The sequence below is a fragment of the Mycobacterium sp. 3519A genome (assembly GCF_900240945.1).
Classification (GTDB): Bacteria; Actinomycetota; Actinomycetes; order Mycobacteriales; family Mycobacteriaceae; genus Mycobacterium.
In genome coordinates this window covers 1549654-1662786 of record NZ_OESG01000014.1, presented here as the reverse complement: position 1 = coordinate 1662786, position 113133 = coordinate 1549654, and the positions used below count along the sequence as shown (strand labels likewise).

Genomic DNA, 113133 nt, shown 5'->3' with positions numbered 1-113133 from the left:
GCATGGCGTTCATCGTGGTTGTCGCGATCTACGGGTCCGGCGGCAAGCTGGCGGAGGGGTTGATCTCCACCGCGGTGTTCGGCCTCATCGGCATCGCCGCGCAAGTGGTGATGATGCGGGTTGCGACAATGGTTTTGGGCGTCGACATGTCGGCGAACCTGCATGCCGACGAGTTCCGCCACCCGATCCTGATGGTGGCGGCCGCACAGTTCGCGTTCGGCTTGGTGGTGGCGGTAGCGATCCTCTAGAGATCGAAGCCGCTTCCCTGGCCGGATCGCGGTTGATTGCGTGGCCGCCGGAAGATCCGCCACCACACCACGAAGCCAAGCGCAATCATGTCGACCACGACAAACGCGATGACGATCAGCACTATGGTGCTCACGGGCAAAGGTTACGTCGGTTGGCCGGCCCGCATACAGTGAAAACGTGAAGCTCAAGCGTGGGGATCGCTTCGCGCGGATGGCCACCGCAGTGGACACTCTCGAGCTACCCCTGGCCGTCTTCAAGACCTGCCCGTGGGAACCCCGCGAACTCGTCGCAACCGGACTGCGGCAGTGGCTGCGCTGCTGCGCACCCGCACTGTGGGACAACCAGGTGATCGGCATGCCGTCGCGCGCCGTCGACGAGGCGTGGCACGGGCTGAATCTCTGCACGGCACGCTATTCGGCGTTCTGCGAAGCCGCCTACGGCAGATTCCTGCACCATCGTCCCGACGGTGGCGCACCGCCGTCCGCGACTGTCGACCCGATCGACGAACAACTCGGCAGGACCGTCATGGCGTGGACGCTGGTGGCGCGGCCGGGCGAGGAATGTGTGCTGTGGGATCTGGACGCGCGGCTGGGACTGGACGAACCGCGGGGCGTCGACTCCGCCCGCGTCGCAGCGATCCAAAGTAGGGTGGCCTCGTGCTGAAGAAGGCGTTCGGGGTGGCGGTCGCGATGGCGGCGGCCGCTTTGTTCGCAGCGCCCGCGCACGCCGATCCCGGTGACAACCCGTGCGAGTTCGCGATCAACTATTTCTGCAAGTTCCTGCCGATCGCCCCCGACCTGGAGGGCGACGTCGACCTGACCCAGCAGCAGCCCGTCGACCCGAACGCGCCGCCGCCCGATTCTCTGCCGGCGGCTGATCCGTGTGCGGCGGGCTGTATCTAGAGCCAGGTGTCGTCGGTGGTGGCGGTGAGGAACGCCTCGAGGTCGTCACGCCACTGCGCGGGAGTGTTCTTGTCCGGCTCGATACCGGTGTACTCGCCGCGGTAGAACAGCAGCGGCCTCGGTTTCTTGTGCGGCACATCGGACAACGAATGCACCGCGCCGAACACCACGTAGTGGTCGCCACCGTCGTGCACCGAATGCACGGTGCAGTCGATGTGCGCCAACGTTCCTTCGATGATCGGCGAGCCGAGTTTCGACGGATGCCAATCGAGTCCGGCGAACTTGTCCGACTCCCTGGAGCCGAATCGTGCCGAGACGTCCTTCTGCTTCTCGTGCAGAACGTTGACACAGAAGTGCCCGCTGGCCTCGATGGCCTGCCATGACCGGGAAACCTTGGTGGGGCAGAACAACACCAGCGGCGGATCCAACGACAGCGCGGCGAACGACTGACAAGCGAAGCCGATCGGCGCACCGTCGTGCAAGGTGGTGATCACCGTGATACCCGTGCAGAACTGACCGAGCACATTGCGGAATGTGCGCGGATCCAGTGGCTCCCTGGTCACTACTTGAAGCCGACGCTGAAGTCGTGACCCCAAAGGCTGACCGCGGTGCTCTCCCGGGCAACCCAGGCGTCGTCTTCGACTTCGAGTCCCTCGCAACCGAATTCGATGTCGAAGCCGCCGGGAGTCTTCATGTAGAAGGACAGCATCTTGTCGTTGACATGCCTGCCGAGGGTGGCCGACATCGGCACCTTGCGGCGCAGCGCGCGGTCAAGGCACAGCCCGACGTCGTCGGCGCTCTCCACCTCGACCATGAGATGCACGATCCCGCTTGGGGTTTCACCCGGCATGAACGCCAGGCTGTGATGGCGCGGGTTGACGCCGAAGAACCGCAACCACGCGGGCGGCCCGTCGGCGGGCCTGCCAACCAGTTGCGGTGGCAGTCGCATGGAGTCACGAAGGCGGAAGCCCAACACGTCGCGGTAGAAGTGCAGCGACTCGATGTCGTCTCTGGTGGTGAGCACCACGTGCCCGAGACCCTGTTCCTCGGTGACGAACTTGTGCCCGTAGGGACTGACCACCCGCCGGTGCTCTAGCGCGGCGCCGTGGAACACCTCCAGGCAGTTGCCCGACGGATCCTGGAAGCGGATCATCTCGTCGACGCGGCGGTCGGCCAGTTCCGCTGCGGTGGCCTCCTTGTACGGAGTGCCCTCCAGGTCAAGCCGGTTGCGGATGTCCTGCAGCCCTTCGGCGTTCGCGCATTCCCAGCCGGACTCGAGCAGTCGGTCATTCTCGCCGGGGACGATCACCAGCCGTGCGGGGAACTCGTCCATCCGCAGGTACAGCACACCTTCGGTGGCCCCCTTGCCCTCGACCATGCCGAGGACCTTCAGCCCGTACTCCCGCCAGGCCGCGACATCGGTCGACTCGATCCGCAGATAACCCAACGACCGGATGCTCATCACTGGCCTCCCAAGAAATCGATGGTCAGCTTGTTGAACTCGTCGAACTTCTCCAACTGGGCCCAGTGCCCGCACTGCCCGAACACGTGCAGTTGCACTCGCGGAATCTGCTTGAGTGCCACCAGTGCGCCGTCGAGCGGGTTGACGCGGTCCTCCCGACCCCAGATCAGAAGTACCCGTTGGCGCAGCTTGTACACCTCGCGCCACATCATGCCGAGTTCGAAGTCGGGGCCCGCGAACGACTTTCCCATCGCCCGAGTTGCGGCCAGCGACTCAGGCGTGCTGGCGATGGCGAAGCGTTCGTCGATCAACTCCGGCGTGATCAGCTTCTGGTCGTACACCATGATGCGCAGGAACGCCTCTAGGTTCTCCCGGGTCGGCTCGTAGGAGAATTTGCCGAGCAGCTTGACGCCTTCGGTGGGGTCGGGTGCGAACAGGTTCACCGACAGCCCGCCGGGGCCCATCAGCACCAGCCGGCCCGCACGGTCGGGGTTGTCGAGCGCGAATCGGACCGCCGTGCCGCCGCCCAGCGAATTGCCAACCAGCGCAGCACGTTCGATGCCGAGATGGTCGAACAGGTTGAGCAGGGCGGTGGCGCTGTAGCGGTTGTACTGCTCGTGCTCGGTGTGCTTGTCGGAATGACCGTAACCCGGCTGGTCGACCGCGAGCACATGAAAGTGCCGCGCCAGCACGCCGATGTTGCGGCCGAAGTTGGACCAACTCGACGCGCCGGGCCCGCCGCCGTGCAGCAGCACGATCGTCGGGCCGCTGCCAACGCCGGCTTCGTGATAGTGCAGCCGCATGTCCTCGCGCACCTGTGCATAGCGGGACGTCGACTCGAAGGTGAGCTCTTGCTGTTGAGCGGTTTCGGCGGCGAACGACGTCATCAGACCATCGTGTCCTGCGGGGGCAGGCCGAACTCGTTGTTGCCGAAGATCAGGTACGCGCGCTCGGGATCGTTGGCGGCGTGCACCCGGCCGGCGTGTGCGTCGCGCCAGAAACGCTGCACCGGAGCGTCGTTGTTCAATGCGGTGGCGCCGGACGCCTCGAACAGCCGGTCGATCGACGCGATGGCACGACCGGTGGCGCGCACTTGGTCGCGGCGGGCGCGGGCGCGCAGCTCGAACGGAATCTCCTTGTCCGCCTTCAGCAGTGCGTACTCGTCGCCGACATTGCCGATCAGCTGACGCCACGCGGCGTCGATGTCGCTGGCCGCTTCGGCGATGCGCACCTTCGCGAACGGGTCGTCCTTGGCCTTCTCACCAGCGAACGCCGCGCGCACCCGCTTGCCCTGATGCTCGACGTGAGCGTCGTAGGCGCCGTAGGCCATGCCGACGATCGGAGCCGAGATAGTCGTCGGATGCACTGTGCCCCACGGCATCTTGTACACCGGCGCGGTGTTGGTCTGCAGACCGCCCGCCGTACGGTCGTTCATCGACTTGTAGGACAGGAACCGGTGCCGCGGCACGAACACGTCCTTGACCACGATGGTGTTGCTGCCGGTGCCCCGCAGCCCGACCACATGCCAGACGTCGTCGATGCGGTATTCGGTGCGCGGAATCAGGAAGCTGCCGAAGTCGACGGGCCTGCCGTCCTTGATGACCGGGCCGCCGAGGAACGCCCACGTGGCGTGGTCACATCCAGACGACCAGTTCCACGAGCCGTTTACCAGGTAACCGCCGTCGACGACGGTACCCGCACCCATCGGCGCATACGACGAGGAGATGCGCACCGACGGATCGTCGCCCCACACCTCTTCCTGGGCTTGCTGGTCGAACAGCGCCAGGTGCCAGTTGTGCACACCGATGATCGAGCTGACCCAGCCGGTCGAACCGCAGGCCGTGGCGATGCGGCGCACCGCTTCGTAGAACACCGTCGGGTCACACTGCAGACCGCCCCACTGCTCGGGCTGCAGCAGCTTGAAAAAACCGACCTCGTCGAGTTCGGCCACGGTCTCGTCGGGCAGCCGTCGCAAGTCTTCGGTGGCCTGAGCGCGCTTGGCGATCAGCGGCAACAGGTCGTCAATGCCGGCTAGGACCGACTGCACGTCACCCTGTTCAATGGACGTCACTGGATTTGCCTCCCGACGGTACGGACTTCAACTGAGATTAGAACACGTTACGATTTGTGTCGAGCAGGGTATTCCTGCAGCGGCTGGACCTGGGCACATGCATTTCTGTAACCTGTTCTAGTTATCGCTCACAAGAAGGGTGCGCAAGTGACTGACGAGCCGCTCGGTAGCCACGTGCTCGAGCTGCAAGTCGCCGAGGTCGTCGAGGAGACTTCCGACGCGCGATCGCTGGTGTTCGTGGTGCCCGACGGAGCCGACATTCCGGCGGACCGGCTCCGCTATTCACCGGGACAATTCCTGACGTTGCGGGTGCCGAGCGAGCGCACCGGATCGGTGGCGCGCTGCTACTCGCTGTGCAGTTCGCCGTTCACCGGCGACCCGATGACGGTCACGGTCAAGCGCACCTCCGACGGATACGCGTCGAACTGGCTCTGCGACAACGCACATGCCGGGATGAAGATCCACGTGCTGGCACCGTCGGGCACGTTCGTGCCGAAAACACTCGACCAGGACTTCCTGTTGTTGGCTGCAGGCAGCGGCATCACCCCGATGCTGGCGATCTGCAAGTCCGCCCTCGCCGAGGGCAGCGGCAAGGTGCTGCTGATCTACGCCAACGAGGACGAGAACTCGGTGATCTTCGCGGGCGCGCTGCGTGAGCTGTCGGCGAAGTATCCCGACCGGCTCACGGTCGTGCACTGGTTGGTGTCGGTGCAGGGCTTGCCGAACGCGGCGGCGCTGGCCGCGTTGGCGGGTCCGTATATCGGCCGCGACGCCTACATCTGCGGGCCGGGCCCGTTCATGGCCGCTGCCGAAGAAGCGCTGAAGAACTCCGGAGCGCCCGCCGACACCATCCACATCGAGGTGTTCAAGTCGTTGGAGTCCGATCCGTTCGCAGCTGTTGTGATCGAGGAGGACGACAGCGACGAGGGCCCCGCGACCGCGATCGTCACGCTCGACGGGGAACGGCACGAGGTGCGGTGGCCGCGCAACGCCAAGCTGCTCGACGTGCTGTTGGACAAGGGTCTCGATGCGCCGTTCTCCTGTCGTGAGGGCCACTGCGGCGCGTGCGCGGTGCTGAAGAAGAGCGGCGAGGTCGAGATGGAAGTCAACGACGTGCTCGAGCAACAGGATCTGGACGAGGGGTTGATCCTGGGCTGCCAGGCCCGTCCGCGGTCGGATTCCGTCGAAGTCACCTACGACGAGTAGACGAACGGATACCTTGCTGACGATGAACCGGCTCACAGCAGCGAGTGCGGCAGCACTGGCAACCGCGGTGCTCGTCTCGCCCGCGTCCGCGACGGCCGCGGCCAACTCCGCCGTCACCTCGATTCCGGTCGATCCCGCGACCCAGATCGAGATGCACGTCAATGCCGACTGCACGGCCGGCCGATGCACGTTCAGCACGACGGCGAACCTGCTGACCCCGGATGGCCCGACGGGATTCCCCGGCGACGCGTGGTCACGGCAGACCATCACACTGCGTAGCTCGTCACGCAGCGTCTGGCAGGAGGCCACCTACAGCGCGCCGTCCGGCATGCCCCGCGACAACAAGGGCCAAAATCACGACAACGTGCTGTCGAAGCTCTACAAGTCGCTCGACGACGTCGAGATCTCCATCACCACCTTCGGCGGCGGACCGATCGAGCGCTACACGATTGACGGCGAGTCCGTGCCAACGGATTGGCGTACGGGTCAACCGAATACGCAGGCCGACTTCATCGCGTGCTCACAGATCCAGGTGGTCTACGGCGGGGTGAACCTGACCACGCCGTCCGCATGCGCGCAGACCACATTCAGCTAGCTTCCCGGTCGGCCGATCAACCCGCAGGACCATGAAATTCAATGCCAGACCGATTCGTCGAACGCGTTCAGCGTGACCGCCACCATCGAGAAACATCCGACGAGGAACACGATTTCGGCGGCGCCCCCCTCACCGAACTCAGAGACCACCGCACGGTATGTGGTCTCCGGCAACAACCCGCCTCGATTGAGAGCCGCTGCCATGTCATATGCGACCGCTTCAGCGCGCCTCAAGGTACCGGGCCGCTCGCCGGCAGCAACCGTTGCGATTGTGTGCTCGGACAGTCCGGCCCGCCGCGCGAAGTACTCGTGTCCGTGCATCTCGAAATGGGCACCGAACTTCGCGGCCGTCACGAGAATGACCAACTGATGGATATCTGCAGGTAGCACGGAGTGCTCCCACAACGATCTGTTGAACGCCCACGCATGCCGTCCAAACGACGGAAAATGTAGCCAACCATTGAAGGGACCGATCAGCGCGCCGTCTCGGCGTCGCGCGATCAGCTCACCGAAGTTCGCCTCGATTACAGCGGCCATGTCGTCGTAGAGCAGGCGCTGCTCATCGCTGAGACGGTCGGGTGGAATGGCTGGCAAACGCATGCACCGAGCAAACCGCCGAAGCCCGCTGAGAGTCCACGACTTCTCAGCCACGACTGGTAGGCAGTTCTTCGCATCGCAGGTCAGCCCCGACTTAAGCTCGGTCCATGGAACTGCGGCAGCTGCGCTACTTCGTCGCCGTCGCCGAGGAATTGCACTACGGCAGAGCCGCGGAACGGCTGCACATCTCAGGTCCCGCGTTGTCGCAGCAGATAATCGCGCTGGAACGCGAGCTCGGGGCCGAGTTGTTCGTCCGCGATCGTCGCAGCGTTGCGCTGACCGATGCGGGACGGTCCCTGCTCGACGATGCGCGCAGAATGCTCGCGCTGGCCGAGGACGCCCGTCAACGCCTGCGTCGCACAGCAACCGAGGCGACACCGCTTCGGATGGGTTACGTCAGTTGGTTACCCGACGACATCACTGCTCTGCTGGCACCGACGGCCCCGGTGCGAGTCGATGAGTGGGTGCTGCCCTCGCATGCCCAGGCCGACCGTGTCGCCGAAGGCAGCCTCGATCTCGCGATTGCATGGGTCGATCGGATTGAAGCCGAAACACGCGGGCTTGCAGTTCATCTCGTCCGAGCAGAGCCTCTACACGCGGTACGACCCGGTTCGGCGATGCAAGTGCCTGCTGCGCGCGTCACCGTGCTGACCGATCCAGGCGGCCCGACTTGGTCGTCGTGGAACCGCTTCATCCAGCAATTCGCCGTCGACACGGGCGCGCGCGCCATACCCGTCGAGGATGGCGGCATCACCGGTGACGCGTTCTACGCGCATGTGCGACGACTTCGGGTGCCTGTGCTCGAGTCGCCGAAACGGCACACGTCGACAATGCCGCCGCGGCTGGGGCAGTGCGAGGTGACCGATCCGGTTCCGCTGTGGACGTGGTCGCTGCTGCACCGGGCACACGACGACCGCCCGGCTATCGCGCACGTCGTCGAGTCCGTGATCGCGTTCGCTGAAAGCCGAAACTGGCGCATCGCCCCGGCAGGTGACTGGTGGGTGCCGGCGGGCGACCCGCACCGCACCACCCTCGGTCCGTAGACCTGTGGTACGAAGTTCCACCGACCACAGGTAAGCATTTGGTCGTGGCGGCGCTGTTCCGCGAACAGTTGACTAAAAGCCATGACAGACAAGCACATTGTGGATGAGCTGGCCCAGTGGGTGACTGAGGCGGCTGCGGTGGACATCGACGCCGATTCCATGTGGCTACTCAAGCGCAACGTGCTCGACAGCATCGCTTGCGCGATCGGTGCACTCGATGGAGAACTGATCGGTCCGATCCGCGCGCACGCCGAGAAGTTCAGTTCCCGCCCCACCGCGACCTTCATCGGAGGCGGGCGAGCATCGGTCGATCAGGCGGCATTCTTCAACGCCGTGCTGGTGCGCTATCCCGACCTGTTGGACACATTCCTGACACCAGGCGGCCTCTGCCATCCGGCGGACAATTTCGGTGCAATCTTCGCGATGGCCGAGCACGTTGACGCCAGTGGTCTGGATTTTCTGCTCGCCCTTGCGGTGGCCTATGAGATCCAGTGCCGGTTCAGCGCTCAGGTCCCCGTCATGGCCCGCGGGCTGAATCACGCTCTGCAACTGGCGATGTCGTCATCCGCTGGGTCGGCAAAGCTCCTCGGTCTTGACGCCGCCCGCACCGCGTCGACCATCGCCGCCTCAACAGTCGACAACGTGTCGCTGGCCGCAGTGCACGCCGAACCGGTTTCGAACTGGAAGGGCATCTCGCCGGCGATGACCGGCATGCGAGCGGTGTACACAACACTACTGGCTGCTCGCGGAATCACCGGTCCCCGTGCGCTTTTCGACGGCCCGAACGGGCTCGAGTTGCTCTTCGACCAAGGTATCGACATGCGCACCGCCGATCGATCCTTGACAGCGGTGAGGCAGACCTACCTCAAGCAGTACTGCTCACTGATTCACGGCCAGGCCATCATCGATGCGACGCTGGCGATTCGCAACGAGTACCGACTCAACGGCCGCGATGTCGCCTCGGCGACACTCGAGGTGTTCCAGGGCGCTTTCGATTTCGCGGGTGGCGGCAGCTACGGCGATAAGGAGCATCCGTCGACCAAGGAGCAGGCCGACTACAACCTGAAATATCTGACCGCCGTCGCACTGCTCGATGGACAGGTCGGACCCGAACAAATCGAAACCGAGCGCGTCAACCGTGGCGACGTGCAGGACCTGCTGTCTCGTGTTGACGTCAAGCCCGCACCGGATCTCACCGCGGCCTATCCCGGACGGACCGCTGCCCGCGTGCACGTCGAGACGCACGATGGGCGGACACTGTCACGCGAGCAATCGGACTTCGAAGGTTCGCCGACTCAACCGATGTCCTGGGACCGGGTGGTCGAGAAGTTCGACTGGCTGGCCGAGCCGTTCGCTGACCACGCGTTGCGAGACGACATCGTCACGGCCGTCAACAACCTCGAACGCATACCGATCTCGGAACTTGCCGGCCTGCTCTCCGCGGTGAGCCCGACGGCCAGGAGTCGGCGCACCAGGGGGCGAATGTAACCTCCATTGACATACAGACAGCCGGTACGTAAGTTGCATACCACCCGTATGTAACTGAGAGGAGCCGTCATGCGCGATCTGTTCCACCGCTACGCCGACGTCTGGGGCAGCCACGATCCCGACGCAATCATTGCCCTGCACACCGACGACACCCGCTTTCACGCTCACATCGGCCAAGAACCTGCACACGGCAAGGCAGCGGTTCGTCAAGCGTTCGCCGACCTCTTGGCCCAGTTCCCCGATCTCGGCTTCGAACAGGTCTCGCTCATCACCGGCAGCGACTTCTGGGTGGTGGAGTGGATGATGACCGGCACTCTCGCGGCGACGGGTGCGCAGTTCGAGGTCGACGTGATCGACCTGATCACGGTCGAAAACGGCCGCGTCAGAACAAAAGACAGCTATCTAGACGCGGTTTCGATGCAGGCGCAGCTCGGCCTGGCGGTCGCGCAGTGACCGCCGCTTCCACGGCTTCCACCGCCGAGTTCGTCGAATTCTTCGCCGTGGGTTGGAAACTCGGTGCCGGCGACGCCGACGGTTTCTTCCGGCACTTCGGACCGCGCATGCACCCCGACACCGAACTGATTCAACCCATCGCACCACCCGCGCGAGGGCCAAACGCGTTGCGGGAACTGTTCGGACCGCTGTTCAAGGCAGTGCCTGACCTGACCGGCGAGCTGAACCGATCGGGCGAGACCGCCGACGGCGTGTTCATCGAGCTGACCTTGCGCGGCCATCTGGGTGGCAAGCCCGTCGAGTGGACCGTTATTGACCGAATCATCCTGCAGGACAACCTGATTCGCGAGCGGCGGTCGTACTTCGACCCAATGCCGCTCCTGAAGGCGGTAGCTCTGCGCCCGCGCGCCGCGCTGCCGCTGCTGCTCAGCCTCTTCCGGAACCGGCGCTAGGGCTTCGGCGTCAGGCAGAACTCACCCACCAAGGTGGCTCCATCCGGACCCTGCACAGGCGCTTTGGCCGGAGCGGCGGGGTGAACCTCACCACGGAAACCGCGTGCGCGCAGACCACATTCATCTGACCGCCCCCTGCGCGAGCGGTACTCAGCGCGGCAGGCCCAGCAGGCGCTCGCCTGCCATCGTGAGCAGGATCTGCTCGGTACCGCCCGCGATGGTCAGGCAGCGGGTGTTGAGGAAGTCGTGTACTTCCTTGTTCTCGACGATGCCGGCGCCTTGCGAGATGTCCATCCGGAACTCCGAGAGCGCCTGGCGGTACCGGACGCCAATCAGCTTGCGCGCGCTGGCCTGTGGGCCCGGATCCTGGCCGCCGAGGATCAACTGCGCGATCCGCTGATCGAGCAGCGACCCCACCTGCGCGGAGCGAATGAGTTCTCCGAGTTGGTCGGCGACCGCGGGATCGACGTCGAGTTCGCCGACGGTGCGGAGCAACTCCTCCATCGGGTTGCCCAGTGCGGTGCCGTGCGCCATCGCGACACGCTCGTTGGCCAGGGTGGTGCGCGCCAACCGCCAACCGTCATTGACCTGCCCGACGACCATCTCGTCGGGCACGAACACGTCGTCGAAGAAGACCTCGTTGAACAGATTGTCACCGGTGATCTCGCGCAGCGGACGGATCTCGATGCCCGGCGATTTCATGTCGATGATGAAGTACGTGATGCCCTTGTGCTTCGGCGCCTCCGGATCGGTGCGCGCCAAGCACACACCGAACTGCGCCCAGTCCGCTCGCGACGTCCACACCTTCTGCCCGGTGAGCTTCCAGCCCCCGTCGGCGCGAACCGCTTTCATCCTCAGCGACGCCAGATCCGAGCCGGCACCTGGCTCGCTGAACAGCTGACACCAGAACAGCTCACCGGTCAGCGTCGGCGGTACGAACCGCCCGATCTGCTCTGGGCTGCCGTGTTCGAGGATCGTCGGCGCGGCCCACCACCCGATCACCAGATCCGGCCGCACCACACCGGCTTTCGCCATTTCCTGGTCGATCAGCAGCTGCTCGGCGGGGCTCGCTTCGCGGCCGTACGGTCGCGGCCAGTGCGGCGCGAGAAGCCCGGACTCCGCAAGCGCCGCCTGCCGCTTCTCGGCGGGCAGCGCCGCGATTTGGGCTACCGTCGAAGCGATTTCAGGCTGCAGGTCGGCCACCGATTCCAGATCGATGTGCAGGTCGCGGCGCACCCCGTCGCCGGTCAACGCGGCCACCCGCCGTAACCAACGCGACAATCCGCCGAGGAACTGCGAAATCCCGTACGCGCGACGAAGATACAGATGCGCGTCGTGTTCGAAGGTGATCCCGATACCACCGAGCACCTGGATGCAGTCCTTGGCGTTCGCTTTGGCCGCCTCGATCGCGGTGGCCGCCGCCACAGCGGCAGCGATCGACAGTTGGCTGCCATCGGAATTCGCGACCGCGGCCGCGGCGTCCCTGGCGGCCACCGAAATCTGTTCGGAGCGCAGCAGCATCTCCGCGCACATGTGCTTGATCGCCTGGAAGCTGCCGATCGGCTTACCGAACTGCTCGCGCACCTTCGCGTACTCGGTGGCAGTCTGCAGCGTCCAGCGGGCCACCCCCGCGGCCTCGGCGGCCAGCACCGTCGCGGCCAGATCCGTCACCCGCTGCGCGTCGACGTCCAACACGTCCGCGGCCGCCGACTCCAGCACCGCCCGCGCCAGCGGGCGGGAGAAGTCCGTGGCCTTCACCGGTTCGATCGTCACGCCAGCCGCGCTCGCGTCGACGAGCAGCCACCTGTCCCCCGCGGGAAGGATCAGCACCCCGGCCGCGTCAGCGCCCAGTACGTACTCCGCGGTGCCGGTGACCTGATCGGCGTCGTAGCGCAGATCGGCCGACAGAGCGACGCCTGCGGTCCGCTCCCCCGACGCGAGCGCCTCGAGCAGCTTGGCGTGCGGTTCGCCGAGCACCAGCGTGGCCAGCGCGGTGGTGGCGACCGGGCCGGGCACCATCGCGGCGGCGGCCTCGTCGACCATCGCGCACAGGTCCTCGGCCGTGCCGTCCGCACCGCCGAACTCCTCGGGCAGTGCGACGCCGAACGTGCCCAGGTCGGCAAGGCCCTGGTAGGGGGTGCGCCACGCGTCAGCGTCACCACGCTCGACCGCACGCGCGGTCTCCACAGCGGCCGAGCTGGACGCCCAGCTACGGACCAGATCGCGCGCGGCAAACTGCAAGTCGATGATCGTGGCCGACACCGTAGACTCCTACCTTCGGGCGAGAAGTGCGTGCTTCTCACTAGAACGTGTTCTAATAGTGCCAGCGTTCGACCGTCAAGTCGACCGCCATCGCAGCAGTACACGTCGGTGCCGCGGCAGCGCTGGGGTGAGAAAATTGAGCCGCGCATGCGTATCGTTTTCGACGCATACGCACGAACAAGGAGCAGTCGACCACATGTCTGGGACGTCGCAGCCGGCACAGCCCACGTCAGGTCCGGGCTCGGATTCGCGACCGCGCCAGGTGATGAACGTGGCCGTGCTGGCGGAGTCCGAGCTGGGGTCAGAGGCTCAGCGGGAGCGCCGCAAACGCATCCTGGACGCCACACTGGCCATCGCCTCGAAGGGTGGTTACGAGGCAGTACAGATGCGTGCGGTGGCCGAACGCGCGGATGTCGCCGTCGGCACCCTGTACCGCTATTTCCCGTCGAAGGTGCACCTGCTGGTATCCGCGCTCGGCAGGGAGTTCGAGCGCATCGACGCCAAGACCGATCGTGCCGCGTTGATGGGCGGCACGCCGTATCAGCGACTGAACCTGATGGTCAGCAAGCTGAACCGGGCGATGCAACGCAACCCGCTGCTGACCGAGGCCATGACGCGTGCGTTCGTGTTCGCCGACGCGTCCGCGGCCGGTGAGGTTGATCACGTCGGCAAGTTGATGGATTCGATGTTCGCCCGCGCCATGAGCGACGGCGAGCCGACCGAGGACCAGTACCACATCGCGCGGGTCATCTCGGATGTCTGGCTGTCGAACCTGCTGGCCTGGCTGACCCGGCGAGCGTCGGCAACGGACGTCAGCAAGCGACTCGATCTGGCCGTGCGTCTACTCATCGGGGACGGCGAGCACCCTAAGATTTAGCGGGTGGCATCGGAGCCGGATAGCCGGCGACATTCAGCAGGAGCGCTGCCTGTCGAACTCCAACGCGCGCTGGGCACCGTCGCGCGGGTGCCGCGCCTCTTGGTGGCCTGCGACTACGACGGCACCTTGGCGCCGATCGTCGCCAACCCCGATGACGCCCGTCCACTGACCGAATCGGCGGCCGCCCTTCGTGCGCTGGCCGCGCTGCCGTCGACGACGGCCGCGTTGATCTCGGGTCGCGCGCTGCGCGACCTCGCGACGCTGTCCCGGATGCCCGCCGAAGTTCATCTGGTGGGCAGCCACGGGTCGGAGTTCGACACCGGGTTCGTGCACGCCATCGACGATTCGGCCAAGGCGCTGTTGGGCAGGATCAAGGACGCCCTCGGCGCGATCGCGGCCGAGTACGCCGGTGTCACAGTCGAGATCAAGCCGGCCAGCGTCGCGCTGCACGTGCGCAACGCCGACCCCGACGATGCCAGGGAGGCCCTGGACAGGGCGCAGTCCGCCGCGATGCACTGGGACGCACAGGTGACCACGGGCAAGGCGGTGCTGGAGTTCGCCGTCATCCAGACCGACAAGGGGCAGGCGCTGGACATCCTGCGCCACCAGGAGGCGGCGTCGGCGGCGGTGTTCATCGGCGACGACGTCACCGACGAGAAGGCCTTCCGCCGACTGCACGGTCCCGACGTCGGCATCAAGGTGGGCGACGGTGAGTCGCTTGCCGGCTACCGCGTCGATTCGCCGGAAGACGTTGCGGCCGTGCTGGAATGCCTGCTCGAGGCGCGCCGCACCTGGCTGCTCGGCGGCCACAGCACGCCGATCGAGCGGTTGACGATGCTGTCCAACTCGCGCACGGTGGCGCTGCTGACACCGGACGCCGACGTGGTGTGGATGTGCCACCCACAGGCCGACTCCGCCGCGGTGTTCTCCCGACTACTCGGCGACGCCACCTCGGGCCATTTCTCGATCGGTCCGCAGCGGGAAGCGCTGCCGTTGTCGCAGCGCTACGTCACCGGCACGATGACGGCCGAAACACGTTGGGCGAGCTTGCTTGTCACCGATTACCTGTCACACGATGTCGGCGCGGGACGCACCGACCTGATCCGGGTGATCAGCGGACAGGCCAAGGCGGTGGTGGAATTCGCACCGCGCCCGGAGTTCGCACAGGCGCCCGTTCATCTGCAGGCGGACGCGGACGGACTACGCGTATTCGCCACCAACGACCCGATGGTGTTGCGCTCCCCTGGAGTCGAATGGGAGATCGTCCCGGACGGTTTGCACCAGACGGCGCGCGCCGTCGTCGACCCGTCGCAGGGCGCGGTGGTGCTGGAACTGCGGTGCGGTACCGAGGACCTGACGGAAAGCCCGGTCGACGCCGACTCGCGCCGTGCGCGTGCGGAAAGCTATTGGAGCGACTGGGTTTCCACGCTCACGCTGCCGTCGCTGAAGCCGGAGTTGATGAAGCGCTCGGCGCTGACGCTGCGCGGGTTGGTGCACGCCGACACCGGCGCGATCATGGCGGCGGCCACCACGTCGCTGCCCGAGGAGATCGGCGGGGTGCGCAACTGGGACTACCGCTACTGCTGGATCCGCGACGCCGCAATGACCGCATCGGCGTTGGTGTCCCTCGGGTCGACCGAGGAAGCCGAGGGGTACCTGCGCTGGCTGCACGGGGTGATCGAGACCATGCACGGACCCGAGCGGCTGCATCCGCTGTACGCGTTGTCCGGGGCGATACTGGGCCCCGAGGCGGTGATCGATTCGCTGCCCGGCTATGCGGGCTCACGTCCGGTTCGGGTCGGCAACGCCGCCAACGTGCAGGTGCAGTTGGACGTGTTCGGTCCTGTGGTCCAACTGATTTCGGATCTCTGTCATCGCCGGGTGGCCGACGGCGTTTCGAAGCCGTTGACGGACGCGGACTGGAATCTGGTCAGCGAGATGGTGTTCGCGGTCGAAAGCCGATGGATGGAACCCGACCACGGGATCTGGGAGATCCGCGGCAATCCCCGCCACCACGTCTACTCGAAGGTGATGTGCTGGTTGACGGTGGACCGCGCGTTGAAGCTGGCAACGGAATTCGGGCGGGTGGCGCCGTCCGGATGGGCGGCGCTCCGTGATGAGATCGCCGCACAGGTGCTCGAGCGCGGTTGGAACGACGAGGTGCGCTCGTTCACCGCCGCCTACGACGGCACCGACCTCGATGCGGCCACACTGCATATCGGCTTGTCCGGTTTGATCGACCCGTCGGATGAGCGGTTCGCGGCCACCGTTGTCGCGACCGAAGCCGAATTGCGCAGCGGCGCAACCGTTTACCGGTACCGCCGGGACGACTGCCTGCCCGGTACCGAGGGCGGGTTCCATCTGTGCGCCGCATGGTTGCTCGAGGCCTACCTGCTGGTCGACCAGCGTTCGCAGGCCGAGGCTCTGTTCGACAGGCTGGTCGCCGCGGCGGGGCCGACGGGGCTGTTGTCCGAGGAGTACGACCCGGTCGCCGAGCGCGCACTTGGCAATCATCCGCAGGCCTACAGCCACATCGGCCTGCTGCGCTGCGCGCAACTGCTGGACGGCTAGGCAGGCGCACCCGACGTGCGACCGCGCACGACTTCGGTCTCCAGCACGTCCATCACCGGCAGGCCGTCGCGCGGCGGATTGTGCAGTAGCTGCCCGGCCCGCCTGCCCTTTTCCATGCTGGGCTGGACGACGGTGGTCAGGCCGCGGCGCAGCGCCTCGGGGATGCCGTCGAATCCGGTCACCGTCATCTGGCCGGGCACGTAGATCCCCCGCGCCCGCAGGTAGTCCATCGCCGAGATCGCGAGCACGTCGGCGGTACACATCAAGGCGGTGACGCGCGGGTTGGCCTCGAGCGCCACCTCGGCGGCCGCGCCACCCGACGTCGGCAGGTGCTCGTAGCTTTCCACCACGGTCAGCGACGAAGGATCCAGACCCGCATCGGTCATCGCGTCGTAGACGCCGTGGATGCGTTCGCGCTGGACGTGGAAATGCGGCGTCTGCACCCGCTCGGGATCGGCCACCGCTGGGCCGGGGCCGCCGTGCGGCCAATCCCGTCCCAGTCGCATGGTCAGCAGCGCGATCTCCCGATGCCCAAGTCCCAGAACGTATTCGGCGAGCTGTCGCATCGACCCCCGATCATCGATGGAAACCCGCGACGTGCCGGGCACGTCCTTAGGCTGATCCACGACGACGACCGGCAGATGCCGCTGCTGCACCACCGACAAATACGGGTCATCATCTGAGGCCGAGTACACCACGAACCCGTCGACACCGGCCGCCAGCACAGCCGCCGACCCGTCGCTGACGCTGCGGTTCGGCCCGATGGCCACCAGCAGCAGGCCCTGCCCGGCCTCCTCGCACGATTCGGCAAGACCGGCAACGAAATCCAGCGCGGCGGGATCGGAGAACGAATAGTTCAGCGGTTCGGTGATCATCAAGCCGACCGCACCGGCCTTGCGGGTGCGCAGCGAGCGGGCGACCGGATCCGGACCGGGATAGCCCAACCGCTTGGCGGTGGCCAATACGCGTTCGCGAAGATCGGACGACAGCTGATCCGGTCGGTTGTAGGCGTTGGAGATCGTGGTGCGCGAGACTTTCAGCTCGGCGGCCAACGAGGCCAGCGTCGCACGCCGTCTTGGCGTGGGGCTCCTCGACATGCTCCCCGAGGTTAGCGGATCAAGTTGGTAAAGCCCGGCAGCCGTGCGCTAGAGTAATTGGAAACGGTTTTCATTTGTATTTAGGAGTGTGCGATGCGCGCGATCACGGCAGCGGCGACTCTGCTGGTGAGCACGGCCCTGATCGGCGGGATGACCGGCTGCAGCCAGGGCAACAAGGCCGCCTCCGACCACCGGCCGTCGGTGGTCGCGTCGACGAATGTCTGGGGCAGCGTGGCACGCGCCGTCGCCGGCGACCACGCGTCCGTGCAGGCGATCATCTCCAATCCGGCTGACGACCCGCACTCGTTCGAGGTCACACCGGCCGACGCCGCGTCGATCTCCGACGCCTCCCTGGTGGTGTACAACGGCGGCGGTTACGACCACTGGGTCGACGACGTGCTGGCCACCCACAAGGACGTACCGGCCGTCGACGCGTACTCGCTGCTGTCCGCCTCCGTGCCGCGGCCCGCCAACGAGCACGTGTTCTACGACCTGGAGACCGCCAAGGAGGTCGCCAAGCAGATCGCGGCGAAGCTGTCGCAGGTCGACGCGTCGCACGCCGACGACTACAAGACCAACGCCGACCAGTTCTCCCAGCAGGCCGACACGATCGCCGCCGCCGAGCGTGCCATCGGCGCCTCCCATCCCGGCTCGTCCGTGGTGGCGACGGAACCCGTCGCGCACTACCTGCTGACCAACTCCGGGATCGTCGACAAGACGCCGGAGGGCTTCACCAAGGCGATCGAAGCCGACACCGACCCGTCGCCCGCCGACCTGGCCGCGCTGCTCGACTTGATCAAGAACCGCCAGGTGTCGGCGTTGGTGTACAACTCGCAGACCCAGACCAACGTCACCGAACAGATCCAGGCCGCCGCCCGACAAGCCTCGGTGCCGATCATCACGGTGACCGAGACGCTGCCCGCCGGCGTCGACTTCCTGACCTGGCAACGGCAGACCGTGGACCAGCTGGCCAGCCAGCTGGACAAGGCAGCACAGAGCACCCGATAAGTTCTCCTTGTGCCTGCTGACGTCGTCGCCGAATTGACCGGTGCCTGTCTGAAATTCGGCGATCGCGCGCTGTGGAACCATCTGGACCTGACCGTCCGCGCCGGCGAGTTCGTCGCTGTGCTGGGACCCAACGGCACGGGCAAGACGTCGCTTTTCAGGGTGCTGCTCGGTCAACTCGCGCTCAGTGCGGGCAGCGTCACGGTGACGGGGCAACCGGTGCGCACCGGCAGTGAGCGGATCGGTTACGTCCCCCAGCACCGGGCGGTGGAACGCGGAGGGTCGATGCGCGGCCAGGATCTCGTCGGCCTTGGCTACGACGGACATCGGTGGGGCGTGGCCAGTGTGCGGCGCACTGAAAGGGCGGCCAAACGCGCCGCGGTACAGCAGGCGCTCAAACAGGTCAACGGAATGCACCTGGCCGCGGTGCCGGTCGGCGTGATGTCCGGCGGCGAGATGCAGCGGGTCCGGATCGCGCAGGCGCTGGCGACCGATCCGGTGCTGCTGCTGTGCGACGAACCGCTGCTGAACCTCGACCCCGCCAACGCCCGCCTGGTGTCCGCGCTGATCGATCGGCGCCGCCGCGAAGCCGATACCGCGGTGCTGTTCGTCACCCACGAGGTGAATCCGGTTCTGCCGTACGTGGATCGGGTGCTGTATCTGGTCGACGGCCGGTTCCGGATCGGCGCCGTCGAAGAGGTGATGACGTCGGCGACGCTGTCCGAGTTGTACCGCGCCGACATCCAGGTGGTGAAGGTGGGCGGCCGCTACGTGGTGGTCGGCCAGGAGGACCACTCGGGCCACGCGAGCGGACACGAGCATGACTGACCGGCTCACCGACATGTTGTCGAAGCTGTTCTCGTTCGACGTCACAGCCGATCTGCTCGGCCGTGATTTCGTCCAGCAGGCGCTGCTGGCCGCCGCGCTGCTGGCACTGGTGTCCGGTCTGATCGGACCGTTCATCGTGATGCGCCAGATGTCGTTCGCTGTGCACGGGTCGAGCGAATTGTCGCTCACCGGAGCATCTTTCGCGTTGCTGGCTGGTTTCAACGTCGGCTTCGGCGCGCTACTCGGCTGCGGGTTGGCTGCGGTGCTGTTCGGCATTCTGGGGCAGCGGGCGCAACAGCGTGATTCGGCGATCGGTGTGGTGCTGGCGTTCGGACTCGGCCTCGCGGTGTTGTTCATCCACCTCTACCCCGGCCGTACCGGCACCAGTTTCGCGCTGCTGACCGGTCAGATCGTCGGCGTCGGCTACTCCGGTCTTGCGTTGTTGACCGTCGTCGTGGTGCTCGTCGTCGCCGTGCTTGCGGTGTCCTATCGGCCGTTGTTGTTCGCCACCGTCGATCCGGAAGTTGCTGCCGGACGCGGTCTTCCGGTGCGCGCATTGGGGATTGTGTTCGCCGCTCTGGTCGGCGTGACGGCAGCGCAGGGTGTGCAGATCGTCGGCGCCCTGCTGGTGATGTCGCTGTTGATCACCCCGGCGGCGGCCGCGGTGCGGGTGTTCGCCTCGCCGGCCGCCACGATCATCGCCTCGGTGGTGTTCGCCGAGATCTCGGCGGTGGGCGGGATCCTGTTGTCGTTGGCGCCCGGTGTGCCGGTATCGGTGTTCGTCACGACCATTTCGTTCGCAATCTTCTTGGTGTGCTGGGCGATCGGGAACCGCCACCGCGAGCGCGCGTCGGGCTGAACTGCCTCGAACCGGGAGCGCAGTACGTACGCTTCTGGTGATGGAGGCGCTGACCACATCACACTGGATTCCCGACGGCAGCGGTCCACCGTTGCTCGACAGTGTCACCGTCGGCAGCCGGCTGCGTGAGGTCGCCGCGCAGGTGCCTGACCGCGTCGCCCTCGTCGAGGGACTAGCCAAACCGGGCCGCCGCGAGTGGACCTACGCGCAGTTGCTCGCCGACGGCCAACGTTGCGCGCGTTGGCTGTTGCAACACTTTCGGCCCGGCGAGCACATCGCGGTGTGGGCGCACAACCTGCCGGAGTGGGTGATCGTCGAGTACGGCGCTGCGCTGGCCGGTCTGACACTGGTGACCGTCAACCCGAGCCTGCAGCCCGAGGAGGTGAAGTACATCCTTGGACAGTCGCGGGCGGCTGGGCTGCTGCACGTCGACGAGGTCAGAGGCAATCCGCTTGGCGCGCATGTCAAGGTCATCCGCCCGGATCTGCCCGACCTTCGGGAAGTGTTCCTGCTCGACCAACTCGACGAGCTGACCGCGAACGCGCCCGAGGTGACGCTGCCTGCCGTCGACGAGAACCACCCCGCCCAGATCCAGTACACGAGTGGCACCACCGGCTTCCCCAAAGGGGTGATGCTCCCGCACACGGCGATCGTCAACAACGCCCGCCTGTGGGTCGATCGGGTCGAGATACCCGACGGCGTCGGCATGCTGTTGCCGATGCCGCTCTTCCATACCGGCGGCTGCGTGATGGGCGTGCTGGGGGCGCTGGACCGCCGCGCGAAACTGGTGTTGATGCCCATGTTCGACCCGGGTGCGTTCCTCGAGCTGATCGAGTTGGAGCGGCCGTGGTATGCCGGCGGCGTCCCGACAATGATCATCGCCGCCATGGAGCACGAGGACCTCTCGCGTCGCGACCTGTCGTCGCTGCACTCGGTCGTGTCGGGTGGTTCGCAGGTGCCGGAGGCGCTGGTCAAGCGCGTCGAAAGCACGCTGGGTGTCGACTTCACCATCGTCTACGGCCAGACCGAGTGTTCTCCCGTGCTGACCAACACGTTTCCATCCGACAGTGCCGCCGACAAGGGTTCGACAGTGGGAAAACCGCTGCCGCACACCGAAATCCGCATTGTCGACCCGACGTCACTGGAGACGGTTCCGATCGGCTCGTCCGGAGAGCTCTGGGCCCGTGGCTATTTCACGATGCTCGGCTACTTCAACATGCCCGAGGTGACCGCCAAGACGTTGACCTCCGACGGTTGGGTGCAGACCGGCGATCTGGCGGTGCTGGACGAGCGCGGCTACTGCCGAATCGTCGGCAGGTGCAAGGACATGATCATCCGCGGCGGCGAGAATCTCTTCCCCGCCGAGATAGAAGAGGTCCTCTACCGTCATCCCGCCGTCGCGGAGGTGGCTGTGGTCGGGTTACCCGACGATCGCTGGGGTGAGGTGGTCGGCGCGTTCATCCGGCCACACGATCCTGCCGCGCCGCCGACCGCCGCCGAGTTGCGTTCCCATGTGCGGGCCCACATCTCACCGCAGAAGACACCGACGAGGTGGTATGCCGTCGACGGCTTCCCGCTCACCGGATCCGGCAAGATCCAGAAGTTCGCCATCCGCGAGGCGTGGCAGAAGGGCGCACACGACGGCGCCGAACTCGCCGACTAGCCGGTTTCGACGGGACGCGTTGAGTCCGAAGACCATTCGGACCACGAACCGGGATACAGCGAAGCGTCAACACCTGCTGCCGCCAGCGCCGCCACCACGACCGAAGCGGTGACGCCGGACCCGCAGTAGACCCCGACGGGTCCGTCGACGGCAGGCAACCGGTTCAGCGCGAAGGTGCCGTCGTCGCCCAGAAGCGCTGTGCTTGGCACATTGCGGGCGCCGGGAATGTGGCCCGCCACCGGATCGATGGGCTCCGTCTCCCCGCGGAACCGCTCGGGTGCGCGGGCGTCGAGCAGCACGTCGGCCGCGGCGGCCTGGTCCGCGATCAACGTCGGCAGCGCGCCGGCGTACAGGTCGTCATGCGGCACCCGCACGTCACCGGGTTCGGGTGTGACACTACCGGTTTCGAGCGGCCCTTTCCACGCGCGCAGGCCGCCGTCGAGGATTCGCACGTCGCCGATGCCCGCAGCGGTGAGCACCCACCACGCCCGCGCCGAACCTGCCCGGTTCCAGTCGTCGTAGACGACGACAGGGACGCCATGGCGCAGACCCCAGCGCCGCCCCGCGGCCACGAGATCGCGGCCAGAGGGAAGCGGATGTCGTCCGCGCCCCACCACGGTGTGATCGCTGAGTTCGTCGTCGAGGGAGACGTACACGGCGCCGGGCAGGTGGCCCTGTTCGTAGGCGGCCCTGCCGTCGGGCTCCGCCAGCTGCCAGCGCACGTCCAAGATCGTCAGCGGTTCGCCGGCGTTCAAGCGCCGAGCCAGTTCGGTCGCGGTGATCAACACCTTGTCGGGACTCACCGCATCGATAGTGCCACCTAAGCTGTCGGCCGTGACCGAGCACGCCTTCAGCGCAGCCGAGCGACGCGCCGTCTACCGCGTCATCGCCGAACGTCGCGATATGCGCCGGTTCGTGCCCGACGCCGTCGTGCCCGAGGAGGTGCTCGCCAGACTGCTGCGGGCCGCGCATGCCGCGCCGAGTGTGGGCCTGATGCAGCCGTGGCGGTTCATCCGAGTCACCGACGCGGGATTACGAACCCGCATCCACGCCATCGTCGAGGAGGAGCGGTTACGCACCGCCGAAGCGCTGGGCCCGCGCGGTGACGAGTTCCTGGCCATCAAGGTCGAGGGCATCCTCGAATGCGCCGAACTGCTCGTCGTGGCGCTCGGCGAGGGGCGGCAAGCCCACGTGTTCGGCAGGCGCACACTGCCGCAGATGGACCTGGCGTCGGTGTCCTGCGCGATCCAGAACCTGTGGCTGGCCGCTCGTGCGGAAGGCCTGGGGATGGGCTGGGTCTCGATTTTCGATCCAGCCCGGCTCGGCGCGCTGCTGACGATGCCGCAGGATGCGGAGCCCGTCGCGATCCTGTGCCTCGGGCCGGTGCCCGAGTTCCCGCCGCGCCCGCAACTGGAGATCGATCACTGGACGGTGGCGCGGCCGCTGACGGAATTCGTCTCGGAGAACGGCTGGCCCGCACCCGCACCGGCATAGGCTGGCAGCCGTGGCGACTGTGGATCTCAACGCGGATTTGGGTGAGAGCTTCGGCGTCTGGGGGCTCGGCGACGACGACGCGATGCTCGACCTCGTCACCAGCGCCAATGTGGCATGCGGCTTCCACGCCGGAGATGCCGTCACGCTGGCAAGAACCTGCCACGCCGCCGTCGAACGCGGAGTGCGGATCGGCGCTCAGGTCGGTTACCGCGATCTGGCGGGCTTCGGTCGCCGCTTCATCGACGTGCCGCCGGAAGAGCTGAAGGCCGACGTGATCTATCAGATCGGCGCGCTGCAGGCGCTGGCGAACGCGGCAGGTGGAACCGTCAGCTACGTCAAACCCCATGGCGCGCTGTACAACAGCATCGTCACCAATCACGGCCAGGCCCGGGCCGTCGCGCAGGCCGTGCGTGCCGTCGACCCCGATCTCGCGGTGCTCGGGCTGGCGGGCTCGGTGTTCTTCGCCGAGGCCCAGGAGCTAGGGCTGCGTACCGTGCCCGAGGCGTTCGCCGACCGCGGGTACCGGTCCGACGGACAGCTGGTTTCGCGCCGCGAGCGCAACGCCGTGCTGCACGACATCGAAGAGATCGCCGACCGGGTGGCGTCGATGGTGACCGCCGGCCGGGTCACCGCCGTCGACGGCTCCACCATTCCGATCACGGTGGAATCCATTTGCGTACACGGGGATTCGCCAGGCGCCGTGCAGATCGCCAACGCGGTGCGCGACCGGTTGATCGCGGACGGTGTCGAACTGAAGCCGTTTACTTAGTCTCGACGAACGGCAGCAGCGCCATCTCGCGCGCATTCTTGATCGCCGTCGCCACTTGGCGCTGCTGCTGAGGGGTCAACCCCGTCACTCGTCGTGACCGGATCTTGCCGCGCTCGGAGATGAACGTCCGCAGCAGATGCGTGTCCTTGTAGTCGATCGTCGTGACGCCGAGAGCCTTGAGTGGATTCTTTCTCTGCCGCTTGAGCTCTGGAAGAGGCGGCCGCCGTGTCCGTGACTTCTTGCCTGCCATCAGATACTCCAATAGCGCGTGGGTTCACCGATCGGATGTGCCGGGCAGTCTACCCAACCGCGCGGTTCGCCGAGCCTGATTGCGATCTTCGATGCCACGGCTATCAGCGCTCCTCGCGGAAGTCGACGTGACGGCGGACGACGGGATCGTACTTGCGCAGCACCAATCGGTCCGGATCATTACGCCGATTCTTGCGGGTGATGTAGGTGTAACCGGTGCCCGCCGTCGAACGCAGCTTCACGATAGGACGAATTTCGTTGCGCGCCATCAGATCTTGCCCCCATTGCGCCGGATACGGGCCACCACGGCCTCGATGCCGTCCCGGTCGATAACCTTGATGCCCTTTGCGCTGACGCGCAACTTGATGCGGCGGCCTTCGGACGGCAGGTAGTACGACTTGGTCTGGATGTTGGGGTCCCACCGCCTGCGGGTGCGGCGGTGCGAATGCGAAACGGTGTTGCCGAAGCCGGGGCTTCGGCCGGTGACCTGACAGTGCGCGGACATGTGCCTCTCCGTCGTCGTGCGCTAACGTTAATGATTATCGTTTTCAATAATACAGGAGGGTACATGCGAACTCCGGTGGTCTTGATCTGTGGCCAAGGCGATAGCGACGGCGTGGCGGAGGTACTGGCACAGCAGACCGGCACCGTCGTGGTCAGCCACCGCTTCGACGGGCAGGTGGTGCTCCGGGTCGTCAGCACCCGATGGGACATGTCGCAGTGGCCATTGGAGGTGACCAACGGGTGCGTGGCCTGCACTGTGCGCGACGATCTGATGGCCCTGCTCCGAAGGCTTCACCTGCGTAGCGACGTCCGCCGCATCGCCGTGCACCTGATGCCATGGCTGGAGCCGGAACCGGTCTGTTGGGCGATCGCGAACGGGCCGGTGGCCACCGATGTGCGTGTGGACGCGGTGGTGTCGACGATCGACACGACCAACTGGCTGGAGCAGGCACTCGGCGCTGACGAACTCGATGACGGCCGCACGGTCGCCCAGGTGGTGGTCGGCCAGGCCGAGTTCGCCGACGTGCTGGTGCTGACCAGGCCGGTACCGAGAACCTTGTCGGTGCTGCGTCGCCTGTCGCCGCGCTCGCGGGTCACGGTGGGCACGGACCGGCTCGCTGCTGCGCTGCGCCACCTGGAACCCGATGCGCGCCGGGGACGCAGCAACCATCCGCACGAACCACTGCTGGCGGGCCAGCCCTCCCTCGATGCCGACGGTGACATCGGCCTGCTGTTGTTCACCGCCCGACGCCCATTTCATCCCGAGCGTCTGCACGCGGGGTTGGATGTGCTGCTGGACGGTGTGGTGCGGGCACGGGGCCGAATCTGGTTGGCGAATCGATTCGACGATGCCATCTGGGTGGAGTCGGCCGGCGGCGGCCTGATGGTGAAGTACATCGGAAAGTGGTTGGCGGCAATGACTTCCAACCAACTCGCGTATGCCGATCCGCAGCGCCGCGCGTTGGCCGCCGCGGACTGGGACGAACGCGTCGGGGACCGCCACGTGTCGATGACCGTGTTGACCTGTGGGGCCGCACCCGAAGACATCGTCGACGAGTTGGCGCGTGCTCTGCTCACCGACGACGAGCTGACCCGCCCGGCCGCATGGGTCGGATACCGCGATCCATTCGGCGACAGGCACGAAGACCCCTGTGAGGACCTTGCCGAGCCCGCCGACGTCGATGCCTCCACACGCAGCCAGGACCCCTAAGGTGTCGTCATGCGCCTCAAGCCCGGCCGCCCAGATCTGCGCACGTACGCGGGCGCGTTCGACGTGCCCGCGGCCGGGGCCGGCGCGCCGCTGACGGTGACCTGGGCCGGCGTCACCACGCTGCTCGTCGACGACGGCGAGTCCGCTCTGATGACCGACGGCTTCTTCTCGCGGCCCAGCCTGTTGCGGGTCGGGTTGGGTCGGTTGGCGCCGTCGGCGCCGCGCATCGATGGTTGCCTGTCTCGGCTCGGCGTGCGCCGGTTGGAAGCGGTGCTGCCGGTGCACACCCACTTCGACCATGCGATGGATTCGGCGGTGGTAGCCGAGCGGACGCAGGCACAGGTGGTCGGCGGGGCATCAGCCGTCGCGGTCGGCCGCGGCGCGGGCCTGCCCGACGATCGGCTGACGGCCGTCACACCGGGCGAGCCGATCACGCTTGGCGCCTACGACGTGACGCTGGTCGAGGGCGAGCACTGCCCGCCCGACCGCTTTCCCGGCGTGATCAGCGAACCCGTTGTGCCCCCGGTCAAGGCGTCGGCGTACAAGTGCGGCGAAGCCTGGTCGACGCTGGTGCACCACCGGCCGTCGAACCGGCGGCTGCTGATCGTCGGAAGTGCCGGGTTCGTCCGCGGGGCGCTCGTCGGTCACCGCGCCGAAGTGGTGTACCTGGGCGTCGGGCAGTTGGGACTGCAGCCCGAGCGGTATCTGACCGACTACTGGACCGAGACGGTACGCACTGTCGGCGCGCGCCGCGTGGTGCTGATTCACTGGGACGACTTCTTTCGTCCGCTGCACAAGCCGCTGCGGGCGTTGCCATACGCCGCAGACGATCTCGACGAGTCGATGCGGACGTTGTCCCGACTGGCCGAGGAGGACGGCGTGCCGCTGCACCTGCCCACCCTCTGGCAGCGCAGCGACCCGTGGAGTTGACGCTGGCGCTGGCGGCGCTGGCGGTGGTGCTCGGGTTCGCGATGGTCCGGCCCCGGGGCTGGCCCGAGGCCGTGGCCGCGGTGCCTTCGGCGGCCCTGCTGATCGCGGCGGGAGTGATCTCCTGGCAGGCCGCTTGGGCCGAAGTGGCGCGGCTGCTGCCCGTCGTCGGGTTTCTCGCCGCGGTGCTGGTATTGGCCAGGCTCTGCGACGACGAAGGGTTGTTCCTGGCCGCAGGCGCGGCGATGGCGCGGTCCAACTCAGGCCACCAACATCGGTTGCTCATCACGGTTTTCGCGATCGCGGCGGGCACCACGGCGATCTTGAGCCTCGATGCGACGGTGGTACTGCTGACCCCGGTGGTGATTGCGACCGCTCGCTCGCTGCGCGTGCCTGCGAAGCCGCATGCGTACGCCACTGCGCATTTGGCGAACAGCGCCTCGCTGCTGCTGCCGGTGTCCAACCTGACCAACCTGCTGGCGTTCGGAGCGGCGGGCCTGTCCTTCCTGCATTTCACGGCGGTCATGACACTGCCGTGGCTGATCGCGATCGCCATCGAATTCGTATTGCTGCGTTGGATTTTCGCGCGATCACTCGCTGTCGCGCCAACTCATGACACCGAGGCAGACAAGGTCAGGGTGCCGGTGTTCGTGCTCGTGGTGCTGGGACTCACGCTGGTCGGGTTCGCCCTCACTTCACTGGTCGGGTTGTCGCCCGCGTGGGCGGCCCTCGCCGGTGCCGTCGTGCTCGGCGTGCATGGACTGGCGCGCGGTCGCGCCACCGTCGCGGGCATTGTGGATGCGCTGGATGTGCCGTTCCTGGCGTTCGTGTTGTGCCTCGGTGTGGTCGTCGCGGCAGTGATGACCAACGGCATGGACTCCGCGATGCGCGACGTGCTGCCCGACGGTGACAGCCTGCCCGCTCTGCTCGGCATCGCCGCCGTCGCGGCGGTACTGTCCAACGTCGTCAACAACCTGCCCGCGGTGCTGGTGCTGCTGCCACTGGTGAGCGGCCCGGCGGCGGTGCTGGCCGTGCTGATCGGGGTCAACGTCGGGCCCAACCTGAGCTATGTCGGATCGCTGGCGAACCTGCTGTGGCGCAGCGTCGTACGGCGCGACCTGCCCGCCGGCTTCGCCGAGTTCAGCCGCATCGGGTTGGTGACGGTGCCGGCGACGATCGCAGGTGCCGTCGTCGGGCTGTGGCTGGGAATCCGGATCTTCGGCGTCTAGCGACGCGGCGGTTACGCCGGCGCGAACAGTGCAGGGACGGGCGGCGACGATTCGCCCATTTGCGGCGCAGCCGGCGAGCAGACGACGTCGGCATGCGCAAGATTGGTGGCGTGGCGTTCACCAGATACGTGGCGCTCGGCGACTCGTTCACCGAGGGGGTCGGGGACCCGCATCCGACGAGCCCCAACGGGTTGCGCGGATGGGCTGATCATGTCGCCGTCGCGCTGGCACAACACAACCCGCAGCTTCGCTACGCCAACCTCGCGGTGCGCGGTCGCAGGATGAACGAGATCCTCGCCGACCAACTTCACGCCGCCGTCATGCTCGAACCTGACCTGGTTGTCGTCTACGCGGGAATGAACGACCTGCTGTTGGTGCGCAACGACATCGACGCGATGATGGCCAGATACGCCGACGCACTGAAGACGCTGCAGCAGACCGGTGCCCACGTGTTGGCGTTCACGGCGGGTGATCTCGGCACGGTGCCGCTGTTTCGACGGCTGCGTGGCCGGGCCGCGGTGTACAACGAATTGTTGCGCGGCATCGCCGACGATCTTGGCCTGCAGTTGGTCGACTTCTGGCGCTTCACCGAATTCCGCGACCCGCGGCTGTGGGCCCGCGATCGCATTCACCTCTCACCGCTCGGGCACGTCCGGATGGCGGCGAAAGTGCTTGACACGCTGGCTGTTCCCCACGACCTGCCGACGCGCTCGGCCGCCCTGTCGTCATTGGATCCGCCTGCCCGCGGCCTGTGGGCGAACCTGCGGTGGACGCTGGCGTTCGCCGCGCCGTGGGGGGCCAAACGGCGGCGCCGCGCGCCGCCGGGTGCGGGTGGGGAGGCGAAATCCCCGACGCTGACGCGGATCCCCCCGGAAGCCTACCCCCGCCGCTGGCGCGCGATTTCGGCCAGCACCACTCCCGCGGCGACCGATGCGTTCAACGATTCCGTCGGCCCGGCCATCGGGATGGACACCACCGCGTCACAGTTCTCCCGCACCAGCCGGGACAATCCTTTGCCCTCGGAGCCCACCACGACCACCATCGGCCCCGAGCAGTCCAGCGAGTCGATGGTGGTGTCGCCGCCGGCGTCGAGCCCGATCACCTGCAGTCCGGCGCCAGCCCAATCCTTAAGTGTGCGATTGAGATTCGTCGCCCTGGCCACCGGCAGCCTCGCTGCCGCGCCGGCGCTGGTGCGCCATGCCACGGCGGTGACCGATGCCGATCGGCGCTGCGGGATCACGACTCCGTGGCCACCGAACGCCGCGACGGATCGCACGATCGCACCGAGATTGCGCGGGTCGGAGATGTTGTCCAACGCCACCACCAGCGCCGGGGCGCTGTCTTTCGTCGCCACCGCCAGCAGATCGTCGGGGTGCGCGTACTGGTACGGCGGCACCTGCAACGCGATGCCCTGATGGAGCCCGTTGGCGGCGATCCGGTCCAGGTCGTGGCGCGGCACCTCGAGTATCGAGATGCCGTGGTCGGCAGCGATTTTCACGGATTCAGTCAGCCGCTCGTCGGCCTCTGCGCCGAGCGCTACGTACAGCGCGGTGGCAGGCACCCCGGCCCGCAGGCATTCGAGCACCGGATTGCGGCCCAGCACGGTTTCGGTCTCGTCGGTCTTACGACCAGATCTCCCCTGCTGCTGTCGTTGGGCCTTCGCCGCCCGCTTGGCGGCCGGATGGCCCGGTCGCATGTGCGCGGGCGGGGTGGCGCCGCGGCCCTCCAGGCCGCGCCTGCGCACACCGCCGGATCCGACCGTCGGGCCCTTCTTCGTACCGGGTTTGCGAATTGCGCCGCGGCGTCGCGAGTTGCCTGCCATCTACTTCGTGTACCCATCGAGCAGCGACCACTGCGGCCCGTCGGCGGTGTCGGTGACTTCGATACCCGCTTCCTTGAGCCGGTCGCGGATCGCGTCGGCTTCCGCCCAGTCCCGACGGGCCCTGGCGTCCTCACGGCGCTGCACCTCGGCCTGGACCAGCACGTCGACCGCCGCGAGCGCAGCCGACGTCTCGTCCTTGGATTCCCACCGCTCGTCGAGTGGATCCGCGCCCAGAATGCCCATCATCGCCCGGATCGACATCGCTTGTGCGAGTGCCGTGTCATGGTCGCCGGCATCCAGCGCGCGGTTGCCCTCGGCCCTGGCGGCATGCACCTCGGCAAGCGCGATGGGGACGGACAAGTCGTCGTTGAGCGCGGCCGCGAACTTCGGTGTCCATTCGCCGGGCACCACCGCGCCGACGCGATTGCGCACCCGGTGCAGGAAGTCCTCGATGCCGGTGTAGGCCTTGGCCGCGTCCTGCAGTGCGTTCTCGGAGAACTCCAGCATCGACCGGTAGTGCGCGCTGCCCAGGTAGTAGCGCAGCTCGGCAGCCCGAACACGTTGCAGCACAGCGGGAATCGCGAGAACGTTGCCCAGCGACTTGCTCATCTTCTCGCCGCCCATGGTGACCCAGCCGTTGTGCAGCCAGTACCGGGCGAACTTGTCCCCCGCCGCCTCGGCCTGCGCGATCTCGTTCTCGTGGTGCGGGAACACCAGATCCATGCCGCCCGCGTGGATGTCGAATTCCGGCCCGAGGTAGGCCTCGCACATGGCGACGCACTCGGTGTGCCAGCCGGGTCTGCCCGGACCCCACGGCGTCGGCCACGACGGCTCGCCCGGTTTGGCGCCCTTCCACAGGGTGAAGTCGCGTTCGTCGCGCTTGCCCTTGGCGACGCCCTCACCCTGGTGCACGTCGTCGATCCGGTGTCCGGAGAGCTTGCCGTAGTCGGGCAGGCTCAGCACGTCGAAGTAGACGTCGCCGTTACCGGTATAGGCGTGTCCTCGCTCGATCAACCGCTCGATCAACTCGACCATCTGGGTGATGTGGCCGGTGGCGCGGGGCTCAGCGGACGGTGGAAGCACGCCCAGCGCGTCGTAGGCGGCCGAAAACGCCCGCTCGTAGGTCGCGGCCCACTCCCACCACGGCCGACCGGCGTCGGCGGCCTTGTTGAGGATCTTGTCGTCGATGTCGGTGACGTTGCGGATGAACGCGACGTCGTAGCCGTTGGCCATCAGCCAGCGGCGCAGCACGTCGAAGGCGACCCCGCTGCGGACATGGCCGATGTGCGGCAGTCCCTGCACCGTGGCGCCACACAGATAGATCGACGCGTGGCCCGGCCGCAGCGGGACGAAATCGCGCACGGCACCGGTCATGGTGTCGTAAAGCCGCAACTCGCCGTTCGCTCCGCTCACGACGGGCCAGCTTACCGGCACTATTCGGCGTGAATTACCAGAGCGGTGGCGATGGCCGCCAGACCCTCGCCGCGGCCGGTGAGGCCGAGGCCGTCAGTGGTCGTCGCGGACACCGACACCGGGGCGTCCAGCAGCTCAGACAGCACCTTCTGCGCCTCGCCACGGCGCGGCCCCACCTTGGGCCGATTGCCGATCACCTGCACAGCGGCGTTGCCGACCCGGTACCCCTCCGCACTCAGCAGCCCCACCACGTGTTTGAGCATGTCGGCACCGCCTGCGTCGCGCCATTGGGCGCGCCCGGTACCGAACACTTCGCCGAGGTCACCGAGGCCGGCAGCAGACAGCAGGGCGTCACACAGAGCGTGCGCCGCGACGTCGCCGTCGGAATGGCCTGCGCAGCCGTCAGCGTCGCTGAACAACAGGCACAGCAACCAGCACGGCCGACCGGCCTCGATGGGATGTACGTCGGTGCCGAGCCCGACCCTGGGCAGGCCCGTCATGACCTTCAGGAGGCGGCGGCCAGGACCTCGTCCAGGATGGTCGCTGCCTTGGCATCGTCCGTGTTCTCGGCCAGCGCGAGCTCGCCGACCAGGATCTGCCGCGCCTTGGCCAGCATCCGCTTTTCACCCGCGGACAGGCCACGCTCCTGATCCCGGCGCCACAGGTCACGGACGACCTCAGCCACCTTGTTCACATCGCCGGAGGCCAGCTTCTCGAGGTTGGCCTTGTAGCGGCGCGACCAGTTGGTCGGCTCTTCGGTGTGCGGCGCGCGAAGCACCTGGAAAACCTTGTCCAGGCCCTCCTGCCCAACGACATCACGCACGCCGACATACTCGGCATTCTCTGCAGGAACTCGAACGGTGAGGTCTCCCTGGGCAACCTTCAAGACGAGGTATTCCTTTTGTTCGCCTTTGATGGTTCGGGTTTCGATCGCCTCGATCAATGCAGCACCGTGGTGTGGATAGACAACGGTGTCTCCGACCTTGAAAATCATCAGATACGAGCCCCTTTCACGCCTCAATCCTAGCACGGGGCTCTGACGGGTGCCGATCAACGGTGCAGGTCAGGGGCACAGTCGGTGAAGAGCAGGGGTTGACACGGTGACGAATCCGTGCAACGCGAGGGCTGGCCGACGGTCCGCGGCGACCAGCCGCCGTCGCGCACCAGCAGGTGATCAACGGCGGTTTCCGAGAGAAAATCGGCGGTGGCCCTACGGGCGGCTGTGCCTGCCCGCGATCAGCCTCCGCCTGCGCTTGGCTCAGCCGGAATCGAGGCCGTCTTCTCTTCCTCGGTCACCGGCAGGAACCGGATCCGTCGACGGAACAGGAACCAGCTTTCCTCACGCTCGACGAACGGAACGAACTGGCCGATCTCGGCGATCTTCAGCTGGGCGATGTTGTTTTCGGCGATGAACCCCATCACGTACCGGATGCCGGACTCCCGCGCCGCGTCGAGAATCGCGTTGTACGCGAGCATGACCCCCAGGCCGCGATGGCTCTCCGCCGTGAAGGGGCCCTCGACGATCGCTTCGCCCGGTTTGAGGATCGGCAGCATTTTTCCCCACCGGGCCTGGATGACGTCGTTGTCTTCCGCCGTGAGCATCCAGGCCATGAAGACCACCTTGCCGTCGGAATCGACGGCAACCGCAGGCGCGGGAAGGTTGGAGGCCAGGAGCCAGCGCTGGACCGTCCGCTCCGCCGCCGCCTTCGACGACAGCCCCGGTTCATCGGCGATGAACGAGAGGTCGTCGTCAGGGCGGAGGTACCGCACCTCGAGCGGAATCCTGGGCGGGTCCACCGGAACATGCTCAAGCAAATCCCGGCGCACCCCGATCGCTATCCGACGCGAGTGGAGTCGCAGACGCAGGGTGTGCCGCAGCCAACGGAGCCCCTGGCGGGACCTCAGGACATTGATGACTTCACGAACTCGCATAATGTGCCTTCAACTGTTTGTTTCTGCAGAAATGGATACATTGTTTAGCCGGCGTTTCCAGCAACGTCCACACCCGGGCTACAGTTAACGATCATCAGATGCGTGCCCGGACAGGTTCTCGCCCGACCCGTGCCCCGATGAGCAGCTGGCGGGCCAAGATCACCGAAGGATCGATGACCGGCACACCGTCCACGCTCTTGGCGGGAAGGGCCAACGGTAATTCGGTGCAACCGAGGACGACGCACTGCGCACCCTGATCGATGAGGTGTCGAGCTGCCCATGCCACGAAATTGCGCACACGCTGACTCGCTGTCGCCCCGGACTTAATACCGTCGTAGGGGTTGCTGATCACCTCATGGAGCTCACGCTGTCGGCAATCGTCCAAATACACGACATCGAGGCCCTCAGCGCGCAGCACGCCTCCATATAGGTCGGTACGGACGGTGCCGGTCGTCCCAAGCACTCCCACCTTCGAACCCGGAGCGAAACGGGCGGAAATCTCCACACCGGTTTCCTCGATGAGGTGCAGGAGGGTGACGTCGCACCCGTCGCGAGCCAGTACCGATGTGACGTCATCCCATATCGGAGGTGCGTGAACCGAATTGCACGCCACCCCTACACAGGTGGCCCCGGCCCTTGCCAATGTCTGCACGCATTCCGCAACGGCGACGGCCGGGTTGTCTCTGGAGCGCCCGAGCAGAAACTCCGTGCGATCACCAATGCGACTCGGCATCGACACGAGCACGACGTCGCGATGGTTCTGATCGCGACTAGCAGGTGTCAGCCGCGTAATCAGCTCCACCAAACGCACTCCGGCCAGAGGTCCCATTCCTCCGACCACTCCGATCACTTCGCGCTTCAAACCGCCCCCCATATCAATGCCCCCTCAGCCCGTCAGCCCCACGCCCTGCTCCAGATAGTGCTGCAGCACAGCGCCTGCCATATCCCGCGGAGCCCCGACCAAAGGGAAGTGGGCCAGCATGGCGGGCGAGTGTTCGACCTCGCTCACGATGTGGTTCGCGGCAGTGGGTGGCGCTGTGATGTCCGGCGTGATGAGGTCAACTCCGGCGTATTCGACCGCAGGAATCGCTCGAACTGCCTTGACGGCGATGTCGATGAACTCGGGGTGCGCTTCGTCGGTGACGTCGATGCTGTCCCCGCCTGCCGACAAGTTAGAAGCGCTTCGGAGTACAACTGTTTCGTCTCGTGCCGGGATGTGCGCCGTCGTGAGTCCGGCCCCAGACATGAGGTCCAACACATCGGGCCTAGTTGGGATCGGACAATCACGGAGATAGGCGTTCCCCGCCCGAATAGCGTTCTTGCGCTCGATCAATTCCCGGATCGTCGCGACACCGTCACCGATGACGTTAGCCCGCTTCCGTTGCGTCACGGAGACCACCTTGTCGCCGACAACGAAGGCCCTGAAGTCGTTACCGTCGAAGTGCTTTTCGACGAGCACCGGGCGGAAGCGACTCTCCCAGGCTCGAGAAGCCGCCCGGCGAATCGCGTCTCGGTACGCGGCCGCCTGAGCCTTCCAGCCGCTGCCGCCGCTCGGCACCGGGCTCTCGCACAGGGACCGCGCAATGGTGGCTGCCTTGTCGAACCAACCGAAGTTTGCCGCACTCGCGCGGCGCCACGCGCTCATCAAAGCGTCTGGCGATTGAACGTTGGCAGTGACGCCCGTGCCTCGCGCGCAGTTGGTTGGCTTCACGACGACCGGGTATCCGATGCTCTCCGCGTACTGCAACCCCTCCTCGAGCTCATGGGGAGCAAAGGCGCGAGAGGTGGCGACGTTGAGGCCTGCGGACCTGAGTATGTCTCGCGCAACAGCCTTTTCGTCGCAGTAGAACCTGCCGCCGATACTTCGCGGTCCATTCATATGGTGGAAGTAGACCGAGGAACCCCACCCCGGAACGTCGATCAGGACTTCGGAGTTGCTCAACCGAGACGCGGCGATGCCTCTCTCGGCCGCTGCGTGCTCTATGAGCGCCGACTTCGACCCAATTCCGCGCCGAGCTGCGGCGCGCACACAGTCGGCCGCCGGCTGCTCGCTGACGCAAATGTCCTCCCGCCGGCGTTCGCCGCCGGCCATGCCCCCTGTCACGGGCTCCACCCTACGGTGCGCAGGACCGCTACAGCAAACAATTCATGATGTTCTGTGCGCAACGGTTCAACTGACAGGTATGCTGCGGCAGTGCGGCTCAGGGTCACCTCCGATCCCACCCTGCCGCTCATGGCATGGTGTGCTCACCTCTGTTTCGGCAACGATGCCGTCGACCTGCTATGCGGCAGTAGCGTGGAGATACGCGGTGATGGTTTCTTCGAGGGGGCGTGGGCCGGCAGCGCCGAAGCCTTCGACTTCTCCGAAACTGCCGACGTGTTCGGCTCCGGAGGACGAATCGCCGGCGACGAACTGATCGTCGTCACGCCAAGCCACACACTTGAGCGAGTGCAGTTCATCCAACACGACGGCGAAATCTTTGTGTCGAATTCGCTGGTGTTTCTGCTGACCGCCGCGGGCGCGGAACTCGATCCGCACCACACGATTTACGCAGCCGACTTCACGAAGATCGTCTACGACGGAACCGACGCCTTCGACACCGTGATCCCGGTGCGCTTCACCGGCGCCGTGGGCGAGACCGCAACGGGTAGTCGAGGCGAAGGCCATATCGTCTACTTCAAGAATCTCCGGCTCCGTTGCGACGGCCGCATCTCTTTCGAAGACAAGCCCCAGTCGCCGCCGTTCGACACGTTTGACCAGTACGTCGCGATCCTGGCCGACGTCGTGCAGAAGACGGTCACCAATGCCGCCTCGGCCTGTCGCAAAAGCGCGTACTCGCCGCTCGCATCGGTCTCCACCGGATACGACTCACCCGCCGTCGCGGCCCTGGCCCGCCGCGCCGGCTGTGAAAGGGCGGTCACTTTCAGAGACGCCCGCCCGCACGGAAGGGCGCAGATCGAGGGTGACTCCGGCGAGCCGGTCGCCGCCGCACTGCAGTTTGGACTGAAGGAATTCGAACGTGAGGCTTACCGGGGCATGGACTCGTGCCCGGAAGCTGAGTTCCTGGCCACCGGAATGAGCGGTGAAGACGTCAACATGCTGGCGTTCGAACACGACTTGCAGCACAGCGTGTTCTTCACCGGCTATCACGGCGGTCGCGTGTGGAACGTGCACAGCCATCCCGATGAGCAACTACGCAGCAACGACATGAGTGGCGCGTCGCTGAACGAGTTCCGCCTTCGGGTCGACTTCGTACATGTTCCTGCTCCGTTTATCTGTGCTCGCCGACTGCCGAAGCTCCTCGAGATCGCCAACAGCGCAACGATGAGACCTTGGTCGATCGGCACGGATTACGACCGTCCGATCGCTCGCCGCATCGTCGAGGAGGCAGGCGTTCCGCGCGCTGCCTTCGGACAGAAAAAGCGAGCGACAACAGCTCTGCTGCATGTGCACGGCGAGGACGCTTGGACATCGCCAACACGCCAGGCTGTCCGCGATTTCTCGCGGCAGCAGAGGCTGCCTCTTCGAATACGGCTCAGCTATCTGCTTGACGCATGGACCGAATCGGGACGTTCTCTCACATATCGCATTTTGCACAGGCTCAATTTGTTACGCGTCGCTCCAGCACTGAAAAAGAAACCGATCGAAATTCACAGCCACTCGCGTCTTGGACCGCTACCGATGATCTGGGCGACCGAACGCATCCGTCCTCGTTACAGTACGGCGGTAGAGGCGTGGCGAAATGGACAATAGCGTGGCCTGCTCTGGGGTGGAGGTCGGTGAATGCGCGCAGCAGCGATGGTCGCCCGGTTGAATTGGCGGCCGACGCTCGCAGTCGCGCTACTCCTGTGTCTGGCCGCCCTGACCGGTTGCGCCTCGCCTCCCGCTCCGCCTCCGACGCCACTCGTCTCGCAGTTGCCCGAGGTCGCGAAGGATGTCTGGAGCAGCCGCGGCAATCTCGTCCGGCAAGAGCCGTACAACGACCCACCGCTGGCGGACCCTGACACGTTAGGGCAGGCCTGGCGCGCGGTGTACAAGTCGGTGTCCGGGTTGGACGGCGGAATGCGCGAGATTTCGGGAGCATTCTTCGTCCCCCGCGGTGCGCCGCCGCCGAATGGCTGGCCGGTCGTCGCGCTCGCCCACGGAACGGTTGGCATCGGCAACAACTGCGGCCCTTCTCGCCAGCCGAACCTGCAGGGCTACGGCTTCCTGATCCAGGAGTTGTTGGAAAGCCACTACGCCGTGGCCCTCACCGATTACGAGGGCCTCGGTGAGACCGGTTCACATCCCTACCTCGAACCCCGCACGGCGGCCTTCAACACCATCGACGCGGTGCGCGCCATGCGGAACCTCACAACGAAGGCGTCGACACGTTGGGTCGCCATCGGCTATTCGCAAGGCGGGCAGGCCGTCTGGGTCGCCAACGAGCTGGACTCCTTCTACGGAGGCGGTCTGCAGCTGCAAGGAACCGTTGCGCTGGCGCCGGCGACGAATCTGTCGGGGGCCGCCGAACTTGCGCTGTCGAAGTCGATGACCGACGAACAGCGGGCTTTGTTTCCGTCACTCATTGTCGGCCTGGCCCGATACAACCCTGATCTCGATGCGCGTGCATTCCTCCACCAGGACACGCGGTCGTACGTGAAATCACTGAGCCGGTGCAAAATCAGTCCCCGACAACCGAGACGCACCCGGGTGGTGCCTGCCCCCGTGCTCTGGCGCCCCGTCGCCCACCGCCTCCGCGACTCCAACGATCTGAGCGCGGATTCCGGTCAGGCCGTCGGCAAGTTACAGGAAGTGTTGCGTCGGGTCGCAGTGCCTGATCGGCCGCTGGAGAAGCCGATGCTCGTCATCAGCGCCAAACAGGATGCGGTCATCTTCCCGGAATGGGTTCAGTTCGCGGTGTCACGCAGTTGCGCACTCGGCGGAACGGTCCAGTATCTGCAAGTGAACGCCGACCATCAGAACATCCTGTGGAAGGTCTCTCGTCCAGTGGATCGTTGGATCGCCGATCGATTCGCCGGCGCAGTCGCTCCCTCGAATTGCCCTGAGCGCCAAGGCTGACGCTAACCCTTGCGTTGGTCGACGAACTCCGCCAACGTTCCGATCGTCTCGAAGACCTCTCCGGTGAAGGCCTCGTCGTCTATCTCGAAATCGAACTCCCGTTCCAGATTGACTGCAAGTGCGACCACCGACATCGAATCCAGTTCCGGCATGCTGCCGAACAATTCAGTGGTGTCCTCGAGTCGGTCGGCCCGATCCTGAATTCCGAGAGTCTTCGCGATCACGACCTTCACGCGATCGAGTGTGTCTTGGCTGAAGCTCATCGAACGTCCCTTCCGTCGGCGTCTCGTCGATTGGAGCTGGTGAGAAACTGCGTGTCGAAGCTATGACTCAAGATCTGCACTGCTCGCCGACTTTCCTCCTTGCACAGATGATTCGGGGGCCCACAGGGAGTGTTGTTCACGTCGACTATGTAGATGTCACCGTCGTCAACATCTCTGAGGATGTCGAGTTCGCCGAAGCCCAAACCGAGTTCGTCCGCGAACCGCTTTATCTTCGCTACCTCGTCGCTGGTGAAAACCGCGTCGACGGCACTCATGGTGACCCGGGTGTTCTTGTTGCTGAATCGCGATCGCAGACTGCGGTATTTCAGATACACGAATGGAATGTCGGTGCCGATGATGGGAACCCGAATGTCGAGCACCTCGTCGTCTGCGGCGTTGTTGATCAGTCTCTGATAGATGACGCCGCTACGCGCCGCGATGATGGGGCATTCGACCAGTTGGCCGTCATGCATCGCATTCGCATTCGACTTCATCACGCATAGCCCTTGGTGCGCTTCGGGATCGACGAAGGTCCCGTATCCGAAGACGTCGCGGAATACGCTCTCCACCTTGATCTTGCTGATGTCGTCGCATCCTTGATTCACCACGCGGTGGCCCTCGGCGAGGTCGGCGAGGATTGGACTGTGCGCGCGCTTGGTGGTGTCTTCGAAGGCGATGATCAGGTCCGGCCGTGATGTGATCGAATCAGTCATCTTGCAGCCCAAGAAATTACAGATTTTGTAGAGCAGCTGCGAATGGTCGGGAGTATCGGGGTAGCACAGGATGGTCTTGCCGAGGCTGGTGCCTGCCAACTTCCTGCTGAGGTACCGCCACCGGTATTCGAGTCGTGTTCGGGACCCGATCAGGCCGCGATGGTAGATCTTCCCGGCGAACTTGTAGAGTCGGGTTCTTTCCAGGTCCTCTCGGGACAGCTGCCCGGTCCTTCGGAGCTCCTTGATGGCGTTCACGTAGCGTCCCCGCTGTGGCTGAAGTTCATCGATCGGTCTCTCCTTTTGCGCCCCGCCGGTGCGCCTACACAAGCACTTCGACTGGGGACGGGTGGCTGAGAAATGCTGTCGGACTTGCCGTCAACCCGTAAGCGCCTGCCTGGAACAAGACGATGAGGTCGCCTATCCGCGCGTCGGGAAGCATGACCTCGTCGCCCAACAGGTCAAGCGGAGTGCAGAGGCAACCCACGACGGTCACCGGACCGCCGGCCGGTTCAATCAAGCGGTTACCGACGGCAATCGGATAGTTCCGGCGGATGACCGAACCAAAGTTTCCTGAGGCGGCCATCTGGTGATGCAGCCCGCCATCGACCACGAGATAGGTGCGACCGCGCGAAACCTTGCGGTCGACCACCCGCGTCACATACACACCGCACTCCCCCACGATGTAGCGCCCGAGTTCGATCACGACCTCGGCGTCGGGCAGGTTCGGTGAGATTCTGTTGTCGATCAACTCAGCGAGATTGGCTCCGATAGCGGACAGGTCGAGCGGGGCGTCCTTGTCGAAATACGGGATGCCGAACCCACCACCGAGGTTGATGTACTGCACTGGCGCAGGCGCCTTCTCGGCCAGCGCGATGATCAACTCGACGGTCTGACGCTGCGCCCCACACAGGATCTCGGCGTTGAGGTTCTGCGATCCCGGAAACACGTGGAAGCCGACGAAATCCAGGTCCGCGGCGGCCAGATCGGCAAGAAAGTCCGGCACTTGCTCGGCGTCGACGCCGAACTGTTGCGGCCCGCCGCCCATCCGCATGCCTGACCCTTTCACCTGGAAGTCGGGATTCACCCGTACCGCGGCACGCGGTCGGATGCCGAGCATGTCGCCGGCGCGGATCACTCGCTGGGCTTCGGCCACGGATTCCATCTCGATGGTGACGCCCGCCGCGACCGCCTGGACGATCTCGGCCTCCGTCTTACCCGGTCCCGCGAAACTTATTGCGCGAGCCGGGAGTCCGGTATCGAGGGCGTTCTGCATCTCGGTCGTCGAGGCGACGTCCATGCCGTCGACGAGACCCGAGAGGTGTTGCAGCACCGCAGGCATCGGGTTCGCCTTCACCGCATAACTGAACTTCACGGTGGGCGGCAACGTAGCCCGCAGTACGTCGATCCGGTCGGTCAGCAGCCGCCGATCATAAGCGAAATAGGGGGTGGAGCCCACGCGTGCCGTGAGCCGTTCCAGTGGCATCCCGCCAACGGCCAGCTGACCGTCGATGCTGCCGAACGCCGCAATCATTGTCCGCGCCGTCACGTTCCGAACTCCTCGCGCAAAAACGCCCTGTCGAACTTGCCATTGGGATTGCGAGGCAACGCATCCAGTACGACGACTGAGCTGGGCACCATGTACAGCGGCAACTGCGCCTTCATCTCCTTGATCAGGACATCTGGGTCGAACTCCGTCACAGCTGGCGCGACTACCAGGCGGACGCGCTGCCCGAGAGTCTCATCGTCGACGCCGAATGCCACCGCATCGCGCACCAACCGCGTCGCGTAAGCGACCTCCTCCACCTCCGTCGGGCTGATCCGGTAGCCGGACGTCTTGATCATCCAGTCCCTGCGTCCGATGAAGTAGATGAAGCCTTCGTCGTCGGTGATCGCCCTGTCGCCCGACCAGACCGCAAGTCCATCCAAGCCAGGAACCGGCCGGAAACGCTCCGCCGTGCGCTCGTGATCGTTCCAATAGCCGAGGGCGATATGCGGTCCGTCGCGGTGGACCAGTTCGCCCTCCTCGCCCGGGTCGCACGGCGACCCGTCATGGCGCACCACCAGGATTTCGGCAGTGGGAACGGTCTTCCCGATGGAGTCGGGCCTGCGGTCGACTTCTGCCGGATCGAGGTAGGTCGACCGGAATGCCTCGGTCATCCCGTACATCAAGAACGGCGTCGCCGACGGGAACAGCTCGCGCAACTTCTCCAGGATGGTCTTGGGCATCCGTCCGCCGGTCGTCCCGAAGTAGCGCAGCGACGCCTTCGCTTCCTCCGGCCATTTCTGCTCGACGATTTGGCTCCACAGCGGAGGCACGCAGGTAATGCCGGTCACGCCGTGCTTGGCGCACAACCGCGGCACGTCACCGGGAAGCAGGTAGTTCATCAGGATCGCGTGCGCGCCCGCGGCGAAGGCCAGCGTCAACTGGCTGAAACCGGCATCGAAGCTCAACGGCAGCGCAACGAGGATCACGTCGTCGGAGGTGTTGCCGAGGTACGACTGCATGCTGGTGGCCAGCGCGTTGCCGTGGCTGAGCATGACGCCCTTCGGCTTACCCGTGCTTCCCGAGGTGTAGATGATGACGGCAAGATCGCGCTCGGACACATTCGAGGTGGGCAGCGCCTGTACTGGCCCGCGCACCCGCTCCCAATCGTGTATTGCGTAATGCGCGTGCACATCTGGCTCGTCGATCGGCGCGCTGACGAGCACGACGTGTTCGATCGACGGGCATGCTGCCAGCTCGTCGCGCATCAGGGACAACCGCTCGCGCGATGTGACGAGAACCCGAACTTCGCAGTCCCGCAGGATGTGTCCGACCTGTGCAGGACGGAGCAGGGGATTGATCGGCACGATCGCAGCGCCCGCCGCCGACGCACCATACATCGCCGTCACCGTCTCGATCCTCTTGTCGAGGAACAAGGCGACACGCTGGCCAGAGCCCACACCCAGCGCAGCAAGACCGGCGGCGACCTCCCTGACCTGGTTCCACAGCGCCCCGTAGGTGAGCGTCTGCTGTTTGAAGGTCAGCGCAGGCAAATCGGGATGCGACCGCGCACGTTCTTCGACGAGGTGATGGAGATTCACCTTCCTACCATCGGGATGTTCGTCGATCACCATGAGCGGCAAACCAATTCACTGTAGAGGTAGTCGATCTGGGCGGGCTGCAGATCCTCGCTGAGGTACATCTTCGGCCAGCCGGCTACGGTCACGGCCAACTTCGGCCGGTATTTGACCACCCTGATCTCGGCCAGCGTCGCGCAGATCCTGTGGCGCAGCAGCAAGTATCGATAGAAGTGCGACGCGCACTCCCGAAAGAGGTCGGGGTTGCTGACATAGAGGATCGATGCGAACACGCGCATGCGCTTGCGCCGTTCCCGTCGAAACATCACGTAGCAGGCCCGGTTCTCGCTAGAGAGCACGACGTGGTGGACCGCCGTCGCGGCGTGGTCGCGATAGATCGATCGCTCCTTTTCCGGAAGCAATCCGTCGATCTCGTCGGGTGCGTCCACCACTCGCACCTTCTTCGAAGGGAACGGCCACGGCATGTTGGGGACCACAGCCGTTGTGGTGTCGAGTTCGGTGAAGCCGACCCGAGAATTCAGCGCTACGACATTCTGGTTCGGCGTCAGATCCGTGAACGTGTATCCCTTCTGGCGAAGTAACGACCTCAACAGCCGAAGGCCATGCGCACGATGTTCCGGGGCGACACACCACAGCCCCAGGTTGCAGATCGAATGGCGACGGCCGTCGATCACCCGCTCGGAGTACAGGGCGAGATACGCGCCGACGACACGATCGTTCTCACGCAGCAGGTAGCCGTGGTTGGGTTGCTCGAAATGCCCCGGCGTCACCATGTACCGATGCCAGTCGGCCACTGACATTTTCAGTGACCTTTCCCGCCGCAAGAATTCGGCCACCGCCCAGGTATCGGCATCGGTGATGGGCTTGGCTTCGACGGTGGAGGTGCGAAGGTCGGTCATGTCATAGGTACTCCACATGAGGACCGGTCAACCGGTGCCGACAGTCGAGAATGAACCTCGCGTGCGCGACGATGTCGTCGAGATCGAACTCGTCGTGGTCGGCCAGCAGCACGACGGCATCGGCGGCCGCCAGCTCCTCGGGCGTCACGTCGACCCGACACAGCAGACCGTCCACGGGGGTCTCTTCGACGATGTACGGATCGGCCCCGTGCACCTGTGCGCCCATCTCGACCAGCAGTTGGGCGACGCGCACCGCAGGCGACTCGCGAGCGTCTCCGGTGTTCTTCTTGTACGACAAACCCAGTAGCAGGATGCGCGAACCGTTGACGGCCCGGCGTCTGGCGTTGAGGCCCATCACGATTCGGTGCACGACATGATCGGGCATGTGCCCGTTGATGTCGTTGGCGAGTTCGACGAAGCGGAAGTTGTGGCCGAGTACCCGCTCGACGCGCCACGACAGATACGAGGGATCGATCGGCAGACAGTGCCCGCCCACCCCTGGGCCAGGTGTGAACCGCATGAACCCGAACGGCTTCGTGGACGCGGCGTCGATCGCCTCCCACACGTCGATGCCGAGTTCGTGGGCGAACATCGCGACCTCGTTGACCAATGCGATGTTGACGTGGCGGAAGGTGTTCTCCAGGAGTTTGGCCAACTCCGCCTCCCGCGGCGAGCTCACGGCGATGGTCTTCTCGACCAGCGTGTCGTAGAACGACTGGACCGCCGCCAACGACGCCCCATCGACGCCAGACACGATCTTCGGCGTGTTGATGAGGGTCCAGGTGGCGTTGCCCGGATCGATGCGCTCGGGACTGTAGCCCAGATGAAAGTCCACACCGGCGACCAGGCCCGAACCGTCCTCGAGAATCGGCGCGACCAATTCCTGGGTGGTACCCGGATACGTTGTCGACTCCACGACGACCGTCGCCCCCGGCCGAAGGAAGCGGGCGAGCATGCGCGAAGCCTGTTCGATGTAGCGCAGATCCGGCACGCCTTCCCGCAGTGGCGTGGGCACGGCGATGACCGCGACGTCGAAGCCTGCGCACGCACGTGCCTCGCACGACGGATGCAGGGTCCCCGCTTCGAGGAGAGCACCGAGGTCGGCGTCGCTGATGTCCTCGATGTAGGACTGGCCGGAAAGCAGCCGCTTGATCCTGGCCTCGTCGATGTCGTATGCGATCACGTCGTGCTCGACCTGCGCGGCCCGCACGGCCAGCGGCAGGCCGACGTATCCCTGTCCGACTACCGCGACGCGCATGGCTCACCCCCCTGGTATCGCCGCACACCGAAGCGGTTGCCGACGGTCACGGCCGACACCATCCGCTTCGCATCCAATCGCCATGAGGTGTCGTGTTCGAAGACCGCGGTTCGCGGTATCGCGTAGCGGCCGATACCCGACCACGGTGTCACCGCGCATGCGTACTGATAGCCCGCGGCCTGCGTCGCCGCGACAACCCGCGCATCCGAGTCACCGTACGGATAGGCGAATCCCCTTACCGGTTGGCCGACCAGCTCTTCGAGAATAGTTCGGCTGCGCGCGGTCTCGGCCCGCAACTGCGCATCGTCGGCCTTGAGCAGAGACACGTGTTCCAATCCATGGGAAGCGACTTCGATTCCATCACTTGCTATTTCGCGCACCTGGCTGGCGGTCAGCAGAGGCTTGCACGGTCCCGGCCTGCTCCACTCGTTCTCCCCACCCAGCCGTCCTGCGAGCACGAACATCGTGGCGGAGAATCCGTACTTCTGAAGGACCGGCATCGCGTTGTCGATGAAGTCCTGGTAGCCGTCGTCGAAGGTCAGCCCCACCATGCGACGCGCATGGCCCTTTTCGGATGCGTTGAGCAACTCCGCCATCGAGACGCCCCGCAGACCTCGGTTACGCAGCCAGCGCATATGCCGCTCGAACCGCTGCGGGGTCATGGTCACCTCAAACGGGTCTTCGTCGTATGGCGACACCGAGTGGTACATCAACACCAGCGGAATCGCCGTCATATCAGCGCTCTTCGACGAGCCTTCAGTGGTCGAAGTCGTCATCGGCTACCCCCCGTGCTCCCAACCGGTTGTGCCATTCGCCTGAGCGACAGTGCTTTCCGTCCAGCCGCCCGACCGGCCGGCCCATTGTCGACAGCCCGGCCGTACACCTCGTCGAGTCGGGGCAGGACCCGTGACAACGTGAAGCCGGCCGCCTTGGCGGGGCCTGCCGCGGCGAGCCGCGATCGCAGCCCCTCGTCCGCTAGGAGTTTTCGGATGGCGCGAGCCAGCGCCGCGGCGTCGCCCGGCGGCACGTGCAGACCGTCGACCCCGTCGGTGACCACGTCCAGCAGACCGCCGAGCGCAGTGACCACACACGGTGTCGCTGCCGCAAGGCATTCCACCGCCACCCTGCCGAATCCTTCAGGCACCAGACTCGGCACGACACCCACCGCGGCATGTCGCCACGCCGCGATGACCGCGGGCCGCGGGACATTGTGCACGACAACCACGCCCGGCTGGTCCGGTACCCGATAGTCGGCGCGCGGAAGTCCTGCGAGCACCAACGGCACGTCCAGGCCATCGGCGCGCAGTCGAGCGTGCGCGTCGAGCAGTACATCGACACCCTTGAACGCCCCCAGCACTCCCGCGTAGAACAGGTAAGGCCCTGTGGCAGGCACGAATTCAGGACGGCACGCGGTGCGCTCGTCGCTGGCCAACGCGAGCAGATCGTCATCGATGAACGTCGGTATCACGGTGACTGCGCTGTGGTCCTCGACCCGGGGCGCAGTACCACGGTCAGCGAGCGCGGTCGAGATCGCCGTCCATTCGGCGACCTCACGGTGCCGCCTCGAACCCAGCTGGTGCAGCCCCAGTGCCAGCGGAATTCCCTTGAGCCCGTAGTGGGAACGCGCGCAGCTCACGCACTTGCCCAACGCGGGTCCCGAACAGAGGTGCTGGCCGTGGTACAACATGATTTTCGTGGCGCAGACGTGACTGTGATCATGCGCGCTCGCGACCACGGGGATGCCTGCGCGTCGGGCGGCGCCCAGCACGCTATAGAGAATCCATCCCCGGGCGTGGATCACGTCCGGGGAGAAATCGTTGACGAGGTTGGCGAACCCGCGGGTGAACAACGGATCCGGAACCGGTGGAAAGAAGAGGTGGGTGGGGTCCGCGTAGGCGCCCGGCACGTGCGCCATCGCCATCGGCAGCCGGTGCACCTGCACACCGTCGAGATCTTCTCGTCGGGGTGCGTGCGGATGTCGGGGCGTGGCCACAGCGACCGGCTGCCCCCGGTTCGCTTGGGCGCGCGCCAATGCCGCAGTGGACAATTCGAGCCCGCCGACGTTCGGCAGGAAGGTGTCCGTTGCGTGCAGGATGCGCAGACCAGTCATGGAAGTCCCATCGCCGGTTCCTCGATGACGCTGGCGCGCAATCGGGCGGCGCTGGCCGCCGCGCGGACGTTGATCAGCCATCGAAAGAAGCCCATCGCAGCCAACGCGGCGACGACGACCGTCGGTGAGGCGAGCGCGGCCCAGGCCGCGCCGATGATGCCGAGATGCGGCATCAGCAGCGCCGACACACCGATGCCGATCGATGCTCCGGACACGCTGATGACAGCGACAGCCCTCAGTCGGCGCTGCACGCGCAGCACTGCGACGGCCACGTTCACCAACGCATCTGGGAGGGTGGACATCAACCCGATCACCAGCAGGGTGCTGTGCTCGGCGTAATCCGCGCCGAAGATGCCAAGGATTTGCGGAGCCAGCAAGCAGGTGATGGCCATCGCGGGGATCAGCAGTACGCCGATCAGCCCGAGGGCGCGGCGCGCTTGTGATCGAAGTCGATCCGGGCGGTCGGCGCAGTCTGCCAGCAGCGCGTTGGACACCGCGGCGTTCACCGCGAAGAACGCGGTGCTGATCATCGCCGCCATCGACAGGTATGCGACCTGGTCGGGCGGGAAGTACGCGGCGGCGATGATGGGCACCAGATAGAAGGGTGCCCTGACCGCAATCGTGGCGACGTAGTCCCACGGCACCAGTTGTCGTAGTCGCGACAGCCAGATGCGCCTGGGGCGGAAATGGAAGTCCGTCGTCGCACGCACGAACAGCCGCAGCGACAGCACGAAGTTCAGCATCAGCGAAGCAACCCAGCCGAACAGAATCACGCGCGCGGAATCGGTGTCGGCTCCGACCGTGACCACCGCCAACGGTAGAAACACTGCGACGGCCGCCAGCCGTGACAACGCACCGACGATGCTGCCGACCAGCGAGAGCTCAGCCCGGCGAACGCCGAGCAACGCCCCGTTGATCACAAGCATCAGGGCGGTGCCCACCGAGCCCGCGACCATCAGTGCGACGAGGCATCCCGTGCCGAGCGCAGCTTGCACTGAGTCCGGCAGCACAAGCGCGCCCACTGCGCCCGCCGCGCCCGAGATGACGACGGCGACGACAAACGCGGTGCTGCACAGCCCATTACGCTCTTCGGAGCTGGCACCAGGCAGCACCCGCGGAAGCAACGGTATGAATCCGGCGACCGACACGATCCCGACCAGCGTCATCCCGCCGATCACCGTGTTGGAGACACCGACAACCCCGGCGTCGACACTGCGCGCGCAGATCACCCAGAACACATAGCCGAGCAACGAGGTGAGGTGGTTCATCGCAAGAAGAGCGATGCTGTTGGCCACCATACCTCGGGTGGTCCGTGGACGGGTAGTCGTCATCCTGTGCACCACCCGATCGGAATGACCGCCTGCAGAGTCATGTCGGACGCGTTGTCCCGCATGGTCAGTTTGATCGGCGCGCCGGCGGTGCGGGCGAGCTCCAGCTGCTTGGGCCCGCACAACTGAGCCTGGCTGCTGCGCGGCAGCTCGACAAGCAGCGTCACTCGTTCTCCCGTGCCGTCAGTCAGTACCAGCCGGGTGTCGACGGGAACAGGACGACCGGTGATGTCGTAGGCACTGAAATCAGCGCGCCGGACCATTTCTGGTCCATCTGGACCGAGTGCGGTCAAGGACAACGCCAGGTCGGCACCTGCAGGCGCGGGGATCTGCTCGGCGGCGAAGGACGACGGCATGCGTTGTGCGGGCGACCAGTTCGCGTTCACCACCGTCAACGCCACGGCAGTCAATGCGATGGCTGCCAGCGCAATCAGGGTGGTCCGGATGTCTCGGGCGGACATTCTCGGTGGCAGTTGGGGACTGCTCAGCGCCCCCGCGACCACCAGCAGCGCCCCGGCGAGCACGATGACCACGTCCAGGACGACGTTGCGCATATAAGGCGCCTCGTCGATCCACAACCGCGAAACCCACAGCGCGATCTGGGCACAACCGCCGCCGGCGACCACGGCAACGACGGAGCGCCGCCACCGTCCAGTGGGCCGCTGCGACAATCCGAACGCGACACCGAGCGAAACCGCGGCTGTCGCTGCCGTCGTCACAGTGAGGATGCCGAGGGTGGTCACCACGGTTGCCCTGCCGACGTGGTGTATGACGGGACCCACTGCCGCATACCAGGCGAGCGTCGTCGCGATCCGGGTGCCGATCCATCCCACCGGCCCGACCCCGAGACGCACCAACACCGCAGAGATCCACAGCCCCGGGACCAACCAGACCCCGACAACTCCGCAGATCACCGCAATCCACCCGACCGCACCGGCCGGTGCCGCTACCAACGAATCCTGTTGTGGTGCAAGCCAATGGGCGACGAAGAGCAACGCGACGCCGATAGCCGACGCGATGAGCAGCCGTAGCCGCGCCGTCCGATCCGGCGTGTCGTCGTAGCCGGTAGCGACGGTATCGGCGTCGATGGTGCGAGTCGTCAGATCGCTCATGCGCCCGCTCCCTCACAACTAGTGGCACGTGTGCGATACAACGTGAAGATGTTCACTTGGTAGACCGTCAGCGGACCGGCTGCGTAAACGGCGTTCAGCCAGGGCAGACAGTTGAACCGGTCGATGGCCGCTTGCGGGTACGGGTCCTTGCCGCGGGCGCCGGGCTCTTCTCGGGTGAACCAGATTCCGAGCACAGGCCGCGTGGTCGCCATCCGGGAATCAACGACGATGTATCTGATTTTGGCGTCGAACAGTTGCTTGAGGACTTCCAGGCGTATCGGTGCGGGATTGGCGTAGAAGTCCCAGATCGGGAACGAGGCACTGGGACGCAGCGTGGCCATCCGACCGAGCGACCCAATCGCCAGCGAACTGAACCGATCCGTCATCACCGCGGTGTCGACAGGCGCGTTGGCCGCCAACCATTCGGCAACCGCCACACTGTCTCTCGACACCGATCGGCCGTCGTCACCCACGAGAGCACTGCCAGGGAAGCGATGCGTGACCTTGACACCCACTGCCGCGCTTCCGACGGCCAACACGGTGAACAGGACCCCAATGACACCGACCGCGACGCCGGGTCGGCCCAACACCCTGCGGACCGGACGCCACCGACCGGCACCCTCGTCGCCTTGGCGCTGGTGACCGAAGGACCACGCGAGACCGCACACCACCGCGATTCCGATGAAGCTGAATCCCCATGACCGATGCGCCCCTTCCGCGCCGCCGGTCATCAGCAGCGGCAGGCTCGCGAAGAACATCGCGCCCAGCACGGCGAAGGCCCACGGCATCGAGCCGATCCGGCGCCGGTTTCGCCACAGCACCGCCATGGACCACATGAACAGCGCCAACAACACGAATGGGAACAGGTAGCCGCAGACGATCTCATAGCCGGGATTCAAGGAGTTCGCAAACAGTGAGCGTCGCCCGGACGACTGGCCCACCCCGTCCATCATCTTCTGCAGCTGCATGAACCCGCGGGCCAGTTCTGGGCCGAGGTAAGCAAGGAGCCTGCTGGACAGTCCCGACCACCAGAAGGTGATCGAAACCACCAGAGCGCCCAGGATGAAGACCAGAGGCCAGAATCGCTCACCCTCCGCACGCCGTCCCTGTGCCGCTGTCTGCCTGACGAACGGCAGCAGGCGCGCGAGGACGAGCAGAATCAGGATGAGGAAAAGCATGGTCGTGCTCAAGTGGTGAACGACCGGCAGAACGACCACGCACAACATCGCCATCGCGAAGGCGCGCCGGTTGAGCTTGTGCGATGCGCGACTAGCCGCGACGGTTGCCGCCAAGCACCAGATGAGCAACGGCAGTGCCAGTGTCTCGTAGGAGAACACCGAATTGAAGTACAGCCAAGAGGGATTGAGCGTGTACACAACAGCGCCGACCGCAGCGCCCCTGGCGGGCGCACCCACCATACGGACCAGTTGATAGATCGCGAGCACCGACAGAATGTGTGCGAGCACGATCACGATGAGCGCGGCAGGCCAGAGCGACAGTCCCGTCAACCGGGCGAAAGCACCGGCCGCTTGATGCAGGCCGGGGAATTCCTTGGTGATCGGCAGCAGGTAATTGGTGTGGCCGACGTCGCCGGCAAGAAACGCCTCCAATGCCTGCCGTGTATGCGCGAACTCGTCGGGCCCTGCCGGGCCGGGCTGCAGAAGGCGCGGAACCATTCCGAAGAAGCCGATACCCGCGAGCGCCCACGTCCGCGTCGCACCGTCGATGTGGATGGCGCAGGCAAGAGCGACCAGCGGCAGCATACCCGCCAGAAACCCCGCCCAGAAAAGCGCGAACTGTAATTGGTCGGGCTGGGTCAAACCCGCGGCATGATGAAAGGACAGCGAGAGCAGGACCGCTCCGATGGGCGGCAGCAGCACAGCGGCAACTCTGCGGTCGCGCCACCGGGACTTACCGGATTGCGCTGGCGCGTAATGGAAGTCGTCGGGTGGCTGGCTTACCGCGGTGTCTGGGATCTCTGAAGTGGCAGTCACCGTCGGCTCACGATCTCGCCGCGCTGAGCGTCTTCAGAAGATGGTTGACCATCTCGTCTTCGGTCGGCAGCGTGCACTGCGCCGCACGCGCCTTGCGTGACCCAGTCGAACGAAGCAGTCGGGCAATCGCGTCGGCGTACTGCAACACGGAATCCGCGCTTTCGCCGTCCAATTCGCACAAAGCCGCCGCCGCGCCGGGCCCGGCTCGGCGAATCACTTCACGATGCGCGCCGATACCGCTTGCGACGACAGGCAGACCCGTCACGAGCGCCTCACCCAGGCACAGGCCGAAGGCCTCGTGGAGGCTTGCCGTCGCGTAGAGCGAGGCCGTCGCCCACCACCGGCCGAGCGCCTCGTCGTCGATTGCGCCGGTGAACGTCACCACGTCATCGGCGTCGAGTGCGGTGGCGAGTTCCCGGTAGGCCGCCAAACCGGAACCTTGCCCCACGACAACGAGTCGCGCCGGCACACCGTTGTCGCGAAGGTGGGCGACGGCGCGGATCAACACATCCGTGCGCTTGTACGGCTCTTGGCGGGCGACGGTCAGCACAACGTTCGATTGGCCGGGGTACGGGGTCCGGCCGCCCACCGGATCGGGAACCCCAACGGGGGCAAGGCTTATCTTGTCGCTGTCCACCTGTCGCGAGAAGTCCCGCATGACCAGATCCGCTTCGGCCTGGGTGGCCACCAGAATTCGGCGGCACGCCGCCATCAGTCGTCGGCCTGCGGGGCGGTAGAACCGGTGCATCGCATTGCGCATCGGGGTATGTCCGGCGCCGTGGTACCACGGGGTGAGCACCACCGGCGCCTTCGCCTGCTCGGCGGCCAGCCAGGCCAACGGGGTGTGGTAGCTGTGCACCCATACGACGTCGAAGCGCCGGGACTGCCGGGCGGTGCCCGCTGCGGCCGGTGAAGGCAGATCGAAGACTTCACCCACCGGCAGGTCGTACCGCTCGATGTTGTATCCGTCTTGTCGATCCCGCGCGGAAAGCGTTGCGCGACGCGGAATCTGAGTGATCACGGTGACCTCGGCACCCTTGGCCGCCAGCGCCGCGGCAGCCTGCGCGGCGTAAGTCTCGGCACCACCCAGGTACGGCGCGAAGCGGGGGATGATGAGCCCGACCCGCAGTGCGGTATCGGTCATGCGATGCCCCCCGCCACGCTGTCGTCCGCCCTCTGCAGAGTCGCACTGCGCCGGTCCCGGCCCCAGCGCGCGCCGATCCGATCGAACAGGCCCGTGTACTCCTCGGCGGTCTGCGCCCACGAGTTCGGGTCGACATGCGTGGTCCCGATCAGCGGCAGCGCCGAGCGGATTCCGTCGGCAAGAGCCTTCGGGTCACAGGGCGGCACCAATACCGCGCCGCTGTAACCCGCGGAAGCCTCGACGAGCCCGCCTACCGCGGTGGTCACGACCGGCAGGCCCCAGGCCATCGCGGTGAGCAACGGCCCCGATGCCGAGCTGCGGCGGTAGGGAAGGACAACGAGATCCGTCGCTGCGAAGTACGCGGGCACCTCATCGTCGTCGACGAAGCGGTCGACAATGGTCAATCGGTCCGGCGGCAGGACTGCCGCCAGTTCGTCGAGCGGTTGCCGGTAGCCCTGCCAGACTTCACCCACCGCAGTGACATGTACGTCGACCCCGGTGGCCCTGAGCAGGCGGGCCGCCTCGGCAAGCTCACTGTGTCCCTTGTACGGGCGCACCACTCCGAAGATGAGCAAGCGGACCGGGTCATCCGGCGGCTTGCCTTCGTTGCGGGCGGCTGCGACACCGGACGCAACGTGATTGCCGAACGGGCCGATCGTGACGACTTCGCTTGGCAGACTGGCGAGTTGCGGATAGGTGGCCCGAAGCGCAACCCGGTCGAATTCGGAATGCACAGTGACGGCGTCCACCCGGTTCAGCAGCAGGCGCATCCCCGCCCTGGTGTAACGACCGACCAGCGGCAAGGTGGCCTCACCGACGTCTTGCGCCTCGTGGAACTCCACGACCACATGCGCCCCCGACCGTTTGGCCAGCCACGCGAGGGCCACGTAGCTGTGCAGCACTGTCGCGGTCCACCAGTGCAGGACCACCACGCTGGGCCGAACTCGACGCCAAAAGCGCCATGCGCGAAGGGCCGACAGCCCCCAGAACCAGTCCAGCCCGTTGAAGACGGGGATATCGGGCCACGACAGAGCGCCGTCGGTGCTGCCCACGCGCGCCCGGCCGGGATAGAACACGCGAGGGCAGAGCCGACGCAACAGCAGCGTCGCAGCGGGTCCCCGTTCGGCGAGTGCTCCAGTCTGCATGGCCGCGATGTAGCTCACGCCCGAAAGGAATCGATCTCCAGGCCCGACGACGAGAACGAGTCCGTCGTCCACGTTTCGGTTGGTCACACGCGCTCGCCGGCGTGCGCGTGCTTGCGAACCGACTGCACCAGGCGCCCACTAAGACCCGACCGGTGGTCACGGACGACTGTGCGCAGCACCCTGGTGCCGTCGCGAATCGAGCGGAGATTCGACTTCCCCGCGCGCCGAGGCAGTTCCAGGCTCGGCACCTCCGCGATCCGCAATCCGGCCTGCATCGCACGTACGACCATTTCGGCTTCGATCTCGAACCCGGTTGCCGAAAGCGCCATGGTCTCCAAGTAACGGCGGTGGAAGGCGAGGAACCCGTAGCACAAATCGGTCAGGTCACCGCCGTACAGCTGGTTGAACACTCGCAACAGGAACCGGTTACCGAAACGCCGGAAGGGTGTGATGTCCAGCGACCCGCCACCCGCGATGAAGCGAGAGCCCTTGACGAAGTCGTATCCGTTGTTGAGGAAGTGCAGGTAGTGGCGGATCTCCTGAGGCGCCATGCTGCCGTCGGCATCCATCATCACGATGATGTCGCCCGTCGCCGCTAGGAAACCAGCCCTCAGCGCGCTGCCCTTGCCCAGACCTTCCTGCAGGACCACCTTGATGTCCGGGCGGTAGCTACGCGCGGTGATGAGCGTCGCGTCGGTGGAATTGCCGTCGACGAGAATGACCTCATTGACCTCATCGGCGACCTGTTCGAGCACCCAGCCGATGTTTCGCGCCTCGTTCTTGACCGGAATGACCAAACTGACGGTCACCGGTTTCGCGGAGGCTGCCCGTGAGCGTTTGCGCCGCTTTGTTGCGAGGGGTGCAGGTTCCATGCCCTGACCGTTCGCCAGTTGTGTTACTGGCGCCCCGTCCTTGTATGCGTTTGTCGCCGATGGTTCGGCCATTGCTAGACCCCCGTCCAACCCATGCGCCGGTGCCGACGCCGTGTGGACACGCTCGATTAGCTGTCGTTTCTGTTGGACAACCCCCCCGAGCGTCCCGCCTGCGACGTTAGCATATGCCGTGCGACACGTTAAGAGAACCTAGGGAAAAATTAATACGCCCGCAGAATTGGTTGTGGAAGCATCTTCGCACCGGGTCCGTCAGCCAGTGTGGCAAACTTAAACAATCGTTCTTACACGCATCTATGTCACATCAAGCAACTTCGCAGAGCTACTGCGGTTCGTTGCCTGAGGCGAGGCTTGCCATCCCTATCCGATTTCCGCTAGCAACAATTCTGCTGTCTACAGAGACTTTGCTGAAACCTCGGGTTCCGCTGCTGTTGATACGTCGCTGGCGCATGACAAGAATGTAGCTGTAGTCGGTTCGGACCGGACCGAAGCGGGCATCGTCCACAGAACGAAACATCGACGATCGGTGGCGTCGTTGATCAGCTAGGCCGAATGAGGACGAACTGCCAGGACCAGGGCACGTACCGCATCGGTCGTTCCAACAGGCGGGCGGCCCATCGGACCCCGCTGGGTATCACCTCGGGCGGGTAATTGAAGTGCCGGACGTGGCCGACCTCGAAGCCGGCGCGGCGCGCGGACTGTCTGAGGTGCTTCATCGTCACCACGTAGAAATCGTGGCCCCAACTGACCGGCGCCAGCTTCCAATAGCGGTGCTGCCACTTGACGGGCAGCCATCCCATGAACGGAAGCCTGCTGTGAGACTCGATCGGAAAGTAGGGGTTCGGCAGCTGACCGATCACGTGACCGCCCGGTTTGAGCACGCGGTAGATCTCGCGCAGGCTGTCGTCGCGCTCATCCGGTGGAATGTGCTCGAAGACGTTCGCGAACACCGCGACGTCGAATGTCTGGTCGGCGAAGCTCAATTCGCTTGCCCGACCCGGCTTCAGGACGCAGCCGCGATCGGTGACGACCTCCTCGGTCAGCTTCGGATCGATGCCCGCCCAATGCTTAATGTGCGTGAGCTGTTGGAGCTGTTCGGTCAGCGCACCGGTTTGACACCCGATCTCGATACCGTGGGTGGCCTGTGGCGAGCTGTGCTCCTTGATCAGGTCCGCCAGCCGGCGACTGAGCACCGCGTTACGCGTTTCCCACTCCTGATCGGTTTGCAGGAATTGCGCGCGAATGCCGCGATTCACCGTGGACGCCTCCCCCATGGCGCGAAACCTCCCTCGCAGAGCCTGGTTCCTGAACAAGGTACCCGTTGGACGCAGCCACCCCAAGACCTTTGCCAGGCTTCTTACTCTCGACCGGCTGATGGCACCGCAGCCCCGCTGGAGAAACCCTCGTACGGTACTTTCTGCATAGCTAAAACCGGGCGACCACTTCGCGGTCGTCTCGCCGACTTTCGCAGGAGAGTTCAGTGAACCGCTTCAGACTGGCCACGTGCGCGGTCGCCGCCGCCCTCGCCCTGTCCGGCTGTGGCGCCGGGCAGATATCGCAGACCGCGACGCAGGAGCCGGCCGTGAACGGCACGCTCACGACCGTGGGCTCGATGGCGGTGCGCAACATCCATCTGCGTGCCACCCAGAAATCCGACTACATCCAGCCCGGCAGCGACGTCGAGTTGTTGTTCGTCGCCATCAACGGTTCCCCCGACGTCAACGACAAGTTGCTTTCGGTCAGCTCCGACGTCGGCTCGGTCAGCCTTTCCGGCGACACCACGGTGCCCGCCAACGGCGTCCTGGTGGTCGGCGAACCCGACGGCCAGATCGCGCCGCTGGAAGCCGCCGAGAAGGCGGACGCCGTGCAAGCGAAGGTCGCACTCTCCAAGCCGATCACCAACGGGCTGACCTACGCGTTCACGTTCACCTTCGAGAAGGCAGGCGAAACCACCGTGCAGGTGCCGATCTCCGCGGGCGAGCAACCGCGCCGGGAAGCGGCAGCGGAGGCCGGCGACACGGGCGGCCACCACTAGTCAGTTCGGCCGGTCTGTCGGACCGACCGGCTACGGTCACGACGTGGCTAAAGCGCGTTCGCAGTACCGCTGCTCGGAGTGCCACCACGTCACCGCCAAATGGGTTGGCCGCTGCCCTGATTGCGGCACCTGGGGCACCGTCGACGAGGTCGCCGTGCTGGCCGCGGTCAACGGTTCGGGTGCTCGGCGTTCGGTCGCGCCAACGTCGCCTGCTGTGCCGATCAGCTCGATCGATCCGGGCACCACCCGCCACTTCCACACCGGGATCAGTGAACTCGACCGCGTCCTCGGCGGCGGTTTGGTCCCTGGATCGGTCACGCTGCTGGCCGGCGACCCCGGTGTCGGCAAGTCCACGCTGCTGCTCGAGGTTGCGCATCGGTGGGCGCTGGAGGGCAGGCGCGCGCTGTATCTGTCCGGTGAGGAGTCGGCGGGGCAGATCCGGCTGCGGGCCGAACGCACCCGCTGCACGCACGACGAGGTCTACCTGGCCGCCGAATCTGACCTGCAGACCGCGCTCGGACACATCGACGAGGTGCGGCCCAGCCTGGTGGTGGTGGACTCGGTGCAGACCATGTCCACCACCGAGGTCGACGGTGTCACCGGCGGGGTCACCCAGGTGCGGGCGGTGACGACGGCGTTGACCATGGCCGCGAAGGCGTCGGGGGTGGCCATGCTGCTGGTCGGTCACGTCACCAAGGACGGCGCCATCGCGGGCCCGCGGTCACTGGAGCACCTCGTCGACGTCGTACTGCACTTCGAAGGCGACCGTACTTCGGCGCTTCGGATGGTGCGCGGCGTGAAGAACCGGTTCGGCGCCGCCGACGAGGTCGGCTGTTTTCTGTTGCACGACAACGGGATTGAATGCGTCGCGGATCCGTCGGGGTTGTTCCTGGATCAGCGGCCCAAGCCGGTGTCCGGCACCGCCGTGACCGTCACGCTGGACGGTAAACGTCCGCTGATCGGCGAAGTGCAGGCCTTGATCGGCGCACCCGCCAGCGGTTCACCGCGCCGCGCCGTCAGCGGTATCGATTCGTCCCGCGCCGCGATGATCACCGCGGTGCTTGAGAAGCGCGCCAAACTGCCCGTCGGCACCAACGACATTTACCTGTCCACGGTCGGCGGCATGCGGCTCACCGACCCCTCGTCCGATCTGGCGGTGGCGCTCGCGATCGCGTCGGCCTACACCGATCTGCCGATGCCCACCAACGCCGTGGCGATCGGAGAGGTCGGCCTGGCAGGCGATCTGCGCAGGGTCAGCGGCATGGATCGCAGGCTGGCGGAGGCGGCACGGTTGGGCTTCGGCTGCGCTGTGGTGCCCGCAGGCGTCACGGCGGCGCCCGCCGGTTTGCGGGCCATCGGCGCAGACAACATTCAAACGGCGTTGCGGGTGCTGCGGGAAATCAGTCAGACTGACGCCTGCCGATCCTAGGAGGAGGCATGGCCGTCAAGGCGAGCGGCAGGTCGAACCGCAACGTGGTGCAGTTGGCGCGCCCGACCCTGCGCGAGACCATTGCGCGGCTGGCGCCGGGGACCGCGCTTCGCGACGGCCTGGAGCGCATCCTTCGCGGCCGCACCGGCGCGCTGATCGTGATCGGCTACGACGACAGCGTCGAAGCCATCTGCGACGGCGGCTTCGAGCTCGACATCCGCTATGCGCCCACCCGGCTTCGCGAGCTGTCGAAGATGGACGGCGCCGTGGTGCTGTCCAGCGACGGCGGCCGCATCGTGCGGGCCAACGTGCAGTTGGTGCCCGACCCGTCGATACCCACCGAGGAATCCGGCACCCGGCACCGGTCCGCCGAACGCACCGCCATCCAGACGGGCTATCCGGTGATCTCGGTCAGTCATTCCATGAGCATCGTCACGGTGTACGTCGCGGGTGAGCGCCACGTCATTCCGGACTCGGCGGCCATCCTGTCGCGCGCCAACCAGACCATCGACACGCTGGAGCGCTACAAGACCCGCCTCGACGAGGTCAGCCGCCAGCTGTCGACGGCCGAGATCGAGGATTTCGTGACGTTGCGCGACGTGATGACCGTCGTGCAGCGGCTGGAGATGGTGCGCCGGATCAGCCTCGAAATCGATTCCGACGTCGTCGAATTGGGTACCGACGGACGTCAGCTCAAGCTGCAGCTGGAAGAACTCGTCGGCGACAACGACACCGCGCGCGAACTGATCGTGCGCGACTACCACGCCAACCCCGATCCCCCGACCGCCGCTCAGGTCAGCGCCACACTCGAGGAGCTCGACTCGCTTTCGGACAACGAGTTGCTCGACTTCACAACGCTGGCAAGGGTTTTCGGCTATCCCTCGACGGCGGAAGCGCAGGATTCCGCGATGAGCTCGCGCGGCTACCGCGCGATGGCCGGAATTCCCCGCTTGCAGTTCGCCCACGTCGACCTTCTGGTGCGGTCCTTCGGCTCGCTGCAGGGACTGCTGGCGGCGACGTCGGACGATCTGCAGTCCGTCGACGGCATCGGCTCGATGTGGGCGAGGCACATCCGGGAAGGCCTCTCTCAGCTGGCGGAGTCCACCATCGCCGACCGACTCGCTTAACCCGTTGTCGCCCTTGCGTTTTCCAGCCCATTCCTGAGTAACTCCCAGGCGAGCCCGCGGGCTTCCGCCGCTCTGGTGTGCATCAACCGCTGCACGGTCCGGATGGAATCCGGTTTCGGCGTCCGACCTTCGACGACGGCGTCGTGCACGTCGGCCGCGACCCGGATCGCCATCGCGGCAGCCTCGTTGACCTGGTTCAGTGCGCGGTGCAGGCGGTCGTCCTCGAGGAGGACATTGGCGTTGCTGACCTCGACCGAGAAGTCGTTGACCACCCGGCTGATCTGTTCGAAGATCGGGTTCATCGCCTGCTCGCGCTCGTCGCGGTCCTCGATCCGCAGGATGCGGGCGCCTTCGTTCCACAGGGTGGCGAGCATCTGGGTGTGCGCGTTGACCGCGCGCGACACCTCCACCATGGCCTGCTTCTGTAGCTGATTGACCAAGTGGGCCCGCTCGATGCGGGCCAATTCGCGTTGCGCCTCCACTTCGGCCCGGAACGACTTCTCGCGGGCCTCCATCTCGACCCTGTGCAATGCCTGAGCCATCGCCACCTCGCGGGCCGCTCGTTCCTCGGCGGCCACCAATTCGGCGCGCAGACGTTCGGCGGCCTCGGCGGCGTGCTGGTTCGCCTGACGCTGGATGGTCAACGTCTGCCACATGGTGACCAGCACAACGCAGAAGACGACCGCGCCGAAGAACCATTCCGCCTTCGACCCGGATTCGCCGCGGCTGAAAACGATGAACCAGACGATGACCAGAACGGCCGCGGCCGCCGAGGCAAACCAACCCATCCTGCGCCAGCCCGGCGGAGACGGCGCGGGGCTAACCGGCACCTGTGGTTGCGCCGGCTGTGCCGCCGGTGCGTACGCCGAATCCTCGGTGGCACTGGCGGATTGCACCAGACCGGTCATTGCGACCTCCGTTCACGCGAGCCTGCGGCCATGCTGGTTCAGACTAGGCGGCACGGGTCGAACCGTCTGCCCGGGACCGCTAGGGTCGTTTCGTACTCACTGCTATCGAATTGACCCGCTGAAGAATTGAGGTCCCATGGCACAACCCGCGGCGCAGGGAGGCGACTCGGCGATCATCGTCGAACTGTCCGAGGCGGCGATGCACATGTATACGGCAGCAATCGATGCGCTGCCGTTTCAGGAGGACAAGAAGTTCCACAAGCGCGCCGACGTCGTACTCGAGGGCATGCGGAAACTGCGCTCCGCGTTGGCGGATGCAGCAAGCACCAGCAGGCCGTCGTCCGCGGTGATCGTCGAATTGAGCAATGTCCGCAGGCGCTACGACAATCTGGTCGAACACGCCGCGGCGGCGCCGGGATCAAGCCTCGGACAACAGATCTACGCGACCCGGCTGGCGGCGAAGTTGACCGCGCGCGAAGTCGAGAACGGGGCGGGTCTTCGCGAAGGACTGCTCGACGAACTCGAGGCAGGCGCGACGCCCAACGACGAGGAAGCGGCGAAGATCAAGGACGCCATCGAAGCCCTCGGCGGAGTGCCTGGCACCGAACACCTGCGGCCGCCCCAGCCAGAACCGGTGCAGGAGGATCAACCACAGGAACAGCACGTCAATGGTTGGGAAGAAGAACTTGTCGGGGATAACGCCGGTTGAACCGGCAATCCGAATAACGCCGGTTGAACCGGCAATCCGAATAACGCCGGTTGAACCGGCAATCCGAATAACGCCGGTTGAACCGGCAATCGGATAACGCCGGCGGTTAGCCGCCCTGTGGCGCGGGCCCGGGCTCAGCCGGTGGGGGCACCGCATCGGCGCCGGGCTGCCCCGGTGCCGGCGCGGCAGCGGGCGCGAGGATGAACGGCACCGCCGCCGATCTCAAATTGCCCAACTGCACGACCAGGTTGTACGTCCCAGGCCCGATCGGCTGCCGCGGCAGCGGGCACTGCGGCGCCGACCCCATACCGGTCCAGGTCACCTCTGTGGTCACCTGCTCGCCCGGCTGGAACGTCTTGACGAGCGTCTCGTTCGACGGCGCGCAATCGAGGTTCGACCACAGCCTGTTGTTGTCCAGTGAGTAGACGTAGGCGGCCAGCACCGCGGCGCCGACGTCACGCTGGCACGCCACCAGCCCGATGTTCGTCACGACCATCGTGAACTTCGGCTGATCCCCCACCACGTACTGCGGCTGGTTGGTGATGCCCTTGACCGCGAGCGTCGAATCCGGGCAGTCGTCGCCCTCTTTGAGCACCGGCGGCGGGACGACGGCCGCGGTCGGCGTCGGAGTCGGCGCCGGGGCCTGCTGCGCAGGCGGCATCACCGGCGTCTTCACTTCGGGGTTCTCACCCGGCAGCGGTGTCGGCGCGGCGGCCTGCGTGGGGGCCGGCTTCTCGGCGGGCTTGTTGTCTGTGCTCGTGCTGTTCATCACGACCATCACCACCACTGCGGCGACGACGCCGATGGCGAGGACCGCTATGCCCAGCGCGAGTGCCCTGCGACGCCAGTAGATCTGCGTCGGTAGCGGGCCATGCGGTTCTAGATCCAGCACATCTTCACGGTAAGGGCAGGTCACGCCACCTCGGCCGAGGTTGCCCGGCGTGTCGCTGCTCAGCCTTCGCCGATATCACCCAGATGATCGCGCAATACGGCCCTGCCATCGGCCAGGTGATAGGTCACGCCTGCGATCGCCAGGGTGCCGGCATCGAGCCGTTCGGTGATGGCCGAGGACCGCTGAGCAAGCTGCGCGGCGGTCTCGTTCACGTGGCGCGCCTCGAGTTCGTCGACACGCGTGAGGCCGTCGCGACGGCCGAGCAGAATCGACGGCGTCACGCGTTCCACCAGGTCACGCACGTAGCCGTTCGGCACGGCCCCGCCGTCGATCGCCGAAAGCGCGGCCTTCACCGCACCGCAGCTGTCGTGGCCGAGCACGACGATCAGGGGCACGTTCAACACCGTCACCCCGTATTCGATGGACCCGAGCACCGCCGAGTCGATGACATGGCCGGCGGTGCGCACTACGAACATGTCGCCGAGACCCTGGTCGAAGATGATCTCGGCGGCCACCCGGCTGTCTGCGCAGCCGAACACGACCGCGGTCGGCTTTTGCACGTCGGCCAGGCTGGCCCGGTACTCGATGCTCTGGCTGGGATGTTCGGGCTTGCCCGCAACGAAGCGCTCGTTACCCTCCTTGAGTGATTTCCAGGCGGTCACGGGATTCGTATTGGGCATGGCCGTCATTGTGCAGGAATTTTCTGTCGTGATCGATTCACAGCATTTATCAAGCTGGTATGAGCATGCGCAGCGCGATCTGCCGTGGCGTCGACCAGGAGTGACGCCGTGGCAGATCCTGGTCAGCGAGTTCATGTTGCAGCAGACGCCGGTGGCCAGGGTGGAGCCGATCTGGCTGGCGTGGGTGGCGCGGTGGCCGACGCCGTCGGCGACCGCGGCGGCGGGGTCGGCCGAGGTGCTGCGGGCGTGGGGCAAGCTCGGCTATCCGCGGCGGGCCAAGCGACTGCATGAATGCGCGACGGTGCTCGCCGAGCGGTTCGACGACGAAGTGCCCTCGGACGTCGAGACGCTGTTGACTCTGCCCGGTGTCGGCGCCTACACCGCGCGCGCCATCGCCTGCTTTGCCTACGGGCAGCGGGTGCCCGTCGTCGACACCAACGTGCGCCGGGTGGTAGCGCGCGCCGTGCACGGTAAGGCCGACGCCGCTGCGTCGTCGCGGGATCTCGACGATGTCGCCGCGTTGTTGCCCGCGCGGGACGCGCCGCGATTTTCGGTGGCCTTGATGGAACTAGGTGCGACGGTGTGCACGGCCCGATCTCCACGGTGTGGCGTGTGCCCGTTGGGTTCGTGCGCTTGGCGCACGCGCGGCTTTCCGGCAGGAACGTCGGTGCGCCGGGTGCAGAAATACGCCGGGACCGACCGCCAGGTGCGCGGCCGGTTACTTGATGTGTTGCGCGGCAACGACTCCCCCGTCACGCGTGCGCAGCTCGACGTGGCGTGGCTGACCGACACCGCACAGCGCGACCGTGCGCTGGATTCGTTACTTGTCGACGGATTGGTGGAGCAGACGGCCGACGGCCGGTTCGCTCTTGCAGGCGAAGGTGACTAGCGACGGGCAACTGACGCGGCGAGTGGCCAGTTATGTCACGCGAAATGCTCTCAGGTTCAAGGGGTGATTGCAACGGCTCCTAGCTGAGGAGTTGTTGATGCGTCCGTCGCGTTATGCCTGTGTTGGTCGTCAGTTCTGGGGTCATGTCGGCGATGGCACGTCGGTGGTGGAGGCGGCGCAGGCAGTCGGTGTGTCGGTGCGCACCGGCTGGCGCTGGTTTGCCGATGCTGGCGGGGTGAGACCCAAATTTCCTGATGAGACCGGTGTGCGGAAGTGGTCGCGGCTGGGCGAAGACGAACGTAACGAAATTCAAGACGGCATTGCCAGAGGGGAAAGCATTCGGCAGATCGGCAGGCGGCTGGGCCGCCCGGCCTCGACGGTCATGCGTGAGATCGACCGAAACGCGTTCTGCCGTGGACGATATCGTTCGCGGTACCGGTTCGGGGCGCAACGGCACGGCGGCTGGGATGCCACGCCGAGGTATCGGGCCGGCGTCGCACAGGCGCGTGCTCACGCGCGGGCTCGACGCCCGAAACCGCGCAAGCTGGCCACCAATGAACGGTTGCACCTTGAGGTGCAGAATCGGCTGCTAGACGACCACAGTCCTCAACAGATCGCCAACCGGCTGCCGATCGAATTTCCCGACGATGCGGAGATGCGGGTGTCCCACGAGACCATCTATCAGTCGATCTACGTGCAGGGTAAAGGAAATCTGCGCCGTGAGCTGCACAAATGTCTACGCACTGGGCGGGCGTTGCGCAAGCCTCAACGACGCGGTAACCAGCGCCGAGGGCAAATCCGCGACATGGTCAACATCAGCGAGCGTCCACCGGAGGTCGAAGACCGTGCCGTACCCGGCCACTGGGAAGGTGACCTGATCATGGGTAGCACCGCATCGGGTTCGGCGATCGGCACCGTGGTCGAACGCATGACTCGGTTCGTGCTGCTGCTGCATCTGCCTGACGACCACGGTGCCCTGGCAGTGCAAGAGGCCATCGTCGCGAAAATGGCTCAGCTGCCGGCGATTCTGCGTAAGACACTGACCTGGGATCAAGGCAAAGAGATGGCCAATCACGCCGCTATCGCCGCAGCGACGGAATTAGATATCTACTTCTGTGATCCGCACTCACCATGGCAGCGCGGGACCAACGAGAACACCAACGGACTGCTGCGCCAATACTTTGCTAAAGGCACCGACTTGTCGATCTCCCCGGCAGACTATCTGGACTACGTCGCCGCCAAGCTCAACACCCGGCCCCGGCAACCCCTGAGCTGGAAGCCCCCAGCCGAACCCCTCGACGAACTACTCTCAACCCCGTCAAAACCACCCGCTGTTGCAATCACAGCGTGAAACCGCCGCTGAAAAGCGTTTCATAACTGGCCATTCGGCAGGAGGGCGCAAGTGCTACGCGGTCGCGGCTTCCTCACACGGACCGTTGCACGAGAACCGGCGGCGATAGTCCGACGGCGTCACCCCGATCACCCTGCGGAAGTGGTGGCGCAGCAACGTCGCCGTGCCGAATCCGGATCGGTCGGCGATCCTGTCCACGTCCAGATCCGTCTCCTCCAGTAACCGGCGCGCGTACAGCACCCGCTGATCGGTCACCCATTGCATCGGAGTCCGGCCGGTCTCCTCGACGAATCGGCGGGCGAAGGTGCGCGCCGACATGTGCGCACGAGCAGCCAGTGTGCCGACCGTGTGCGGCTTGTCTAGGTTGGTGAGGATCCAATCCAGATGCGGTGCAAAACCTTCCGAGCAGCGCACCGGAATGGGTTGGTCGATGTACTGACGCTGACCGCCGTCGCGCTGCGGCGGCACCACCATCCTGCGCGCGATCTTGTTGGTGACCTCGGCGCCCAACTCGCGGCGCACCAGGTGCAGGCAGGCATCGATGCCGGCCGCGGTGCCCGCGCTGGTGATCAGGTTGCCGTCGTCGACGAACAGCACGTTGCGGTCGACCTTGGCGGTCGGATACAGCTGCGCCAGCTCGTCGGCGTGCATCCAGTGCGTGGTGCACGGCCTGCCGTCCAGCAGGCCCGCGGCGCCGGCAACGAAGGCCCCGGAGCACACCGTCAGGATGATCGACCCTGACTCGGCGGCCTTCCGGATCGCGTCGAGCGCCTCCGGCAGATAGCCGCCGTACTGGCTGCTGATCGCCGGGATCGCAACCAGGTCGGCGCCCACCAGGCCGTCGAGGCCGCAGTCGGGGGTGATGGTGGCGCCGACGGACGTCCGCAGCGGCTTGCCGGGCTCAGGCCCGCACACCTTGAAATCGAAATTGGGCACCCCGTCCGCAGACCGGTCGATGCCGAACACCTCGCAGATGACGCCGAACTCGAAAATCGCTAGACCGTCCAGCACCAGCGCAGATACGCTTCTCAATGCCATGGCAGCATTTTATCGCAAGGTGTCCTTCCTGCCACTGTTGGCGGGATCTTTATCAGCGGAGCATTACTGCCATGACCACTGCACTGACTCTCTTGATCCTGATCGCCCCGTTCGCGGTGGCAGCGGCGCTCAGTTGGGCCGCCCATCGCTCTGACTCGCTTCGCATCCGCTACGGCCAGTTCCGCTGGTCCGCCCCGATGGTGGGCAGGCTCTTCGAGGACGACCGCGACGGCTTCCGTGTCGCGCATGATGTCGACGCGGTCCGCACCCGCTTTGAGCGGCAGCCCTTTTGGCCCGCCTCAGGCGCGACCGGCGAGCGTCGCTAGGAACGACTCGACCGCTTCTCGGTAGGTCTGCGGCGCATCGTCGTGGATCAGGTGACCGGCACCGGGCACGTGCAAATACGTTGTCCGGTAGCCGGTTTCCTGCATTTTGCGCATCTGTCCCGGGGGTGTGACGGAGTCGCCTGCCTCGAGGAGCAACGCGGGAACACGCACCGCCTCCCATTGCGTCCAGTAGTCGCGGGTTCCCCATTCGGCGGCGATCTCGATCCAGGTCGCGGGCTGCCCGTGCAGGCGCCACCCGGTCGCGGTGCGGTCGAACGCCTCGAGGAAATACTGGCCGGCCACCGGGCCGAATTCCGCGTAAACCTGTTCTGCGGCAGTGAATTCGGTGGGCAGCGCATGCAGCCAGGGTTCCCACGGCCCGGTGGTGCGACCGCGAAAATCCGGTGCCATGTCCTCAACCACCAGCGCGCTGACCAGTTCCGGGCGTGCCGCGGCCAGACACCACGAATGCAACGCTCCCATCGAATGCCCGATCAGCACCGCAGGCGAGCCCAACTGCTCGACAGCCGCACCGAGGTCGGCCACAAATCGTTCGGTGCTGATCGGATACGGGTCGGCGATGTCGCGGCCACGGTGCCACGGCGCGTCGTAGGTGTAGACCGCGCCGAGCGTCGTCAGCCACGGCAACTGGCGTGACCACGTGCTGCCCCGCCCCATCAGGCCATGTACCAGAACCAGTGGATCGCCTTCGCCTCCGCGAGGCGTCAGCAGGTCGGGGGACATCAGTGCGCACGGTAGCCTAGCGGGATGCCTGTGGTGAAGATCAACGCAATCGAGGTCCCGCCCGACGCCGGTCCGGAACTGGAGAAGCGGTTCGCACACCGTGCACACGCCGTCGACAACCAGCCCGGTTTCCTGGGCTTTCAACTGTTGCGCCCGGTCAAGGGTGAGGACCGCTACTTCGTCGTCACGCAGTGGGAATCCGAAGAGGCGTTCCAAGCCTGGGCGACGGGCCCGGCCATCGAGGCGCACAAGGGCCAGGCCGCCAACCCGGTCGCCACAGGAGCATCCCTGCTCGAGTTCGAGGTTGTCCTGGACGTTGCGGGCGCCGGTAAGTAAGGCCGGGCGTGGCACCCGCGCCACAGTCGCACTGTCGGTCGCGGCTGCCCTCGTCGGCGGCCTGACGGTCGGCTGCACCAAGAGCACAACACCCGTACCGGTGGCCGACACCACGTACGGTGTGCCGATCGAGATCAACACGCCGCAGGGTCTGCGGGCCAAGCAGACCATCGACATGCTCAACTCGGAGTGGCCGATCGGCACCGTCGGGGTGCGCACCATGGCGACGCCGCAACAGGTCAACCCCATCACCTCCGCGATGGGCAACCTCTGGTTGGACCGACCGATCACCGTTGCAGGCATCGACATCGGCGCGGGCCAGGCGACGCTGCACACACTGACGTCCTACGGTGCGGCACAAGACATTGCGCTGCGCACGAACCCCCAGGGCCTTGTCGACCGGTTCGAGGTGACGCTGCAACCGCCCCCGATCAAGAAGTGGGCCGACATCGACACCGAGCTGACGAAGTCGGGTGCGCGCTATTCGTATCAGGTCGCCAAGGTGAACAACGGCGAGTGCTCACCGATCGCAGGCACGAACAACGACGTGTCGATGCCGTTGGCCTCGATCATGAAACTGTATGTGCTGCTTGCGGTTGCCGATGCGGTCAAAGCGCGGACGCTGCGCTGGACCGACGAACTCACGGTCACCGACGAAGCCAAGAAGCTCGGCTCCGCTCACCTCAACGACCTACCTGCGGGCGCCAAGGTGACCGTGCGCAGGGCGGCGCAAGAGATGATCTCCGCGAGCGACAACATGGCCACCGATCTGTTGATCGGCCGGGTGACCCCACACGGCGTCGAGCGCGCGTTGGCGGCGGCGGGCCACCACGACCCGGCCAGCATGACGCCGTTCCCGACCATGCACGAGCTGTTTTCGATCGGCTGGGGCGAACCGGATCTTCGCGAACAGTGGAAGGAAGCCAACCCGCAAGCCAGGGCGCAGCTGCTGGCGCAAACGAATTCGCGTCCGTACCAACCGGATCCGACCCGGACCAGCTCCCCCGCCTCCACCTATGGCGCCGAGTGGTACGGCAGCGCCGCCGACATCTGCCGGGTGCACGCCGCGCTTCAGGCCGCCGCGGTCGGTGAGGCGGCGCCGGTGAAGCAGATCCTTTCGGCCATTCCCGGCATCGATCTGGATCGATCGAAGTGGCCGTACATCGGCGCCAAGGGCGGAAACCTGCCGGGCGACTTGACATTCAGTTGGTACGCCGTCGATCACACCGGCCAACCGTGGGTGGTCAGCTTTCAGTTGAACTGGCCGCGTTTTCGCAGCACCACCGCGGCGGCCTGGCTGCTGTCGATCGTCAAGCAGACGTTCGGCTTGATTCCGGTGCCCTGATCTACAGGCTGGACCGCAAAGTCCACGCGTGCCCGCGGAAATGCATCACGGTGCGGCTCACCGGCGCAATGTCGATGCGCCAGAACGACTTTGGCGGCGCATTGAGCGCGACCAGGATGGCGGCACGCACCACCGCCGGATGGGTGACCGCCACCAGGCGTGCCCGACGCGTGGTCAACGAGTCCATCCACCCGCCCACGCGGTCGATCAGGTCGACGATCGACTCACCGCCGTGCGGCGCCCGCGTGGGATCGGTCAACCAGATGGCCAGATCGTCGGGCTGCACCCCGCCGACCACGTCGCCGTGCCACCGGCCGTAGTTCAGGTCGGCCAACCGGTCGTCGACGCCGGCCTGCAGGCCGAGCAGTTCAGCGGTCTGCCGCGTCCGCTTCTCCGGTCCGCAGTAGGCCCGCTCGGTGACGCCCAGGTCGATGGACGCATCGACCTGACGATGGCCGACCGCATTCAGCGGTTCGTCGGTGGGAAACCGTCCGGCTGCCATCGCATCGGTCATCGCATGCGATACGAGTGTCAGCCGGACGACTTCACTCACGCGCTGACGCTCTCCCGCCGTCGCGATTGTCCGAGCAGCCGATCCGCCATCGATGCGAACACCAGGCCGATCACCGCCCACATCACGAACTGAGTGCCCAACGAGTACAGCCGGAATTCATAGAGGACGTCCGCGGAGAAGTCGGCAGGCGTCTCGTCGATGGTCGGCAGCACCAGCATCACCACCGCGATCGCCACGACGTAGGCCCCTGCCGCGATCAGCGCCGCACTCCAGTGCCCGAACTGCGCCGTCAGTCGATGCGCCAGATACACGGCGGCCACCAGCAGCGCGGCCGACAACACCACCATCAGCAGATACAGCAGCGTGCGCTGCCGGATGGTCTCCTCCATGCTGACAGCGGGCGGATTCGGTGGGTATTTGAGGAACGGAATCACGTAGAGCGACAGGAACATTCCACCGGCCAACACCACCGACAGTGCGCGCGGCGACAGGTTGCCGACCCGGCCGTAGGCCACGCAGTAGACCACGGCGAACAGCGCTCCCATCGCCACGCTGAACGCCAACACGCCGAAGCCCATGCCGATGTTGGCCTGCACCCCGCGGGTGAACAGTTCGACGCCGTGCTCGTGGCCGTGCGAGTGCGATTCCTCATAGGCCAGGGCCCGGGTGATCACCGGTTCGACAAATGTGCGTGCGAACAAGAACGCGAGCACGCCACCGACAGCGCCAGCCAGCAGGCCGCGCGCGATTATTCGTTTTTCCATGCTGAAGCTGCCTGCTCAGTGGCAGGGGAAGCCGAGCAGGTGACGGGCGTCGTGCACGAACTCGTGCACGTAGGTGTTGTCGCCGAACACCGACGTCGCGCCCTGGTCGAGGCCGACGAAATAGAGCACCACCAAGGCGAGGAATGCCGTGACGGACAGCCACAGCGCCGCTTTCGCCAATGAGAGGTCGACTGCAGGCGCTACGGTCTTACGGGCCTCAGAAGAGGTCATCTTGAAGTTCCTTCCCGGGATTTCGCGTCCCAGTTTCAAAGGTGACGACGGGCGTCGGGTCTGACTGTCCACAGTGGCGCGACCGTTCTGGATTTTCACCAGGATTCCTTCGCCCGTCGATTACATCAGCATCCTAAGCATCTGGGCTACCGAACAGACGCAAAGGCCCCCGAATCATTGCGATTCGGGGGCCTTCACGACTTGGCGTGCTATTCGGTAGCCGCAGCGCTGGGTGCGCCTGCACCCGCCGCCGCTGCCTTCTCCAATTCCGGTTCGGTCGGCTCGGCCGGCTTCGGGGAGCCGGTGAACGTGAACTTCGCGTCCTCGCCGGAGCCCTCGCCGTCCCAGTTGTCGACGTCGACCGTGACGAGCTGGCCGGGTCCGACCTCCTCGAAGAGGATCTTCTCCGACAGTGCGTCCTCGATCTCGCGCTGGATGGTGCGACGCAGCGGCCGGGCACCGAGCACCGGGTCGAACCCGCGCTTGGCGAGCAGCGACTTGGCCTTGTCGGTGAGGACCATGGCCATGTCCTTGCCCTTGAGCTGCTTCTGAACCCGTCCGATCATCAGGTCGACCATCCGGATGATCTCGTCGCGAGTCAGCTGGTGGAAGACGATGATGTCGTCGATGCGGTTGAGGAACTCCGGACGGAAGTGCTTCTTCAGCTCGTCGTTGACCTTCTGCTTCATCCGCTCGTAGTTGTTCTCACCGCCGCCCTGGCTGAAGCCGAGGCCGACCGCCTTGCTGATGTCGGACGTGCCCAGGTTCGAGGTGAAGATCAGCACGGTGTTCTTGAAGTCGACCGTGCGACCCTGGCCGTCGGTTAGGCGGCCGTCCTCGAGGACCTGCAACAGGCTGTTGTAGATCTCCTGGTGGGCCTTCTCGATCTCGTCGAACAACACGACTGAGAACGGCTTGCGGCGCACCTTCTCGGTGAGCTGCCCGCCCTCCTCGTAGCCGACGTAGCCCGGAGGGGCGCCGAACAGCCGCGAGGCGGTGAAGCGGTCGTGGAACTCGCCCATGTCGATCTGGATGAGCGCGTCGTCGTCGCCGAACAGGAACTCCGCCAGCGCCTTGGACAACTCGGTCTTACCCACACCGGACGGGCCGGCGAAGATGAACGAGCCGGACGGCCGCTTGGGATCCTTCAGCCCGGCGCGGGTACGCCGGATGGCCTTGGAGACGGCCTTGACGGCGTCCTCCTGGCCGATGATCCGCTTGTGCAGCTCGTCCTCCATGCGCAGCAGACGCGTGGTCTCGGCCTCGGTCAGCTTGAACACGGGGATGCCGGTCCAGTTGCCGAGCACCTCGGCGATCTGCTCGTCGTCGACCTCCGCCACGACGTCGAGATCGCCTGAGCGCCACTGCTTCTCACGCTCGGCACGCTGCGCGACGAGTTGCTTTTCCTTGTCGCGCAGACTGGCCGCCTTCTCGAAGTCCTGCGCGTCGATCGCGGACTCCTTCTCGCGACGGGCCTCGGCGATCTTCTCGTCGAAGTCGCGCAGGTCTGGCGGCGCGGTCATCCGGCGGATCCGCATCCGGGCGCCGGCCTCGTCGATCAGGTCGATGGCCTTGTCCGGCAGGAAGCGGTCGTTGATGTACCGGTCGGCCAGCGTGGCCGCCGCCACCATCGCGCTGTCGGTGATGGAGACGCGGTGGTGCGCCTCGTACCGGTCGCGCAGCCCCTTCAGGATCTCGATGGTGTGCTCGACCGTCGGCTCACCGACCTGCACCGGTTGGAACCGGCGCTCCAGGGCGGCGTCCTTCTCGATGTACTTGCGGTACTCATCGAGCGTGGTGGCACCGATGGTCTGCAGCTCGCCGCGGGCCAGCTTCGGCTTCAGGATCGAAGCCGCGTCGATGGCGCCCTCGGCGGCACCCGCACCAACGAGCGTGTGCAGCTCGTCGATGAACAGGATGATGTCGCCGCGGGTGTTGATCTCCTTGAGCACCTTCTTCAGGCGTTCCTCGAAGTCACCGCGGTAGCGGCTGCCGGCGACCAGTGAGCCGAGGTCAAGCGTGTAGAGCTGCTTGTCCTTCAGCGTCTCGGGCACCTCGCCGTGCACAATGGCCTGGGCCAGCCCCTCGACGACGGCGGTCTTGCCGACGCCGGGCTCGCCGATCAGCACCGGGTTGTTCTTGGTGCGACGGCTCAGCACCTGCATCACCCGCTCGATTTCCTTCTCGCGGCCAATGACGGGGTCGAGCTTGCCTTCCATCGCGGCCGCGGTCAGGTTGCGGCCGAACTGGTCGAGCACCAGCGACGTGGACGGGTTGCCCGCCTCACCGCCGCGGCCGCCGGTGCCGGCTTCCGCGGTCTCCTTGCCCTGGTAGCCGCTCAGCAGTTGGATGACCTGCTGACGCACGCGGGTCAGTTCGGCGCCCAGCTTCACGAGCACCTGGGCGGCGACGCCCTCGCCCTCGCGAATCAGGCCGAGCAGAATGTGCTCGGTGCCGATGTAGTTGTGCCCGAGCTGCAGCGCTTCACGCAGGCTCAGCTCCAGCACCTTCTTGGCGCGCGGGGTGAACGGGATGTGCCCCGACGGCGCCTGCTGGCCCTGGCCGATGATCTCCTCGACCTGGCTGCGAACGCCCTCGAGCGAGATGCCAAGCGACTCCAGCGACTTGGCCGCTACACCCTCACCCTCGTGAATAAGTCCCAACAGGATGTGCTCGGTGCCGATGTAGTTGTGGTTGAGCATCCGGGCTTCTTCTTGAGCCAGGACGACGACCCTGCGGGCACGGTCGGTAAATCTCTCAAACATCGGTGGTTACCTGCTCTCCATCAAATAGGTACGGGTTCTTTCGCGGCACGCCGCGCCCGGACCCGTCACCCAAGTCTAGTGGGCGTCCGCCACCCCTGCGCTGCCTGCTGGCACTGTCCAAAAAGCGATACGGCGACGGTCGTCGGCGCCATAAGTCCTGTACCCGGCGCCGCCCATAGCAACGCCCCCGGTGGAGAAATCGTTTCCGACGATGAGCCGCGGCGGGTTCGCCGCTAGCGAAAGGCAACCACCGGCGCTGTTTCGCCGATGAGCAATCCTGGCAACTGCCGATTATGTTGCCGCGTGGAACGCGTCGATGACGTCGGCGGGGATACGACCGCGGGTGGACACGTTGTGTCCGTTACGCCGCGCCCACTCCCGGATGGCTGCGCTCTGTTCACGGTCGATCGCCGCCCTACCGCGGCCAGAACCCACGGAACGACCACGCCTGCGACCACCGACGCGGCGGCCGGCGTCGACCCATTGCTTCAACTCGTTCCTGAGCTTTGCGGCGTTCTTGGAAGAAAGGTCGATCTCATAGCTCACCCCGTCGAGCCCGAATTCGACCGTCTCATCGGCAGCGCCTTCGCCGTCGAAATCGTCAACGAGCGTGACGGTCACTTTCTTCGCCATTACCCCACACAGCCCTTCTGCTTGAGCACTAGTTCAGTAGTTTAGTCCTCGAACCCCCGGCACCAATGTGCCATAGGAACGGAAACCATTCAACAACTTCAGAAAATTTCTGAATCGAGGCAGATCAGTTGCTGTGGCGACGAACAATCGGGAACAAAACGGTCTCGCGAATCGACAGACCCGTCAATGCCATCAACAACCGATCGATGCCCATTCCAGTACCTGTCGAGGGCGGCATCGCGTACTCCAATGCCGCCAAAAAATCCTCATCCAGAGCCATTGCCTCATCGTCACCTGCGGCCGCTGCACGAGCCTGAGCTTCGAACCTTTCCCGTTGGATAACGGGATCGATCAGCTCGGAGTAACCAGTTGCGAGTTCGATCCGCCGAACGTAGAGGTCCCACTTCTCGGTGACGCCTTCAACGCTGCGGTGAGAGCGGGTCAGCGGCGTTGTCTCCACCGGGAAATCACGCACGAACGTCGGAGCCCAAAGCTTGTTACCGACAGCATGTTCCCATAGTTCTTCTACCAATTTCCCATGTCCGTAACCGCGGTCGCGCGGAATCTCGACATCAAGCCGATCGACGATCTGCCATAAGTGTTCGACCGTCGTCTGCGGAGTGATCTCTTCACCGAGTGCCTCAGACAACGAGGGATACATTTGTATCGTCTCCCATTCACCGTCCACGTCATAGACGGTGCCATCAGGCAATGGCAGCTTTCTGGTGCCGATCGCTTCGTCGGCGACCTCTTGAATAATCTCGCGCGTCATGACGGCAGAATCGTCGTACGTGCCGTAGGCCTGATAAGTCTCGAGCATCGCGAATTCCGGTGAATGCGTCCAATCCGCACCTTCGTTTCTGAACACCCGATTCAGCTCGAAGACACGCTCGAATCCGCCCACCAAGCAACGCTTCAGGAACAGTTCCGGTGCGATCCGAAGGTAGAGGTCCGCATCGAGCGCATTGGAGTGCGTGACGAACGGCCTGGCGGCCGCACCGCCGGCCAAGGTCTGCAGCATCGGTGTCTCGACTTCGAGAAAGCCGCGCCGCTGGAGCGCCTCACGGACGGCCCGCACGACCGCCACCCGCTGCCTGGCAATGGTGCGGGCCTCCGGACGAACGATGAGATCGACATAGCGTTGCCGCACCCGGGCCTCTTCGCTCATTTCTTTGTGGGCGACGGGAAGTGGCCGAAGCGCTTTGGAAATTATTTGCCAGGAATCCGCAAGCACAGATAGTTCGCCGCGGCGGGAGCTGATCACCTCGCCGTGTGCGTAGACGATGTCGCCGAGATCGACGTCGGATTTCCAGGAGTCGAGCGATTCGGCCCCAACACGGTCGAGGCTGAGCATCAGTTGCAGCTGGGTGCCGTCGCCGTCTTGCAGCGTCGCGAAACACAGCTTCCCGGCGTTGCGGGAGAACATCACCCGGCCCGCGACGCCGACCATCTGCCCGGTCTCGGTGTTGGCCTCGAGGTCCGGGTAGGCCTGCCGGATCTCGGCCAGCGTGTGCGTGCGGGCGACCTCGACCGGGTAGGGCTCACGCCCCTCGGCGAGCAGCCGCTCGCGCTTGGCCTGACGGATCCGGAACTGCTCGGGGACGTCGGAGTCGGATGTCGCGCCCGTTGCCGCTCCGGACTCGGATGTCGCGCCCGTTGCCGCTCCGGACTCGGATGTCGCGCCCGCTGCCGCTCCGGACTCGGATGTCGCGCCCGCTGCCGCTCCGGACTCGGATGTCGCGCCCGCTGCCGCTCCGGACTCGGATGTCGCGCCCGCTGCCGCTCCGGACTCGGATGTCGCGCCCGCTGCCGCTCCGGACTCGGATGTCGCGCCCGCTGCCGCTCCGGACTCGGATGTCGCGCCCGCTGCCGCTCCGGACTCGGATGTCGCGCCCGCTGCCGCTCCGGACTCGGGCGTGGGCTGATCAGGTGAGGTCACGACCTGCCAGCTTAAATCAACGCATGACCGCCGCGATCAGCGCCGCTGCAGTGACCGCCCTGGCCGACGAACCGATCGACTGGCGGTTCAAGGGGTTGCCGTCGGCGTGGTGGGGCAGCACGCCGAGGCAGATCTGCGCGCAGGCCCCCGACCTCTTCGAGGCGGGCGTCGTCGGACCGATCTGCGTGCTGCGCGCCGAGGCGCTGACGCACAACCTGGTCGCGATGGCCAACTGGTGTCGCGATCGCGGCGTCGAACTGGCCCCGCACGGTAAGACGCACATGGCCCCGCAGCTGTTCGCCCGCCAGTTGGACGCGGGCGCGTGCGCGATCACGGCCGCGACACTCAGCCACGTGCGGACCTACCGGGCGTTCGGGGTACGTGACGTGGTGCTGGCCAACGAGCTTGTCGACGACGCCGGATTGCGCTGGCTGGCAACCGAACTGGCCGCTCATCCGGATTTCTCGCTGGTGTGCTGGGTAGATTCGGTGCGCGGCGTGGAGTCGATGGGCGCGGCGCTGGCCGCGGCGGGAGCGGAGCGGCCGCTCGATGTCTGCGTGGAGGTGGGCATGTTCGACGGGCGCACCGGCTGCCGCGGCGCCGCCGCGGTCGACGAGGTGGCGCGCGCGGCCGCCGCCTCGCCTTGGCTGCGGCTGGTCGGCGTCGCGGGCTACGAGGCGGCGCGCGGCCACGACACCACTGCCGAGGCGCTCGCCGCCGTCACCGCCTATCTGCGCGAGATGCGCGACGCCGCGGTGCGGTTGGCGCCGCTGTTCGAGACGGACCGGGCGATCGTCACGGCGGGCGGCAGCACCTATTTCGATGCGGTCGCCGACGTGCTGGCGGGCGAATGGCGCACGATCCTGCGCAGCGGCGGGTACCTCACCCACGACGACGGGCTATATGCGCGGACCTCACCGCTGCGCGGCGAGTTGCGGCCTGCGTTGCAGGTATGGGGTCAGGTGGTGTCGTGCCCTGAGCCCGGGCTGGCCGTGCTCACCATGGGGCGCCGCGACGTCTCGTTCGACACGGATCTGCCGGTACCGCTGCGGCTGCCTGACAGCGTGGTCACCAAGCTCAACGATCAGCACGCCTATCTGCGGCTGGGCGGCGACGACAACGTCGAGGTGGGCGGCTGGCTCGGCTTCGGCATCTCACACCCCTGCACGGTGTTCGACAAGTGGCAAATGATCCCGGAACTCGACGCCGACGACCGGGTGGTCGGCCTGATCCGCACGTTCTTCTAAGCGATTTGTGTCAGCGGGCTTGTTTCAGCCTGCCGCGGTTGCTGTCGCGGTTGCGCTCGAACACCAGGCGCAGCCCGTCCAGCGTGAGATGCTTGTCGTACTTGTCGACGGTGTGCAGGTCGGGCAGCACCAACGGTGCGGTGTGTCCGGTGGCCACCACCGCGACATCGTCGCCTGCGAACCCGTCGACATCCTCCCGGATGCGGTTGACCAACCCGTCCACCAGACCGGCGAATCCGAACACCGCACCCGCCTGCATGCATTCGACGGTGTTCTTGCCGACCACCGAACGGGGCCGGGTCAGTTCGACGCGACGCAACGCCGCCGACCGCGCGGCGGCCGCGTCTGAAGACACCTGTACGCCGGGAGCGATTGCGCCGCCAAGGAATTCGCCCTTCCCGGAAACCACGTCAACGCAGATCGACGAGCCGAAGTCGACGACAATCGCGGCGGACTTGTACTTGTGGTAGGCCGAGAGACAGTTGACGATCCGGTCCGCGCCCACCTCTTTCGGGTTGTCGACGAGCAGCGGGATGCCGGTGCGTACCCCCGGTTCGATCAACACATGCGGCACCGAAGGCCAGTACTGTTCGAGCATCAGTCGGACCTCGTGCAACACCGACGGCACTGTCGAGAGGCCCGCGGCACCGGTCAGGCGTTCGGAGTCGTCTCCGATCAGGCCGTCGATGGTGAGCGCCAACTCATCGGAGGTGACCTCGGATTCGGTGCGAATCCGCCAGTTCTGCACTACCTTTGCGTGATCACCGGACCCGGAGATCAGGCCGACCACGGTGTGCGTGTTGCGGACGTCGATTGCGAGCAGCACGGGCGCTACCGAGCAGACATCAGCGCGGCCGCATCGGCCGGCACGTGGGCGGGGTCACTACCGAGATCGATCTGCTTGTTGTCCGCGCCGACGAACACCACCCGCGGTTGATAGGTCTTGGCCTCGGCGTCTTCCATTGTGCCGTAAGCGATCAGAATCACCAGGTCGCCCGGATGCACGAGATGTGCTGCGGCGCCGTTGATCCCGATCACACCGCTACCGCGCTCGCCAGTGATGGCGTAGGTGACCAGCCGTGCGCCGTTGTCGATGTCGACGATCGTGACTTGTTCACCCTCGAGCAGGTCGGCCGCATCCATCAGGTCGGCGTCGATGGTCACCGAGCCGACGTAGTGCAGATCGGCCTGCGTCACCGTGGCGCGGTGGATCTTCGACTTCAGCATTGTCCGTAACATCAATTTCTCCAAGGTAATTCGTGGCCCTCTTGGGTGCCGACGCGTGGATGCCCGTCGGTACCGGTGGTGGCGCCGATGTCGATCGCGATGTTGTCGAGAAGCCTGGTGCCGCCGAGCCTGGCGGCAATGAGCATGCGGGCGATGCCTTCGGCGGGCGCTGGACCGAGCAGCTGATCGCGCACTTCGAGATAGTCGACGTCGATGGCGGGCACCTCGTCGAGCACCGCACGCGCGGCGTCCAGTGCCGCCGCCTTGCCGCCCGATGCGGCGTACATGCCCGCCAGCAGCGCCGCCGACAGCGCTCCGGCCTGCTCGCGTTCGACGTCGTTGAGATAGCGGTTACGTGACGACATGGCCAGCCCGTCCGCTTCCCTGACGATCGGCACACCGACGATCTGCGTGTCGATGTTGAGGTCGGCGACCATCTGCCGGATCACCACGAGTTGCTGGTAATCCTTCTCGCCGAAGAAGGCGCGATCGGGTTGCACGATCTGCAGCAGCTTGAGCACGACGGTCAGCACACCCGCGAAATGCGTTGGGCGGGCGGCACCTTCGAGTTCCTCCCCGAGCGGGCCAGGGTGCACGGAAGTCCGCCTGCCGTCGGGGTACATGTCGGCGGCCGTCGGCGCGAACGCGATCTCGACACCCTCGGCGCGCAGCAACGCCAGATCGTCGTCGAGTGTGCGCGGGTACGCGCCGAGGTCCTCGTTCGGCCCGAACTGCAACGGGTTGACGAAGATCGACACCACCACCACGGCGCCCTGGACCCGCTTGGCGGACCTGACCAGCGTCAAGTGCCCCTCGTGCAGGGCACCCATCGTCGGCACCAGCATCACCCTGCGGCCCGTCGTTCGCAGTGCCCTGGTGACGTCGTGAACGTCACGAGGACTGGAGTAGACGTTGAGTTCGCCCGCGCTGAATCGTGGCTTGGTCATGACTGTCCCGAGGAGTCGGAAAACACTGCGAACACTTCCTTGGGGGCGTGCGCGCGCTGCGCGGTGCGCAGCGAGTTGGCCCGATACGCCTGTGCCAGTTGCGGATCCACCTCGGCCAGCGCCCGCAGGTGGCCTGCGACCGCATTCGCGTCGCCGCGCGCGACAGGGCCGGTCAGCGCTGCTTGCCCGCGCTGCAGCGAGTTCTCCAGCGACGCGCGCGCCAGCGGGCCGATCACGCGTTCGGCGATGCCGCCCGGCGCGTCGCCAACCAGTTCCTGGCCCAACAACTCCTGACCCCACAACGCCGCTCGCAGCGCTTCGACCGCGTCGAGCATCACCGTCACCAGGTGGTTACTCGCGTGTGCCAGTGCGGCGTGATACAGCGTGCGTGCGTCCTCGCGCACCCGGAACGGCTCGCCGCCGATCTCGAGCACCAACGACTGGGCGATCGCGTACCCGACTTCGTCGGCGGCCGTCACACCGAAACATGCTTCCGACAGCCTCGCGATGTCCTCGTCCCCGCCAGTGAACGTCATGGCGGGATGGATGGCCAGCGGGATGCAGCCTTGTCCGGTCAACGGCGCCAGCACGCCGATGCCGTTGGCACCCGATGTGTGCGCGACGATGGTGCCGGGCCGGACCGCCGAGGTCGCGGCCAGACCGCCGACCAAGCCCGCGAGTTCGGCGTCGGGCACGGCCAGCACCAACAGTTCGGCGCGGCGCGCCACCTCGTCGGGCGGCAGCACCGCGGTGTCGGGCAGCCTGCGTTCGGCACGCTGCCGGGACGCATGCGAGATCGCGCTGCACGCGACCACCACGTGCTCGGCGCGTTCCAACGCGACGCCCAGCGCCGTACCGACCCGTCCCGCGGAGATGATGCCGATCGTGAGCCGCGCCGGCCGCAGTCCGGCCTCGGGACCCCGCGCGTGCGCTGGGGACTGCTCCATCGCAGACGACCTCGCAAAATGTCGTGGATTCATCGTTCCGGTCCTGCGTTGCGGGTACCGGACGGTCGCCACGAGCCTAACTCACTCGTCGCGGCGCCTGCGACGACCGCCTCCGGTCGGGGTGGCCTGCAGCCTGGCCAACAGTTCGGCGACCGACTGTCCGCCGGTGTCCTCGATGCTCCGGTGGCGGCGCCCTTCGGGTCGCTCGGCAGATTGTTCCTGCGCGGGTTCAGGCTCAGGGTGGCGCGGTTCGGTGTGCAGCGTCGGCGGCGCAGGCGGGCGGCCGGGATCGGCGGCGTCCGCGGGGGCGGAGTGGCGACCGCGTGGCGGTTCGACGGGCGCAGTCTGCATCGCAGGCTCGGGTGCCCGTCGCCTGCCGACGTATTCGTCCGCCGCTCCGTTCTCAGGCGTCGGTTCCGGGGTGGCGGGTGCCACCCAGTTACTGCCGGGTGCGCCTGCGGGAATCCACTGCCGGTGTGGGCTCCGGCGGCGCGGGTGGTGGCTCCTGTCGTGGTGGCTCCCAAGTGAATTGGGTCGTGGTCTCGGCAGCCGTCGGCGGTGGCGAGGTGTATGCGCGCGGCTGCTCCTCGACGCGATGGCGGCGCCCGCGCTCCTGCTCCGTCTCCGACGGCCTGCGGTGCGCGCCCCCGGCATCCGGCGGCGCCCATTCGGCCTCGGGTTCGGCGGGCACGTCGATGATGGGGCTTTCCTCGGTGTTGGCGTCGAGGTCCTCGCGCTCCTCGGTGTCGATCCGGCTCGCCTTGACCCGGCCCGCCATCTCCGTGGTGCGTGGCCACTCGCCGTAGCTTCGGCTGCGATCGGTTTCCAGCGCAGGCCGATGCGACAGGTCCGCGTCGAACAAAATCTCCAAATTGGCCCGCAGCGCAGCTAATTCGGCGCGCAGACCGGCGACCTCGTCGGCGGCCTGGGCCCGGATCTCTGACGTCAACTCGCGCCGCAGCTGGGTTTCCACCGTCAGCTCGTACTCGCGGCGCGCCGAGATCTCGCGGTCCAACTGCAAGTCGTAGACCAGCTTCAGGTCTCGTACCTTGGCCTGGTCGATGTCGCTTTGCCTGCGGTAGATCACCGAGACGAACGCCGCCACCACCGCGGCCCACAACGCCAGGATGACGGCCAGCTTCAGCAATTCCACCTTGTTGGTGAACACCAGGGCGGAGCTCGCCCCGATGGCGAGCACCAGCAACACCGTCAGCAGCACCCAACCCGGCCTGCGGACAGCGCGCCGGGAGCGCGTACCGCGAGACAGATCGGCCATGCGCCGACTGTACCCGCCACAGGTCATCTCGCGTGTCGACCCTTTCGGCGATTCGGCGGTCGACGACGCCGGTCAACTACTCTGTCGCCCCGTCGGCGTTCTCATGCGGGTCCTGCGGCGACTTGCAGCAATGCTGCAGCCACAGCGCAGCTATCACCAACGCGAGCGCGCTCACGGCCGCGACGACCGCGCCCGCGGTGTCCTCCCCCGCGACCCGCAACGTGCTGCGGCGCGGTAACAGGTAGCACAGCACCGCGATCCACCAGCCGAGCACCAGCGCGCCAACCCAGGCCGACGCCTTGGCGACCAACACCGACCGCGCCACGGCAAGCGGATGAAGCCAACCGCGGGCGTCGCCGATCTCGCCCTCGTTGATCTTGTTCCGGACATAGAACGCCCAGCCGGCCTCGGCGACGGCAACAGCCAGCAGCGAGATTCCCGTCCACACATCGATCGGCGGGAAATAGCGGTACACCAGTACCACCAGCAGGTAGCCCGCCACGGCAGTGAGCGCCGCCGCGGCCGTCAGGTCACGTTTGCGGGTCGGTCCCATCAGCCCAGCGCCACCTCGGTGCGACGCACGCCGTCGCGCTCGTCCTGCGCCAACTCGGCGAGCAGGCCTGCGACGGCGCGCGGTTGACCCGCGACGGTCAACGTCGCGTCCGGGTCCACCGCCAGCCACGGGATCAACACGAACGCCCGCTGATGCGCCAGCGGATGCGGCAACGTGAGTTCGGCGTCGTGTGAGGTCACCTCGCGCTGCCCGTCGTGGCAGACCACGAGATCGACGTCGAGGGTGCGCGGACCCCACCGCTGCACGCGGACGCGCTCGGCGGCCGCTTCCAGTTCCTGCGCCCGATGCAGCCAACCGCGGCAGTCCAGCGCCGGATCGTCGGCGATCAGCACAGCGTTGAGGAACGGTCCCTGCTCCACGCCGCCCCACGCATCCGTCTCGTACACCGGCGACACCGCACGCACCGCGCCGTCGAGACCGTCGACAACCGACTGCAGCCGAGCCTGCCGATCGCCGAGATTGGACCCGATGGACAAGACGACTCGGCTCACCCGACACCTCCGCGGCCCCCGCGCCGGGACCGCCGGGCCGTCACAGCCACATCCGAGAAGGTCAACGGGATCGGTGCCGACGGTTTGTGCACGACGACCTCGACGGCGTGTACCCGGTCGTCGGCCATCACGTCGTCGGCGATCGCACCCGCGACGGTTTCGATGAGGTTGCGCGGCGGCCCGGAGACGATATCGGCGGCCCGTTGGGCCAGTGCGCCGTAGTCGAGCGTGTCGGCGAGGTCGTCGCTTGCCGCGGCGGCCGCAAGATCGACCCACACCGTGATGTCGACGACGAAGTCCTGCCCATCGCGTCGCTCGTGGTCGTACACACCGTGGAAACCGCGAACGGTCAAGCCGCGCAACTCGATTCGATCAGCCATGGTCGGCGCCCCAAGCCTCGAGCACCTTGAGCGCATCCACCGTCGCCTGCACGTCGTGCACCCGCACTCCCCACGCGCCGTTCAACCCGGCCAGCGCCGAGATCACCGCGGTGGTGGTTTCTCTGCCGTCCGGTGGCCGCGGTTCACCGTCGGGTCCGGCCAGCAGCGTGCCGAGGAACCGCTTGCGGGACGCGCCGACGAGCACCGGTATCCCGGTTGCGACGAAGTGCGGCAACGCCCGCAGCAACGCCCAATTGTGTTGTGCAGTCTTGGCGAATCCCAGGCCGGGGTCGATGATCAGTTTGGCCGGATCGACACCGGCGGCCACGGCCGCGTCCACGCTGGCCATCAGTTCGTCGTGGACCTCCGCGACCACGTCGCGGTAGGTGGGCACCTCGTGTGGCCGGGCGGTCCCGACGGAGCGCCAGTGCATCAGCACCCACGGCACTTTCGCGTCGGCCAGCAGTGGCGCCATGTTCGGATCGGCGCGCCCGCCGGACACGTCGTTGACGATCTGCGCACCGTTCTCCAGCGCCGCCTGCGCCACCGCGGCGTGCATGGTGTCGATGCTGACTGTGATGCCTTGTCCGGCAAGCTCTTTGATCACCGGCAGCACGCGTCCCGATTCTATTCGCGGCTCGATACGGGTGGCGCCGGGGCGGGTCGACTCACCGCCGACGTCGACGATCGCGGCGCCCTCGGCGGCCAGCGCCAGCCCGTGTTCGACCGCACGGTCGCGGTCGAGGAACAGTCCCCCGTCCGAGAAGGAATCGTCAGTGACGTTGACGACCCCCATGACCTGCACGCGCGTCGCGGTCACTTCCGCAGGATGAGATCCAGCGCCTCGGCCCGTGACGCTTTGTCGGTCTTGAATTGGCCACGCACCGCCGACGTCGTGGTGATCGCGCCCGGTTTGCGGACCCCGCGCATCGCCATGCACAGATGTTCCGCCTCGACGACCACGATCACCCCGCGCGGGTTCAGTTTGCGCATCAGCGCGTCGGCGATCTGCGCGGTCAGCCGCTCCTGCACCTGCGGACGTTTGGCGTACAGGTCGACCAGTCGGGCGATCTTGGACAACCCGGTGACGCGGCCGTCCACCCCGGGGATGTAGCCGACGTGGGCCACCCCGTGGAACGACACCAGGTGGTGTTCGCACGTCGAATACATCGGGATCTGCTTGACCAGCACCAGTTCGTCGTGCTGTTCGTCAAAGGTGGTGTCCAGCACCGTATCCGGGTCGGTGTACAGCCCGGCGAACAGCTCCTTGTACGCACGAGCCACCCGGGCGGGCGTGTCCTCGAGGCCGTGCCGGTCGGGGTCCTCGCCGACGGCGATCAGCAGCTCGCGGACGGCCGACTCCGCGCGTTCCTGGTCGAAGACGCGGCGGTTGAACGTGGTCGAGTTGTGGTGCGACACCTGCTCATCCGCTCCTCGGGTGCGCGGAGTCATCAAGCCTCCGTTGTGTGTCAGCCGTTGGACCGGCTGGTGTCCTGTCCCGGATCCTCGCTCGGTCCCGGCGCAGGCTGGGTGCCCTGCGGGGCCGGATGTCCTTGCTGCGGGTAGGGCTGGTACGGATAGGGGTTCTGCCAGTGCGGTGGCGGGTACCAATAGCCTTGCGGCTGCGGCTGGCCGGGCTGCTGCTGGCCGGGTGCCTGCGGCGGCGGCGGCCAGCCGGGCGCATGCCAGCCTGCGGGAGCGCCGTAGTCGGGCTGAGTGGGGCCACCGGGAATCCCATTGGTGCCGTTGCCATTTGTGCCGTTCGGCGTTTGACGCGCCGCCGCTTCCCGGCTGGCCTGCGCGATCGCGGCCTTGAAGGCCGGCTCGGGCTGCGGCTTGGGCCACTCCTCGCCGCGTTCGATCGCCAATTCGCCGGGCGTCTTGATCGGCGGCTTGTCCGAGGGCACCCGGCCCCCGAAGTCGTCGAACATGGTGAGCCGCGGCCGTTTCTTGACCTCACCGAAGATCGCCTGGAGCTCCGCGCGGTGCAGGGTCTCCTTCTCCAGCAGCTCACCTGCCAAAGTGTCGAGCACATCACGGTATTCGGTCAGGATCTCCCAGGCCTCGGTGTGCGCGGCCTCGATGAGCTTGCGGACCTCGTCGTCGATGATCTGGGCGACCTCGTGGCTGTAGTCGGCCTGAGTGCCCATGGTGCGGCCGAGGAACGGGTCGCCGTGTTCGGTGCCGTACCGCACGGCGCCCAGTTTGGAGCTCATGCCGTATTCGGTGACCATCGCGCGGGCGATCTTGGTGGCCTGCTCGATATCGGACACCGCGCCGGTGGTGGGCTCGCGGAACACTAGTTCCTCGGCGGCGCGGCCGCCCATCGCGAACACCAACCGGGCGATCATCTCAGAGCGGGTCATCAGACCCTTGTCGTCCTCGGGTACCGCCACGGCGTGCCCGCCGGTGCGCCCGCGGGCCAGGATCGTCACCTTGTAGATGGGCTCGATGTCGGGCATCGCCCATGCCGCGAGCGTGTGGCCGCCTTCGTGGTAGGCGGTGATCTTCTTTTCCTGCTCGCTGATGATGCGGCTCTTGCGGCGCGGCCCGCCGACGACGCGGTCGACGGCCTCCTCGAGCGCGGGCCCGGTGATCACGGTGCCGTTCTCGCGCGCGGTCAGCAGCGCGGCCTCGTTGATCACGTTGGCCAGGTCGGCGCCGGACATGCCGACGGTGCGCTTGGCCAGACCGTCGAGGTCGGCGTCGGGCGCGATCGGCTTGCCCTGCGAGTGCACGCGCAGCACCGCACGTCGGCCTGCCAGATCGGGGTTGGACACCGGGATCTGGCGGTCGAAGCGGCCGGGCCGCAGCAGCGCCGGGTCCAGGATGTCGGGACGGTTGGTGGCGGCGATCAGGATGACGCCCTGACGGTCACCGAATCCGTCCATCTCGACGAGCAACTGGTTCAGCGTCTGCTCGCGTTCGTCGTGACCGCCGCCCAGGCCGGCGCCACGCTGGCGGCCGACGGCGTCGATCTCGTCGACGAAGATGATGCAGGGGCTGTTCTGCTTGGCCTGCTCGAACAGGTCGCGCACCCGGGAGGCGCCGACGCCGACGAACATCTCGACGAAGTCCGAACCCGAAATCGTGAAGAACGGAACCCCCGCCTCGCCCGCGACGGCCCTGGCCAACAGGGTCTTGCCGGTGCCGGGCGGCCCGTAGAGCAGCACACCCTTGGGAATCTTGGCGCCCAGCGCCTGATACCTGCTGGGGTTCTGCAGGAAGTCCTTGATCTCGTAGAGCTCCTCGACGGCTTCGTCGACGCCTGCCACGTCGGCGAACGTGGTCTTGGGCATGTCCTTGGACAGCTGCTTGGCCCGCGACTTGCCGAACCCGAAGCCCATCCGGCCGCCGGTCTGCATCCGGGAGAACATCACGAACAGGCCGACCAGCAGGAGCAGCGGCAGCAGATAGATCAGCAGCGAGCCGAGCATGCTGCCCTGGTTCACCACCGTGTTGATCTTGGTGTTCTTCGCGCTCAGCGCGTCGAACAGCGGCACGGCGTACCCGGTCGGGTACTTGGCGATGACCTTGTCGCTGTTGTCGGTGTCGGCGTTGCCGTTCTTCAGCTCGAGCCGCAACTGCTGCTCGCGGTCGTCGATCTGCGCGCTCTTGACGTTGTCGCTGTTGATCTGGGCCATCGCCACCGAGGTGTCGACGGGTTTGTAGCCGCGGGTGTCGTCACTGAAATAGAAGAACGACCAGCCGAGCAACAGCACCACGGCGATCGCGGTGAGCGTGCGGATCACATTTTTCCGGTTCATCAAGCATCGGCCCTCGCGGGCAGGTCCTTCCAATACGCGCAGCTGGAATAGTTCAGGCTACCGCTAGACCAACGAAGGAAGGTTCCCGGCGGTTCTCTCGGGCACTCTTTCGGCAACCACCGCCCTGTGCTTGGCTGTGGTCGTGCTCACCTCGACCGAGCGGTTAGTCGAGACCAACGGCGTTTCGCTGCGGTTGTACGAGGCCGGTGAGGCGGGTGCTCCCGTCGTCGTATTGGCCCACGGCTTTCCCGAACTGGCCTACTCGTGGCGCCACCAGATCCCGGTGCTCGCGGCCGCGGGCTATCACGTGCTGGCGCCCGATCAGCGCGGCTACGGCTGCTCCGAGCAGCCCGAGGCCGTCGAGGACTACGACATCCATGCCCTGACCGGCGACCTCGTCGGCCTGCTCGACGAGGTCGGCACCGAGCGGGCGGTGTTCATCGGCCATGACTGGGGCGCCATGGTGGTGTGGCACACCGCCGTGTTGCACCCGCAGCGCGTCAGGGCGGCCGCGGGCCTGTCGGTCCCGCCCATTCCGCGGGCCCGGTCCCGACCCACCGAGCGCTGGCGGCAGAAGTTCGGCGAGGACTTCTACATGTTGCGCTTCCAGGAGCCAGGGGTCGCCGAGGCCGAGATGGAGGCCGACGTGGCCGCCACGATGAGCGGGATGTTCGCGGGCCTCGTGGCGGGACCGGCGCCGCTGCCGAACTGGATCAGCGCCGAAGAGTTCCAGCATTACGTGACCGAATTCGGCAGCACCGGATTCACCGGAGCGCTGAACTGGTACCGCAACTACGACCGCAACTGGGAGTCGACGCCGCAGTTAGCCGACGCGAAGATCACGGTGCCCGCGCTGTTCGTCGGCGGCACGGCCGACCCGGTGGGCCCGACCATGAATCCCGCCCGCGCCCACGAGATGGTCGCGGGGCCGTACACGGAGAAGTGGATCGAGGGCGCGGGGCACTGGGTGCAGCAGGAGCGGCCCGACGAGGTCAACCGCATCCTGCTGGCATTCCTCGCAGAACTGGAGCAGTCATGACGGACAGACCGCTGAACTTCGGCGTCTTCATCACGCCGTTCCACCCGGTGGGCCAATCCCCCACCGTCGCACTCGAATACGACCTGGACCGCACCGTGGCGCTGGACAAACTCGGGTACGACGAGGTGTGGTTCGGCGAGCACCATTCCGGCGGATACGAGTTGATCGCCTGCCCCGAGGTGTTCATCGCCGCGGCCGCCGAGCGCACCAAACACATTCGGCTGGGCACCGGTGTGGTGTCGCTGCCCTACCACCATCCGCTGATGGTGGCCGACCGGTGGGTGCTGCTCGACCATCTCACCCGCGGGCGGGTGATGTTCGGCACCGGGCCGGGCGCGCTGCCGTCCGACGCCTACATGATGGGCATCGACCCGGTCGAGCAGCGCAGGATGATGCAGGAGTCGCTCGAGGCGATCCTGGCGCTGTTCCGCGCAGCACCCGACGAGCGGATCGACCGGCAGTCCGACTGGTTCACGCTGCGCGACGCGCAACTGCACGTTCGTCCATACACCTGGCCGTATCCCGAAATCTCCACCGCGGCAATGATTTCCCCGTCGGGCCCGCGGCTGGCCGGCGCGCTCGGCACGTCGCTGCTTTCCCTGTCGATGTCGGTGCCGGGCGGTTACGCGGCGCTGGAGAACACCTGGGGTGTGGTGACGGATCAGGCTGCGAAGTCGGGTCGTGACGAACCCGACCGCGCCGACTGGCGGGTGCTGGCCATCATGCATCTGGCCGACACCAGGGAGCAGGCCATCGACGACTGCACGTACGGGCTGCAGGACTTCGCGAACTATTTCGGCGCGGCCGGTTTCGTGCCGCTGTCGAACGCCAGCGACGGCGCAGTGGGAACGCAATCGCCGCGGGAGTTCGTCGCCGAATATGCGGGTATGGGCAATTGCTGCATCGGCACTCCCGGCGACGCGGTGGCCTACATCCAGGACCTGCTCGAGCAGTCCGGTGGATTCGGCACGCTGCTGCTGCTCGGCCACGACTGGGCCTCACCCGCGGCCACCTACCACTCCTACGAACTGTTCGCCCGCGAGGTGATCCCGCATTTCAAGGGTCAGCTGACCGCGCCGCGGGCGTCGCACGACTGGGCAAAGAGCATGCGCGACAAGCTGCTTGGCCGCGCGGGCGAGGCGATCGTCAAGGCGATCAGCGAGCACACCGGCGAACTGAAGGAACAGGAGAACTGATGCGCGCTTCGGTGCTGCGCGGCGGTCGCATGGTGCTCCGCGACGACGTGGCCGAACCGGTCCCCGGACCGGGCCAGGTGCTGGTCGGCGTGCAGGCGTGCGGAATCTGCGGCTCTGACTTGCATTTCGCCCAGCACGGCGCGGACGTCCTGGAACTGAACAACCAGATCGAGGGCTTCGGCGGCGGCAGCATGAACATCGACCTGGACCGCGACATCTACATGGGACACGAATTCAGCGCCGAGGTGCTGGAAGCGGGACCGGACACCGAAGCCCCCGCCGCCGGCACACTGGTCACCTCATTGCCGGTGCTGGTGTCGGCGACCGGCGTCGAGCCGATCGTCTACTCCAACAAGACGATCGGCGGCTACGCCGAGCGGATGCTGTTGAGCGCGCCCCTGCTGACGCCGATTCCGAACGGACTGGACCCGCGGCACGCGGCGCTGACCGAACCGATGGCCGTCGGCCTGCACGCGGTGAACAAGTCCGCGATCCAGCGCGGCGAGGCAGCGCTCGTGCTGGGCTGCGGTCCGATCGGGCTCGCGGTCATCGCCGGGCTGCGTCGTCTCGGCGTGGAAACCATTGTCGCAGCTGACTTTTCGGCACGCCGACGCGACCTGACACAGGCCATGGGCGCCACCGCCACCGTCGACCCCGCCGAAGGGTCACCGTTCGACAGCGCACGGCCTGCGGTGATCTTCGAGGTGGTCGGCGTGCCTGGCGTCATCGACGACATCCTGCGCCGTGCGCCGGTCGGCGCCCGCGTCGTCGTAGCGGGCGTCTGCATGCAGGCCGACACCTTCCACCCGTACTTCGCGATCGCCAAGCAGATCAACGTGCAGTTCGTCCTGGCCTACGACCCGACCGAGTTCACCGATTGCCTGCGCGCGATCGCCGAGGGCGACATCGACGTCGCACCGATGATCACCGGGGAGGTCGGTCTGGACGGCGTCGGCGCCGCTTTTGAAGACCTGGCCCATCCCGATGCGCACTGCAAGATCCTGGTGACTCCCTGACGGTATGGTGCCAGGCATGCCCACCCGCCTGCTTCTCATCGCCGCGGCGGCGCTTGCCGCCGTAGGACTCTCGGCCTGCGACTCGACATCCGGGCCAACGGGCTCCTCCGACAGGGAGACGCGTCAGGTCACCGTGGTGGGGGCGGGCGAGGTGCAGGGCGCCCCCGACACGCTGAACGTCAACGCGTCCATCGAGTTCGTCGCGCCCGACGTCAGTGGCGCGATGAACCAGACCAGCGATCGTCAGCAGGCGGTCATCGACGCGTTGGTCGGGGCAGGCATCGACCGCAAGGACATCAGCACCTCGAATGTCAGCCTGCAGCCACAGTTCGCGGGCGGCGACAGCACCACCATCGTCGGCTACCGCGCGAACAATTCGATCGACATCAAGGTCCGCAAGCTCGACACCGCATCGCAGACGTTGGCGTCGATCATCAACACCGGCGGTGACGCCACCCGGATCAACTCGGTGAACTATTCGCTCGACGACGACTCGCAACTGGTGAAGGATGCCAGGGCGCGGGCCTTCAACGACGCCAAGGACCGCGCTCAGCAGTACGCACAGCTGTCCGGCCTGCACCTCGGCAAGGTCGTCTCGATCACCGAGTCGGGCGGGTCGACGCCGCCCACCCCGCTGCCCAACTTCAAGGGCGCCGAGATGGCGGCGGTGCCGGTGGAACCCGGTCAGCAGACCGTGAACTTCTCCGTGACGGTCATCTTCGAGCTCACCTGATCTCCGCCGAAACGGTATTCCGGCAGGCCTCTGCTCGAACTTTCTCTGCTGGAATACCGTTTCGGCGCAGTCTCAGGCGGGTGACACCACCACCGGGATGCCGTTGAGCACGGCGGTGCCCGACAGCGGGTCGAGTTGCCCGCCGTCGTTGAGTTGGTTGACGTTGACCCCCGGTTGGTCGGCGGCGACCAGTTGACGGGTGCCGCCGCGGTCGTGTCCCCAGCCGTGCGGCAGCGAGACGACACCGCGCCGCATGCCCGGCGTGAGCTCGATCGGTGCCACCAGGTCGCCGCCGGGGCCCTTGATCGACGCGTTCTCCGTCAACCCGAGCTCCTCGGCATCGTCCGGATGGATCTGCAGCGTGCAGCGGTTGGTGCCGCCGGCCAGCGCAGGCAGGTTGTGCATCCAGCTGTTGTTCGAACGCAGGTGTCGGCGACCGATCAGCATGAAGCCGTCGTCGCCGCGCCCCAGCGAATCCCGCAGCCGCGCCACGTCGGCGATCAACGCCTCCGGAGCGAGTTCGATTCGGCCAGAACGGGTTTTGAGCACCTCGGGGATCCGCGGCTGCAGCGCGCCGAGGTCGATGCCGTGCGGCGCCGCCTTCAACCGCTCCAGCGTCAAACCGTCGGGTTTGGCGCCGAACGCGTCGCCGTAGGGGCCGAGCCGCAACATCATGTCCAGCCTGCGTTCGTAGCCGGGCCCGTCGATCAGCATCGCGACCATCTCGTCGACGGCGCGCCCGGCCACCGGGGAATGCGGGTCTGCGGTCTCCTTCTCCAACGTGGTGGTGATGACCTGCTGGTCGACGAGACCCGGATCCTGGTCGTAGCCCACGCCGTAGAGGATCAGCGCCAGCCGCGACAGGATCTCCGGTTCGTCGGGCCTGCCGTCCAACGGCAGCGCAGGCGGCGTATAGCGGGCGTTGTTACGCACCGCGAGGTTGTTCAACGCGAAGTCGTAGTGACCGGTCCGCGACGGCGGTGGTGGCGGCAGGATCACGTCGGCGTGACGCGTGGTCTCGTTGAGATACGGGTCGATACTGACCATGAATTCGACGCTGTCGAGCGCACGGTCGAGACGGTCGCCGTCGGGAGCCGACAGCACCGGGTTGCCCGCGATCGTGATCATCGCCTTGATCTGCCCGTCACCTTCGGTGTCGATCTCCTCGGCCAGCGCCGCGGCGGGCAGTTCGGACAGCGCCTCTGGATACCCCGAGACGCGGCTGTGCCATCGCCCGGTGGCGAAGCCCTTGCCGGGACCGGCGGGTCGCGGCGCCGGCATGGCCGCGCCCAGCGGGAACATCGCGCCGCCCGGCCGGTCGAGGTTTCCGGTCAACACATTGATGACGTCGACGAGCCAGCTGCCGATGGTGCCGAATTCGACTGTGGACGTGCCGATTCGGCCGTACACCGCTGCCGTGGGCGCCGTCGCGATCTCACGGGCCATGGAGCGTATCTCGTCGGCGGTCACGCCGCAGTGCGCGGCTACCGTCTCCGGCGCGAACGCGCCGGCCAGTTCGCGGACCTGCTCCAGTCCGTTGACGTGGTCGGCCATTCCGCCGAGATCCGGTGCGACCAGGTCTTCGTCGAACAGCACGTGGACGACGCCGAACAGCAGCGCGGCGTCGGTGCCGGGCCGCGGCGCGAGGTGGCGGTCGGCCAGTTCGGCGGTGCGGGTGCGCGCCGGGTCGATGACGGTCAGCTTGCCGCCGCGCTTGCGCAGGGCGCGCAGCTTACCGGGGAAGTCGGCGGCGGTGGCCAAACTTCCGTTGGAGACAAGGGGATTCGCGCCGATGATGACCAGGTAGTCGGTGCGGTCCAGATCGGGCACGGTGAACGCGACGGGACTGCCGAACATGTGGCCCAGCGCGACGTGCTTGGGCATCTGGTCCAGCGTGCTCGCGCTGAACATCTGGCGGGTGCGCAGCGCGCGGATGATCAACGGCGCGTAGAGGCTGCCCGCGATCGTGTGCGCGTTCGGGTTGCCGAGGTAGACACCGACCGACGCGCCGCCGTGGTCGCGGATCACCGCGCTGAGCCGCTCGGCGACCACGGCGTAGGCCTCCTCCCAGGTGGCTTCGGTCAGCTGGCCGTCGCGGCGGACCAGCGGCGTACTCAGCCGGTCGGGATCGTTGTCGAGTTCGGCGAAGCTGGCGCCCTTCGGGCAGATGAATCCGTGGCTGAAGACGTCGTCGCGGTCGCCGCGGGCGGCCGTCACCCGGCCCTCGGAGATTGTCAGCGTCAGGCCGCAAGTGGCTTCGCACAGAGGGCAGATCCTCAGGGCTGTGGTGGACATTGCCTCATCTTGCGCCGAGATCGACGTTTTGCCGAATTCTTCTCGCGCTTTCCCGCCCGTTTGTCCGTTTGGGCGCGAGGGGGGTCAGACCTGCTCGTAGACCTTGGGGTCCAGCGTGCCGATGTACGGCAGGTCGCGGTAGCGCTCGGCATAGTCGAGGCCATAGCCGACGACGAACTCGTTGGGGATGTCGAAGCCGACGTAGGCGATGTCGACGTCGGCGCGCACCGCGTCGGGCTTACGCAGCAGCGTGCACACCCGCAGCGACCGCGGACGCCGCGTCGCCAGGTTCCGCAGCAGCCAGGACAACGTCAGCCCGGAGTCGACCACGTCCTCGACGATCAGCACGTCGCGGTCGTTGATGTCGCGATCGAGGTCCTTGAGGATGCGCACCACACCCGACGACGACGTCGACGACCCGTAGGAGCTGACCGCCATGAACTCCAGCTGGGTGGGCAGCGGAATCGCCCGGGCGAGGTCGGTGACGAAGAAAACCGCGCCCTTGAGCACGGTGATCAGGAGCAGGTCCTGAGAGTTCTCGGCGATTGCGTCGCGGTAGTCGTCACCGACCCGCGCGCCGAGTTCGGCGATCTTGTCCTGGAGCGCCTGCGACGAGAGCAACACCGACTTGATGTCGCCGGGGTACATCTCGGTAGGTTGCTCGACCACGTCCACAGCGTGCCATACCTTCACACCGGTTCGGTGTGCAGCGTCAGCATCCCGTCGCGGCGCCCGGCGATCAGGCGCTGACTGCGCAACGGTGAGCCGACGGCGACGCCGCCCTGACCGCGCCATGCAGTGACCAGAGTGTCGACGCCGCGGATCTGCTTGTCGGTCAGCCCGCTGGCGCCGCCGGCCAGCAGCCAGCCGCGAATCACCCTGCGTCGGACCGCCTCCGGCAGCGCCGCCAACCGCGCGGTGTCCAGAGCACCCCCCGAGCCGACATCGGCCAGCGCCTCGGCGGCCAACCGGTCGAGGGCGTCGGTGTCTTCACGCAGTGCCGCCGCGGTGCGGGCCAGCGCCTCAGCGACCCCGCCGCCGAGCACGTCCTCCAACAACGGCAGCACCTCGGCGCGCAGCCTGCTGCGGGTGAATCGGCGATCCGCGTTGTGCGGGTCGCGCCACGGCGTCAGCCCCAACTCGTCGCATGCGGCGTGGGTGAGCGCACGACGAACGCCGAGCAGTGGGCGGTACCACGGCGGATCGCTCGGCCGCATGCCCGCGATCGACCGCGAGCCCGATCCGCGGCCGAGCCCGAGCAGTACCGTCTCGGCCTGGTCGTCGAGTGTGTGCGCGAGCAGCACCGGCATCCCGCCGCGGGCGTCGTCCAACGCGCGGTAGCGCGCGGTGCGCGCGGCGGCCTCGGGCCCGCCGGCCGTACCGACATCGACGCAAAGCACTTGGGCGTCAACGCATCCCAGCGACAGTGCCTGTTGCTTCGCAGTAGCCGCGACGTCGCCGGAGTCAGGTTGCAGCCGATGATCGACGATCAGCGCGGTGGTCGGCTTGGCCGCAGCGGCGACGGCCGTCAGCGCCAGCGAATCCGCACCGCCGGACAGCCCGACACACCAGCGGTCGTCGTCTGCGCCCTGCTCGCTGACGAATGCGGCCAGCGCCGCCTTCAGCGCTGCTACAGCACCCTGTCGATCCATCGCTGCGGCTCATCGATTTCGGTTGGCAGCGGCAGGGTTTCGGCGTTCGACCAGACGGTGTTGAACCTTGCCATTCCGACCTGGCCGACGACGTGGTCGACGAACGCCTTGCCGCGGGTGTACTGGCTCATCTTGGCGTCCACACCCAGCAGCGCTCGCAGGATGCGCTGCAGCGGTGGCTGCTTGCGTCTGCGGCGTTCGTCGAATCGACGCCGAATGGTCGACACGGTCGGCACCACCGCGGGGCCCACCGCGTCCATCACATGGTCGGCGTGCCCTTCCAACAACGTGCCGAGGACCAGCAACTGGTCGAGCGCGCGCCGCTGCGGCTCGGACTGCACCGCCCGCAGCAAGCCCAGAACCCCGGTTGAATTCGGTTCCTGCGCAACGCCGTCGCGCTTGTTGCGGACCAACTCGGCAAGTCGTCCGACCACCTCGGTGACGTCTTGGGTGGCGTCATCGGTCAGCACCGCCAGCGACTGCGACATGTGCTCAGCCAGCCAGGGGTTGGCGCGGAACTGCACTCGGTGAGTGACTTCATGCAGGCACACCCACAACCGGAAATCGGCTGGCAACACCCGCAATTGGCGTTCGACGGCGATGACGTTCGGATACACCAGCAGCAGTTCGCCGCCGTTGGGTCCGAACGGGTCGTACTGGCCGAGGATGCCCGACGAGATGAACGCCAGCACCGCGCCGGTCTGCGCACCGGTGATGCGGCTGGTGATCATGCCGCGTGGACCTTGTGTGCCGCCGGTCATCACCCGCATGGATTGCGTTGCGGCGCGGATCCATTCGACGCGGTCGACGACGCGAGCCTCGGGAATCTCACCGCCCTCGCTGAGGCCGGTCACCTCGCGGACCGGGAGTTCGGCGTTGCGGGACGCCTCGGCCAACTGCTCGATGACCTGTCGGCGGGGGTAGGCGGTGGCGGCGGGGCCAGGCCGCGCGAGTTTGGCGCCCACCGTGGCGGCGAACTGCCAGTCGACGGCGCGGCCGACGGTCAGCCTCGGCTTGGTCGACGAATTCATGTGCTGCACCCGCAGGATCGCAGCGCCGCGGCCAGCGTGTCGATCGCCGTTCGGCCCGTCGGCCCGGCGTTGTTGGAGATGAACGCGAAGGTGAGCACCCGCCCGCTGGCGTCGGTGACGATGCCTGCCAACGAATTGGTTCCCGTCAGCGATCCCGTCTTGGCCCTCAGGTAACCCGCGGCCGCCCGGCCGGCGTCGGTGTCGAGGTAGCGATTGGACAGCGTGCCGCTGCCCCCGGCGATCGGCAGCAGGTCGACCAGGGGCCGCAGCTTGGGATGGTCGTCGCCTGCGGCCGCGTTGACCACCTCGTCGAGCGTCTCGGCGGTCAATCGGTCGTCGACCGAAAGGCCGCTGGAGTCGACCAGATGCGAATTGCCGGTGTCGATCTTCGCCATCTCGAGTTCCCCGAGCACGGCTTGCACGGCGCCGTCGAAACTCTGCGGCTTGCCTGCCTGCGCGGCGACCTCACGGGCGATCGACTCGGCCATCACGTTGTCCGACTCGTTCATCATCTGGCGCAGCCGTTCCAGCAGGGGCGGCGACTGCACCGACGCGATCTCCTGACCGCCGCGCAGCCCGTTGGGCAGCACGGTCACGGTGGCCGGGTCCACGTTCAGCGCGACGGCCAGCGCGCGCCCCGCATCCAGGGCGGGGGTCGTGGAGCGCCCGGACTCGACGGTGACCGGCTGGGTGCGCCCGCCGTCGAGCATCACGGCCTCCATCGGCGCGATGTCGCCGCCCCCGATATCAGCGGGATCCCAACCCGGCGCCATGGTCGGACCGCTGTACGCGCTGACGTCGACCTGGACGGTGGTGACGTCGGCACCGCTGCGACGCACTTGATCGGCCAGATCGCTGATCCGGGCCGCACCCTTGTACCAGGTGGGTTTGCCCGGTGGCGCGGCCGACAGGGTCGGGTCACCGCCACCTTTGAGCACGACGACGCCCGGTTGCCCGGTCGACAGCACGCGGGTGGTCAGCCGCGCGTCGCGGTCGAGCGCGAGCAGCGCGGCGGCGGTGGTCAGCGTCTTGTTCACCGACGCCGGCTGCATCGGCACGTCGGCGCCCTGCGCCCACAACTGCGCGCCGGTGATCGCGTCGGTGATCCTGCCGGTCAGGGCGCCCAGGTTCGGGTCGGCCACCAGCGGCGCCAGCAGCGCGGCCAACCGGTCGGGGGTCGGTTTGGTCGCCGAGTCGCCTACCGGGACGACGCCGGGGGCTGCGGTCGCCGCGGCGGGCGCCGGCTTCACGGCCTGCGCATCGCTGGTCGAGTTGCCGGTGGTGAGCACGGCGGCCACCGCGACGACGACGGCAACCAGCAGCAGCACCGCCACGCCGATCAGCACATGCGTCGATCGCCGCCACTGCGTCGGCCGCATAACTCTCCTGCTCTGTTGCCCAGCACCTCACTGCAGCGTATCGCTCCGTTAGGGTGAGCCCGTCCCTGTCAGACCTGAGCACATCGGTAAGGAGCCGCGGCGGTGGAGTTCGACGTCGTCATCGAGATCCCCAAGGGATCGCGCAACAAATACGAGGTGGACCACGAAACCGGCCGCGTGAAGCTGGACCGCTATCTGTTCACCCCGATGGGTTATCCGACCGACTACGGCTTCTTCGAGAACACCCTCGGGGAGGACGGCGATCCGCTGGACGCGCTGGTCCTGCTGCCCGAGTCGGTGTTCCCCGGATGCATCGTCGAGGCTCGAGTAGTCGCGATGTTCAGGATGACCGACGAGGCCGGCGGCGACGACAAGCTGCTGTGCGTGCCCGCCGGTGACCCGCGCTGGGACCACATTCAAGACCTCGACGATGTGCCCGCCTTCGAACTGGAGGCGATCAAACACTTCTTCGTGCACTACAAGGACCTGGAACCGGGCAAGTTCGTCAAGGCCGCCGACTGGGTGGGCCGCCAGGAGGCCGAGGCGGAGTTGAAGGCCTCAGTCGAGCGCTTCAAACAGGCCGGGCACTAGCAGTATTTTTCCTCGCTGTAACACGCCTTAACGTCGGCGTGCTCTGCACGCTTGAAGATTGCTGTGTGTTGATGCATCAGGGGATCGGCCTGGACGCGTTCAACGCAATGCCGATGCGTCGGGCCGTGCATGCGATCTACGAGTGTTGTTACAGCGTGCCACTGGCCGCCGACCTGGCCCGCGGCCGTCCGTACGACAGCCACGACCGGTTGTTCCGCCAGGCCGACGCCCTGTTGTTCGGGCTGTCGGAGGATTCGATCGACTCGATCCTGCAGGCCTACCCCGACGTCGGGCGGCGGCCGGGCAGCGAGAAGTCAGCGGCCGAACAATGCGCGGTGTGGTGCGACCGACCCGGGGTGATGGACAAGCTCACCGTCGCGTCCAAGGGCTACCTGGAGCACTTCGGCTTCGGGTTCGTGATGTTCGTCAACGGCTATTCGGCGCAGGACGTGCTGGCCACCATGACCGACCGTCTGCACAACGACTTCGAGACCGAGCGCAAGATCGTGCGCAACGAGTTGGCACGCATCAACCGCACCCGGCTCGAGCGCATGCTCGGGCCGGAAGGCGGTTACGACAACTGGTGAGGCTAGGCCGCCTGCCAGTCCTGGATCGCGGTGTCCTGTTTCCTGCCCAGTTCGAGGACCAGGTCCTCGGGCGCGGGATCACTTGCCGCGCCTGCGAATTCGATGGTGGCTGCGGTATTGCCCTGGGTGAAGGACAGCACCGTCACCGACTTCGAACCGTCCGGTGACATCCCCGTCAGTATCGTCCCGCCCGAACCGACGTCAGCGGGTTGGGATTTGCCGTCGGCGACCGCCAGTTGTCCCCTCGCCGCGTCCAACGCGGCCGTCGCGGCCTGCGCATCGGGAAGCACAAGGATGGTGCTCGTGATCGTGCGACTGCCATCGCGGTGGGTGTAGACCGTCTCGACACCTGGCTGCCCATCCGGATTGAACACGGCGGGCGCCGCGTTGTAGGCGAGCGAGTCGGTGATCAAATTCGGGTCCACCGGCAAGGCGCCGTAGTCGCCGGGTTGTGCTGCGGCATAACCGAACCCGCTGAACGTCAGCACCGCAGCGGCAGCGATGCCGCCTGCAATTGTCTGGACTCTGTACACGTCGTGCTCCTATCCGTCAGCAGGGGTAGCAGCCGAATCCGCGCCAGCCGTCGCGCCAAACCCATCCGGGCCCGCAGCCCATTCCGCCGGTCGTGCCGTAGCAATCGAGCATCTGCACCTTGGGCCCGACCGGCACCGCCGGCTGTGTGGCCACATTCGTGTCGTGCGAGCTCTGCGCCGCGTATGCCGTCTGCGCGGTGGCCACCGAGCCGAACATCATCGCGGTTATCGCAAGGGCCATGCCGAATTTGCGCATCAGATTCCTCCGCCCGTGCTGGGAATTTGCACTGCAAACGGTACGCCGCCTGCCCGCACGTTTTGGACGCATTGGACAAATAACTCTGCCTCGATGCCGCATGATGGCCCGATGAACGATGCCGTGAATGGCCACTGCCAGAGTCGCTTCGCCAAGGTCGCCGACGCGCTGGCCGACGAACTCGCCAAGGGGGAGGAACTGGGCGCCTCGATCGCCGTCGATATTGACGGTGACATGGTGGTCGACATCTGGGGCGGCCACGCCGACCGCGCGAAGACGACGCCGTGGGCGCACGACACGATCGTGAACTTCTTCTCGTGCACGAAGACGCTGACCGCGCTTGCCGCACTGATCGCGATCGACCGCGGCGATATCGACGCGTTCGCTCCGGTCGCCAGTTACTGGCCGGAGTTCGCTCAGAACGGCAAGCAGGACATCGAAGTTCGTCACCTGATGTCGCACACCTCGGGCGTCTCAGGTTGGCAGGTGCCGTTCGGCATCGACGACATCTACGACTGGGAGAAGGCGACCGACCAGCTGGCCCGACAGGAGCCCTGGTGGACGCCGGGGTCGGCGTCTGGCTATCACGCCGTCAACTACGGGCACCTGATCGGCGAGGTGATCCGCCGCGCCACCGGCAAAACCCTCAAAGAGTTCGTGCGCGACGAGATCGCCGCGCCCCTGCAGGCCGACGTCCAAATCGGTCTCGGCCCCGCAGACGAGCACCGCGTCGCGGAGGTGGTTCCGCCTCCGCCGCTACCCATCTCACTCGACGACCTACCCCACGACCACCCTGCCTACAAGACGTTCGCGGGTTTCCCGCCCGACGAGAACACCGCGCTGATCGTCGAGACAACGCCCTGGCGCCGCGCCGACATCGGCGGCGTCAACGGGCATGGCAACGCCCGCGCGCTGGCGCGCGCACTGTCACCAATCTCGTTGGGCGGCAAGGCCAACGGCGTGCAGCTGCTGAGTGAGGACACCATCGACCTGATCTTCCAGGAGCAATCCAACGGCATCGACCTGGTACTGATGGTGCCGTTGCGGTTCGGCATCGGGTTCGGATTGCCGTCGCCGGAAAGCGTTCCGGGGGTGCCGGAGGGCAGGATCTGCTTCTGGGGCGGCTGGGGCGGATCGATGGTGGTGATGGCCCCCGAACACCACGCCACCTTCTCTTATGTGATGAACAGGATGGGCCCGGGGACAACGGGAACCGAGCGCACCATTCGCTACGCCGAGATCATCTTCGACGCGCTTGGTTGACGGTTACTTGGTCGCCGGCGCCAGTTTCGACTTGTCCGGCGCCGCAGGCGATTTCTTACCACCGCGCAGACGCCTGGCGTAGTTCATCGAGGGCTTCTCGACGAGGTAGTACGTGACGGTCGCGGCCAGGATCGTCACCGCGAGCAGCAGCACGATGTTGTGCAGCATGCCCGGCAGCGTGTCACCGGCCATCCATCCGAGCTTGCCCAGCAGGAGCAGCATCGGGAAGTGCCACAGGTACGCCGACAGCGAGATCTCGCCGACGTAGCGGATCGGCCGGACGTCGAGGAACGTCGCCAACTTCGATTTGCGGCCGTGCGCAAGGGGCACCACGACGATGAGGATCATCAGGGCCGCGACCACACCGACGCCGGCCGTCACGAATTGCACTGCGATCCCGAAGAAGGCGGCGCTGACAACCAGGACGGGGAGTATCGCGACAGCACTGGCCATCCGGATGCGTCGACTGATCCGCTGCGGCAGCGCGCCGCGCTCGATCCCGACGAACACGATTGCGGCGAACATCCCCATCGCGAAGTTGTCCGCGTTGGTCAGAATGCTCTTGGTGAAGACCGCGGCGATGTTCGGCCCCCAGTTGAGCAGAATGAAGTCGGTGGTGCCCGCGTACCGATCCACCACCGGAATCAGCGCCCGGCCGATCAACCCGACCAACAACAAGATGGTGGGCGCCACCATCGCGACGACGAACGGATTTCGCCCACTGCGCTTGCGCAGACCGAACACCGCAAATCCCAGCAGCGGAAGCGACAGATAGAACGCGTACTCCAGCGTGAGCGACCAGGACGGTCCGATGCCCGTCTGGATGTAGGCCGGGAAATACGTCTGCACCAACGCGAGGTTGGCCAGCAATTCACCGGGCGCGGTGATGACGCCGATTCCGGTCTTGGCGTCGTCGGGCATCAGCGACGCATTGTCTACATAGGACAGCCGCAACACGAAATTCACGATCAGACAAATGACCAGATATGCGGGCATGATCCGGGCGAGGCGGTGTACCGCGTAGTCACGCACATTCGGCATCCGTGCCGAGGACCGCTCAGCAACCACATTTCGGACATATGGCAGAAACAGCAGGAAACCACTTAGCACGAAAAAGTAGACCAGTGAGAAACCGAAGACATTCGTCTTCCAGACGTGCGCGGTGTGGGCGGTGTAGTAGCCCGTGACGTGCGTGATCGCGATGCTCAGGCACAGCAGCCCACGCACGCCGTCCAACCCGATAATCCTGGCCCGCCTGTGAATTTGCTGCGGGGAATCGACCTTCGTGGCGTCCGCCTCGGTCGAATCCGTGGTGGGTTGCGTGGTCATCGCGCCTCGAAATTGACGCAGATAGCAAAAACGCGCAATGGACGCCCCTGTTTCATGAAGAGTTGCACTACCTGCTGCGCCATCGTCACAGCAACGAAACTTCACGACCGGCCAGCTAAGAAACTGTACATCGCGGACGGTGATTTCGCATGCGAACAGCTGTAGACAGAGCCCGACAACTCCGCGGAATTGTATTGCCGCAATAAGTTCAGTTACGTGACATGTTTCTAAAACGTCGCTTCAACGAGTCTAAATCGACATCACCCGCCGTTGACAGCTAATTGCTCCCGCGTTACGAGGCCTTGGGCTGATCGTGCATGGACAGCAGTCGGAGCACTTCGCGCCCCAGGTCCCGCAGATCTTGTCGCGGCGAAGCGGGGATCAGCGTGACACCGTCGGCGACGTCGGCCCGCGAGATGTCCGAGATCAGCCCGGCGAGCCCGTCGACGGTGCCCGCGTACTGCACTGTCTCTCGCGCAGGCCCGAGAACGCTTCTCGCCGAACGGAAGTCGCCGGCCACCGCGACGGTGACATCGAGGATCACCGCCGAGTCGTCGCCGCCGGCCCTGATCCGCGCCCTCGCGCGGCGGGCCTGCTGCAGGTCGGAAGCGGCGACGCGCACCGTGCGCTGATCGCCATCGGTCAGTTCACTCCAGTCACCGCTCGGCGAGTTCGCCACGAATAGCCGCACGCCGGTCACGCTAGGAAAACACGCCGACCCTGTCGATGATTCCGCTCAGGCGGAATCCAAGGTCTGCTTCTCGGCTTCCTTCTTCACGTCGTGCACGCGCGTCTTGTACAGACTGGCCGCCGTCGTGATCACCAGCGTGACGACGATGACGCCCAGGCTCAGCAGCGTCGGGATGTCGGGCACCGGCACATGCTCGCCACCGTTGATGAACGGCAGTTCGTTCTCGTGCAATGCGTGCAGCAGCAATTTCACGCCGATGAACGACAGGATGACCGCAAGCCCCTGCGACAGGTAGACCAGGCGCTTCAGCAGGTCGCCGAGCAGGAAGTACAGCTGGCGCAGGCCCATCAGCGCGAACACGTTGGCGGTGAACACGAGGTACGGCTCCTGGGTGAGGCCGTAGATCGCGGGAATCGAGTCCAGCGCGAACAGCAGGTCGGTGGTGCCCAACGCGACGATGACGAGGAACATCGGCGTCATCAGCCGCTTGCCGTTCTCCCTGACCCACAGGCTCAACCCATGCCAGGACTCGGTGAGGCTGAGGTGCTTGCGTGAGAACCGCACCACGAAGTTCTCTGCGTCGTCGTCGTGGTCGGAGTCACGGACCAGGTTGAACGCCGTGTAGATCAGGAAAGCCCCGAAAAGGTAGAAGACCCAGGAGAACTGGTTGATCGCCACCGCACCGAGTGCGATGAAGATGCCGCGGAAGATCAACGCCAGGATGATGCCCACCAACAGCGCCTGCTGCTGGTACTTCTTCGGCACCTTGAAGCTGGCCATGATGATCAAGAAGATGAACAGGTTGTCCACCGACAGGCTGTACTCGGTCAGCCATCCGGCGAAGAACTCCAGCCCGTACTGGCTGCCGTGGAAGAACCACGTCCACAACCCGAAGCCGATCGCGAGCGCGACGTAAAGGGTGAGATACGTCCCGAGCTCCCGTTTGGACGGTTCGTGCGGCCGACGGCCGATCACGATCACGTCGAACAGCAGCACCGCAACCGTCACGCCAAGCGTGATCATCCACTCGAGTTGGGTCACTTGCATTGAATAAGCCTCCGGCCGTCGTTGAACGCCGGAGGTCTCTCCCGCCTGGCCACGCGAAATCGCGGGCAGGCCCGCGGTGCCGGTCGTCCGATATCGGTCGACGTGGTGACGACACAGCGGCGAAGGAATACTCCCCTCCGTCACCCAGTGTGCCAGCTAGCTGCCTCACATCGGAACCGGGGCTTGTGAACATACGGTTACCCCCATGGCCGACGCCCAACTTCCTGGTGTTTTCTCCGACGTCCAGCCGCTGCTGGAGCATTACGGCTACCTCGGCGTGGCGGGGATGCTGTTCCTGGAGGACTTCGGCGTCCCGGTGCCCGGCGAGATCATGTTGATCGCCGCCGCCGTGTTCGCGGGCGCGGGCCAGATGAACATCGCGGTGGTCTTCCTGGTCGCCGTGCTCGCAGCGGTGCTCGGCGACAACATCGGCTTCCTCGTCGGCCACTTCGGCGGGCGGCCCCTCGCCGAGCGGTTCGGCCGCTATGTCTTCCTCACCCCGCAGCGGCTGGATCGCGCCGAGGCGTTCTTCGACCGGCACGGCGGCAAGATCGTGACCGTCGCGCGGTTCATCGACGGGCTGCGCCAAATCAACGGGCTGCTGGCGGGGATCGTCGGCATGGGATGGCTGAAATTCCTCGGCTACAACGCCCTTGGCGCGGTGCTGTGGGTCGGCGCGTGGGCTGGGCTGGGATACCTTGCCGGCGAGCACATTGTCGACATCTACGACACATTCGAACGGTACAAGTGGTACGTGGTCGCGGCAGCCGTCGTCGTTGTCGCAATTGTGATCACGCACCGCGTGCGGCACCATCGCGGCCAGCGCGCGGCTTAGTAACTTGTACTCGTGACGACGGACGGGAACGGGCACCGACCGCAGGTGCCGGAGCAATACCTGTTGTCTTTGCACGCGCCGGCACCGCGCACCTTGATCGACATCCTCTACGAGACGGCGGCACGCTACCCCGACGCGCCCGCGATCGACGACGGCGAGGTCCAGCTCACCTACGCCGAGTTGATCTCCGACATCGAAGAGAGCGTCGCGTGGCTGGCCGCACGCGGAATCGGCAGGGGCGACCGCATCGGCATCCGGATGCCGTCGGGCAGTTACGCGCTGTACGTGGCGATCCTCTCGACACTGGCGGCCGGGGCGGCGTACGTGCCGGTCGACGCCGACGACCCCGACGAGCGCGCCGAACTGGTCTTCGGCGAGGCCGGGGTGGTCGGCATCATCACCGAGAAAGGCCTGATCCGCGCCCAAGGCGCGTCGCGCGGATGGCGGGCGGGCGCGCCACTCGGTCGCGACGACGCGTGGATCATCTTCACGTCCGGTTCCACCGGCACCCCGAAGGGGGTCGCCGTCACCCACCGCAGCGCCGCGGCGTTCGTCGATGCGGAAGCGCAATTGTTCTTGCAGGGCAACCCAATCGGGCCGGGCGACCGGGTGCTGGCCGGCCTCTCGGTGGCGTTCGACGCCTCGTGTGAGGAAATGTGGCTGGCCTGGCGGCACGGCGCCTGTCTGGTGCCCGCGCCGCGCTCGCTGGTTCGCAGCGGCATGGACCTCGGGCCGTGGCTGGTGTCGCGCGACATCACCGTCGTATCGACCGTGCCGACGCTGGCGGCGCTGTGGCCGGCAGAGGCACTCGAAGCGGTGCGACTGCTGATCTTCGGCGGCGAGGCCTGCCCCCCGGATCTGGCCGAGCGCCTTGCCGTCGACGGCCGCGAGGTGTGGAACACCTACGGCCCGACCGAGGCGACCGTGGTGGCCAGCGCCTCGCTGCTCACCGGCAGGAGCGCGGTGAGCATCGGACTTCCGCTGCGGGGCTGGAATCTGGCCGTCGTCGACAACGCGGGTATGCCGGTCGCCACCGGTGAGACCGGCGAACTCGTCATCGGTGGCGTCGGGCTGGCCCGCTACCTCGACCCGGACAAAGACGCCGAGAAATATGCGCCGATGCCCACGCTGGGCTGGGCTCGTGCGTATCGCACCGGCGATCTGGTGCGGCTGGAAGCCGACGGCTTGTACTTCGTCGGCAGGGCCGACGATCAGGTCAAGGTCGGCGGGCGCCGGATCGAACTGGGTGAAGTCGACGCGGCGCTGGTGAACCTGCCGGGGGTCAGTGGCGGCGCGGCCGCGGTGCGACGAACCGCCAGCGGCACACCGCTGTTGGTCGGTTACGTCGCGAGCGCCGACCCGGCGTTCGACGTCGGCAAGGCGCGCGCCACACTGGCCGAGACGTTGCCCGCCGCGCTGGTCCCCAGGCTGGTGCTCGTCGACGAGTTGCCCACCCGGACGTCGGGCAAGGTGGACAGGAACGCGCTGCCGTGGCCGCCGCCTGGCGGAACCGACCAGCAGGAGCCCGAACTCGGCGGCACCATGGGCTGGCTGGCAGGCCTGTGGCGGGAGGTCCTCGCCGCCCCGATCGACGGGCCCGAGGCAGACTTCCATGCGCTCGGCGGCGGTTCGCTGTCCGCCGCGCAGTTGGTGGCGGCCATGCGGCAGCGCTATCCACAGGTGACCGTGGCCGATCTGTACGACCATCCCCGGCTCGGGTCACTTGCCGGCTATCTCGACGAGCTGGACCCGCCGCCCGCGATCGAGACGCGGACTGTGAAACCGACGCCGCGGTTGACCCAGGCCGCGCAGGTGCTGCTGTCGCTGCCGCTGGCCACGCTCACCGGGCTGCAGTGGGTGGTCTGGCTGGCGCTGCTGAACAACGTTGTCGCGCAACTACATCCACTGCCGTGGCTGCGGCCGGTGAACTGGTGGGTGGTCGCCGCCGGTTTCCTGATCTTCATCACACCGCTGGGCCGGATGTCGATCGCGGCGTTGGGCGCGCGCATGCTGCTCGGCGGTCTGCAACCCGGCACCTACCGGCGCGGTGGTCATCTGCATCTGCGGGTCTGGCTGGCGGAGCGGTTGGCGGACGCCAGCGGCGCTGAAAACCTCGCAGGCGCACCGTGGTTGGTGTACTACGCCCGCATGCTCGGCAACAAGGTCGGCAAGGGTGTCGACCTGCATTCCGCGCCTCCGGTCACCGGCATGCTGAGACTCGGGCACCGCGCCTCGATAGAACCCGAGGTCGACCTGTCCGGGCACTGGATCGACGGCGACCACTTCCACGTCGGGCCGATCACGATCGGCAACGACGCCACCATCGGCGCGCGCACCACGCTGCTGCCCGGTGCCGTCGTCGGCAAGAACGCCGACGTCGCGCCGGGTTCCGGTGTAATCGGCAAGGTCAAGAACGGGCAGTACTGGAAGGGCTCCCCGGCGGTGAAGTCCGGTAAGGCCAAACATCCGTGGCCGGACCATCGGCCGCCGCGCGCCCCGTTGTGGGTGGCCGTCTACGGGCTGACGTCGATCCTGTTGGGCGCGCTGCCGCTGGCGGCGCTGGCGGTGGGGCTGGCCGTGATCGGTTGGGCGGTGCGGGATGCCACCTCACTGACCGCCGCGATCACGCCCGCGGCGCTGTGGACACCGGTGGCCACCCTGGCCGCGGTGGCCACCTATGCCGCATTGACGGTGGTCGGGGTGCGGGTGCTGTCGATGTGGATGCCTGAGGGGTACCACCCGGTGCGTAGCCGTGTCGGCTGGCAGTTGTGGGCGACCGAGCGACTGATGGACGCCGCGCGCAACTACCTCTTCCCGATCTATGCGAGCCTGCTGACACCGGCATGGCTGCGGCTGCTCGGAGCGAAAGTCGGCCGCGGAACCGAGATTTCGACCGCATTGCTGGTGCCCAAATTCACCGTCGTCGAGGACGGCGCGTTCCTGGCCGACGACACGATGGTCGCGTCCTATGAACTGGGCGGCGGCTGGATCCACGTCGCCAAGGCGACGATCGGCAAACGGGCGTTCCTCGGCAACTCCGGCATCACCCAGCCAGGCCGGCGCGTCCCCGACGACGGGTTGGTCGCGGTGCTGTCGGCGGCTCCGCACAAGGCCAAGGCCGGCTCGTCGTGGTTGGGCAGCCCTCCGGTTCGGTTGCGCCGCAAGACCACCGCCGCCGATGCGCTGCGCACCTTCCATCCGTCGCTGCGGCTGAAGATTCTGCGTGCGCTGGTGGAGACGTGCCGGCTGATCCCGCTGATCGTGACGTTCGCGATCGGGGTCGCCGTGCTCTTCACGGTGCAATGGCTTGCGGTGCAGTTCGGCTGGGCGTGGGCTGCGCTGGCCAGCGGCGTGGTGCTGCTGGCCGCGGGAGCGTTGGCCGGCGGCATCGCCGTGATCGCGAAATGGATTGTGGTCGGCCGTATTCGGGCCATCGAACATCCGCTGTGGTCGTCGTTCGTGTGGCGCAACGAAGTGTCAGACACCTTCGTCGAGACCGTAGCGGCGCCGTGGTTCGCGCGCGCCGCAAGCGGCACCCCGGTGATGAACCTGTGGCTGCGGGCATTGGGCGCCAAGATCGGCCGAGGCGTCTGGTGCGAAACGTATTGGCTGCCCGAGGCGGACCTGGTCACCCTGGAGAAGGGTGCGACTGTCAATCGCGGCTGCGTGGTGCAGACGCATTTGTTCCATGACCGGATCATGCGGATGGACACCGTTGTACTGGAACAGGGTTCGACGCTGGGCACGCACTGCGTCGCACTACCCGCCGCCCGGATCGGGGCGGCCGCCACGGTCGGTCCGGCATCGCTGGTGATGCGCGGCGACGAGGTGCCGCCGTCCACCCGCTGGCAGGGCAACCCGATCGCACCTTGGAACATGTTCCGTAAGAAGCGCGGCGGCGGCTCAGCACCGTCGGCCAAGAAGTCAGAAGTCAGCGCCGCGTGACGAGGAGCAAAAAGGCGGCGAAGAAATCGGCGTCCCCGGTCATCGACCCCTATCTGCCGGCCAACGGCAACTTCGGCTACCGGGTGTCCCGGTACGAACTCGAACTCGAGTACAAGGTCGCGATCAATCGGCTGTCAGGGAGCGCGACCATCACCGCCGTCACGCTCGCAGCACTGCAGAGTTTCACGTTGGACCTCTCCGATGCGCTGTCGGTGACGAAGGTGTCGGTGAACGGCAAGCGCCCGGCCAACTTCCGCTCGGCGCATGGCAAGCTGCACATTGCATTGCAGGACACGTTGCCTGCGGGGGCGGCGATGAAGATCTCCGTGCGCTACGGCGGTACCCCGCGACCGGTCCGATCGCTGTGGGGCGAAGTCGGATTCGAGGAGTTGACCGAAGGCGTGCTGGTCGCGGGCCAACCGAACGGTGCGGCGTCGTGGTTTCCCTGTGACGACCATCCCAGCGCCAAGGCCAGCTTCCGCATCCAAATCAGCACGGAGAGCCCGTATTACGCGCTGGCCAACGGCGACCTGCTGTCGCGCCGCGTGCGGGCGGGCATGACGACGTGGACCTACGAGCAGGCCGAGCCCACGTCGACGTATCTGATCACGCTGCAGATCGGTGCGTACGAGCGCCACCGCATCGCCAAGAACGGCGTCCAGATGCACGCCGTGCTGCCGGAGCGCCTGCGCGACAACTTCGACAACGACTTCGCCGACCAGCCGAAGATGATGAAGCTCTTCGTCAAGCTGTTCGGCCCGTATCCGCTGGCCAGCGGATACACCGTCGTCGTGACGGACGACGACCTGGAGATACCGCTTGAGGCACAGGGCATTTCGATCTTCGGGGCCAACCATTGCGACGGCGAGGGCGGCGCCGAACGACTGATCGCCCACGAGCTCGCCCATCAATGGTTCGGCAACTCCGTCACCGCCAAGCGGTGGCGGCACATCTGGCTGCACGAGGGCTTTGCCTGTTACGCGGAATGGCTGTGGTCCGAGCATAACGGCGGGCGCACCGCCGACGAGTGGGCACATCACTACCACCAGCGGCTGGCCGATTCGCCGCACGATCTGGTGCTTGCCGACCCCGGCCCTCGGGACATGTTCGACGACCGGGTGTACAAGCGCGGCGCGCTGACCCTGCATGTGCTGCGGCACCGCATCGGTGACGAGAGTTTCTTTGCGCTGCTGCAGGATTGGACGACACGCTACCGGCACAGCACCGCCGTCACCGACGACTTCACCGGGCTGGCCGCCAATTACGCGCACGAGTCGCTGCGGCCGCTGTGGGATGCGTGGCTGTATTCCACTCCGGTGCCTGCTCTCGAAGGCCCGTCGTGACGGAGGCGACGGGCCCCATCACGCGTGCCAGTGTGACGCGGGTGGGGACGGCCACCGTGCTGTCGGCGCTGTGCGGTTACGCGGTGCTGTACCTGGCCGCGCGTGATCTCGAGCCCGCCGGCTTCTCGGTGTTCGGGGTGTTCTGGGGCGCGTTCGGTCTGGTCACCGGCGCCGCGTTCGGTCTGCTGCAGGAGGCCACCCGCGAGGTGCGCTCGACGCGCTACACCGAGGTGGCAGCCGGCCCGCGCACGCATCCGATGCGGGTGGCGGCCATCGTCGGAGTGGTGGCGGCCGCACTGATCGCCGCTACCTCACCGCTGTGGTCGGCGCACGTGTTCGTCGAGTCGCAGTGGCTCAGCGTCGCGCTGCTGAGCGTCGGGCTGGCGGGGTTCTGCCTGCACGCCACGCTGCTGGGCATGTTGGCCGGTGTGAACAGGTGGACGGAGTACGGCTCGCTGATGGTCGCCGACGCGGGCATGCGGGTGGCGGTGGCCGCGGCGACGTTCCTGGTCGGCTGGGGGCTGGTCGGATACCTGTGGGCCACGGTCGCCGGTGCGGTCGCGTGGCTGGCGCTGCTGCTCGCGTCGCCGACGACGCGCGCGGCGGCCCGCCTGCTCACGCCGGGCGGCACCATGACCTTCCTGCGCGGAGCGTCGCATTCGATCGCCGCCGCCGGCGCCAGCGCGATCCTGGTGATGGGGTTCCCCGTGCTCCTCAAGGCCACCTCGGGTGAGCTGGGGGCGGCGGGCGGCGTCGTGATCCTTGCGGTCACGCTGACCAGGGCGCCGCTGCTGGTGCCGCTGACCGCGATGCAGGGCAATCTGATCGCGCACTTCGTCGACCAGCGCACCGAGCGACTGCGGGCGCTGGTGCAGCCGGCGCTGGTGGTGGCAGGCCTCGGGGTGCTTGGCGTGCTGCTGGCCGGGGTGTTCGGGCCCTGGCTGCTGCGGGAGGGCTTCGGCTCCCAGTACCGGGCCGACGGCGAGCTGCTGGCCTGGCTGACGGCGGCGGCGGTGGCGATCGCGCTGCTGACGCTGACCGGCGCCGCTGCGGTCGCGGCGGCGCTGCACCGGGCGTATTCGCTGGGGTGGGTGTCGGCGACGGTGGCGGCGGCGCTGTTGCTGCTGCTGCCGGTCGGGCTGGAAACGCGCACGGTGATCGCGCTGCTCTGCGGGCCGCTGGTGGGAATCGCCGTGCACCTGGCCGCGCTTGCGCGGGTGTCGTCTGGGTGAACCTGTATTTTTGTCTGCATCGACACGCGCTACCACGACGTCTGGATCATCATCCCCGCCTTCAACGAGGCGAGTGTTATCGGCGACGTCATCTCTGACGTTCGCTCGGTTTTCGACCACGTGGTCTGCGTCGACGACGGCAGCGGCGACGACACCGGCGACGTGGCATGGCGGGCGGGCGCGCATTCGGTGCGGCATCCGGTCAACCTCGGCCAGGGTGCGGCCATCCAGACCGGCGTCGAGTACGCCCGTCAGCAGCCAGGGGCGGCCGTGTTCGCCACGTTCGACGCTGACGGCCAGCACCGCGTCAAGGATGTCATCCGGATGATCGACAGACTCTCCACCGACGACGCCGACCTGGTGATCGGCACCCGGTTCGCCGATCCGGGCGTGGTCAGTCACACCCCGCTGCTGAAGCGGGTGGTGCTGCGCGCGGCGGCAGCGCTGAGCAGACGCAGCCGCAAACTGGGCCTGACCGACGCACACAACGGTCTGCGGGTGTTCAACCGGAAGGTGGCCGACGCGCTCAACCTCACCATGAGCGGGATGAGCCACGCCGACGAGTTCATCGCATTGGCGTACGAAAACCATTGGCGGGTAAGCGAAGAGCCGGTCGAGATTCTCTACACCGAATACTCGATGTCGAAGGGCCAGCCCCTGCTCAACGGTGTCAACATCATCTTCGACGGTTGGCTACGCGGAAGGATGTCGCGATGAACTGGATCCAGGCGCTGCTGATCGTGTCGGTGCTGTCGCTGCTGGTGTACCTGCTGCGTTCGCGCCGCAACGCGCGGTCCAAGGCGTGGGTGAAGGTCGGTTACGTACTGTTCGTGATCGCGGGCATCTACGCGATCCTGCGTCCGGACGACACCACCATCGTCGCGAATTGGCTTGGCGTCGACCGCGGTGCGGACCTGATGGAGTACGTGTTGATCATCGCGTTCGTGTTCACCACGCTGTCGGCCTACATGCGGTTCAAAGACCTCGAGTTGAAGTATGCGCGGTTGGCGCGCGCGGTCGCGTTGCAGACGGCGCGGGTGCCCGAAGAGCGCTAGGCCAGCCCGCGCATCACGTCGATCAGCAGATCGATCTGCTTTTCCTCACTGTCGGGTTGCGGCAGCACCGGTCTGACGATCGCGGCGCCGTTGAATGCGTTGGTGATGATCGCCACCAGCGTCGCGAACGTGTCCTCGTCGAACTTCTCGGCGCCGGGGAAGGCGCGCGCGGTCGCGTAGATGTTCTCGGCGTACTCGGCGAGCACCGTCTGCAACGTCGCTTTCAGCTTCCCGTCCGTGCGGGCGGCCACCATCAGTTCGAACATCACGGTGTTCGTCGCGTTGGTGGTGGTCTCCCACTGGATTCGCACCGCCGCTTCCAGCGCCGCCTCGGCAGCCGGGATTTCGGCTACTCGCTTGGTGACGAGATCGAGTTGACGTCGCATCACCTCGCGGGCGGTGGCGGCCATGAAGTCGCCCATGGTCGGGAAGTGGCGGAACAGCGCACCGTCGGACACGTTGGCACGCTTGGCGATCACCGCCGCCGACGCCCGCGCGTAGCCGACGTCGATGATGGTGTCGATGCTGGCGTCGAGCAGTCGGGCGACGGTTTCCGCGCGGCGCTGCTGCTGCGTCCTTGCCATGTCAGATAGGCGTTTTCAGCAGCTGCCCGGTGTCTGCGGGCAGGAACCGGCCGGACTTGACCGTGGTGCCGTAGCCCGCACAGAACTGGCCGTCGCGGAACACAACGGTGCCGTTGACGGCCGTCGCGATCACCGCCGCGTCGTTGCGGTTGACCATGCGACTCAAGCCGCCGTAGAACGGCACGGTCGCCTCGTGATAGCTGTCGACGGATTCGTTCAGCCCTTCGGGATCGATAACGACGAAATCGGCCCGGTCACCCTTGCGTAGCGTGCCCGCGTCCAAGCCGAACCAGTCGGCCACCTCCGAGGTGAGCCGATACACCGCGCGCTCGGTGGTCAGGAAGGGGCGTCCGGCGCGCTGGGCGTCGCGAACGCGCCTGAGCAGCCGGACTCCGAAGTTGTAGAACGCCATATTGCGCAGGTGCGCTCCCGCATCCGAAAAGCCCATGTGCACAGAGGGTTCCGCGGCGAGCCTATCGAGGTACTTCGGACGGTGGTTGGCCACGATCGTCGTCCACCGCACGTTGCGCTCGCCGTTCTCGACCAAAACGTCGAGAAACGCGTCCAACGGGTGCAGGCCGCGCTCGTCGGCGATCTGGCCGAAGCTCTTGCCGATCAGCGTCGCGTCGGGGCACTCCACGATGGTGGCGTCGTGGAAGTCGCGGTGCCACAGGGTCGGCCCGAGCTTGCGACGGTCGAAGCTCGCGCGGAACCTGCGTCGATACTCGGGGTCGGCGAGGAGTTCGTTGCGTTCGATCTGATCGCGCAGGTGCAGCGCCGCGGTGCCCGCCCCGAACTCCTCGAAAACGGGCAGGTCGATGCCGTCGGAGTACAGCTCGAATGGCACCGGAAGGTGTTGGAACCGGACGAACGAGCCAAGGACCTTGTTGAGAAGCCTTGTGCCGGGCCCCAATACGTGCACCGCGCCGGTGGCGGATTTAGCGTCGGCGGACACCAGCAGACTCATCCGGACACCGGGGCGACGACCGAACATCCGGCTGCTGGTCAAGAAGAACATCAGCGCGGACAGCGGGCTCTTCGTGTTCGGCGCGCTCTGCAGGATGCGACGGCGCCTGCGCAACACCGAGATCAGCTTGCGCCGTTCCCGCCAGGTGGCGAACGTCGAGGGCAGCGCGCGGGACCGGAACCGGTCCCCGTCGAGTTTGTCGATGGGCGCGTCCATACCGGACATGCCGAGCAGGCCGGCGTCGAGGGCCTCCTCGAGCAGTTTGGTCATTCTGTCCAGTTCGGCCTTGGTCGGCGTCACGCCCTCGGTGGTCGCGCGGTCGAGTCCAAGCACACTGGTACGCAGATCCGAATGCCCGAGCATCGAGCCGATGTTCGGGCCGAGCGGCAAGTCGTCGAGCGCCCGAACGTATTCGGCGGGCGTGGACCATGTCTTCTTCGCTTCCAGCGCGCCGTGCACGTACTGCCGCGGCACCGCCTCGACCCGGCTGAACAGATCGGCGGCGTCGTCGTTGTCGGCGTAGACGGTCGACAGCGAGCAGTTGCCCAGCAGCACCGTGGTGACGCCGTGCCGGACCGACTCGCGCAGTCCGGGATCGAGCAGCACTTCGGCGTCGTAATGGGTGTGTACGTCGATGAAGCCGGGCACGACCCACTTGCCGGACGCGTCGATCACCTCCGGACAGCCGGTTTCGTCGAGCGGTTCACGCGATACCACCGCGACGATTCCGTCGCGAATGCCCAGCGTGCGGACCTGGGGTGCGCTTCCGGTGCCGTCGAACCACAGGCCGTTGCGC

At 66.4% G+C, this 113133-nt stretch carries 112 protein-coding genes, 2 pseudogenes and 1 riboswitch (2 of these 115 cut by a window edge); of the genes and pseudogenes, 46 read left to right on the top strand and 68 right to left on the bottom strand.

All coding sequences use genetic code 11. The annotated features are described in order from the left end of the window. On the top strand, window positions 1–248 hold the 3' portion of the coding sequence (locus tag C1A30_RS29105) for a DUF350 domain-containing protein (protein ID WP_101951696.1). It extends 208 nt beyond the left edge of the window; 248 of the gene's 456 nt are visible here — the last part of the coding sequence; the start codon falls outside the window, past its left edge; its stop codon occupies window positions 246–248. On the opposite strand, the gene C1A30_RS35695 is transcribed toward C1A30_RS29105, so the two are convergent. Beyond that, entirely contained in the window at window positions 245–382 is a 138-nt protein-coding gene (locus C1A30_RS35695) for a hypothetical protein (protein ID WP_160112807.1), read from the bottom strand. The two genes, C1A30_RS29105 and C1A30_RS35695, sit on opposite strands and share 4 nt — an antisense overlap. 77 nt (window positions 383–459) lie before the next feature. On the opposite strand from C1A30_RS35695, the gene C1A30_RS29100 reads away from it, so the two are divergent. Together C1A30_RS29100 and C1A30_RS29095 are read left to right on the top strand one after the other, a co-directional pair. Continuing rightward, on the top strand, window positions 460–912 hold the full coding sequence (locus C1A30_RS29100; protein WP_101952956.1) for a hypothetical protein: 453 nt from the start codon (window positions 460–462) through the stop codon (window positions 910–912). Beyond that, entirely contained in the window at window positions 906–1151 is a 246-nt protein-coding gene (locus C1A30_RS29095; RefSeq protein WP_235010244.1) for a fibronectin-binding protein, read from the top strand. The genes C1A30_RS29100 and C1A30_RS29095 overlap by 7 nt, the downstream gene beginning before the upstream one ends. On the opposite strand, the gene hsaB is transcribed toward C1A30_RS29095, so the two are convergent. From hsaB to hsaA, 4 genes are read right to left on the bottom strand one after another with little or no spacing between them, the layout of a single operon-like run. Then, entirely contained in the window at window positions 1148–1714 is a 567-nt protein-coding gene (gene hsaB / locus C1A30_RS29090; protein ID WP_101951695.1) for a 3-hydroxy-9,10-secoandrosta-1,3,5(10)-triene-9,17-dione monooxygenase reductase subunit, read from the bottom strand. The genes C1A30_RS29095 and hsaB overlap by 4 nt on opposite strands. Further along, a complete protein-coding gene (hsaC, locus tag C1A30_RS29085; RefSeq protein ID WP_101951694.1) occupies window positions 1714–2613 on the bottom strand; it encodes an iron-dependent extradiol dioxygenase HsaC in 900 nt (299 codons plus the stop codon). Before hsaC ends, hsaB begins: the two co-directional genes overlap by 1 nt. Further along, the gene (hsaD, locus tag C1A30_RS29080) at window positions 2613–3500 is read right to left on the bottom strand and encodes a 4,5:9,10-diseco-3-hydroxy-5,9,17-trioxoandrosta-1(10),2-diene-4-oate hydrolase (protein WP_101951693.1); all 888 of its coding nucleotides are present in this window, start codon (window positions 3498–3500) and stop codon (window positions 2613–2615) included. The genes hsaC and hsaD overlap by 1 nt, the downstream gene beginning before the upstream one ends. Continuing rightward, window positions 3500–4684 carry a 3-hydroxy-9,10-secoandrosta-1,3,5(10)-triene-9,17-dione monooxygenase oxygenase subunit gene (gene hsaA, locus C1A30_RS29075; RefSeq protein WP_101951692.1) on the bottom strand — a complete coding sequence of 395 codons (1185 nt, stop codon included), beginning with the start codon at window positions 4682–4684 and terminating at the stop codon, window positions 3500–3502. The genes hsaD and hsaA overlap by 1 nt, the downstream gene beginning before the upstream one ends. A 147-nt stretch (window positions 4685–4831) precedes the next feature. Here hsaA and C1A30_RS29070 point away from each other — a divergent pair, with 147 nt between their 5' ends. Then, window positions 4832–5890, top strand: a complete 1059-nt coding sequence (locus C1A30_RS29070) for a ferredoxin--NADP reductase (RefSeq protein WP_101951691.1) — start codon at window positions 4832–4834, stop codon at window positions 5888–5890. Between the two features lie 22 nt (window positions 5891–5912). Continuing rightward, window positions 5913–6485 carry a hypothetical protein gene (locus tag C1A30_RS29065; protein WP_101951690.1) on the top strand — a complete coding sequence of 191 codons (573 nt, stop codon included), beginning with the start codon at window positions 5913–5915 and terminating at the stop codon, window positions 6483–6485. Between the two features lie 38 nt (window positions 6486–6523). Here C1A30_RS29065 and C1A30_RS29060 read toward each other — a convergent pair whose 3' ends face one another. Beyond that, on the bottom strand, window positions 6524–7084 hold the full coding sequence (locus tag C1A30_RS29060; protein WP_101951689.1) for a carboxymuconolactone decarboxylase family protein: 561 nt from the start codon (window positions 7082–7084) through the stop codon (window positions 6524–6526). 104 nt (window positions 7085–7188) lie between these two features. On the opposite strand from C1A30_RS29060, the gene C1A30_RS29055 reads away from it, so the two are divergent. The 4 genes from C1A30_RS29055 to C1A30_RS29040 all read left to right on the top strand — a co-directional run bounded on the left by C1A30_RS29055 (window position 7189) and on the right by C1A30_RS29040 (window position 10517). Beyond that, entirely contained in the window at window positions 7189–8124 is a 936-nt protein-coding gene (locus C1A30_RS29055) for a LysR family transcriptional regulator (RefSeq protein WP_101951688.1), read from the top strand. Window positions 8125–8205: 81 nt separating this feature from the next. Continuing rightward, on the top strand, window positions 8206–9612 hold the full coding sequence (locus C1A30_RS29050; protein ID WP_235010243.1) for an MmgE/PrpD family protein: 1407 nt from the start codon (window positions 8206–8208) through the stop codon (window positions 9610–9612). Window positions 9613–9681: 69 nt separating this feature from the next. Further along, window positions 9682–10065: a nuclear transport factor 2 family protein gene (locus C1A30_RS29045; RefSeq protein WP_101951687.1), complete on the top strand. Its 384-nt coding sequence runs from the start codon at window positions 9682–9684 to the stop codon at window positions 10063–10065. Beyond that, window positions 10062–10517, top strand: a complete 456-nt coding sequence (locus C1A30_RS29040; protein WP_101951686.1) for a nuclear transport factor 2 family protein — start codon at window positions 10062–10064, stop codon at window positions 10515–10517. Before C1A30_RS29045 ends, C1A30_RS29040 begins: the two co-directional genes overlap by 4 nt. 150 nt (window positions 10518–10667) lie before the next feature. Here C1A30_RS29040 and C1A30_RS29035 read toward each other — a convergent pair whose 3' ends face one another. Beyond that, the gene (locus tag C1A30_RS29035; RefSeq protein WP_101951685.1) at window positions 10668–12779 is read right to left on the bottom strand and encodes an acyl-CoA dehydrogenase; all 2112 of its coding nucleotides are present in this window, start codon (window positions 12777–12779) and stop codon (window positions 10668–10670) included. Between the two features lie 271 nt (window positions 12780–13050). Between C1A30_RS29035 and kstR the strand changes: the two genes are divergently transcribed. Both kstR and otsB read left to right on the top strand, forming a co-directional pair. Next, window positions 13051–13656 (top strand): cholesterol catabolism transcriptional regulator KstR, encoded by a 606-nt coding sequence (gene kstR / locus C1A30_RS29030; protein ID WP_200828558.1) that lies wholly within the window; start codon window positions 13051–13053, stop codon window positions 13654–13656. 3 nt (window positions 13657–13659) lie between these two features. Beyond that, on the top strand, window positions 13660–16227 hold the full coding sequence (gene otsB / locus C1A30_RS29025) for a trehalose-phosphatase (RefSeq protein ID WP_101951683.1): 2568 nt from the start codon (window positions 13660–13662) through the stop codon (window positions 16225–16227). On the opposite strand, the gene C1A30_RS29020 is transcribed toward otsB, so the two are convergent. Further along, window positions 16224–17324, bottom strand: a complete 1101-nt coding sequence (locus C1A30_RS29020; protein ID WP_101951682.1) for a LacI family DNA-binding transcriptional regulator — start codon at window positions 17322–17324, stop codon at window positions 16224–16226. The two genes, otsB and C1A30_RS29020, sit on opposite strands and share 4 nt — an antisense overlap. A gap of 93 nt (window positions 17325–17417) precedes the next feature. Between C1A30_RS29020 and C1A30_RS29015 the strand changes: the two genes are divergently transcribed. From C1A30_RS29015 to C1A30_RS29000, 4 genes are read left to right on the top strand one after another with little or no spacing between them, the layout of a single operon-like run. Then, window positions 17418–18332, top strand: coding sequence for a metal ABC transporter solute-binding protein, Zn/Mn family (locus C1A30_RS29015; protein WP_101951681.1), 915 nt, complete (start codon window positions 17418–17420; stop codon window positions 18330–18332). A gap of 9 nt (window positions 18333–18341) precedes the next feature. Beyond that, window positions 18342–19157, top strand: a complete 816-nt coding sequence (locus C1A30_RS29010; RefSeq protein ID WP_101951680.1) for a metal ABC transporter ATP-binding protein — start codon at window positions 18342–18344, stop codon at window positions 19155–19157. Then, window positions 19150–20016 (top strand): metal ABC transporter permease, encoded by an 867-nt coding sequence (locus C1A30_RS29005; RefSeq protein ID WP_101951679.1) that lies wholly within the window; start codon window positions 19150–19152, stop codon window positions 20014–20016. Before C1A30_RS29010 ends, C1A30_RS29005 begins: the two co-directional genes overlap by 8 nt. A 40-nt stretch (window positions 20017–20056) precedes the next feature. Further along, window positions 20057–21679 (top strand): AMP-binding protein, encoded by a 1623-nt coding sequence (locus tag C1A30_RS29000; protein ID WP_101951678.1) that lies wholly within the window; start codon window positions 20057–20059, stop codon window positions 21677–21679. On the opposite strand, the gene C1A30_RS28995 is transcribed toward C1A30_RS29000, so the two are convergent. Next, the gene (locus tag C1A30_RS28995) at window positions 21676–22482 is read right to left on the bottom strand and encodes a sulfurtransferase (RefSeq protein WP_235010242.1); all 807 of its coding nucleotides are present in this window, start codon (window positions 22480–22482) and stop codon (window positions 21676–21678) included. The two genes, C1A30_RS29000 and C1A30_RS28995, sit on opposite strands and share 4 nt — an antisense overlap. Before the next feature lie 100 nt (window positions 22483–22582). Here C1A30_RS28995 and bluB point away from each other — a divergent pair, with 100 nt between their 5' ends. Together bluB and C1A30_RS28985 are read left to right on the top strand one after the other, a co-directional pair. Then, the gene (bluB, locus tag C1A30_RS28990; protein ID WP_235010393.1) at window positions 22583–23173 is read left to right on the top strand and encodes a 5,6-dimethylbenzimidazole synthase; all 591 of its coding nucleotides are present in this window, start codon (window positions 22583–22585) and stop codon (window positions 23171–23173) included. 10 nt (window positions 23174–23183) lie between these two features. Next, entirely contained in the window at window positions 23184–23942 is a 759-nt protein-coding gene (locus C1A30_RS28985; protein ID WP_101951677.1) for a LamB/YcsF family protein, read from the top strand. Here C1A30_RS28985 and rpsR read toward each other — a convergent pair. The 3 genes from rpsR to rpmB all read right to left on the bottom strand — a co-directional run bounded on the left by rpsR (window position 23935) and on the right by rpmB (window position 24696). Then, the gene (rpsR, locus tag C1A30_RS28980; RefSeq protein WP_101952952.1) at window positions 23935–24195 is read right to left on the bottom strand and encodes a 30S ribosomal protein S18; all 261 of its coding nucleotides are present in this window, start codon (window positions 24193–24195) and stop codon (window positions 23935–23937) included. The two genes, C1A30_RS28985 and rpsR, sit on opposite strands and share 8 nt — an antisense overlap. Window positions 24196–24295: 100 nt before the next feature. Then, on the bottom strand, window positions 24296–24460 hold the full coding sequence (rpmG, locus tag C1A30_RS28975) for a 50S ribosomal protein L33 (RefSeq protein WP_067109236.1): 165 nt from the start codon (window positions 24458–24460) through the stop codon (window positions 24296–24298). Further along, the gene (rpmB, locus tag C1A30_RS28970) at window positions 24460–24696 is read right to left on the bottom strand and encodes a 50S ribosomal protein L28 (RefSeq protein WP_101951676.1); all 237 of its coding nucleotides are present in this window, start codon (window positions 24694–24696) and stop codon (window positions 24460–24462) included. Before rpmB ends, rpmG begins: the two co-directional genes overlap by 1 nt. A gap of 63 nt (window positions 24697–24759) precedes the next feature. On the opposite strand from rpmB, the gene mrf reads away from it, so the two are divergent. From mrf to C1A30_RS28950, 4 genes and pseudogenes are all read left to right on the top strand, one after another. Next, a complete protein-coding gene (gene mrf / locus C1A30_RS28965; protein WP_101951675.1) occupies window positions 24760–25905 on the top strand; it encodes a ribosome hibernation factor-recruiting GTPase MRF in 1146 nt (381 codons plus the stop codon). A 9-nt stretch (window positions 25906–25914) separates the two neighbouring features. After that, window positions 25915–26835 carry an MBL fold metallo-hydrolase gene (locus C1A30_RS28960; RefSeq protein ID WP_101951674.1) on the top strand — a complete coding sequence of 307 codons (921 nt, stop codon included), beginning with the start codon at window positions 25915–25917 and terminating at the stop codon, window positions 26833–26835. Continuing rightward, window positions 26826–28061 carry an SLC13 family permease gene (locus C1A30_RS28955; RefSeq protein WP_101951673.1) on the top strand — a complete coding sequence of 412 codons (1236 nt, stop codon included), beginning with the start codon at window positions 26826–26828 and terminating at the stop codon, window positions 28059–28061. Before C1A30_RS28960 ends, C1A30_RS28955 begins: the two co-directional genes overlap by 10 nt. Window positions 28062–28153: 92 nt before the next feature. Next, window positions 28154–28669 (top strand): annotated as a pseudogene (locus C1A30_RS28950) (SGNH/GDSL hydrolase family protein); the annotation flags it as partial. 269 nt (window positions 28670–28938) lie between these two features. On the opposite strand, the gene rlmB reads toward C1A30_RS28950, so the two are convergent. The 7 genes from rlmB to C1A30_RS28915 all read right to left on the bottom strand — a co-directional run bounded on the left by rlmB (window position 28939) and on the right by C1A30_RS28915 (window position 35320). Further along, window positions 28939–29883 (bottom strand): 23S rRNA (guanosine(2251)-2'-O)-methyltransferase RlmB, encoded by a 945-nt coding sequence (gene rlmB, locus C1A30_RS28945; RefSeq protein ID WP_101951672.1) that lies wholly within the window; start codon window positions 29881–29883, stop codon window positions 28939–28941. Beyond that, window positions 29884–31275, bottom strand: coding sequence for a cysteine--tRNA ligase (gene cysS / locus C1A30_RS28940; protein ID WP_101952951.1), 1392 nt, complete (start codon window positions 31273–31275; stop codon window positions 29884–29886). A 41-nt stretch (window positions 31276–31316) separates the two neighbouring features. Next, window positions 31317–31796 carry a 2-C-methyl-D-erythritol 2,4-cyclodiphosphate synthase gene (gene ispF, locus C1A30_RS28935; RefSeq protein ID WP_101951671.1) on the bottom strand — a complete coding sequence of 160 codons (480 nt, stop codon included), beginning with the start codon at window positions 31794–31796 and terminating at the stop codon, window positions 31317–31319. A gap of 5 nt (window positions 31797–31801) precedes the next feature. Then, window positions 31802–32290 (bottom strand): RNA polymerase-binding transcription factor CarD, encoded by a 489-nt coding sequence (carD, locus tag C1A30_RS28930; RefSeq protein WP_020100886.1) that lies wholly within the window; start codon window positions 32288–32290, stop codon window positions 31802–31804. A 242-nt stretch (window positions 32291–32532) separates the two neighbouring features. Then, complete coding sequence (locus C1A30_RS28925; RefSeq protein ID WP_101951670.1) at window positions 32533–33093, bottom strand: hypothetical protein; 561 nt, start codon at window positions 33091–33093, stop codon at window positions 32533–32535. A 229-nt stretch (window positions 33094–33322) separates the two neighbouring features. Further along, window positions 33323–34102, bottom strand: a complete 780-nt coding sequence (locus C1A30_RS28920) for an aspartate/glutamate racemase family protein (RefSeq protein ID WP_101951669.1) — start codon at window positions 34100–34102, stop codon at window positions 33323–33325. Window positions 34103–34114: 12 nt separating this feature from the next. Then, window positions 34115–35320 carry a hypothetical protein gene (locus C1A30_RS28915; RefSeq protein WP_142392681.1) on the bottom strand — a complete coding sequence of 402 codons (1206 nt, stop codon included), beginning with the start codon at window positions 35318–35320 and terminating at the stop codon, window positions 34115–34117. Between the two features lie 102 nt (window positions 35321–35422). Between C1A30_RS28915 and C1A30_RS28910 the strand changes: the two genes are divergently transcribed. Then, complete coding sequence (locus tag C1A30_RS28910) at window positions 35423–36982, top strand: hypothetical protein (protein ID WP_142392680.1); 1560 nt, start codon at window positions 35423–35425, stop codon at window positions 36980–36982. 30 nt (window positions 36983–37012) lie between these two features. Then, on the top strand, window positions 37013–38290 hold the full coding sequence (locus C1A30_RS28905; RefSeq protein WP_101951666.1) for a lipase family protein: 1278 nt from the start codon (window positions 37013–37015) through the stop codon (window positions 38288–38290). 2 nt (window positions 38291–38292) lie between these two features. On the opposite strand, the gene C1A30_RS28900 is transcribed toward C1A30_RS28905, so the two are convergent. The 15 genes from C1A30_RS28900 to C1A30_RS28830 form a co-directional block, all read right to left on the bottom strand. Continuing rightward, window positions 38293–38553: an acyl carrier protein gene (locus C1A30_RS28900; RefSeq protein WP_101951665.1), complete on the bottom strand. Its 261-nt coding sequence runs from the start codon at window positions 38551–38553 to the stop codon at window positions 38293–38295. Continuing rightward, window positions 38550–39521, bottom strand: a complete 972-nt coding sequence (locus C1A30_RS28895) for a hypothetical protein (RefSeq protein ID WP_101951664.1) — start codon at window positions 39519–39521, stop codon at window positions 38550–38552. Before C1A30_RS28895 ends, C1A30_RS28900 begins: the two co-directional genes overlap by 4 nt. Window positions 39522–39585: 64 nt before the next feature. Next, window positions 39586–40812, bottom strand: coding sequence for a pyridoxal-dependent decarboxylase, exosortase A system-associated (locus tag C1A30_RS28890; RefSeq protein WP_235010241.1), 1227 nt, complete (start codon window positions 40810–40812; stop codon window positions 39586–39588). Continuing rightward, complete coding sequence (locus C1A30_RS28885) at window positions 40809–42383, bottom strand: acyl-CoA ligase (AMP-forming), exosortase A system-associated (RefSeq protein ID WP_101951663.1); 1575 nt, start codon at window positions 42381–42383, stop codon at window positions 40809–40811. Before C1A30_RS28885 ends, C1A30_RS28890 begins: the two co-directional genes overlap by 4 nt. After that, window positions 42377–43246, bottom strand: a complete 870-nt coding sequence (locus C1A30_RS28880; RefSeq protein ID WP_200828457.1) for a hypothetical protein — start codon at window positions 43244–43246, stop codon at window positions 42377–42379. The genes C1A30_RS28885 and C1A30_RS28880 overlap by 7 nt, the downstream gene beginning before the upstream one ends. A gap of 1 nt (window position 43247) precedes the next feature. Then, window positions 43248–44504, bottom strand: coding sequence for a nucleotide sugar dehydrogenase (locus tag C1A30_RS28875; RefSeq protein ID WP_101951662.1), 1257 nt, complete (start codon window positions 44502–44504; stop codon window positions 43248–43250). Then, entirely contained in the window at window positions 44489–45280 is a 792-nt protein-coding gene (locus C1A30_RS28870; RefSeq protein ID WP_101951661.1) for a polysaccharide deacetylase family protein, read from the bottom strand. The genes C1A30_RS28875 and C1A30_RS28870 overlap by 16 nt, the downstream gene beginning before the upstream one ends. Then, window positions 45277–46614 (bottom strand): glycosyltransferase family 4 protein, encoded by a 1338-nt coding sequence (locus C1A30_RS28865; protein ID WP_160112805.1) that lies wholly within the window; start codon window positions 46612–46614, stop codon window positions 45277–45279. The genes C1A30_RS28870 and C1A30_RS28865 overlap by 4 nt, the downstream gene beginning before the upstream one ends. Further along, window positions 46611–47945 carry an MATE family efflux transporter gene (locus tag C1A30_RS28860; RefSeq protein WP_101951659.1) on the bottom strand — a complete coding sequence of 445 codons (1335 nt, stop codon included), beginning with the start codon at window positions 47943–47945 and terminating at the stop codon, window positions 46611–46613. The genes C1A30_RS28865 and C1A30_RS28860 overlap by 4 nt, the downstream gene beginning before the upstream one ends. Further along, window positions 47942–49054 carry a hypothetical protein gene (locus tag C1A30_RS28855; RefSeq protein WP_101951658.1) on the bottom strand — a complete coding sequence of 371 codons (1113 nt, stop codon included), beginning with the start codon at window positions 49052–49054 and terminating at the stop codon, window positions 47942–47944. Before C1A30_RS28855 ends, C1A30_RS28860 begins: the two co-directional genes overlap by 4 nt. Next, window positions 49051–51048 carry a hypothetical protein gene (locus C1A30_RS28850; protein WP_142392679.1) on the bottom strand — a complete coding sequence of 666 codons (1998 nt, stop codon included), beginning with the start codon at window positions 51046–51048 and terminating at the stop codon, window positions 49051–49053. The genes C1A30_RS28855 and C1A30_RS28850 overlap by 4 nt, the downstream gene beginning before the upstream one ends. 7 nt (window positions 51049–51055) lie before the next feature. Further along, window positions 51056–52192 (bottom strand): glycosyltransferase family 4 protein, encoded by a 1137-nt coding sequence (locus C1A30_RS28845; RefSeq protein WP_101951656.1) that lies wholly within the window; start codon window positions 52190–52192, stop codon window positions 51056–51058. Then, window positions 52189–53424 (bottom strand): glycosyltransferase family 4 protein, encoded by a 1236-nt coding sequence (locus C1A30_RS28840; RefSeq protein ID WP_200828456.1) that lies wholly within the window; start codon window positions 53422–53424, stop codon window positions 52189–52191. Before C1A30_RS28840 ends, C1A30_RS28845 begins: the two co-directional genes overlap by 4 nt. Then, window positions 53421–54209, bottom strand: coding sequence for a glycosyltransferase family 2 protein (locus tag C1A30_RS28835; protein WP_369974188.1), 789 nt, complete (start codon window positions 54207–54209; stop codon window positions 53421–53423). The genes C1A30_RS28840 and C1A30_RS28835 overlap by 4 nt, the downstream gene beginning before the upstream one ends. Before the next feature lie 557 nt (window positions 54210–54766). Next, window positions 54767–55501 (bottom strand): class I SAM-dependent methyltransferase, encoded by a 735-nt coding sequence (locus tag C1A30_RS28830; RefSeq protein ID WP_101951654.1) that lies wholly within the window; start codon window positions 55499–55501, stop codon window positions 54767–54769. 206 nt (window positions 55502–55707) lie between these two features. Here C1A30_RS28830 and C1A30_RS28825 point away from each other — a divergent pair, with 206 nt between their 5' ends. From C1A30_RS28825 to disA, 3 genes are read left to right on the top strand one after another with little or no spacing between them, the layout of a single operon-like run. Beyond that, window positions 55708–56262 carry a hypothetical protein gene (locus C1A30_RS28825; protein ID WP_101951653.1) on the top strand — a complete coding sequence of 185 codons (555 nt, stop codon included), beginning with the start codon at window positions 55708–55710 and terminating at the stop codon, window positions 56260–56262. Between the two features lie 43 nt (window positions 56263–56305). Then, entirely contained in the window at window positions 56306–57691 is a 1386-nt protein-coding gene (radA, locus tag C1A30_RS28820; RefSeq protein WP_101951652.1) for a DNA repair protein RadA, read from the top strand. 8 nt (window positions 57692–57699) lie between these two features. Further along, entirely contained in the window at window positions 57700–58818 is a 1119-nt protein-coding gene (gene disA, locus C1A30_RS28815; RefSeq protein WP_101951651.1) for a DNA integrity scanning diadenylate cyclase DisA, read from the top strand. On the opposite strand, the gene C1A30_RS28810 is transcribed toward disA, so the two are convergent. Then, window positions 58815–59726, bottom strand: coding sequence for a hypothetical protein (locus tag C1A30_RS28810; protein WP_101951650.1), 912 nt, complete (start codon window positions 59724–59726; stop codon window positions 58815–58817). The genes disA and C1A30_RS28810 overlap by 4 nt on opposite strands. 136 nt (window positions 59727–59862) lie before the next feature. Between C1A30_RS28810 and C1A30_RS28805 the strand changes: the two genes are divergently transcribed. Then, window positions 59863–60435 carry a forkhead-associated protein gene (locus tag C1A30_RS28805; protein WP_101951649.1) on the top strand — a complete coding sequence of 191 codons (573 nt, stop codon included), beginning with the start codon at window positions 59863–59865 and terminating at the stop codon, window positions 60433–60435. Window positions 60436–60541: 106 nt separating this feature from the next. Here C1A30_RS28805 and C1A30_RS28800 read toward each other — a convergent pair whose 3' ends face one another. Together C1A30_RS28800 and C1A30_RS28795 are read right to left on the bottom strand one after the other, a co-directional pair. After that, a complete protein-coding gene (locus C1A30_RS28800; protein ID WP_101951648.1) occupies window positions 60542–61327 on the bottom strand; it encodes a hypothetical protein in 786 nt (261 codons plus the stop codon). A gap of 59 nt (window positions 61328–61386) precedes the next feature. After that, window positions 61387–62007 (bottom strand): carbonic anhydrase, encoded by a 621-nt coding sequence (locus C1A30_RS28795; RefSeq protein WP_101952947.1) that lies wholly within the window; start codon window positions 62005–62007, stop codon window positions 61387–61389. Between C1A30_RS28795 and C1A30_RS28790 the strand changes: the two genes are divergently transcribed. Both C1A30_RS28790 and C1A30_RS28785 read left to right on the top strand, forming a co-directional pair. Next, complete coding sequence (locus C1A30_RS28790; protein ID WP_101951647.1) at window positions 62006–62896, top strand: A/G-specific adenine glycosylase; 891 nt, start codon at window positions 62006–62008, stop codon at window positions 62894–62896. The two genes, C1A30_RS28795 and C1A30_RS28790, sit on opposite strands and share 2 nt — an antisense overlap. A gap of 97 nt (window positions 62897–62993) precedes the next feature. After that, a complete protein-coding gene (locus C1A30_RS28785; RefSeq protein ID WP_200828455.1) occupies window positions 62994–64247 on the top strand; it encodes an IS30 family transposase in 1254 nt (417 codons plus the stop codon). A gap of 54 nt (window positions 64248–64301) precedes the next feature. Here C1A30_RS28785 and C1A30_RS28780 read toward each other — a convergent pair whose 3' ends face one another. Next, a complete protein-coding gene (locus C1A30_RS28780) occupies window positions 64302–65285 on the bottom strand; it encodes a GlxA family transcriptional regulator (RefSeq protein ID WP_101951645.1) in 984 nt (327 codons plus the stop codon). Between the two features lie 71 nt (window positions 65286–65356). On the opposite strand from C1A30_RS28780, the gene C1A30_RS28775 reads away from it, so the two are divergent. Beyond that, on the top strand, window positions 65357–65611 hold the full coding sequence (locus C1A30_RS28775; protein ID WP_101951644.1) for a hypothetical protein: 255 nt from the start codon (window positions 65357–65359) through the stop codon (window positions 65609–65611). Here the strand turns inward: C1A30_RS28775 and C1A30_RS28770 are convergent. Further along, window positions 65585–66355: an alpha/beta fold hydrolase gene (locus tag C1A30_RS28770; protein ID WP_101951643.1), complete on the bottom strand. Its 771-nt coding sequence runs from the start codon at window positions 66353–66355 to the stop codon at window positions 65585–65587. The genes C1A30_RS28775 and C1A30_RS28770 overlap by 27 nt on opposite strands. A gap of 24 nt (window positions 66356–66379) precedes the next feature. On the opposite strand from C1A30_RS28770, the gene mhuD reads away from it, so the two are divergent. Further along, window positions 66380–66691, top strand: coding sequence for a mycobilin-forming heme oxygenase MhuD (gene mhuD / locus C1A30_RS28765; RefSeq protein WP_067796101.1), 312 nt, complete (start codon window positions 66380–66382; stop codon window positions 66689–66691). After that, on the top strand, window positions 66672–68036 hold the full coding sequence (locus tag C1A30_RS28760) for a serine hydrolase (RefSeq protein ID WP_369974215.1): 1365 nt from the start codon (window positions 66672–66674) through the stop codon (window positions 68034–68036). Before mhuD ends, C1A30_RS28760 begins: the two co-directional genes overlap by 20 nt. 1 nt (window position 68037) lies before the next feature. Here C1A30_RS28760 and C1A30_RS28755 read toward each other — a convergent pair whose 3' ends face one another. The 6 genes from C1A30_RS28755 to lysS form a co-directional block, all read right to left on the bottom strand. Continuing rightward, window positions 68038–68589 (bottom strand): histidine phosphatase family protein, encoded by a 552-nt coding sequence (locus C1A30_RS28755; RefSeq protein ID WP_101951641.1) that lies wholly within the window; start codon window positions 68587–68589, stop codon window positions 68038–68040. Further along, on the bottom strand, window positions 68586–69314 hold the full coding sequence (locus C1A30_RS28750) for a CbtA family protein (protein WP_101951640.1): 729 nt from the start codon (window positions 69312–69314) through the stop codon (window positions 68586–68588). Before C1A30_RS28750 ends, C1A30_RS28755 begins: the two co-directional genes overlap by 4 nt. Before the next feature lie 15 nt (window positions 69315–69329). Then, the gene (locus tag C1A30_RS28745) at window positions 69330–69545 is read right to left on the bottom strand and encodes a CbtB domain-containing protein (protein WP_101952946.1); all 216 of its coding nucleotides are present in this window, start codon (window positions 69543–69545) and stop codon (window positions 69330–69332) included. 4 nt (window positions 69546–69549) lie between these two features. After that, a riboswitch (adenosylcobalamin (AdoCbl) riboswitch) is annotated at window positions 69550–69677 on the bottom strand. A gap of 77 nt (window positions 69678–69754) precedes the next feature. Beyond that, window positions 69755–72310, bottom strand: coding sequence for an ATP-dependent protease ATP-binding subunit ClpC (gene clpC1 / locus C1A30_RS28740; protein ID WP_101951639.1), 2556 nt, complete (start codon window positions 72308–72310; stop codon window positions 69755–69757). Window positions 72311–72601: 291 nt separating this feature from the next. After that, entirely contained in the window at window positions 72602–72943 is a 342-nt protein-coding gene (gene lsr2, locus C1A30_RS28735) for a histone-like nucleoid-structuring protein Lsr2 (protein ID WP_101951638.1), read from the bottom strand. Between the two features lie 124 nt (window positions 72944–73067). Further along, entirely contained in the window at window positions 73068–74528 is a 1461-nt protein-coding gene (gene lysS, locus C1A30_RS28730; RefSeq protein ID WP_101952945.1) for a lysine--tRNA ligase, read from the bottom strand. 377 nt (window positions 74529–74905) lie between these two features. Between lysS and C1A30_RS28725 the strand changes: the two genes are divergently transcribed. Then, the gene (locus C1A30_RS28725; protein WP_101951637.1) at window positions 74906–76129 is read left to right on the top strand and encodes an alanine racemase; all 1224 of its coding nucleotides are present in this window, start codon (window positions 74906–74908) and stop codon (window positions 76127–76129) included. A gap of 10 nt (window positions 76130–76139) precedes the next feature. On the opposite strand, the gene C1A30_RS28720 is transcribed toward C1A30_RS28725, so the two are convergent. The 11 genes and pseudogenes from C1A30_RS28720 to ftsH form a co-directional block, all read right to left on the bottom strand. Beyond that, window positions 76140–76955, bottom strand: coding sequence for a type III pantothenate kinase (locus tag C1A30_RS28720; RefSeq protein WP_101951636.1), 816 nt, complete (start codon window positions 76953–76955; stop codon window positions 76140–76142). A gap of 5 nt (window positions 76956–76960) precedes the next feature. Continuing rightward, window positions 76961–77368, bottom strand: a complete 408-nt coding sequence (gene panD, locus C1A30_RS28715) for an aspartate 1-decarboxylase (protein WP_101951635.1) — start codon at window positions 77366–77368, stop codon at window positions 76961–76963. After that, window positions 77368–78303, bottom strand: a complete 936-nt coding sequence (gene panC / locus C1A30_RS28710) for a pantoate--beta-alanine ligase (RefSeq protein WP_101951634.1) — start codon at window positions 78301–78303, stop codon at window positions 77368–77370. Before panC ends, panD begins: the two co-directional genes overlap by 1 nt. Beyond that, a complete protein-coding gene (locus tag C1A30_RS28705) occupies window positions 78300–79250 on the bottom strand; it encodes a Rossmann-like and DUF2520 domain-containing protein (protein ID WP_101951633.1) in 951 nt (316 codons plus the stop codon). The genes panC and C1A30_RS28705 overlap by 4 nt, the downstream gene beginning before the upstream one ends. Before the next feature lie 81 nt (window positions 79251–79331). Next, window positions 79332–80526, bottom strand: a pseudogene (locus C1A30_RS28700) (DUF6779 domain-containing protein). A 76-nt stretch (window positions 80527–80602) separates the two neighbouring features. Then, window positions 80603–81079 carry a DUF3180 domain-containing protein gene (locus tag C1A30_RS28695; protein ID WP_101951632.1) on the bottom strand — a complete coding sequence of 159 codons (477 nt, stop codon included), beginning with the start codon at window positions 81077–81079 and terminating at the stop codon, window positions 80603–80605. Next, a complete protein-coding gene (gene folK / locus C1A30_RS28690; RefSeq protein ID WP_101951631.1) occupies window positions 81079–81591 on the bottom strand; it encodes a 2-amino-4-hydroxy-6-hydroxymethyldihydropteridine diphosphokinase in 513 nt (170 codons plus the stop codon). The genes C1A30_RS28695 and folK overlap by 1 nt, the downstream gene beginning before the upstream one ends. Continuing rightward, window positions 81588–81971 (bottom strand): dihydroneopterin aldolase, encoded by a 384-nt coding sequence (gene folB, locus C1A30_RS28685; protein ID WP_101951630.1) that lies wholly within the window; start codon window positions 81969–81971, stop codon window positions 81588–81590. The genes folK and folB overlap by 4 nt, the downstream gene beginning before the upstream one ends. After that, window positions 81964–82767, bottom strand: coding sequence for a dihydropteroate synthase (gene folP / locus C1A30_RS28680; protein WP_101952944.1), 804 nt, complete (start codon window positions 82765–82767; stop codon window positions 81964–81966). Before folP ends, folB begins: the two co-directional genes overlap by 8 nt. Window positions 82768–82787: 20 nt before the next feature. Continuing rightward, window positions 82788–83423 (bottom strand): GTP cyclohydrolase I FolE, encoded by a 636-nt coding sequence (gene folE, locus C1A30_RS28675; protein ID WP_235010239.1) that lies wholly within the window; start codon window positions 83421–83423, stop codon window positions 82788–82790. Between the two features lie 17 nt (window positions 83424–83440). Further along, entirely contained in the window at window positions 83441–85738 is a 2298-nt protein-coding gene (gene ftsH / locus C1A30_RS28670) for an ATP-dependent zinc metalloprotease FtsH (protein WP_101951628.1), read from the bottom strand. Window positions 85739–85880: 142 nt separating this feature from the next. Here ftsH and C1A30_RS28665 point away from each other — a divergent pair, with 142 nt between their 5' ends. Genes C1A30_RS28665 through C1A30_RS28650 form a run of 4 tightly spaced genes read left to right on the top strand, consistent with a single transcriptional unit; the run spans window position 85881 to window position 89722 of the window. Further along, on the top strand, window positions 85881–86777 hold the full coding sequence (locus C1A30_RS28665) for an alpha/beta fold hydrolase (RefSeq protein WP_101952943.1): 897 nt from the start codon (window positions 85881–85883) through the stop codon (window positions 86775–86777). Next, window positions 86774–87973 carry an LLM class flavin-dependent oxidoreductase gene (locus C1A30_RS28660; protein WP_101951627.1) on the top strand — a complete coding sequence of 400 codons (1200 nt, stop codon included), beginning with the start codon at window positions 86774–86776 and terminating at the stop codon, window positions 87971–87973. The genes C1A30_RS28665 and C1A30_RS28660 overlap by 4 nt, the downstream gene beginning before the upstream one ends. Next, window positions 87973–88989 carry a zinc-binding dehydrogenase gene (locus tag C1A30_RS28655; RefSeq protein ID WP_101951626.1) on the top strand — a complete coding sequence of 339 codons (1017 nt, stop codon included), beginning with the start codon at window positions 87973–87975 and terminating at the stop codon, window positions 88987–88989. The genes C1A30_RS28660 and C1A30_RS28655 overlap by 1 nt, the downstream gene beginning before the upstream one ends. Window positions 88990–89005: 16 nt before the next feature. Continuing rightward, on the top strand, window positions 89006–89722 hold the full coding sequence (locus tag C1A30_RS28650) for an SIMPL domain-containing protein (RefSeq protein WP_101952942.1): 717 nt from the start codon (window positions 89006–89008) through the stop codon (window positions 89720–89722). Between the two features lie 72 nt (window positions 89723–89794). On the opposite strand, the gene C1A30_RS28645 is transcribed toward C1A30_RS28650, so the two are convergent. From C1A30_RS28645 to dacB, 5 genes are all read right to left on the bottom strand, one after another. Then, window positions 89795–92017, bottom strand: coding sequence for a molybdopterin-dependent oxidoreductase (locus tag C1A30_RS28645; protein ID WP_101951625.1), 2223 nt, complete (start codon window positions 92015–92017; stop codon window positions 89795–89797). 84 nt (window positions 92018–92101) lie between these two features. Then, on the bottom strand, window positions 92102–92665 hold the full coding sequence (gene hpt / locus C1A30_RS28640; RefSeq protein ID WP_101952941.1) for a hypoxanthine phosphoribosyltransferase: 564 nt from the start codon (window positions 92663–92665) through the stop codon (window positions 92102–92104). 41 nt (window positions 92666–92706) lie between these two features. Then, window positions 92707–93669 carry a tRNA lysidine(34) synthetase TilS gene (gene tilS, locus C1A30_RS28635; protein ID WP_101951624.1) on the bottom strand — a complete coding sequence of 321 codons (963 nt, stop codon included), beginning with the start codon at window positions 93667–93669 and terminating at the stop codon, window positions 92707–92709. After that, window positions 93648–94700, bottom strand: coding sequence for a zinc-dependent metalloprotease (locus C1A30_RS28630; RefSeq protein WP_101952940.1), 1053 nt, complete (start codon window positions 94698–94700; stop codon window positions 93648–93650). Before C1A30_RS28630 ends, tilS begins: the two co-directional genes overlap by 22 nt. Continuing rightward, window positions 94697–96079, bottom strand: a complete 1383-nt coding sequence (gene dacB / locus C1A30_RS28625) for a D-alanyl-D-alanine carboxypeptidase/D-alanyl-D-alanine-endopeptidase (protein WP_101951623.1) — start codon at window positions 96077–96079, stop codon at window positions 94697–94699. Before dacB ends, C1A30_RS28630 begins: the two co-directional genes overlap by 4 nt. A 102-nt stretch (window positions 96080–96181) precedes the next feature. Here dacB and C1A30_RS28620 point away from each other — a divergent pair, with 102 nt between their 5' ends. Together C1A30_RS28620 and C1A30_RS28615 are read left to right on the top strand one after the other, a co-directional pair. Beyond that, the gene (locus C1A30_RS28620; RefSeq protein ID WP_101951622.1) at window positions 96182–96670 is read left to right on the top strand and encodes an inorganic diphosphatase; all 489 of its coding nucleotides are present in this window, start codon (window positions 96182–96184) and stop codon (window positions 96668–96670) included. Between the two features lie 65 nt (window positions 96671–96735). Then, the gene (locus tag C1A30_RS28615; RefSeq protein ID WP_200828453.1) at window positions 96736–97257 is read left to right on the top strand and encodes a 2-oxo-4-hydroxy-4-carboxy-5-ureidoimidazoline decarboxylase; all 522 of its coding nucleotides are present in this window, start codon (window positions 96736–96738) and stop codon (window positions 97255–97257) included. A gap of 2 nt (window positions 97258–97259) precedes the next feature. Here C1A30_RS28615 and C1A30_RS28610 read toward each other — a convergent pair whose 3' ends face one another. Next, the gene (locus C1A30_RS28610; protein ID WP_101951621.1) at window positions 97260–97790 is read right to left on the bottom strand and encodes a hypothetical protein; all 531 of its coding nucleotides are present in this window, start codon (window positions 97788–97790) and stop codon (window positions 97260–97262) included. Between the two features lie 16 nt (window positions 97791–97806). Next, complete coding sequence (locus C1A30_RS28605) at window positions 97807–98046, bottom strand: hypothetical protein (protein WP_101951620.1); 240 nt, start codon at window positions 98044–98046, stop codon at window positions 97807–97809. A gap of 111 nt (window positions 98047–98157) precedes the next feature. Here C1A30_RS28605 and C1A30_RS28600 point away from each other — a divergent pair, with 111 nt between their 5' ends. Next, window positions 98158–99309, top strand: coding sequence for a serine hydrolase domain-containing protein (locus C1A30_RS28600; RefSeq protein ID WP_101951619.1), 1152 nt, complete (start codon window positions 98158–98160; stop codon window positions 99307–99309). 3 nt (window positions 99310–99312) lie between these two features. On the opposite strand, the gene C1A30_RS28595 is transcribed toward C1A30_RS28600, so the two are convergent. From C1A30_RS28595 to C1A30_RS28585, 3 genes are all read right to left on the bottom strand, one after another. Next, window positions 99313–100638 (bottom strand): acyltransferase, encoded by a 1326-nt coding sequence (locus tag C1A30_RS28595; RefSeq protein WP_101951618.1) that lies wholly within the window; start codon window positions 100636–100638, stop codon window positions 99313–99315. Between the two features lie 292 nt (window positions 100639–100930). Beyond that, entirely contained in the window at window positions 100931–101329 is a 399-nt protein-coding gene (locus C1A30_RS28590) for a hypothetical protein (protein ID WP_200828452.1), read from the bottom strand. Window positions 101330–101374: 45 nt separating this feature from the next. Next, the gene (locus C1A30_RS28585) at window positions 101375–102376 is read right to left on the bottom strand and encodes a TerC family protein (protein ID WP_101951616.1); all 1002 of its coding nucleotides are present in this window, start codon (window positions 102374–102376) and stop codon (window positions 101375–101377) included. Window positions 102377–102581: 205 nt separating this feature from the next. Here C1A30_RS28585 and C1A30_RS28580 point away from each other — a divergent pair, with 205 nt between their 5' ends. The 6 genes from C1A30_RS28580 to C1A30_RS28555 are packed head-to-tail and all read left to right on the top strand — an operon-like array spanning window position 102582 to window position 110786. Beyond that, window positions 102582–103211, top strand: a complete 630-nt coding sequence (locus C1A30_RS28580; protein WP_101951615.1) for a DedA family protein — start codon at window positions 102582–102584, stop codon at window positions 103209–103211. Window positions 103212–103223: 12 nt separating this feature from the next. Continuing rightward, entirely contained in the window at window positions 103224–107156 is a 3933-nt protein-coding gene (locus tag C1A30_RS28575; RefSeq protein ID WP_101951614.1) for a Pls/PosA family non-ribosomal peptide synthetase, read from the top strand. Continuing rightward, a complete protein-coding gene (locus C1A30_RS28570; protein ID WP_101951613.1) occupies window positions 107153–108499 on the top strand; it encodes a M1 family metallopeptidase in 1347 nt (448 codons plus the stop codon). Before C1A30_RS28575 ends, C1A30_RS28570 begins: the two co-directional genes overlap by 4 nt. After that, window positions 108496–109731 carry a hypothetical protein gene (locus C1A30_RS28565; protein WP_101951612.1) on the top strand — a complete coding sequence of 412 codons (1236 nt, stop codon included), beginning with the start codon at window positions 108496–108498 and terminating at the stop codon, window positions 109729–109731. Before C1A30_RS28570 ends, C1A30_RS28565 begins: the two co-directional genes overlap by 4 nt. Before the next feature lie 6 nt (window positions 109732–109737). Next, complete coding sequence (locus tag C1A30_RS28560) at window positions 109738–110448, top strand: glycosyltransferase family 2 protein (RefSeq protein WP_200828555.1); 711 nt, start codon at window positions 109738–109740, stop codon at window positions 110446–110448. Next, the gene (locus C1A30_RS28555) at window positions 110445–110786 is read left to right on the top strand and encodes a DUF2304 domain-containing protein (protein WP_101951610.1); all 342 of its coding nucleotides are present in this window, start codon (window positions 110445–110447) and stop codon (window positions 110784–110786) included. The genes C1A30_RS28560 and C1A30_RS28555 overlap by 4 nt, the downstream gene beginning before the upstream one ends. Here the strand turns inward: C1A30_RS28555 and C1A30_RS28550 are convergent. Both C1A30_RS28550 and C1A30_RS28545 read right to left on the bottom strand, forming a co-directional pair. Then, a complete protein-coding gene (locus tag C1A30_RS28550; RefSeq protein WP_101951609.1) occupies window positions 110783–111370 on the bottom strand; it encodes a TetR/AcrR family transcriptional regulator in 588 nt (195 codons plus the stop codon). The genes C1A30_RS28555 and C1A30_RS28550 overlap by 4 nt on opposite strands. 1 nt (window position 111371) lies before the next feature. Then, window positions 111372–113133 carry the 3' portion of an amidohydrolase family protein gene (locus C1A30_RS28545; RefSeq protein ID WP_101951608.1) on the bottom strand. It continues 20 nt past the right edge of the window, so 1762 of the gene's 1782 nt are visible here — the last part of the coding sequence; the start codon falls outside the window, past its right edge — the gene reads right to left on this strand; its stop codon occupies window positions 111372–111374.

Coding starts and splice junctions, on each gene's coding strand:
- ispF (WP_101951671.1), bottom strand. CDS start 31,796: ATGACGGGCCTGCCCAGGGTCGGGCTCGGCACCGACGTACATCCCATC.
- C1A30_RS28855 (WP_101951658.1), bottom strand. CDS start 49,054: ATGAGCGATCTGACGACTCGCACCATCGACGCCGATACCGTCGCTACC.
- C1A30_RS29045 (WP_101951687.1), top strand. CDS start 9,682: ATGCGCGATCTGTTCCACCGCTACGCCGACGTCTGGGGCAGCCACGAT.
- carD (WP_020100886.1), bottom strand. CDS start 32,290: ATGATTTTCAAGGTCGGAGACACCGTTGTCTATCCACACCACGGTGCT.
- hpt (WP_101952941.1), bottom strand. CDS start 92,665: ATGTACCCCGGCGACATCAAGTCGGTGTTGCTCTCGTCGCAGGCGCTC.
- C1A30_RS29100 (WP_101952956.1), top strand. CDS start 460: ATGGCCACCGCAGTGGACACTCTCGAGCTACCCCTGGCCGTCTTCAAG.
- tilS (WP_101951624.1), bottom strand. CDS start 93,669: ATGGATCGACAGGGTGCTGTAGCAGCGCTGAAGGCGGCGCTGGCCGCA.
- C1A30_RS28870 (WP_101951661.1), bottom strand. CDS start 45,280: ATGACGACTTCGACCACTGAAGGCTCGTCGAAGAGCGCTGATATGACG.
- C1A30_RS28775 (WP_101951644.1), top strand. CDS start 65,357: ATGACCACTGCACTGACTCTCTTGATCCTGATCGCCCCGTTCGCGGTG.
- C1A30_RS28960 (WP_101951674.1), top strand. CDS start 25,915: ATGCGCCTCAAGCCCGGCCGCCCAGATCTGCGCACGTACGCGGGCGCG.
- mrf (WP_101951675.1), top strand. CDS start 24,760: ATGCGAACTCCGGTGGTCTTGATCTGTGGCCAAGGCGATAGCGACGGC.
- C1A30_RS28585 (WP_101951616.1), bottom strand. CDS start 102,376: ATGCAAGTGACCCAACTCGAGTGGATGATCACGCTTGGCGTGACGGTT.
- C1A30_RS28860 (WP_101951659.1), bottom strand. CDS start 47,945: ATGACGACTACCCGTCCACGGACCACCCGAGGTATGGTGGCCAACAGC.
- C1A30_RS28770 (WP_101951643.1), bottom strand. CDS start 66,355: ATGTCCCCCGACCTGCTGACGCCTCGCGGAGGCGAAGGCGATCCACTG.
- C1A30_RS28805 (WP_101951649.1), top strand. CDS start 59,863: ATGGCACAACCCGCGGCGCAGGGAGGCGACTCGGCGATCATCGTCGAA.
- rpmB (WP_101951676.1), bottom strand. CDS start 24,696: ATGTCCGCGCACTGTCAGGTCACCGGCCGAAGCCCCGGCTTCGGCAAC.
- C1A30_RS29065 (WP_101951690.1), top strand. CDS start 5,913: ATGAACCGGCTCACAGCAGCGAGTGCGGCAGCACTGGCAACCGCGGTG.
- rlmB (WP_101951672.1), bottom strand. CDS start 29,883: ATGGCAGGCAACTCGCGACGCCGCGGCGCAATTCGCAAACCCGGTACG.
- disA (WP_101951651.1), top strand. CDS start 57,700: ATGGCCGTCAAGGCGAGCGGCAGGTCGAACCGCAACGTGGTGCAGTTG.
- clpC1 (WP_101951639.1), bottom strand. CDS start 72,310: ATGTTTGAGAGATTTACCGACCGTGCCCGCAGGGTCGTCGTCCTGGCT.
- C1A30_RS28785 (WP_200828455.1), top strand. CDS start 62,994: ATGCGTCCGTCGCGTTATGCCTGTGTTGGTCGTCAGTTCTGGGGTCAT.
- C1A30_RS28920 (WP_101951669.1), bottom strand. CDS start 34,102: ATGGGGGGCGGTTTGAAGCGCGAAGTGATCGGAGTGGTCGGAGGAATG.
- hsaC (WP_101951694.1), bottom strand. CDS start 2,613: ATGAGCATCCGGTCGTTGGGTTATCTGCGGATCGAGTCGACCGATGTC.
- lsr2 (WP_101951638.1), bottom strand. CDS start 72,943: ATGGCGAAGAAAGTGACCGTCACGCTCGTTGACGATTTCGACGGCGAA.
- C1A30_RS28605 (WP_101951620.1), bottom strand. CDS start 98,046: ATGCGCAAATTCGGCATGGCCCTTGCGATAACCGCGATGATGTTCGGC.
- C1A30_RS29000 (WP_101951678.1), top strand. CDS start 20,057: ATGGAGGCGCTGACCACATCACACTGGATTCCCGACGGCAGCGGTCCA.
- C1A30_RS28875 (WP_101951662.1), bottom strand. CDS start 44,504: ATGCGCGTCGCGGTAGTCGGACAGGGATACGTCGGCCTGCCGCTGGCC.
- C1A30_RS28830 (WP_101951654.1), bottom strand. CDS start 55,501: ATGGGGGAGGCGTCCACGGTGAATCGCGGCATTCGCGCGCAATTCCTG.
- C1A30_RS28725 (WP_101951637.1), top strand. CDS start 74,906: ATGACCGCCGCGATCAGCGCCGCTGCAGTGACCGCCCTGGCCGACGAA.
- C1A30_RS28655 (WP_101951626.1), top strand. CDS start 87,973: ATGCGCGCTTCGGTGCTGCGCGGCGGTCGCATGGTGCTCCGCGACGAC.
- dacB (WP_101951623.1), bottom strand. CDS start 96,079: ATGCGGCCGACGCAGTGGCGGCGATCGACGCATGTGCTGATCGGCGTG.
- C1A30_RS28550 (WP_101951609.1), bottom strand. CDS start 111,370: ATGGCAAGGACGCAGCAGCAGCGCCGCGCGGAAACCGTCGCCCGACTG.
- C1A30_RS28885 (WP_101951663.1), bottom strand. CDS start 42,383: ATGGTGATCGACGAACATCCCGATGGTAGGAAGGTGAATCTCCATCAC.
- C1A30_RS28660 (WP_101951627.1), top strand. CDS start 86,774: ATGACGGACAGACCGCTGAACTTCGGCGTCTTCATCACGCCGTTCCAC.
- C1A30_RS28845 (WP_101951656.1), bottom strand. CDS start 52,192: ATGACCGATACCGCACTGCGGGTCGGGCTCATCATCCCCCGCTTCGCG.
- C1A30_RS28750 (WP_101951640.1), bottom strand. CDS start 69,314: ATGGAAAAACGAATAATCGCGCGCGGCCTGCTGGCTGGCGCTGTCGGT.
- C1A30_RS28880 (WP_200828457.1), bottom strand. CDS start 43,246: ATGACCGACCTTCGCACCTCCACCGTCGAAGCCAAGCCCATCACCGAT.
- C1A30_RS29050 (WP_235010243.1), top strand. CDS start 8,206: ATGACAGACAAGCACATTGTGGATGAGCTGGCCCAGTGGGTGACTGAG.
- ftsH (WP_101951628.1), bottom strand. CDS start 85,738: ATGAACCGGAAAAATGTGATCCGCACGCTCACCGCGATCGCCGTGGTG.
- C1A30_RS28695 (WP_101951632.1), bottom strand. CDS start 81,079: ATGGGACCGACCCGCAAACGTGACCTGACGGCCGCGGCGGCGCTCACT.
- C1A30_RS28595 (WP_101951618.1), bottom strand. CDS start 100,638: ATGACCACGCAACCCACCACGGATTCGACCGAGGCGGACGCCACGAAG.
- bluB (WP_235010393.1), top strand. CDS start 22,583: ATGCGCCGGTTCGTGCCCGACGCCGTCGTGCCCGAGGAGGTGCTCGCC.
- hsaD (WP_101951693.1), bottom strand. CDS start 3,500: ATGACGTCGTTCGCCGCCGAAACCGCTCAACAGCAAGAGCTCACCTTC.
- C1A30_RS28795 (WP_101952947.1), bottom strand. CDS start 62,007: ATGCCCAATACGAATCCCGTGACCGCCTGGAAATCACTCAAGGAGGGT.
- C1A30_RS28705 (WP_101951633.1), bottom strand. CDS start 79,250: ATGGAGCAGTCCCCAGCGCACGCGCGGGGTCCCGAGGCCGGACTGCGG.
- folB (WP_101951630.1), bottom strand. CDS start 81,971: ATGGCTGATCGAATCGAGTTGCGCGGCTTGACCGTTCGCGGTTTCCAC.
- C1A30_RS28905 (WP_101951666.1), top strand. CDS start 37,013: ATGCGCGCAGCAGCGATGGTCGCCCGGTTGAATTGGCGGCCGACGCTC.
- C1A30_RS28865 (WP_160112805.1), bottom strand. CDS start 46,614: ATGACTGGTCTGCGCATCCTGCACGCAACGGACACCTTCCTGCCGAAC.
- C1A30_RS28915 (WP_142392681.1), bottom strand. CDS start 35,320: ATGGCCGGCGGCGAACGCCGGCGGGAGGACATTTGCGTCAGCGAGCAG.
- C1A30_RS28780 (WP_101951645.1), bottom strand. CDS start 65,285: ATGGCATTGAGAAGCGTATCTGCGCTGGTGCTGGACGGTCTAGCGATT.
- C1A30_RS28650 (WP_101952942.1), top strand. CDS start 89,006: ATGCCCACCCGCCTGCTTCTCATCGCCGCGGCGGCGCTTGCCGCCGTA.
- folP (WP_101952944.1), bottom strand. CDS start 82,767: ATGGGGGTCGTCAACGTCACTGACGATTCCTTCTCGGACGGGGGACTG.
- C1A30_RS28900 (WP_101951665.1), bottom strand. CDS start 38,553: ATGAGCTTCAGCCAAGACACACTCGATCGCGTGAAGGTCGTGATCGCG.
- C1A30_RS28790 (WP_101951647.1), top strand. CDS start 62,006: ATGGCCGTCATTGTGCAGGAATTTTCTGTCGTGATCGATTCACAGCAT.
- C1A30_RS29005 (WP_101951679.1), top strand. CDS start 19,150: ATGACTGACCGGCTCACCGACATGTTGTCGAAGCTGTTCTCGTTCGAC.
- panC (WP_101951634.1), bottom strand. CDS start 78,303: ATGACCAAGCCACGATTCAGCGCGGGCGAACTCAACGTCTACTCCAGT.
- C1A30_RS28630 (WP_101952940.1), bottom strand. CDS start 94,700: ATGAATTCGTCGACCAAGCCGAGGCTGACCGTCGGCCGCGCCGTCGAC.
- C1A30_RS28645 (WP_101951625.1), bottom strand. CDS start 92,017: ATGTCCACCACAGCCCTGAGGATCTGCCCTCTGTGCGAAGCCACTTGC.
- rpmG (WP_067109236.1), bottom strand. CDS start 24,460: ATGGCGCGCAACGAAATTCGTCCTATCGTGAAGCTGCGTTCGACGGCG.
- C1A30_RS28555 (WP_101951610.1), top strand. CDS start 110,445: ATGAACTGGATCCAGGCGCTGCTGATCGTGTCGGTGCTGTCGCTGCTG.
- C1A30_RS29020 (WP_101951682.1), bottom strand. CDS start 17,324: ATGTCGAGGAGCCCCACGCCAAGACGGCGTGCGACGCTGGCCTCGTTG.
- C1A30_RS29060 (WP_101951689.1), bottom strand. CDS start 7,084: ATGCGTTTGCCAGCCATTCCACCCGACCGTCTCAGCGATGAGCAGCGC.
- folE (WP_235010239.1), bottom strand. CDS start 83,423: ATGACTCCGCGCACCCGAGGAGCGGATGAGCAGGTGTCGCACCACAAC.
- C1A30_RS28835 (WP_369974188.1), bottom strand. CDS start 54,209: ATGGAACCTGCACCCCTCGCAACAAAGCGGCGCAAACGCTCACGGGCA.
- mhuD (WP_067796101.1), top strand. CDS start 66,380: ATGCCTGTGGTGAAGATCAACGCAATCGAGGTCCCGCCCGACGCCGGT.
- C1A30_RS28745 (WP_101952946.1), bottom strand. CDS start 69,545: ATGACCTCTTCTGAGGCCCGTAAGACCGTAGCGCCTGCAGTCGACCTC.
- C1A30_RS29055 (WP_101951688.1), top strand. CDS start 7,189: ATGGAACTGCGGCAGCTGCGCTACTTCGTCGCCGTCGCCGAGGAATTG.
- panD (WP_101951635.1), bottom strand. CDS start 77,368: ATGTTACGGACAATGCTGAAGTCGAAGATCCACCGCGCCACGGTGACG.
- C1A30_RS28810 (WP_101951650.1), bottom strand. CDS start 59,726: ATGACCGGTCTGGTGCAATCCGCCAGTGCCACCGAGGATTCGGCGTAC.
- C1A30_RS29015 (WP_101951681.1), top strand. CDS start 17,418: ATGCGCGCGATCACGGCAGCGGCGACTCTGCTGGTGAGCACGGCCCTG.
- C1A30_RS28600 (WP_101951619.1), top strand. CDS start 98,158: ATGAACGATGCCGTGAATGGCCACTGCCAGAGTCGCTTCGCCAAGGTC.
- C1A30_RS28580 (WP_101951615.1), top strand. CDS start 102,582: ATGGCCGACGCCCAACTTCCTGGTGTTTTCTCCGACGTCCAGCCGCTG.